This is a genomic window from Adlercreutzia sp. ZJ138 (assembly GCF_011038935.1).
Lineage (GTDB): Bacteria > Actinomycetota > Coriobacteriia > Coriobacteriales > Eggerthellaceae > ZJ141.
In genome coordinates, this window is the sequence record NZ_JAAKEA010000013.1 from 1 (window position 1) to 85,145 (window position 85,145).

70 protein-coding genes, 1 other RNA gene and 1 riboswitch are annotated in these 85,145 nt (G+C 55.0%); of the genes, 42 read left to right on the forward strand and 29 right to left on the reverse strand.

All coding sequences use genetic code 11. The features are described 5' to 3' along the window. Nucleotides 1–39 precede the first annotated feature (39 nt). The 8 genes from rplS to uvrA all read left to right on the forward strand — a co-directional run bounded on the left by rplS (nt 40) and on the right by uvrA (nt 10,117). Nucleotides 40–387, forward strand: a complete 348-nt coding sequence (gene rplS, locus G7Y43_RS06480) for a 50S ribosomal protein L19 (RefSeq protein WP_165045248.1) — start codon at nt 40–42, stop codon at nt 385–387. Nucleotides 388–455: 68 nt separating this feature from the next. Then, the gene (locus G7Y43_RS06485; protein ID WP_165045250.1) at nt 456–1,241 is read left to right on the forward strand and encodes a ribonuclease HII; all 786 of its coding nucleotides are present in this window, start codon (nt 456–458) and stop codon (nt 1,239–1,241) included. A 407-nt stretch (nt 1,242–1,648) separates the two neighbouring features. Further along, nucleotides 1,649–2,071: a YraN family protein gene (locus tag G7Y43_RS06490; RefSeq protein WP_165045252.1), complete on the forward strand. Its 423-nt coding sequence runs from the start codon at nt 1,649–1,651 to the stop codon at nt 2,069–2,071. Continuing rightward, the gene (locus G7Y43_RS06495) at nt 2,071–3,567 is read left to right on the forward strand and encodes a YifB family Mg chelatase-like AAA ATPase (protein ID WP_165045254.1); all 1,497 of its coding nucleotides are present in this window, start codon (nt 2,071–2,073) and stop codon (nt 3,565–3,567) included. Before G7Y43_RS06490 ends, G7Y43_RS06495 begins: the two co-directional genes overlap by 1 nt. Continuing rightward, on the forward strand, nt 3,564–4,475 hold the full coding sequence (gene dprA, locus G7Y43_RS06500) for a DNA-processing protein DprA (protein ID WP_165045256.1): 912 nt from the start codon (nt 3,564–3,566) through the stop codon (nt 4,473–4,475). Before G7Y43_RS06495 ends, dprA begins: the two co-directional genes overlap by 4 nt. 73 nt (nt 4,476–4,548) lie before the next feature. Further along, nucleotides 4,549–5,964 carry a methylenetetrahydrofolate--tRNA-(uracil(54)-C(5))-methyltransferase (FADH(2)-oxidizing) TrmFO gene (trmFO, locus tag G7Y43_RS06505; RefSeq protein WP_165045258.1) on the forward strand — a complete coding sequence of 472 codons (1,416 nt, stop codon included), beginning with the start codon at nt 4,549–4,551 and terminating at the stop codon, nt 5,962–5,964. Nucleotide 5,965: 1 nt separating this feature from the next. After that, the gene (locus G7Y43_RS06510) at nt 5,966–6,964 is read left to right on the forward strand and encodes a tyrosine recombinase (RefSeq protein WP_165045260.1); all 999 of its coding nucleotides are present in this window, start codon (nt 5,966–5,968) and stop codon (nt 6,962–6,964) included. 264 nt (nt 6,965–7,228) lie between these two features. Beyond that, nucleotides 7,229–10,117 (forward strand): excinuclease ABC subunit UvrA, encoded by a 2,889-nt coding sequence (gene uvrA, locus G7Y43_RS06515; protein ID WP_165045262.1) that lies wholly within the window; start codon nt 7,229–7,231, stop codon nt 10,115–10,117. 110 nt (nt 10,118–10,227) lie between these two features. Here uvrA and gltX read toward each other — a convergent pair whose 3' ends face one another. The 3 genes from gltX to G7Y43_RS06530 are packed head-to-tail and all read right to left on the reverse strand — an operon-like array spanning nt 10,228 to nt 14,120. Further along, entirely contained in the window at nt 10,228–11,826 is a 1,599-nt protein-coding gene (gltX, locus tag G7Y43_RS06520; RefSeq protein ID WP_165045264.1) for a glutamate--tRNA ligase, read from the reverse strand. Further along, nucleotides 11,816–12,742 carry a DUF1461 domain-containing protein gene (locus tag G7Y43_RS06525; RefSeq protein ID WP_165045266.1) on the reverse strand — a complete coding sequence of 309 codons (927 nt, stop codon included), beginning with the start codon at nt 12,740–12,742 and terminating at the stop codon, nt 11,816–11,818. Before G7Y43_RS06525 ends, gltX begins: the two co-directional genes overlap by 11 nt. Then, nucleotides 12,729–14,120: a carboxylate--amine ligase gene (locus G7Y43_RS06530; protein WP_165045268.1), complete on the reverse strand. Its 1,392-nt coding sequence runs from the start codon at nt 14,118–14,120 to the stop codon at nt 12,729–12,731. Before G7Y43_RS06530 ends, G7Y43_RS06525 begins: the two co-directional genes overlap by 14 nt. Nucleotides 14,121–14,566: 446 nt before the next feature. On the opposite strand from G7Y43_RS06530, the gene metK reads away from it, so the two are divergent. Both metK and G7Y43_RS06540 read left to right on the forward strand, forming a co-directional pair. Further along, nucleotides 14,567–15,832 (forward strand): methionine adenosyltransferase, encoded by a 1,266-nt coding sequence (metK, locus tag G7Y43_RS06535; protein WP_165045277.1) that lies wholly within the window; start codon nt 14,567–14,569, stop codon nt 15,830–15,832. A gap of 47 nt (nt 15,833–15,879) precedes the next feature. Further along, nucleotides 15,880–17,139 (forward strand): putative ABC transporter permease, encoded by a 1,260-nt coding sequence (locus G7Y43_RS06540; RefSeq protein WP_165045279.1) that lies wholly within the window; start codon nt 15,880–15,882, stop codon nt 17,137–17,139. On the opposite strand, the gene G7Y43_RS06545 is transcribed toward G7Y43_RS06540, so the two are convergent. Together G7Y43_RS06545 and rnpB are read right to left on the reverse strand one after the other, a co-directional pair. After that, nucleotides 17,111–17,797 (reverse strand): MBL fold metallo-hydrolase, encoded by a 687-nt coding sequence (locus G7Y43_RS06545; protein ID WP_165045281.1) that lies wholly within the window; start codon nt 17,795–17,797, stop codon nt 17,111–17,113. The genes G7Y43_RS06540 and G7Y43_RS06545 overlap by 29 nt on opposite strands. 220 nt (nt 17,798–18,017) lie before the next feature. Next, nucleotides 18,018–18,378, reverse strand: an RNA gene (gene rnpB, locus G7Y43_RS06550) — RNase P RNA component class A. A gap of 259 nt (nt 18,379–18,637) precedes the next feature. Between rnpB and G7Y43_RS10815 the strand changes: the two genes are divergently transcribed. The 3 genes from G7Y43_RS10815 to G7Y43_RS06565 all read left to right on the forward strand — a co-directional run bounded on the left by G7Y43_RS10815 (nt 18,638) and on the right by G7Y43_RS06565 (nt 20,633). Next, on the forward strand, nt 18,638–18,874 hold the full coding sequence (locus tag G7Y43_RS10815) for a DUF1016 N-terminal domain-containing protein (protein WP_370514654.1): 237 nt from the start codon (nt 18,638–18,640) through the stop codon (nt 18,872–18,874). 166 nt (nt 18,875–19,040) lie between these two features. Continuing rightward, complete coding sequence (locus tag G7Y43_RS06560) at nt 19,041–19,685, forward strand: thiamine diphosphokinase (RefSeq protein WP_165045283.1); 645 nt, start codon at nt 19,041–19,043, stop codon at nt 19,683–19,685. A gap of 168 nt (nt 19,686–19,853) precedes the next feature. Beyond that, nucleotides 19,854–20,633, forward strand: coding sequence for a hypothetical protein (locus tag G7Y43_RS06565; RefSeq protein WP_165045285.1), 780 nt, complete (start codon nt 19,854–19,856; stop codon nt 20,631–20,633). Between the two features lie 416 nt (nt 20,634–21,049). Here the strand turns inward: G7Y43_RS06565 and G7Y43_RS06570 are convergent, their stop codons facing one another. Beyond that, nucleotides 21,050–21,241: a hypothetical protein gene (locus G7Y43_RS06570; RefSeq protein ID WP_165045287.1), complete on the reverse strand. Its 192-nt coding sequence runs from the start codon at nt 21,239–21,241 to the stop codon at nt 21,050–21,052. Between the two features lie 249 nt (nt 21,242–21,490). Here G7Y43_RS06570 and G7Y43_RS06575 point away from each other — a divergent pair, with 249 nt between their 5' ends. From G7Y43_RS06575 to thiD, 4 genes are all read left to right on the forward strand, one after another. Further along, nucleotides 21,491–22,660, forward strand: a complete 1,170-nt coding sequence (locus G7Y43_RS06575) for an ATP-binding protein (RefSeq protein WP_165045289.1) — start codon at nt 21,491–21,493, stop codon at nt 22,658–22,660. A 121-nt stretch (nt 22,661–22,781) separates the two neighbouring features. Beyond that, nucleotides 22,782–22,956, forward strand: a riboswitch (TPP riboswitch). Further along, a complete protein-coding gene (gene thiC, locus G7Y43_RS06580) occupies nt 22,948–24,438 on the forward strand; it encodes a phosphomethylpyrimidine synthase ThiC (protein ID WP_165045291.1) in 1,491 nt (496 codons plus the stop codon). It overlaps the preceding riboswitch by 9 nt. A gap of 116 nt (nt 24,439–24,554) precedes the next feature. After that, on the forward strand, nt 24,555–25,154 hold the full coding sequence (locus G7Y43_RS06585) for a cysteine hydrolase family protein (RefSeq protein ID WP_165045293.1): 600 nt from the start codon (nt 24,555–24,557) through the stop codon (nt 25,152–25,154). A 72-nt stretch (nt 25,155–25,226) separates the two neighbouring features. Continuing rightward, nucleotides 25,227–26,018 (forward strand): bifunctional hydroxymethylpyrimidine kinase/phosphomethylpyrimidine kinase, encoded by a 792-nt coding sequence (gene thiD / locus G7Y43_RS06590; RefSeq protein ID WP_165045388.1) that lies wholly within the window; start codon nt 25,227–25,229, stop codon nt 26,016–26,018. A gap of 101 nt (nt 26,019–26,119) precedes the next feature. Here thiD and G7Y43_RS06595 read toward each other — a convergent pair whose 3' ends face one another. Beyond that, nucleotides 26,120–26,737: a response regulator transcription factor gene (locus G7Y43_RS06595; RefSeq protein ID WP_165045295.1), complete on the reverse strand. Its 618-nt coding sequence runs from the start codon at nt 26,735–26,737 to the stop codon at nt 26,120–26,122. Next, nucleotides 26,734–27,903, reverse strand: coding sequence for a sensor histidine kinase (locus tag G7Y43_RS06600; protein WP_165045297.1), 1,170 nt, complete (start codon nt 27,901–27,903; stop codon nt 26,734–26,736). Before G7Y43_RS06600 ends, G7Y43_RS06595 begins: the two co-directional genes overlap by 4 nt. 171 nt (nt 27,904–28,074) lie before the next feature. Between G7Y43_RS06600 and G7Y43_RS06605 the strand changes: the two genes are divergently transcribed. The 3 genes from G7Y43_RS06605 to G7Y43_RS06615 are packed head-to-tail and all read left to right on the forward strand — an operon-like array spanning nt 28,075 to nt 31,739. Beyond that, on the forward strand, nt 28,075–29,115 hold the full coding sequence (locus G7Y43_RS06605) for an ABC transporter ATP-binding protein (protein WP_165045299.1): 1,041 nt from the start codon (nt 28,075–28,077) through the stop codon (nt 29,113–29,115). A 19-nt stretch (nt 29,116–29,134) separates the two neighbouring features. Next, nucleotides 29,135–30,490, forward strand: a complete 1,356-nt coding sequence (locus G7Y43_RS06610) for an ABC transporter permease (RefSeq protein ID WP_165045301.1) — start codon at nt 29,135–29,137, stop codon at nt 30,488–30,490. Next, a complete protein-coding gene (locus G7Y43_RS06615; protein ID WP_165045303.1) occupies nt 30,477–31,739 on the forward strand; it encodes an ABC transporter permease in 1,263 nt (420 codons plus the stop codon). Before G7Y43_RS06610 ends, G7Y43_RS06615 begins: the two co-directional genes overlap by 14 nt. 87 nt (nt 31,740–31,826) lie before the next feature. Here G7Y43_RS06615 and G7Y43_RS06620 read toward each other — a convergent pair whose 3' ends face one another. The 3 genes from G7Y43_RS06620 to ahcY all read right to left on the reverse strand — a co-directional run bounded on the left by G7Y43_RS06620 (nt 31,827) and on the right by ahcY (nt 35,910). Then, a complete protein-coding gene (locus G7Y43_RS06620) occupies nt 31,827–33,485 on the reverse strand; it encodes an amidohydrolase (RefSeq protein ID WP_165045305.1) in 1,659 nt (552 codons plus the stop codon). A 136-nt stretch (nt 33,486–33,621) separates the two neighbouring features. Then, nucleotides 33,622–34,587, reverse strand: a complete 966-nt coding sequence (locus G7Y43_RS06625) for an alpha/beta hydrolase fold domain-containing protein (RefSeq protein ID WP_165045307.1) — start codon at nt 34,585–34,587, stop codon at nt 33,622–33,624. Between the two features lie 36 nt (nt 34,588–34,623). Next, nucleotides 34,624–35,910, reverse strand: coding sequence for an adenosylhomocysteinase (gene ahcY / locus G7Y43_RS06630; protein WP_165045310.1), 1,287 nt, complete (start codon nt 35,908–35,910; stop codon nt 34,624–34,626). 213 nt (nt 35,911–36,123) lie between these two features. Here ahcY and G7Y43_RS06635 point away from each other — a divergent pair, with 213 nt between their 5' ends. Then, complete coding sequence (locus G7Y43_RS06635; protein ID WP_165045312.1) at nt 36,124–37,467, forward strand: glycosyltransferase family 2 protein; 1,344 nt, start codon at nt 36,124–36,126, stop codon at nt 37,465–37,467. A gap of 49 nt (nt 37,468–37,516) precedes the next feature. Here G7Y43_RS06635 and G7Y43_RS06640 read toward each other — a convergent pair whose 3' ends face one another. Continuing rightward, a complete protein-coding gene (locus tag G7Y43_RS06640; RefSeq protein ID WP_165045314.1) occupies nt 37,517–38,269 on the reverse strand; it encodes a double zinc ribbon domain-containing protein in 753 nt (250 codons plus the stop codon). Nucleotides 38,270–38,693: 424 nt separating this feature from the next. Between G7Y43_RS06640 and G7Y43_RS06645 the strand changes: the two genes are divergently transcribed. Next, nucleotides 38,694–39,731 (forward strand): ABC transporter substrate-binding protein, encoded by a 1,038-nt coding sequence (locus G7Y43_RS06645; RefSeq protein ID WP_165045316.1) that lies wholly within the window; start codon nt 38,694–38,696, stop codon nt 39,729–39,731. A 188-nt stretch (nt 39,732–39,919) separates the two neighbouring features. On the opposite strand, the gene G7Y43_RS06650 is transcribed toward G7Y43_RS06645, so the two are convergent. From G7Y43_RS06650 to G7Y43_RS06660, 3 genes are all read right to left on the reverse strand, one after another. Continuing rightward, entirely contained in the window at nt 39,920–40,849 is a 930-nt protein-coding gene (locus G7Y43_RS06650) for a SufD family Fe-S cluster assembly protein (RefSeq protein WP_165045318.1), read from the reverse strand. 17 nt (nt 40,850–40,866) lie between these two features. Further along, nucleotides 40,867–41,643, reverse strand: coding sequence for an ABC transporter ATP-binding protein (locus G7Y43_RS06655; RefSeq protein ID WP_165045320.1), 777 nt, complete (start codon nt 41,641–41,643; stop codon nt 40,867–40,869). 101 nt (nt 41,644–41,744) lie between these two features. Then, nucleotides 41,745–44,750: an insulinase family protein gene (locus G7Y43_RS06660; protein ID WP_165045322.1), complete on the reverse strand. Its 3,006-nt coding sequence runs from the start codon at nt 44,748–44,750 to the stop codon at nt 41,745–41,747. Nucleotides 44,751–44,853: 103 nt separating this feature from the next. Between G7Y43_RS06660 and G7Y43_RS06665 the strand changes: the two genes are divergently transcribed. Then, nucleotides 44,854–45,312, forward strand: coding sequence for a hypothetical protein (locus tag G7Y43_RS06665; protein WP_165045324.1), 459 nt, complete (start codon nt 44,854–44,856; stop codon nt 45,310–45,312). Between the two features lie 88 nt (nt 45,313–45,400). Further along, nucleotides 45,401–46,510: a histone-lysine N-methyltransferase gene (locus G7Y43_RS06670; protein ID WP_241158183.1), complete on the forward strand. Its 1,110-nt coding sequence runs from the start codon at nt 45,401–45,403 to the stop codon at nt 46,508–46,510. A 140-nt stretch (nt 46,511–46,650) separates the two neighbouring features. Here the strand turns inward: G7Y43_RS06670 and G7Y43_RS06675 are convergent, their stop codons facing one another. Then, nucleotides 46,651–48,378, reverse strand: a complete 1,728-nt coding sequence (locus G7Y43_RS06675; RefSeq protein WP_165045326.1) for an IS1634 family transposase — start codon at nt 48,376–48,378, stop codon at nt 46,651–46,653. Nucleotides 48,379–48,800: 422 nt separating this feature from the next. On the opposite strand from G7Y43_RS06675, the gene infC reads away from it, so the two are divergent. From infC to rplT, 3 genes are read left to right on the forward strand one after another with little or no spacing between them, the layout of a single operon-like run. After that, nucleotides 48,801–49,397, forward strand: coding sequence for a translation initiation factor IF-3 (gene infC, locus G7Y43_RS06680; protein ID WP_165045328.1), 597 nt, complete (start codon nt 48,801–48,803; stop codon nt 49,395–49,397). Beyond that, nucleotides 49,397–49,594 (forward strand): 50S ribosomal protein L35, encoded by a 198-nt coding sequence (gene rpmI, locus G7Y43_RS06685; RefSeq protein ID WP_165045330.1) that lies wholly within the window; start codon nt 49,397–49,399, stop codon nt 49,592–49,594. The genes infC and rpmI overlap by 1 nt, the downstream gene beginning before the upstream one ends. A 19-nt stretch (nt 49,595–49,613) precedes the next feature. Next, nucleotides 49,614–49,967 (forward strand): 50S ribosomal protein L20, encoded by a 354-nt coding sequence (rplT, locus tag G7Y43_RS06690; RefSeq protein WP_165045332.1) that lies wholly within the window; start codon nt 49,614–49,616, stop codon nt 49,965–49,967. A 178-nt stretch (nt 49,968–50,145) separates the two neighbouring features. Here rplT and G7Y43_RS06695 read toward each other — a convergent pair whose 3' ends face one another. Beyond that, nucleotides 50,146–50,940 carry a teichoic acid transporter gene (locus G7Y43_RS06695; RefSeq protein ID WP_165045334.1) on the reverse strand — a complete coding sequence of 265 codons (795 nt, stop codon included), beginning with the start codon at nt 50,938–50,940 and terminating at the stop codon, nt 50,146–50,148. Between the two features lie 268 nt (nt 50,941–51,208). Here G7Y43_RS06695 and G7Y43_RS06700 point away from each other — a divergent pair, with 268 nt between their 5' ends. Next, complete coding sequence (locus tag G7Y43_RS06700; protein WP_165045336.1) at nt 51,209–52,297, forward strand: TerC family protein; 1,089 nt, start codon at nt 51,209–51,211, stop codon at nt 52,295–52,297. Here the strand turns inward: G7Y43_RS06700 and G7Y43_RS06705 are convergent. Next, complete coding sequence (locus G7Y43_RS06705; RefSeq protein WP_165045338.1) at nt 52,294–53,367, reverse strand: diacylglycerol kinase family protein; 1,074 nt, start codon at nt 53,365–53,367, stop codon at nt 52,294–52,296. The two genes, G7Y43_RS06700 and G7Y43_RS06705, sit on opposite strands and share 4 nt — an antisense overlap. 78 nt (nt 53,368–53,445) lie before the next feature. Here G7Y43_RS06705 and rnd point away from each other — a divergent pair, with 78 nt between their 5' ends. The 4 genes from rnd to xseB all read left to right on the forward strand — a co-directional run bounded on the left by rnd (nt 53,446) and on the right by xseB (nt 57,117). After that, entirely contained in the window at nt 53,446–54,603 is a 1,158-nt protein-coding gene (gene rnd, locus G7Y43_RS06710; RefSeq protein WP_165045339.1) for a ribonuclease D, read from the forward strand. A gap of 110 nt (nt 54,604–54,713) precedes the next feature. Further along, on the forward strand, nt 54,714–55,379 hold the full coding sequence (locus G7Y43_RS06715) for a zinc metallopeptidase (protein WP_165045341.1): 666 nt from the start codon (nt 54,714–54,716) through the stop codon (nt 55,377–55,379). An 11-nt stretch (nt 55,380–55,390) separates the two neighbouring features. Continuing rightward, nucleotides 55,391–56,881, forward strand: a complete 1,491-nt coding sequence (xseA, locus tag G7Y43_RS06720; protein ID WP_165045343.1) for an exodeoxyribonuclease VII large subunit — start codon at nt 55,391–55,393, stop codon at nt 56,879–56,881. Beyond that, nucleotides 56,869–57,117 (forward strand): exodeoxyribonuclease VII small subunit, encoded by a 249-nt coding sequence (gene xseB, locus G7Y43_RS06725; RefSeq protein WP_165045345.1) that lies wholly within the window; start codon nt 56,869–56,871, stop codon nt 57,115–57,117. The genes xseA and xseB overlap by 13 nt, the downstream gene beginning before the upstream one ends. Nucleotides 57,118–57,199: 82 nt before the next feature. On the opposite strand, the gene pta is transcribed toward xseB, so the two are convergent. After that, a complete protein-coding gene (pta, locus tag G7Y43_RS06730) occupies nt 57,200–58,213 on the reverse strand; it encodes a phosphate acetyltransferase (protein WP_165045347.1) in 1,014 nt (337 codons plus the stop codon). A 148-nt stretch (nt 58,214–58,361) separates the two neighbouring features. Here pta and glf point away from each other — a divergent pair, with 148 nt between their 5' ends. Together glf and G7Y43_RS06740 are read left to right on the forward strand one after the other, a co-directional pair. Beyond that, nucleotides 58,362–59,576, forward strand: coding sequence for a UDP-galactopyranose mutase (glf, locus tag G7Y43_RS06735; RefSeq protein ID WP_165045349.1), 1,215 nt, complete (start codon nt 58,362–58,364; stop codon nt 59,574–59,576). 13 nt (nt 59,577–59,589) lie between these two features. After that, nucleotides 59,590–60,612, forward strand: a complete 1,023-nt coding sequence (locus tag G7Y43_RS06740) for a glycosyltransferase family 2 protein (RefSeq protein WP_165045351.1) — start codon at nt 59,590–59,592, stop codon at nt 60,610–60,612. A 15-nt stretch (nt 60,613–60,627) separates the two neighbouring features. On the opposite strand, the gene G7Y43_RS06745 is transcribed toward G7Y43_RS06740, so the two are convergent. Beyond that, nucleotides 60,628–61,884, reverse strand: coding sequence for a deoxyguanosinetriphosphate triphosphohydrolase family protein (locus G7Y43_RS06745; RefSeq protein ID WP_241158184.1), 1,257 nt, complete (start codon nt 61,882–61,884; stop codon nt 60,628–60,630). Between the two features lie 134 nt (nt 61,885–62,018). Here G7Y43_RS06745 and dnaG point away from each other — a divergent pair, with 134 nt between their 5' ends. The 3 genes from dnaG to trpS all read left to right on the forward strand — a co-directional run bounded on the left by dnaG (nt 62,019) and on the right by trpS (nt 66,629). Then, nucleotides 62,019–63,848 (forward strand): DNA primase, encoded by a 1,830-nt coding sequence (dnaG, locus tag G7Y43_RS06750; RefSeq protein ID WP_165045355.1) that lies wholly within the window; start codon nt 62,019–62,021, stop codon nt 63,846–63,848. 24 nt (nt 63,849–63,872) lie between these two features. Beyond that, nucleotides 63,873–65,450 carry a phospholipase D-like domain-containing protein gene (locus G7Y43_RS06755; protein ID WP_165045357.1) on the forward strand — a complete coding sequence of 526 codons (1,578 nt, stop codon included), beginning with the start codon at nt 63,873–63,875 and terminating at the stop codon, nt 65,448–65,450. 123 nt (nt 65,451–65,573) lie between these two features. Then, nucleotides 65,574–66,629 carry a tryptophan--tRNA ligase gene (gene trpS / locus G7Y43_RS06760; protein ID WP_165045360.1) on the forward strand — a complete coding sequence of 352 codons (1,056 nt, stop codon included), beginning with the start codon at nt 65,574–65,576 and terminating at the stop codon, nt 66,627–66,629. A gap of 134 nt (nt 66,630–66,763) precedes the next feature. Here trpS and G7Y43_RS06765 read toward each other — a convergent pair whose 3' ends face one another. From G7Y43_RS06765 to G7Y43_RS06780, 4 genes are all read right to left on the reverse strand, one after another. Continuing rightward, nucleotides 66,764–67,360 carry an Asp23/Gls24 family envelope stress response protein gene (locus G7Y43_RS06765; protein WP_241158185.1) on the reverse strand — a complete coding sequence of 199 codons (597 nt, stop codon included), beginning with the start codon at nt 67,358–67,360 and terminating at the stop codon, nt 66,764–66,766. Nucleotides 67,361–67,446: 86 nt separating this feature from the next. Further along, entirely contained in the window at nt 67,447–67,905 is a 459-nt protein-coding gene (locus G7Y43_RS06770; protein WP_165045362.1) for a DUF2273 domain-containing protein, read from the reverse strand. Between the two features lie 49 nt (nt 67,906–67,954). Then, on the reverse strand, nt 67,955–68,563 hold the full coding sequence (gene amaP, locus G7Y43_RS06775) for an alkaline shock response membrane anchor protein AmaP (protein WP_165045363.1): 609 nt from the start codon (nt 68,561–68,563) through the stop codon (nt 67,955–67,957). 413 nt (nt 68,564–68,976) lie between these two features. Next, nucleotides 68,977–70,080, reverse strand: a complete 1,104-nt coding sequence (locus G7Y43_RS06780) for a glycosyltransferase family 4 protein (RefSeq protein WP_165045365.1) — start codon at nt 70,078–70,080, stop codon at nt 68,977–68,979. 150 nt (nt 70,081–70,230) lie between these two features. Between G7Y43_RS06780 and G7Y43_RS06785 the strand changes: the two genes are divergently transcribed. The 3 genes from G7Y43_RS06785 to G7Y43_RS06795 all read left to right on the forward strand — a co-directional run bounded on the left by G7Y43_RS06785 (nt 70,231) and on the right by G7Y43_RS06795 (nt 74,166). Then, complete coding sequence (locus G7Y43_RS06785) at nt 70,231–71,208, forward strand: glycosyltransferase family 2 protein (protein WP_165045367.1); 978 nt, start codon at nt 70,231–70,233, stop codon at nt 71,206–71,208. A gap of 128 nt (nt 71,209–71,336) precedes the next feature. Continuing rightward, complete coding sequence (locus G7Y43_RS06790; RefSeq protein WP_165045369.1) at nt 71,337–72,680, forward strand: immunoglobulin-like domain-containing protein; 1,344 nt, start codon at nt 71,337–71,339, stop codon at nt 72,678–72,680. A 214-nt stretch (nt 72,681–72,894) separates the two neighbouring features. Then, nucleotides 72,895–74,166: an ATP/GTP-binding protein gene (locus G7Y43_RS06795; protein ID WP_165045371.1), complete on the forward strand. Its 1,272-nt coding sequence runs from the start codon at nt 72,895–72,897 to the stop codon at nt 74,164–74,166. Nucleotides 74,167–74,414: 248 nt separating this feature from the next. Here the strand turns inward: G7Y43_RS06795 and G7Y43_RS06800 are convergent, their stop codons facing one another. Both G7Y43_RS06800 and G7Y43_RS06805 read right to left on the reverse strand, forming a co-directional pair. Next, nucleotides 74,415–75,551, reverse strand: coding sequence for a glycosyltransferase (locus tag G7Y43_RS06800; RefSeq protein ID WP_165045373.1), 1,137 nt, complete (start codon nt 75,549–75,551; stop codon nt 74,415–74,417). A 99-nt stretch (nt 75,552–75,650) separates the two neighbouring features. Beyond that, nucleotides 75,651–77,414: a glycosyltransferase gene (locus G7Y43_RS06805; RefSeq protein ID WP_165045375.1), complete on the reverse strand. Its 1,764-nt coding sequence runs from the start codon at nt 77,412–77,414 to the stop codon at nt 75,651–75,653. A gap of 364 nt (nt 77,415–77,778) precedes the next feature. On the opposite strand from G7Y43_RS06805, the gene G7Y43_RS06810 reads away from it, so the two are divergent. After that, on the forward strand, nt 77,779–79,644 hold the full coding sequence (locus G7Y43_RS06810) for a glycosyltransferase (RefSeq protein WP_165045377.1): 1,866 nt from the start codon (nt 77,779–77,781) through the stop codon (nt 79,642–79,644). A gap of 43 nt (nt 79,645–79,687) precedes the next feature. Here the strand turns inward: G7Y43_RS06810 and G7Y43_RS06815 are convergent, their stop codons facing one another. Continuing rightward, entirely contained in the window at nt 79,688–81,130 is a 1,443-nt protein-coding gene (locus G7Y43_RS06815) for a hypothetical protein (protein ID WP_165045378.1), read from the reverse strand. Nucleotides 81,131–81,293: 163 nt separating this feature from the next. Further along, nucleotides 81,294–81,827: a type IV toxin-antitoxin system AbiEi family antitoxin domain-containing protein gene (locus tag G7Y43_RS06820; protein WP_165045380.1), complete on the reverse strand. Its 534-nt coding sequence runs from the start codon at nt 81,825–81,827 to the stop codon at nt 81,294–81,296. 355 nt (nt 81,828–82,182) lie between these two features. Between G7Y43_RS06820 and G7Y43_RS06825 the strand changes: the two genes are divergently transcribed. Then, complete coding sequence (locus G7Y43_RS06825) at nt 82,183–83,457, forward strand: ATP-binding protein (RefSeq protein ID WP_165045382.1); 1,275 nt, start codon at nt 82,183–82,185, stop codon at nt 83,455–83,457. Nucleotides 83,458–83,480: 23 nt separating this feature from the next. On the opposite strand, the gene G7Y43_RS06830 is transcribed toward G7Y43_RS06825, so the two are convergent. Then, nucleotides 83,481–84,839: a DUF4422 domain-containing protein gene (locus G7Y43_RS06830; RefSeq protein WP_165045384.1), complete on the reverse strand. Its 1,359-nt coding sequence runs from the start codon at nt 84,837–84,839 to the stop codon at nt 83,481–83,483. Nucleotides 84,840–85,145 lie beyond the last annotated feature (306 nt).

An 85,145-nucleotide genomic window follows, 5' to 3' on the forward strand; every position in this document is an offset into this window, starting at 1 on the left:
GTGCACTGCAAGCTTTAGGTATATAGAAGGACAAGGAACATGGATATCATTCGCGCTATCGAACAACAGCAAATGAAGCAGGACATTCCTGATTTTCACGTGGGTGACAATGTGAAGGTTCACTATCGTATTACCGAGGGTAACCGCGAGCGTATCCAGGTGTTCCAGGGTGATGTCATCCGTCGTCAGGGCGGTTCTGTTCGCGAGACGTTTACCGTCCGCAAGATCAGCTTCTCCATCGGCGTTGAGCGTACCTTCCCGGTACATTCTCCCAAGATTGAGAAGATCGAGATCGTTCGTCGTGGTGCCGTGCGCCGCGCTAAGCTGTACTACCTGCGCAACAAGGTTGGTAAGGCTGCGAAAATCAAGGAGAAGGCTTTCCGCTAAGCCGTCAGGTAGCAACGTTTTCTCGAATCCCGCTCATATGAGCGGGATTTTTTTCAGGAGCATACAATATGTCGCAAACTGTGAAAGACATAGCCTGTGCCCTCAGGCGTGCCGATCGATCTGAGCTTGAGGTGTTTGAGCGGAGTCTTGCCGCCGATACGCGAAAAGGGGTGCGTACTGCACTTGAGCGGGCACGGGTGCGCATTGAAATGGAGGAAGCTGAGCAGCGGCGTGTGGCGGCGCTGTACGCATTTGAGGCCGGGCTTGCAGAAAGCCGGGGCGCACGCATTGTCGTGGGCCTTGACGAAGTTGGTCGCGGTCCGCTCGCCGGACCACTTGCTGTCGGAGCTGTGGCACTTGGGCCTGAAATAATCGAGGGTCTGAACGACTCGAAGCAGCTGAAGTCCGAGCAGCGTGAGTGTGTTGCCGAACACATAAAGGCGACGGCACGTGCATGGACGGTGCAATATGTCGACCCTGCGTTCATTGATGCGCACGGCATGACGGCGTCGCTTGTTGAGGTATTTCAGCGGGCCATTCGCGAAATCGAACGTTGTGGAATCAACCCCGATCTTGTGTTGCTTGACGGCAATCCGCTCAACATGGATGCGCGGGAGGTTAATGTCGTTAAGGGCGACGCGAAATGCGCGTCCATAGCTGCAGCGTCGGTTGTAGCAAAGGTTGAGCGCGACCGCCTCATGCAGCGCTATGCGCAGGAATATCCCGCATACCACTTCGATGAGTGCAAAGGGTATGCGAGTCCAGCACACATCGAAGCTATCCGGCGCTTTGGCCTGACTCCTATTCATCGGGCATCGTTTTGTACCGCGTTCACACAAGAATCGCTTTTTTAGAGCACGCTAGCTTATCCCGATTCACTTCTTGCCGTAAGGAAACACTGATTACTTCCGCCAGTCCCGCGCAGGGTTGGCGGAATCAATGAGTATTTCCTTACGTGGCGTTTGAGAGAGTATGATGTGCGTAAGGTGTTTTTAACAGTGCTTTGTAGTGTTATCTACGCTACCATCCATGAATGTAACCACTGCATTTTCCCAGCTCACAGCCTCGTGTTAGATTTCTGTTAGATTTTCGGCAGAAGCACGATTGAGATTCGTTGAAAATCGCGCAGATTCGGCAAGAAACGGTTGGAAGTACCGATTGATCGGCGATAGAACCGTCATGCTTTTCTGTGGAAAATCCGCTACTGGCGGCATGTTGTTGCGCCGTATGATCATCCTCGCAACGAAGAAGGGAGTTTGCGGTGAAGGATCAGACAGGATCGGACCAAACGGGATCGAAGGCGACGCAGACGCGTCGTGGGAAGCAGAACAAAGAACTCGGTCGCAGAGGGGAACAGGCTGCCGTTCGCTTTCTTGTGCGGCATGGTTACGACATTCTCGCACAGAACTGGGAGTGCGCGGCCGGCGAAGCCGACATCATTGCGCGTGATGGCGATGCAGTGGTTTTCGTTGAGGTGAAAACCAGATCAAGTGTTGAAAAGGGATTACCCGAAGAAGCGGTGACCACAGCGAAGCGCAAGCGCTACGAGAAGATAGCTGGTTTCTTCCTGCGAGATTATCCTGAAGTGGATGTTCCGGTACGCTTCGACGTGGTGTCGATCCTTGTTATACATGAGAGCAAGGCATTCGTGCGTCATCACATCAACGCCTTTGGGGTGGATTGATGGAGTCGCAATGCAGCGTGGTGGGAGCAACGTTGCGCGGAGTTAACGCGCTGCCTGTTGAAGTTGAGGTGTCCATATCGAACGGCATGCCCGGTTTCGCGATTGTTGGGATGGGAGACGCGTCGGTTCAAGAATCGCGCGAGCGCGTGCGGGCGGCGTTGCGGTCAAACGGGTTTGCGATGCCGGCATCGAAGATTGTGGTGAATTTGGCTCCCAGTGCGTTACGGAAAACCGGATCGGGGTTTGACTTGCCCATAGCGGTGGGTATTCTTGCAGCAACGGGACAGATCGATCCTGCTATGGCGCGGTTAGGGCTGTTTGTAGGTGAGCTTTCGCTGGAAGGCTTTGTTAGGCCGGTTCCCGGACTGCTTGCCTATGCCTTGTGCGCTCGGGATGCTCGGCTGCCGCTTGTTTGTGCCCCTTCGGCCGAAGGGGGTATTGCGATTGAAGGCTTGCGGCGTTTGTTCGTCGAATCCTTGGCAACCATGCGAACTGGGTCATTCGAAACATCAGTTCACGATGTGCGGCCTCCGTGCGTTGCGCCACTCGATTACAAGGATATCGCAGGGCACGATATGGCGAAGCGTGCCTTACAGATTGCCGCAGCAGGCGAACATGGACTGCTCATGATGGGACCTCCCGGATCGGGAAAGACCATGCTCGCATCGAGGTTGCCCTCCATTCTGCCACCGTTGTCGCAGACAGAGGCGCTTGAGACCGCCGTCATATATTCGGTTGCGGGAGAAGATGAGTCGTTTGCGCTTGCGGGCGTACGTCCGTTTCGTAAGCCCCATCACTCGTCAACGTTGGCGGGGTTGGTCGGCGGCGGATCACCCATCCGACCTGGTGAGGTGTCGCTTGCCCATAACGGCGTGCTTATGCTCGATGAGCTTGCCGAGTTCAAGACATCAGCATTGCAGGGAATGCGCCAGCCGATGGAGGCTGGGCATGTCGTTCTTACGCGCGCCGACGGCAGCGTTGAGTTTCCGGCCCGCTTCATGTTTATTGCCGCATCGAACCCTTGTCCATGCGGCTACTTTGGCGATGATGAGCGGCCATGTATGTGTACGGCGCGTCAGGTGCGAAGTTATCAGGCTCGCATCGGTGGGCCGCTCATCGATCGCATCGATATGCGACTCGATATTCGGCGATTGCCTCCCAGACGCGTGTTGGCAACAGGAGGGGGAGCTGATTCGGCATCGCTTCGGGAAGGGGTACTTGCTGCTCGAGAGTACTCATCATGGCGTCGAGCGAAAGCTGGTCTTATTGGTCGGGAGGAACCGCGTCAGCTGGTTGAGCAATGTGCTCTTTCCGGAGATGATGAACGGTTTCTCGAGCGGATGTCGGAGTCGCAGCAGCTCAGCGGCCGGTCGCTGATATGCGTGTTGCGTTTGGCTCGCACCATCGCCGACATGGCGCAAGTACCGCGCGTGACAAAGGATCATGTATGCGAGGCATTTGGGTTTCGTGCATGGGAGGGAGTGACTACTTCATGAGTGATGGATTGGTATTACGGGGCCCGCGCGTTGTTATGGCACCAGATGATGCGCTGTTTCCTGCAGCGCTTTCACGGCTGCGGGATGCTCCGAAGGCATTGTATGTGGTGGGGAACCCTGCAGCGCTCAGTGAGGGTATTGCGGTGGTGGGAGCGCGCAAGGCTACCCCATATGGCGTGCGATGTGCGAAGAGGTTTTCTTCCCTTGCAGCTGAGCGTGGCGTGGTGGTGGTGTCGGGTGGTGCGCGTGGGTGTGATGCTGCGGCGCATGAAGCAGCGATTGCTGCGGGTGGGACGACGATTGTGTTTCTCGGTGGCGGGTGTGACCGGCTGTATCCGGCGGAGCATCAAGGGCTTTTCCAGCGCATTGTCGATTCTGGCGGTGCGGTAGTGTCAGAACAGCCATGGGAGGCACCTCCCATGCCATGGATGTTTCGTATGCGCAACAGACTTATTGCCGGCTTGGCGCGGGCTACACTCATCGTTGAGGCGGGGTTGCCGTCAGGCACGTTTTCTACGGCCGACGAGGCGCTTGCCGCCGGTCGCGAGGTGTTGGTGGTCCCAGGTTCCATAGCATCGGAGACATCGCATGGGGCAAACCGGCTCATCTGTCAGGGAGCGACGCCCATCATTGACGACGAGACGTTTCTCGATGCGCTGTTTTTGCTGTTTGGTTGCTTGAGAGAAGATTCTTCTTCAAATGTTATTGCGTCATCGGCTTGTCAAGACAATGAGGTGGTTAACGCGCTTCGAGCTGCTCCCATGGGCATCGAGGAATTGTACGAGTTTGCGCGGGAGAGATGCGGGGTACAACAGGCGAAAGACTGGCTCATGCCGCGCTTGGCGGAAGGGTTGGATTCGGGCCAGATCGCACGCTACCCCGACGGCAGGTGGGGGCCGACTGTGTGATCGGTTGATTCGGTTGCCGATATTGCTGGCGATTGCCGAGTGCGCGCACGGCGGGGTTTGGTATGCTGGGCGCATGGAAAAGAACATCGTCATAATCGGAGCTGGGCTCGCTGGTAGCGAAGCCGCGCTGCAGCTAGCGGCGCGCGGTCATCGCGTTCGCTTGATCGAGATGCGTCCGGTTCGTCAAACTGCCGTTCATCGGAGCGCACACTGCGCCGAGCTCGTGTGTTCAAACTCGCTCAAGAGCATCAAGCCCGACAGTGCTGCCGGTATGTTGAAGCGCGAGCTGCGCATGCTGGGGTCTTATCTGTATGGTATTGCGCTTGAGAACGCCGTTGCTGCCGGGGGTGCGCTTGCTGTCGACCGCGATCGATTCGCTGCGGCAGTCACGCATGCTGTCGTATCGAATGAACTCGTCGACTTTCAGCGCAGAGAAGTTGTCGATCTTCGTGCGGAATGTGCGGACGCACAAGCGGTTATTGTGGCAACAGGTCCGCTTACCTCTGATGCGTTGGCGGCGTCGATCGCGCGTGCTACAGGGTCGCAGCATTTGGCCTTCTACGATGCGGCAGCGCCTATTGTGATGGCCGATTCCCTCGATGAAGGGAAATTGTTCAGACAGAACCGCTACGAAGGCGCGCCCGAGGGCGCTGCGGAGTCGGGCGATTACTTAAACGCTGCATTTAATAAGGAACAATACGATCGCTTCATCGACGAGCTGGTGGCTGCCGAGCGCGTGGTTGCGAAAGATTTCGAAACGCGTGATCTGTTTCAGGCGTGCCAACCCATCGAGGAAATCGCTCGCAAGGGGCACGATGCTCCTCGTTTCGGAACATTAAAACCAGTTGGTCTCACCGATCCGAGTACGGGCCGTCGCCCGTGGGCGGCGTTGCAGCTGCGTGCCGAGAACGTTCATGGATCGGCGTACAATTTGGTGGGATTCCAGACGAACCTCACGTTCCCCGAACAGCGCCGGGTGTTTCGCATGATACCAGGCTTGGAGAACGCGGAGTTCGCCCGATATGGCGTTATGCACCGCAACACCTTCATCGATGCACCCCAGTTGCTTGATAGCACGTTGCGCTTGAAGGGTGACGCTGCCGCGGCTTTTCCCGTTCCAGTGTTTGTGGCCGGACAGCTCGCCGGGACCGAGGGTTATTGTGAGGCAATACGTTCGGGGTTACACGCGGCGATTTCCGCATCAGCGTTTGTGCAGGGCATACCTGCACCGAAGCTTCCTTTGGCCTGCGCATTTGGCGCGCTGCTCGATTACGCCACCAATCCTGCAACGTCAGACTACCAACCCATGCACGTGAATTTCGGCATCATGACACCGCTCGACCACGCACCTCGCAACAAGCGCGAGCGCTACGCAGCATATGCCGAGCGGGGGGCGCGTGTACTTGACGCCTATCGGGACAGCTTGGTGGCGTGCGGGCTGCTGCCGTCCGTGTTGCTGGGTGATCTGTCGGGTAAGGGAGACGTCTAGCATGGGAAGTGGTAGCGACGCCGAACGTGGCGAGCCAGTTAGTGCAAACGACGACTGCGGTGCAGGATGCGCGGGCGAAGGGGATCGCGCACAGCAGCTGCTGGACGATTACTGTCGGTCGTTGGCGGTTGAGCGCAACCTGTCGGCCCATACACTGCGCGCGTATCGCATCGACGTGGAGGATTACCTTGCGTGGTCGCAGCGTCGAGGCATTGATCCTCTTTGCTGCACCCATCAGCAGCTACGGGCCTATCTTGCTGAACTTGACCGCGCCCGCTACGAGCGATCGACCGTCAACCGACGCCTTTCGTCGCTGAAAGGGTGGTTTCGGTGGATGAACCTACGGGGAGATGTTGAGGAAGATCCTGCACACGTGCTGCAGGGTCCGAAGAAGCGTGCACATCTGCCGGGTGTCATCCGTCCTGCCGATATGGCTCGCTTGCTATCGGTGCACGCGAAGCGCGATGCGAAAGGAAACCCGCGCGAACAATCGGATGCCGATATACGCGATCAGGCACTCCTGGAGTTTCTATACGCTTGTGGTGCGCGCGTTTCCGAGGCGTCGGGGTTACTGATGAGTAACGTTGATTTCGCCCAGAAGCAGGCGAAAGTGCTCGGTAAGGGGTCAAAGGAGCGCATTATCCCTTTGCACGATATGGCGATTTCATCCTTGCGCACCTATGTGATGGTTGCCCGTCCGCACTTGCTCGATGGGAAGCAGTGTGATTACGTATTCGTGTCGACGCGCGGCAACCAGATGGGCACTGATGCGATGCGTAAGATGTTTAAAGCAACGGTGCTCGCCGCAGGACTCGACCCGTCGCTCTCGCCACATGACATGCGTCACACGTTTGCTACTGATCTTCTGGCTGGCGGTGCCGATTTGCGTAGCGTGCAGGAGATGCTGGGTCACGCGAGCCTGTCGACCACGCAAATCTACACGCACCTGTCGCCTGAGCGTCTAAAACGAGCACACGCCCAAGCCCACCCCCGTGCATAGGGAATTTGGTTTCGGTATCGGCTTTGCGGGTGGCGCGGGGGTTGTGTGCAATTGTTGAACAAACCGTTAAGCGAACAAATGTTTTATAATTGCTACGTACAATAGGGAAGGCTTTGCCACAGGCTTGCGGGGCAACGCTGCGCGGGTGCGAAGGGTTGCTTTGCGCAGAGTGCTCGAGTGCGAGAAGTGATGCCATGTGTGCTCCCTCTTCGTCTGTGGCGGGCGAGAAGAATCATTGTTTTGAAATGGAGGAAGGGCGCTGCTATGGGCCAGGATTCCATCGTAATAAAAGGTGCGCGCGAGCACAATTTGAAGAACATCGACGTCACCATTCCGCGTGATGCACTGGTGGTTATAACAGGGCTTTCCGGCAGCGGCAAGTCGAGCCTGGCGTTCGACACTATGTACGCCGAGGGACAGCGCCGCTACGTCGAAAGCCTTTCCAGCTATGCTCGTATGTTTCTTGGACAGATGAGCAAGCCCGACCTCGATAGCATCGACGGGTTGTCGCCCGCTGTATCCATCGATCAGAAAACAACAAGCCGAAACCCGCGGTCAACGGTGGGAACAACCACGGAGATCTACGACTACCTACGCTTGCTGTTCGCCCGAGTGGGAACGCCGCACTGCCCTGAATGCGGGCGTCCTATCCAAAAGCAAACAACCGATCAGGTAACCGACGAGATTTTGGTGCTTGCTACACCGGGCGAGGCTACGCGGGCTATTATCATGGCTCCTGTAGTTGCTGGTCGCAAGGGCGAGTTTACCAAGCTGCTCGCTGACGTGCAGAAAGAGGGCTTCAGTCGCGTTCGTATCGACGGCGAAATCGTAAAGCTCGATAATGAGCCGCCCGTACTGAACAAGAAACGCAAGCATTTCATTGACGTGGTGGTTGATCGTGTTCAGCTTAAAGAGAGCGCGCTGCGCCGCATTGCTGAGGCGGTGGAGCTTGCCACATCGCTTGCCGAAGGTCGCGTGCTCGTGCAGGTTCTGGGTGCCGACGGGAAACCTCAAGGCGTTGCCGGCGGGCGTTCGTCAGGTGCAACGGGTGGCTTGGGTGACGGCGAACACATCTTCTCGCTCGCGCTTGCGTGCCCTGAGCATGGCCATTCGATGGATGAATTGCAGCCGCGCGACTTCTCATTCAACGCGCCGTATGGCGCATGCCCCGATTGTTTGGGTATCGGCAGTAGGGACGAAGTCGACCCGGCGCTCATGGTTCCCGATCCGTCGCTTTCCCTTGCTGAGGGGGCAATCGCACCGTTTCGTTCTGGCAACTACTATCCGCAGGTGCTGCGCGCGGTGGCAGAGCACGTGGGGGTTAACGCCGACATGCCGTGGGAAGACATGCCAAAGGCAGCGCATGACGCGCTTTTGTGGGGTATTCCAGGAGAGAAGGTGCGCGTCGATTACTTAACGGTTGATGGACGTGAAACCTACTGGTTTATCGACTGGGAAGGTGCCGCTGCGGCGGTGACGCATCGTTTTCAAGAGGCCCAATCCGATTCACAACGCGAGAAACTAGGCGCGTATTTTTCCACGGTGCCGTGCAATACCTGCAAAGGCAAGCGTTTAAAGCCCGAGATTCTGGCAGTCACCGTAGGTGGGCGTTCTATCGATGAGGTGTGTGGCTTAAGTGCACTCGATTCGCTCGCGTTTTTCGAGGGGCTGTCGTTTACGGGGCAGGATTCCCAGATCGCAGGGCCTATCGTGAAGGAGATTGTTGCACGTTTGCGCTTTTTGGTTGACGTTGGACTCGACTATCTCACGCTCGATCGCGCCACGGCAACGTTGTCGGGCGGCGAGGCGCAGCGCATTCGTTTGGCAACACAGATTGGCGCGGGTCTTATGGGCGTGCTCTACATTCTCGATGAGCCGTCGATTGGTCTTCATCAGCGAGACAATGAGCGGCTCATCGCCACGCTCGAGCACCTACGTGATCTGGGCAACACCGTAATCGTCGTTGAACACGACGAAGATACCATCCGTCGTGCCGACTTCGTTGTGGACATGGGGCCGGGCGCGGGTGAGCATGGTGGCGAAGTGGTTGCCATCGGTACGCCTGTACAAGTGGCGACAACGCAGGGGTCGCTTACGGCGGACTACCTGAGCGGCCGCAGGAAGATCGAGGTTCCCAAACATCGCCGCAAGCCGCAGCGGGGGAGCCTGACGCTTGTTGGTGCAACCGAGAATAATCTGAAGAACGTAACGGTCAGTGTACCTTTCGGAACGCTAACCGTTGTGACGGGCGTTTCGGGGTCGGGTAAAAGCTCGTTGGTTACCGACACGTTGGCTCCAGCGCTCGCGAACAGGGTTAACCGCGCGCGTCGCCGGACGGGAGCATATCGCAAGCTGACCGGCGTCGAGAACATCGACAAGGTTATCAACATCGATCAGAGTCCCATCGGGCGCACGCCTCGCTCAAACCCAGCAACCTACATTGGGCTATGGGACGACATTCGTCGCTTGTTTGCGAGCACGCAAGAGAGCAAAGCTCGCGGATACGGGCCGGGGCGGTTCAGCTTTAACGTGAACGGCGGGCGCTGCGAGGCGTGCAAAGGCGATGGTCAGATTAAGATTGAAATGCACTTTCTCCCTGATATTTACGTGCCATGTGAGGTGTGCGGCGGCGCTCGGTATAACCGCGAAACGCTGCAGGTGACGTATCGTGGCAAGAGTATTGCTCAGGTGCTTGATATGACCGTTGATGACGCATGTGCGTTCTTCGAGAATATTCCTGGCATCAAACGTAAGCTGCAAACACTTCACGACGTGGGGTTAGGTTACATTCGACTCGGGCAGCCTGCCACTACGCTGTCGGGCGGCGAAGCGCAGCGGGTGAAGCTTGCAAGCGAGTTGCAACGCAAGCAAACGGGCAAGACGTTCTACATTCTAGACGAGCCCACCACTGGTTTGCATTTCGAAGATGTGCGCCAGCTGCTCAGTGTGCTGCAGCGCTTGGTTGATGCGGGTAACACGGTGCTTGTGATCGAACACAACCTGGACGTTATTAAGTGTGCTGATCATATTATCGACCTTGGTCCGGAAGGTGGCGACCGCGGCGGCTCCATTGTGGCGCAGGGGACGCCCGAAGATATCGCGCAGGTGGCGGAAAGCCACACGGGTGCGTTCGTGGCGAAGATGCTCAGATAGCGTTCGGTAGCGCTGCTCGCTAAAATGAATAGCGGACACCGGGAAACCCTCCAGTGTCCGCGATTATCAAGCATCCGTTTGCGCGAAAGCGCTCCCGTGCGTTCTTTCCTTTATGCTTTGAATACCGCTTCAAGTGTGGCGTCAATGCGGGCAAGCACGTCGTCACGTTCTATGAGTTCGATGCTCTCAAACAGCGGCGGCGACACCATGTTGCCGCACACGGCCACGCGCAATGGTTGCAGCAGATTCTTAAGCTTCATGTCAAGCGGCTCGGCAAGGGCACGGCATGCCGCTTCCAAGCTTATCGCTTCCCAAGCGCGTGACGTATCGGCAAGCACGTCGCGGCATGCTCGCAGCGCTTCGTCAGCACGGGCGCCGTCTTTGGTAAGCACCTTACGTACGCTCTTCTCGTCAAGTGAGACGTTTGGTCCCCAGAACAAAAACGCCAGTTTCTGCGGCGTTTCAGAAAGCCGCTGTAGACGCTCGGCCACCAGGGGGAACAGCTGCTCGAGTGCTTCGGCATGTTCGGCAACGTACGCTTCTGCTGCCTCGCGCACCGCTTCACGTATCTGTACGGGTTCTGGTTGCGGCGCATTTGGGTCACTCGGGTTCGGTGTGGGAACCACGTTTGCACCTGTCGCCACGCTGCGACCAAGGGCAACTGTTTCTGTGAGCCAGGGGCGGGAAAGCTCCACCCAGCGCTCGGCAGACAGCTCACGAATGTATACGCCGTTCATCCAATCGAGCTTCGTTTCGTCAAAGATAGCGTCTTTCTTAGTGATGCGGTCAAGGCTGAAGTGGCCGCATAAGGTTTCACGGTCGATGATGGTGGTTTCTCCGTCAAGCGACCATCCCAAAAGCGCCAAGAAGTTCACGATAGCGTCGGGCAGGTAGCCCCGATCGCGGTACTCTTCAACGCTCGTGGCGCCGTGGCGTTTGGAAAGCTTCTTTTTATCAGGGCCGAGGATCATGGACAAATGAGCGAAGGTAGGAACGTCAAACCCCAGCGCCTCGTAAATGAGAATCTGGCGTGGAGTGTTCGACAGATGATCGTCGCCACGGATGACGTGCGTGATGCCCATGTTTGCGTCATCACATACCACGGCGAAGTTGTAGGTAGGGCTGCCGTCGGAGCGCACGAGAATCATGTCGTCCATAACGTCGATAGGAAAACTCATGTGACCATACACGGCATCATCGAATTCCACCGGACCATGATCGTCGGGTACGCGCAGGCGCCAAACATGCGGTTCACCCGCGTCGATACGTGCCTGAGCGTCAGCTGTAGGAATGTTACGGCATGTGCGATCGTATCCCGCATAGCCGCCTTCTTGCATCTCGGCATGCGCACGTTTTTCGTCAAGCTGCTCTTTCGTGCAGAAGCAGGGGTAGGCCGCACCTCTCTCACGTAGCGTTTCGAGTGCGCGGGCGTAGGTGTCCATGCGCTGCATCTGGAAGTAGGGACCCGCTTCACCTCCCACTTCGGGACCCTCGTCCCAGGAAAGCCCCATCCATTTCATGGCGTTGATGATAACGTCAACGTTTTCTTGGGTTGACCGCTCGGGGTCGGTGTCCTCGATACGTAGGATGAAATCGCCGCCCATGGCGCGGGCAAACGCCCAATTGTAGATTGCGGTACGGGCACCGCCGATGTGCAGGCGGCCAGTGGGAGACGGTGCGAAGCGCACGCGTACTCGATTATCGGGCATGATGATCCTTCTTCCGAATTACTCTTCCAACAAGCAGGCATATGATACAGGCGGTAACTGTGGTTGCGGCCCAGATGGCGGCCATGCCCACCCAAAAATCAATCGGGTACATGCAAATGAGCAGGCTTTCATAGGAAAACGTCCAGTTTCCTTGCGGAAAGAACACGCCATGGAATGCGGCGAACAGGCCGTTGAAGTCAAACACCGCCCATGCTCCGAGCGCGGCAAAGCACGCGACAATAACAACCGGCGCTGCAATGCACGCCTTCCAGGCAACGCTTGCACACCACGGGTGGCGGGTGTTTGCCAGATGTAGCGCCGCTAAGGCGGCAAGGGATGCGATTGCGCACGCCCAGAGCCATGGCATCACGCCACGTATAAGCGTGTTGCAGTCGTTCAAATGCGACACGGCATTGGTGTCAAGTGCGTAGGCATCGCTTACCGATGCGAGTCTTTCCATGGTCACATCGGACGCGGGGTCATCATCTGCTGTTGCTAGTACGGTACGTGCGTTTGCGTTCCAGCGATCATGTGTGGGTGACCCGTCGGCTGCAGATGCTTTGGCCACATCAACTACCTGCGTGGCAAGTGCGGTTTGTGCTCCTGTATTGCCTGCGGCGTCGCGTCCGAAATCACTGACAGTGAAGTCGCGCGTGACACAAGCGAGTTCTGTCAGTGAATCGGGCACATAAGGTGACAGTTCAAACGCGCTTGTGTTCTCCGATAGGAGGCGTGTTGTACTCGGCAACAAACATGCACCCAATCCCGCTGCAACCAGAGCTACGGCAAGCGCACACGTCAACGCCGCACACGCAAGCGCACGCAAGGCGTGCTGTAGCGGCGTTGAGCTGTCCGTTGTCGCTTCTGCCGTCGCTTCTGTCGTCGCTCGTGCTCGCAGGGCGCTATTCTGCTTCATCGTCGTCAACCCAAATGGTGGCTGCGGTTACACCGCGAGTCTTCTTGCAGATGACAGGTTCGGGTCCTAGGCGACTGAACACACCGGTGAAGCGGCCGTTGTACACATAAAGCCCCAACAGGTTGTTGTAGGCAAGCGCGTTTTCGCGTGTAATATCAGCTTCGTCACCGTAGAGCGGCAGCGTGAGCGTGCGGTGCGGTGTGCAGTAGCGTTGTACGATAAAAGGCGCCCCGGCGGCACCGTTTGCGTGTGCGTCGATGATGTGCGCCCACTCGTCATCGTCGCAGTCGCGCCCGGCGTACACATCCTTGCTGCCGTAGGCGTCGGTTGGCTTGATGATCCAGCGCTCGCGGGTTGCCTTCACTTCATCAAGGTTAACCTCTGATTCGTCCAAAAACGCAGTGAACGGGACGGTTTCCTGTACAAAGGCATTTTCTTCCGGCGTGAGCAAAGCTTGCGTTTCGGGCTTGAACAACACCTGGAAAATCTGCTTGTCGTGCACCAGATGCCCGGCGAAGCTGCCAATGAGTGCCACTTTTTGTGCGCGCACGGCCTCGATGAGGGGCTGCGAGGTATCCCAGTGTTCCATAATGTCGTTGGTAACGCTGCGTCGCCATGCAGCGTCGATAATGGCGTTATCGCGCCCGTAGAACGCTTTCACACCAATGAGATGTTCGCCGTCGAATCGTAGGTCGCGCACGTCGTACACCGAGCATTCGACGCCGCGTTCGGCGAACAGCTTCGCGAAGATCTTGAATTCCTCGGTTATGGCGCTCTCCAAGAAGTCGACGATGGCCACGTGCGGGTGGCTGACACGGTGTTCGTAGGTGTCGTAGATGTGCAAGAATTCGCTTACCCAACCATCGAACAGTTCTTCGTTGCAGGTAGACACGACATGTTTTGCGGAAAACGCCCGAAACGCTTCGGTGTTGGCGATGCTGGCAGTAATCTCGCGGTTTTCGTTCATGCCGCTTGAGCCATCGGCGTTGAACTCGCAGAAAGCCGCATCCATGGTGTCTTCGTTTAAAAACACATCAACGCGTGAAAAAGGCAGTAGCGCGTCATAACCGCGTGGCAGTAAGATGAGGTCAACCAAGCGCGGGTCGAGCTCATACACGCTGCGGTAGGCGGGGTTGCTCAGGTATTCACGCATCACCTTTTCCAAGATGCGGTGTGTGGTTTCCGCGATATCTTTCAGACGGCGATACGTTTGTTTGTCGTAGAGACGCGGTACGTAACATGAATCCACCACGCGGCCATGGTAGATAGCCGTCGAGTGTTCCATGTGGGTGCGTGCGGCGCGGCGCCCGGCAGTATCGCCGTCAAGGCGCGCTATCTCGTCAAGGTACTCCTGCGTGTATGATGCATTTCGGCTCACAGCTTCGCCTTTCTTCTTCGGTGTTTTCTTACTGCTTATGCGGTGTGTTCGTATGGCGCAATCAGTTGGCAACGAATTCTACCTCTTTGGACGCTCGTGGGCAAAGCCCTCCCTGGTGGTGAGATGCGAGATGAAGGAAAGGGCGGCGAGATTCGGAACAGCGCGGAACAGGGAGGAACGGCTCGGCACGTGACGGCACGTGACAGTAGATAACGGCTCGGCAACGAAAATGCGGAAATGACGCCGCGGGCGAATTCCTTCTTGCGTGCTCTGTGCGGGAGACATACAATCTACGGGCTGTGCGTGTGGATCCGTGTGGTCTGCGCGCGCGCCCATTTATCAAGAGTCGGGGGAGAGGGTTGGCTCCGCGATCCCGACACCAACCTGAAGCGTGTTTGCGCGCTTCGTGGTGGTACTGCCGACATCGATGAAGGAGGATTCATCTCATGGCCAACGACGCTCTGGAAACCTTTCTGTTCACGTCCGAATCGGTAACCGAAGGACATCCCGACAAGATGTGCGATCAGATATCCGATGCCATCCTCGACGCTATTCTCGCTAAAGAGATCGAGCTTGCGAAAGCGGGCTACGTGTCGCCGAGCGGGCAACCTGCCGACGTGTCGCAGGTGCGCTGCGCGTGCGAGACGCTTGCCACGACTGGCATGGTGGTGGTGGCTGGTGAAATCCGCACGCAAGCCTACGTTGACGTGCCTGCAATCGTGCGTGATGTGGTGTGCGAGATCGGCTACGATCGCGCGAAGTACGGATTCGACGGCACGACCTGTGGCGTACTGAATGCTATCCACGAGCAGTCGCCCGATATTGCCATGGGTGTTGATGAATCGTACGAGGCTCAGCACGGCCAAGCTGACGACGATGGGTACGACCGCATTGGTGCGGGTGACCAGGGCATGATGTTCGGTTATGCTTGCAACGAGACAAAAACGCTCATGCCCATGCCAATCTATCTGGCACAGCGTATGGCCGAGCGCCTGACTGCCGTTCGGAAATCGGGCGAACTTGGCTACCTGCGTCCCGATGGTAAGACGCAGGTGAGCGTGCGTTACGTGGGTGGGGTGCCGGTGAATGTTGAGAAAGTGGTAGTGTCTACGCAGCACTCTGAAACGATCGAGGGTGCACGCTTGCGCGCCGATGTCATCGATCATGTGGTTCGCCCGGTGCTTGCCGAAGAAGGTGTGGAACTTGCCCCCGACGCCGACATCCACGTAAATCCCACGGGGCGTTTCGTCATCGGTGGTCCTATGGGCGACTGTGGTTTGACTGGGCGCAAGGTTATCGTTGACACCTACGGCGGCATGGGTCGTCACGGCGGCGGAGCGTTTTCGGGGAAGGACTGCACGAAGGTCGATCGTTCGGCTGCCTACGCGGCGCGCTGGGTGGCGAAGAACGTAGTGGCGGCAGGGCTTGCCGATCGCTGCGAAGTGCAGGTTGCCTATGCTATCGGCGTGGCGCGTCCGGTGAGTGTGATGGTGGACACGTTCGGTACGGCACATGTGCCTGAGGTTGACATCGAGCGTGCTGTTGATGAAGTGTTCGATCTGCGCCCTGGTGCTATCATCGACGCACTCGACTTGCGCAGGCCCATTTACCAGAAGACGGCGGCATACGGCCATTTCGGACGTGAGCTTCCCGAGTTCACCTGGGAGCGTACCGATCGCACTGAGGAATTACGCCGCGCCGTTGGATTGTAACAAATGCGCAGGCTGGCTGCGCGAACTTGCCATGACAAGGAGATGCCATGACGAATAAAACGGTACGTGACGTGCAATGCGATACGCAATGTGAACCCGACCAAACTGACCCTTCCGCTGCTCACGCTGCAGCGCCTGACGAAGCTGTTGATCCCGCATCGAAGCGCTTCCCGTGGCCGTTCAAGTTGTTCGGTGTCTTGTGTTTGATTCTCGGTGCGAGCACCTTCGTCTTCTTGGGCGTGATCGTGACGGCATTGGTTCTGTTCTTGCTCGACGGATCCATTGACGGCACTGTCGATGCTACCGCTGTTACCATCATGTGTTTGCAGGTGGCTGTTGAGCTATTACTATCGCTCATGCAGATTCGCATTGGGTATCGCCTGCTGCGCAACCACCGCCGCGATGTGGCACGCACGGCTTACGTCATCAGTGGCCTTTTGGCGGTATCGCTGGTGTTAAGTGTGATGACAAACGGGCCGTCAGAGGCGCTTATTCTGCCCACTATCAACCTTGGGGTATTCGTGCTGCTTTCTTCGTATGCCGATCCGGCCTTGCGCGAGGAACGGCAGCTGCGGCGTAAGCTGCGCTCGATGGAGGACAGAGCCGATGCCGAAGAGGGCGTGCTCGGGCGCGACAAAACGGGCGAGGGCTATATTGCACTTGACTTCTTTAACCTGTTTTGGATTTTTGTGGTGTGCTGCTTCTTGGGGTTGGTGATCGAACTCGTATACCACATGACCGTTGTCGATTTTGGGCACTATCAGGATCGCGCGGGATTACTGTATGGCCCGTTCAGCCCGATCTACGGCGTGGGTGCCACGCTGCTCACCATTGCACTCAACCGCTTCTACGATCGCAACGTGTTCATGATCTTTGTGGTAAGCGCTATCGTGGGTGGTGCGTTCGAGTTCTTCGTCAGCTGGTTCATGCAGTACGCATTCGGTATTCAGGCGTGGGACTATTCGGGCACGTTTTTGAATATCGACGGGCGCACGAACTTCAAGTTCATGTGCATGTGGGGCGTGCTCGGCGTGATATGGATCAAGTTGTGCCTGCCGCGCTTGCTGAAGCTGGTGAACTTGATTCCTTGGAATCTTCGCTACGTGGTTACTGCCGTGTGCGCGGCGCTTATGATTGTCGACTGCACGCTGACGCTGGTGGCATTCGATCGGTGGTACGGGCGCATTGCTGACAGGCCGGCGGAAACGGCAATCGAGTATTTCGTTGACGAACACTACGACAACGACTACATGGCCGAACGCTTCCAGACGATGACGATCAATCCCGACGAAGCGATTCGCGGCTAAGAGCGAAGCGCATGCGCTCAAGTGCCTGAATGTGAGGGTGCGCGCGTTTTACTTCACAAACGAAGCGCGCACCATCCTCGCGATGTCCCACGGCGGTGCCGTAGTGCGTGGGAATGGCTGCTTGCGTGCGTATCTTACCAACGAAATCGGCGGCTTCCTTGGCGTCAAACGTGTAGGTGCCACCAACGGGCACCAGCGCAACGTCGCAGCTGATGAATAGGTTTTCTGGGTGTGCATCGGTGTCGCCGGCTATGTAGTAGCGTGTGGCGTTTGTGGTCAGCACATAGCCAACCCAGTCGTATTCTCGCAGGTGATAGTTCTTACCCACGTTGTAGGCGCGCACGGTTTCTATTGTGGTGTCACCGATTTGCAGCGTCTCCCCGGGTGCCATGAAGTGGACGTTGTGCACAAGATGTCGCCGATGCATGTCGGTAAGCTCGCGGTTTTCTTCCATGCTCTTCGGCACAACGAGCACCGTGTCATCGTGCAGCACGCGCCGCAGATCGTCGGGCGAGAAGTGGTCGTAGTGGTCATGCGTGACGCACACGATGTCGGCGTCGTGGGGTGCATCCGGCATTTCGAATGGGTCGAAATACACGGTTGCATTCCCCTGAATACGGACGCAGCTATGGGAGATGACGTCGATTTCTTCGTACATGCCGCTTCCTTTCTGTGGTTGGCGTACGATATGCGTAACACGATATGCGTAGAAGATTCGCTCTTTGGGCTGGGGAAGATTATAGCTGTTAGCTCGCCTGCGCGGTGGGCAGCGAGGTGCTGATGTGTAGAGTTGGATGTGTGGCGCGGTGTCGGTGTGCTACCAGTCGGGCCGGTGAGAAACGAGGTGAAAGGCGCTGGGAAAGGCGGCGGTTGGAAAGCATGCGAGTGGGCCGATAAGCCGGGTTCTGTCGAAGGACGATCATTTATCTCGAACGCATGTCGCCATGCGCCTCAAGCGCGCAACCCGAACGCTGGCAAGGGCGGCTTTATCGCGTTCCTATTTGCGTTTGCTCCAGATGGGGTTTGCCAAGCCACGCCGTTGCCGACGCGCTGGTGCGCTCTTACCGCACCGTTTCAGCTTTTCTCCTGGTTTGGCGGCACGCAGGCCGTTTCGGCAGGGGAGTCTTCTTTTCTGTGGCACTTTCCGTCGGGTCACCCCGCCCAGCTGTTAGCTGGCATCTTGCCCTTTGGAGCCCGGACTTTCCTCACGCCGAAGCGCGCGATCGCCTGGCCCACTCGCGCGTGCTATTCTAGCGTTCCCGCTCATCGTACGCAACGAGCACCGCAAGAAAAGGTGAGGTGTTCAATGCGACTGGCACGGCGATGTGGCCTGGCGAGTGAGGCTGGCGTACAATGGAATGGCGAGTTGGTAAGGAGTTACTAAATATGAAGAAAATAGCCAATTACAGCGATGCGGCTTCTATTATCAAAGTGTAATTCATGAGACACAGGCGTTACCGCAAGAAATACTAATGAAGCATAACTTAAACTGTATTACCTGGTCGGTTGCTGCATTTCCAAGAATACCCGTAATGGCAAATGGGGTACAGGAGCTATTGAGGCAATCAGCGAAAATCTACATCGGGAGCTCCCTGGGCTCAAGGGGTTTTCCGTTCGTAGTCTCTATTACATGCGCACATATTATGAAGAGTGGTCGAGTTGCTTTTCTGGTGTGGATGCATCTATTTCTGCACTCTCAAGTGCAGAAATGAAAGGTGGTCTAAGAAGCGAGTAATGTCTAGATCACGATATTCAGAGGAAGCCGCCGTTCAGATTCCAGCTGGCGAACTATTGCGGAGCGAACTGGGCGGGAAGAATCGAGTGTTTGTTTTCGTAGTATGCGAAAGCAAACGCGAAAAGCATGTGCGAGCGGGTGCTTAGACGGGGAAAGAGGTTGACGTATGGCATCGTGTGCGTTGGTGGGGGCAAGTGATTTCAATGAGGCGCACTTTCGTGCGTGCATTGCTGCGAACGGCTTCGATGCGGTGTTTGCGGTAGACGGGGGGTTTGAGCATCTTGTGCGTGCGGGCTTTGATGCTGACGTTGCCGTTGGCGACTTCGACTCGCTGAGCTACGTACCTGAGGGGCTGCCGATGGAACGCCATCCCGTAGTAAAGGATGCAAGCGATATGGAGCTTGCACTCGAACGCGCGCTTGCGGCTGGCTTCGATGATATCTCGGTATACGGTGGGCTCGGGCGCAGGCTCGATCACACGCTTGCGAACTTGCAGGTGTTCGCGCGCGCTGCCGAACGGGGTGCGCGCGTGCGTGCTATTGGTGATGACGTTGTTGTACAGCTGCTTGCCGGCCCCGGCGAGATTTCGCTTGCCGGTGAACCAGTGGGGGGTGTGGTGTCAGTGTTTTCGATGAGCGATGCGGCACGCGGCGTGGTGGAGCAAGGGCTTAAGTGGGAACTTGACGGCATAACACTTTCGAATCGCACGTCGCTGGGGTTATCGAACGAGCTTTTGGGACATCCAGCCTCGGTATCGGTAGAAGCAGGCACAATCGTGATCATCACACCGCTTTCTGCTTTACGGATGTAGCTGTATTAAAACGTGCCAAGGGATATGCTATGCGCAAGTGACAAAGAGAACACCCGTCAACATATTCCCCCTCTTACAAAAGCATGAACATCCTGTATAAAATGACAAGTTCCGAGAAAAGCCGTCGCAATAAACCACTCACATCGCATAACGGGAAAGGAGACTAATATGGCAGGAAACGATTACGCACAGGCTGTCGATGCGGCGTTCGCTGTAGTTGAAGCCGTTGTGGATAAGCTTCCCGGCAGCAAAGCGCACGCGGTCGCTCACGCGATCAAGGCAGCGAAACCGGTTGCGAAGAAAGCAGCGAAGGCCGCACCGGCTGTTGCGGTTGTTGCGAAGCCCGCGTTCGACAAGGCAAAGCAGGCCGCCCCCGATGCCGCTCATAAAGCCGGACAAATCGCCGGACAGGCGAGACACGCCGCTGCGAATGCTGCTGGTTTGGCAAAGAGAAACGTCGTCCACGTGGCTTCATTCGCAAAAGGGAAAGCATATGAAGCCGTCAGGCGAGCAGAAGACAAACGCAAGAAAAAGCTCTCGCAGGCCGAGGTGCGACAGCAGCTTCTTGAGCGTGCGCCCGTCAAGGTGTCAGCCACTGATCTTTCGCAATCAAACGACACCGATCTCGACATTGCCTTACAAAGGTTTCTGCACTATCCCGGATGTTATGCAGCCATCACGTATGGGGCGGCAAACAAGGAAAAAGGCTTGACCAACTACAACGAGGCTCATGTGCTCTATGCGGAGGATATGGGCAAAGCCATGGTCGCCGATATCGAGGGTCGAGGAAGCTACGATATCTATGCGGATGTTAAGCACGATCAGAACGTAGTGTTCTTTCTCTACCCCTGCAACGCGGAAGACGCAGACGACCTTGTGAACTCACTCACAAAGGTGCTCATCGAACATGATGAAGCGGGCGAAGATGCCGACAACAAGCTGCACTGAAAGATCGATTCAGCAAGCTGCCTGATAGAGCCACGGTAGTATGACGAGCATATATGAGGATGCGATCCGAATGCAACCGCATCCTCATCAGAGCGAAGCCAACGCACGCAGCTTGCGTCTATAGCCTTGCGTCCATACCTGCAGCCTTAACTGTCACGAAGCTTTCTCAGTTCGTCAATGGGCGGAAGCTCTTGCAGAATGTCACGGGGCATGTCCTTGGAGGTCTTGTAGGCTGCCACTCCCAAGGGCTTGTCGTAGTCGCGGAGCCAGACCACATCGCCGTACCAGCCGCATTGAACACCTCGCTCTGAGAAAGACGTATTCAGGTGTGTTTAGGCAAAGAAAACCCTGCCTTCGGCCACCTGTTTCACGAAAGCGCAATCGTGTGAAAAATACCTCGCTCGTTACCACTTTTTCTACGAAATGCGCGATTGAGCAAAGTTAGCCGTGGCTTCGGGAACTTTTTCCACGAAATGTACGATTTGAAGCGATAGAAGTGGGTAGGAAACGAGCATCACTCTTCTCTTCTTAAGACTGCTCTTACGTTTTCCCTGGTCAGAGACGACCGCTGTTTTTCCTGAAGCTTCGGCGAGCTTTACCGACTCCATCACATCGTACATTTCGTGGAAAAAGTTCCCGAAGCCACGGCTAACTTTGCTCAATCGCGCATTTCGTGAGTTTTTTGCCAGCTTCAGCCACTTGCAGACGAGAACGCTGTCTGCAAGTGGCTGACCCGTGGGCGGTGACGAAATACCCGAGAATACACTTCCCAGGTGCGTTATTCACGTTCACCTGCACTATAAGAGTGCAGTATATGCTAAAATGTGCACTCTCATAGTGCACATGAAGGACTTACCATGGAACGACTTTACGAATACATGCAGCGCCAACTTGCTCATACGCCCAATGACTTTCTACGCTACCGTTACGGGCAGATCAACTGGGAAAACCCGATGCTCGGACTCGTGGGTCCGCGAGGTGTGGGTAAAACCACGCTGTTTCTCCAGCACATTGCCAACGAACGCTCGCTTGACGAAACGCTGTACGTTTCCGCAGATCACATGTATTTCGCCAACCATACGCTCTACGACACGGCAGAAACGTTTTACCACAACGGCGGACGTTTCCTCTACATCGACGAGGCTCACAAGTACGAAAACTGGTCGCGTGAGCTGAAGGCCATGTATGACACCTTCCCTGATCTTCACGTTTACTTCACCGGCTCATCGGTGCTCGACATCGAACGCGGTGAGGCCGACCTGAGCCGTCGCGCGCCAAAATACCTCATGCAGGGCCTTTCGTTTCGCGAGTACCTCGCCATACGCTACGGCATCGAAACTCCCGTTCGCAGCCTCGAACAGATTCTCGCCCATGACTACCGTATCGAGGGAATCGATCATCCGATCCCTTTTTTTAAAGACTACCTGTACCTTGGTTACTACCCCTTCGGAACCGATCATGATTTCGAGGTTGAGCTCGATCAAGTTATCACGCGTACCTTGGAAGTTGACATCCCTCAATTCGCAAACATGACCGCCGCCACCGGGCGCAAGCTCAAACGACTCATGGCTATTGTCAGCACGTTAGCACCTTTCAAACCCAACATGTCGCAGCTCGCGAGCAGAATCGGCGCAAGCCGCAATAACGTGGAGGATTACTTGCTTTACATGGAGAAAGCGGGGATGATCGCGCAGCTACGCACTGAGCGCACGAATCTTGGAGCCCTCGGCAAAACCGAGAAGATCTACCTGGACAACACCAACATTCTCGCGAACCTTAGCGAACAGACCGAGAATGTTGGCACCGTTCGAGAAACTTTCTTCTACAACCAGATGCGTGTCAACCATCTGGTGACCGCCTCTACTATCTCCGATTTCGAAATCGACGGGATGACGTTCGAAATCGGTGGCAAGAACAAAGGAAAAGACCAAATAAAAGCGGCTGAACGCGGCTATATCGTAAAAGACGACATCGAGTACGGACACGGCAACGTTATCCCACTTTGGGCTTTCGGGTTGAACTACTGAGCGTGACGAGGGTCACACCAAAACACGAGGATTCCCCGGCAGGTGCCGTTTGTTGCATATGGGTGTGCCCGGTGCCGATTTTCTGCGGGATATGCCCGTCTGTGCTCCCCGGTACCGTACAATGACCTCACCGGGGAGCTCGCATGCTTTCGTTGCGTTGTGGCAGCCGTTTGTGCTGCAGCATTGCTGTGCGGAAGGCGGTGGGCTGAGAGGGGGCGCGCGGTGTATACCTGTCGCCTCGACCCGAAGAACCTGATGCGGGTAATGCCAACGAAGGGAGAACCATCATGCCAAGTAAGCAGGCATGCGCCATTGCGCCCGAAACCACCGTAGCTCAATCCGTCACGCCCGAACTCACTGCGCTCGAATCTATTGCCTCCGAACCCACTACACCTGATTCTGCTGCCTCCGAACCCACTGCGCCGGAATTCGCCACATTCAAACGCACTGCACCCGAATCTGTCACGCAAATCGACTTCGCCCGCGCCGGTGTTATAACACCAGCTATGCGTATCGTGGCGGAAAAAGAGCATCGCGATCCCGAAACAATCCGCGCAGGCGTCGCGTTGGGGCGCATCGCTATCCCCGCGAATATCCACCACGTGTCGCTTTCGCCCGAGGGTGTGGGCACGTGTGCAGATGGCGCGGGGCTGCGCACGAAGGTGAATGTGAACCTGGGCATTTCGGGCGATGTTGCTGACGAAGCCGAAGAATGGAAAAAGGTCGACGTAGCGCTCGAACTTGGTGCCGAGGCCATTATGGACTTGTCGAATTCCGGCAAAACACGCGCTTTTCGCACGGCGCTCATCGAAAAAAGTCCTGTCATGATTGGCACCGTGCCCATGTACGATGCTATCGGGCACTTAGATAAGGCGCTCGTGGACATTACAGCGGACGACTTTCTGCGTGTGGTGCGTGCGCATGCGGAAGACGGCGTTGACTTCGTCACCATTCATGCAGGTATGAACCGTCGTGTTATCGACAGCTTCAAGGAAACGGGGCGCCTTACCAACATTGTGAGTCGTGGCGGCTCGCTTATCTTCGCGTGGATGGAGGCTACCGGCAACGAGAACCCCTTCTACGAGCGCTACGATGACGTGCTTGAAATCCTTCATGAGCACGACGTGACCATTTCTATCGGCGACGCCATGCGTCCCGGTTCAACCTACGACGCAACCGATGCGGCACAGATTGCCGAGCTTATAGAGATCGGTAAGCTCACACGTCGCGCATGGGACGCTGGCGTACAGGTGATGGTGGAAGGACCTGGGCATATGGCGCTCGATGAGATTGCGGCCAATATGAAACTAGAAAAGCGGCTGTGCCATAACGCGCCCTTCTACGTGCTGGGGCCTCTGGTGACCGACATCGCGCCGGGCTATGATCACATCACCGCCGCCATTGGCGGAGCAATTGCCGCTTCGAGTGGTGCGGACTTTCTATGCTACGTAACGCCAGCGGAGCATTTACGCCTGCCCGACGCCGATGACGTGCGTGAAGGGCTGGTAGCAACCAAGATAGCCGCACACGCTGCCGACATGGTGCGCTGCGTGCCGGGAGCGCGCGATCGAGACAACCGCATGAGCGATGCCCGCCGCCGTGTCGACTGGGACGACATGTTCACCCTCGCGCTCGATCCCGCGAAAGCGCGTCGTTATTTCGAAAGCGCACCGCCTTTCACGGAGGGAACTTGCACCATGTGCGGTAAGATGTGCGCCATGCGAACGGTGAATCAGATTATGGATGGCCTCACCATCGATTTAGGCGAAGAGCGCTGACGAAAAGCCTGACGAATCGCGCGAAACGAAGTGTGCGAAACGACGTGCGCGAAACGGACGGAAAGACCATTCGATAAGCTGCTCGCGTTTGGGAATCAGAAGAATTTGGAGGAACCATGCTAGGAGACGAGAAGAATACCGCGCTTGTTGACGTTGATGGATTGCGCGCGAGCGACTGCGCGCTGCTGGTCATTGACGAGCTGGGCGATCCGCGCGAAACGCCGTTGGAAGGTGTGCTGCTGCCCGCCATCCAGAACACGGCGCGTTTGTGTGAGGTAGCGCGCGAGCAGGGCATGCCCGTAATCTTTACGAACGACGCTCACCTTCCCGGGCTCGACCGTGAGCTTGAGCTGTGGGGGCCGCATGGCATTGCCAATACGCCCGAAGCACAAACGAGTCCGCTGCTCAATCCACAAAAGAGCGACTTCACAGTGGAGAAGCGCCGCTACAGCGCATTCTTCCAAACAGGGCTTCGTCTGCTGCTCGATGAGCTGGGCGTGCGAGCGCTCATTTGCTGTGGCATGGACACCAACATCTGCGTGCGGCACACGGTGGCTGATGCCTACTTCAACAACTTCGACGTTGTGGTGGTGTCTGACGCGACGGCAACTTTCTTGGTGGGCAACCAAGAGGAAGGTCTCGAGTATATGAAGGCGTGCTACGCGGCAGCGGTGATTAACACCGAGGAAGCGTGTGCGCTTATCGGTCGTGCGTAGGTGCGACACAGGATTGCCGCGCTGGAAAGCGGAATGGCGAGAAAGCAGGAAAGCGAAAGCGAAGGTGCGGGCATGAAGGCCGTTTTGAGCATTGCGGGGTCGGATTCAAGCGGGGGCGCGGGGATTCAGGCCGACATTAAGACCATCGAGGCACACCGGCTGTTCGCCGAGACGGCCATCACCGCACTTACCGCGCAGAATACCACAGGCGTGTTTGGGGTGGAGAATGTACCGCCGGCGTTCGTGGAGCAGCAGATCGACGTGGTGTTTGACGACATTCGACCCGATGCGGTGAAGGTTGGCATGGTGTCATCGGGCGACATTGCGGCTACCATCGCTCGCGCGCTTTCTCGGAACGGGGCTCGAAACATCGTGGTTGATCCGGTGATGGTAGCTACGAGCGGCAGTGCGCTTGCCGAAGGCGGGGCGGTTGCGACGTTAGTCGATAAGCTGTTCCCACTTGCCGCAGTAGTCACACCCAACATTCCCGAAGCATGCGCACTTGCTGGCTTTCCCGTTGAGAGTGAAGCCGACATGGAGCGTGCTGCTGTTGCTATTGCAAGCCTTACGCCGGGAGCCGTACTGGTGAAAGGCGGTCATGGCAGTAGCGCCACGGCGAGCGATTATTTGCTTTTGCCTGATGGGCTAGGCGTGTGGGTTTGCGCTGCGCGTGTGGATAATCCCAATACGCACGGCACTGGCTGCACGCTGTCATCGGCTATCGCATGCGGGTTAGCGAAGGGGCTCAGTATAGAAGACGCCGTTCGTGCGGCAAAGGCATACCTGACACGTGCCCTTGAGGCGCAGCTCGATTTAGGGCGGGGAAGTGGCCCCCTCGATCATGGGGTTGAGCCGGGCTGTTAGCGCTGCTTAAAGCCGCCCCATCTGTGTAGACGGTACGTAGATGGGGCGGCAACGTCGCCTGTATGTGCGTCAAGACTGGCGACGTTGGCTGGCGCTCCGTGTTACTGATGTTGGAAGTAAAAGATTGCGATCTGTGTGCGGTTTTTCAGCGTGAGCTTCTGCAAGATGACGCTAATGTGATTGCGCACGGTTCCTTCTCCCAAATAGAGGGCAGTGGCGATCTGTCGGTTATCAAGCCCCTCGGCGATCTTTTCCACAATGGCGCATTCCCGCTCGGTGAGATTGGGATGCGAAAAGGATGTCGGCGTACGACGCAAAAGGGTGCTTGCCCGCTCAACTACGTCTCCTGCCAGCACGCTTTGGCCAGCCATAACACTGCGAAGCGCTGGCGCTATCTTGGCGGCGTCCTGCTTAATCAGGTAGCCGCGCGCGCCTAACTGCAGTGCTCGCACAATGTACTCGTCGTCGGAAAACGTGGTCAAAAACACGATGCGCGCGCACGGCTGCTCACGCAGGATAGCTTCGGCGGCGGCCAGGCCATCGGTTCCAGGCATCTGAATATCCATGAGCAGCACGTCGGGCGCAAGTGCGGCGAAGCACTCGATCGCCTGTGCGCCGCCATGGGCGCGCTCGATCACGTCAATGTCGTTTTCCGCATTTAAAATGGTGCTGAGCGATTCGGTGATGAACGGATCGTCATCAACAATCATGACCTTCATACGGTGCGCCTTTCGTTTGAGGATGAAACGCGTTCTTTCGGAATGGAAGCGAACACGACAAATCCGTGTTTGTTCCGGTCAAACCCTGCGCGAAAGGTGCCGCCAAGCGCGCCGACACGCTCTTCCATGGTACGCAAGCCGATTCCCGCAGAGGTGGTAGTGCGCGCGGAGCCTTCTTCGTCACTGCCGTTGTCGGTGATGGTGAGGTTCCAAAGTGCCGGATACTCAGCTACTCGAACCTGCACGCGCGTCGCGTTGCTGTGTCGTGCCACGTTAGCCAGTGCTTCCCGCGTTACGGCGGCAAAGCAATACGCCACTGCGTTTGGTGCGTTGTCGATCTCGTAGCGCAAGCTAACATTTTCCAGCTCGCTTTGCTCAACCAATCGCTCAAGTTGCGAGCGCAGGTCGAAGGCGTCGTCGTGTAGTGCATGTACGCTTTTGCGCACGGCGTCGAGCGCCTCGCTCACGGTTGCTGCGATAGGGGCGAGCTGCGCCTGCAAATGTTCGTCTTTGGCGTGCGTTACCTGGAGGGCTTGCGTTTGCAGCACTGCTCGGGTAAGCAGGTGCCCTACGTTGTCGTGGATGTCGCGCGCAATACGCCCACGTTCGGTAAGGGTAGCCACGCGCACCTCGTAGTCTTGCCGGTCAAGTAGGTCGCGGTTGCGCGCTTCCAGGGAAAGCGAACGTTCACGCAGCTCATCGCGCGCGGCGCGTTGTTCGTCGTGCTGAAGTAATAGGCGGCTCGTGCGCCAGGCGAGCAAGAGAGACACGGCCATGACAACCGCGATTATGGCACACACGGAAAGCGACAGGCGCACTGCGACACCCACAAAAGCTACAGCGCACAGAAGCTGCATGGTGCGTAAACCCCTCACCGCATCTGGCTTTGCTGGCGTGTAGCAATGCTTACCGCATTCACTGAGTCCGTGGGGAAGGCAATCATAGGCAATCAGGGGCACGAACAGCGCGCAAGGAACCACCACGAGCGCCAGGGCGAGGTAGGCGATGGCTGCGGTGTACCTCGTTTTTTCCGGCAGTACTTCAAGCAGCGACGATGCAATGACGGCTGCAAGCAAGCCGACAACCGTAAGCGATGGGGGCGCAACAAAGCCGAGCGCAAGGCAGCACCCCAAAAACACAATAAGCTTGTCGAGCACGCGTTCCATGCAAACATCATACGGCAAGACACCGCTGTACGCAGCGGCAATCGGCACCTCATGAGCGAGGATGGGAAACTCGTGACAAAAGTCACTTCCGCGATAAGCGCCCGATGCGGATACTGAAAAAAACAAAGGAAGTGCGCGCAGGGCGTGCATGTGTACAGAAGGGGGACTCGTATGGGCGAAACCGCGCAGCGTACGCCAAACGACGTTGTCGTTGAAGTGTCGAGCTTGGTGAAGCGCTACAAGGAAACCATTGCGCTCGACCATTTCAACCTGTCGATACGTCGCGGCGAAGTATTCGGGCTTTTAGGCCCGAACGGCAGTGGCAAAACCACCGCTATCAACTGCATATTGCAGCTGCTCACCTACGACAAGGGTGCGGTTCGGTTGTTTGGCGAGGCCATGGCGCCAACGCGTTACGACATCAAGCGCCGGATAGGTGTGGTGCCGCAGAATTTGGCAGTGTTTGAAGAACTTACCGTGCGCGAAAATATCGACTACTTCTGTGCGCTGTACGTGTCCGACAAACACCGTCGTCGCGAGCTGGTGGATGAGGCCATTTCGTTCGTGGGACTCGAGGGATATGAGCGCTTCCGGCCGAAGAAGCTTTCGGGTGGCTTAGCACGACGCCTGAACATTGCGTGCGGCATCGCGCACAAACCGGAGCTCATCATCTTAGACGAGCCTACGGTGGCGGTTGATCCGCAGAGTCGAAACGCTATTTTGGAGGGCATTCTGCGGCTGAACTCGGAAGGTTCCACCATCATCTATACCAGCCATTATATGGAAGAGGTGGAGGAAATCTGCTCGCGTATTATGATCATGGACAAGGGACGCGGTGTGGCAAACGGCACGAATGCCGAGTTGAAGGCCATGATTGGCACGGGTGAGAAGTTGCGTATCCAACTGGTGGGCGACACCGGTGCTCCCGCTTTCGTAGCGCCGCTTGTGCGGGGTGGTGCGGACGCTGGTGCAGATTCGCCCGCCGAAATGGAACCGGCGTTTATGGCACGTATCCGCAGGTTGCCGCACACGCTGCGCGCCAACATCGAAGGCGACGTGCTGGAAGTCGATTGTGCAGTGGGTGCACACAACCTGGCCGACGTTCTTGCCGTACTTAAGGAGGCGGACGTGGCGTTCGGGCGCATCTATGCCGAGCCGCCCACGTTAAACGACGTGTTCCTCGAGATTACCGGCACCGAACTGCGCGACTAGCGCGGGCGGGAGGCACATCATGTGGAACACGTTCAAATATACGACGCTTTATATCTCGCGCGAGCGTGAGATCCTCATCTGGGCACTGGCGTTTCCTATCATCTTGTCCACGCTGTTCTCGCTTATGTTTTCTGGGATGGATGAGTCGGTGTATGCCACCGATTTAGGCGTGGTGGTTGTCGAAGATGAGGCGTGGGAGTCTGATGAAGCTGCCGTGCTGCGCGAGGTGATGGATGCGATAAGTGAGCCAGGCACCGCGGCTGACAAGGTGGGTAGTCTTGTGGCACCGCACTACGTTGAAAGCGAAGAGGATGCACGCCGCACACTCGCCGACACCGATGCCATTGCCTACCTGATAGTTGACGAACAAGGCGCGCCGCAGCTGCATATGAAGCTCGATCCAGCTGACTCGTCGCTCACGCAACGGCAAACCGTGGTGAAGACGGTGCTCGATGGCGCACTGCGTACCAAGGCAGCGGTGAGTGATGCGGTTGAGAGTCATGTTCGTGCCGATGTGGAGCAAGCTGCCCGTTCGGGCTCGTTTTCACCGGAAACCTTCGACGTGCAGGCGCTGCCTACCTCTGTTGAAAACTGGGATCAGGAAGCTTCCCTTTCTCTCGATGATGCTTCTGCTGCCTCGGATGTGCTTATGTATATGGGTATCGACGTCGAAGCGCTCGTTGAGCAAGCGCTTGCAGCAACCGATGCTGAGCTTACCGAGCGCGTGTCGATCACGCACAATAAGCCAATGGAATCGGAGCGCTACTACTACGCCCTTTTGGGCATGGCGACGCTGTTCACCGCAAACATTGGCATGCTTGGAATAAACCGGATACTGGCGAACACGTCGAGTGTGGGTGCACGCCGCACGTTGGGCGCGGCGTCCCGTACTCGCGTAATGGTAGCGACGTGTGCGGCGACATGGGTGCTGTCCTTCGTCTGTCTGCTGGTGGCGTATGTCTATATCCGTTGCGCGATTGGTGTCACGTTTGGTGGGAAAGATGCGGCGTGTGTGCTGGCGCTCGCGGCATCATCGCTTGCAGGTTGCATGCTCGGCGCTTTCATCGGCGCGATTCCGGGCGTTTCGGAAGGTGGGAAGGGCGGCATCATTACGGTGATTGCATGCTTTGGGGCGCTGTTTGCAGGGTTGTATGGGCAGGCGTGTATGTCATTGGCTGACCACATTGCTGCCGTGGCACCGTGGTCGGTGTACGTGAACCCGGCGAGTCTGATCGCTCGGACGTTCTACAGCTTGTACTACTACGACAGCATGGTTCCCTATGCAGAGTCACTCGCGATGCTGCTGGTAATGGCGGTAGTTTTCTTGGCAGGAACCGCACTTTTGGCAAGGAGGCAGCAGCATGAACATCTTTAAGGCCGCCTGTAAGATTTTACTGAACAACAAGATGTACTTTCTTATGTATGTGGTGTTCTTAGGAGCTATAGGTGTGTTCGTGGCGACGGGGAACACGCAGGGAGCCACCTCGGACGAGTTCGTGCAGAACCGCGCCGATGTGGCCGTGATCGACCGCGATGGTGGCACATTAGCGTCGGGCGTCACCGAGGCTATGGCTTCGAATGCCACCATGGTCGAGGTGGCCGACACCGAGCGCTCTTTGCAGGATGCGGTGGCGCAAGGCATGGTCGACTGCCTAATCATCGTGCCGGAAGGTTACGGGGAAGCATTTGTGGAAGCGGTTCGCGCAGGCGATGAGCCACCATGTGTGCAAACAGTGGCGAGCTTCGACAACATGGCAGGGTTTGAGGTGGAAAACCAGCTGCAGATGTACCTGTCGTGTGTGGCTGCGCGTACAGCTTTAAGTGGGGAAGAAACTGCACAAGAGGCTCTGTCTGAGGCCGCAACGGCTGCGCTTGACGATATGGCTGAGCAAACAACAGCGTCGTATGCTATCGAGGAGGGGAAGGCCTCTCCCTTACCCGACGATTTCCTCTTGTATAATCGCTGGTCGGTCTATCCGATCGTGTGCGCCATTGGCGTGCTGGTAACGGTTACTTTGGCGGGTTTCAACCGCACTGACGTGCGCCGGCGTAATTTGTCCGCGCCGGTGAGCGGCTTGTCGCTCAGCTTGGGATTATCCTTAGCGAGTGTGGTATGCATGCTCATTACGTGGGTATGGTTCGCTGGATTGGGCCTTGTTGCCTTCGGTGGGTCGCTTGAGGGTACCGATACGTGGCGTGTGGCGCTGTGCTTGGTTGATCTATTTGCGTATGCCCTGTTCGCGCTTGCGTTCGGCTTCCTGTTAGCACAGCTGGGTGCAAGTGTTGCGGTGGCGAACTCGGCGGCGAATATCGTGGGCCTGGTGCTGTCATTTCTAGGTGGCGCATGGATTGATATACGGCTTATGGGGCAAACCCTGGAAACAGTGGGGCACTTCACGCCATCGTATTGGCATGGCCAGGCGCTCGTGAGTATCGCGCAGGCCGATGGGGCAACGTGGGACGCGCTTGCACCTGCGATCGCCGATATGGGCATTGTGTTCCTGTTTGCGGCAGCGCTCTTCGCCGTGGCATTAGTGGTGGGGCGCGTGCGGCTGGGAAATGCGGGCACGAAGGAACGCGCGTCTTCCGACAAGTCGACACCGAAGGAAGCTTCCGTGGCGTAAGACTATTCGCGCACACGTTCTGAAGAGAATTAATTTGCTGGCCCTGTGCTTACTCGTTTGCGCAGGGCCAGCGGCTCTTGTCGGTTCTTATGCAGTGTATACGCAGCGGCCGCCGGTGAAGGTGGCCAGGGTGCGCGTCTTCTGAATGTCGGCTGCGTCACTGATGAGTAGGTTGCGGTCAACTACAGTGATATCGGCCAGCATGCCCGGCGCGATTGTTCCCAGTTCGTGCGCTCGGCTTGCTGCTGTGGCGCTTCCCAGCGTGTAGGCGCGGATGGCTTCGGCCATGCTCACACGTTCGGATGGCAGCCAGCCGCCGGCGGGTTCATGTGTGGCGGGGTCTTGTCGTGTGACGGCCACGTAGAGCATGTCCATCGACTTCACGTCGACTACCGGAGAGTCGGTGCCGAACGCCAGCGTGCCGCCGACGTCAAGCAAGGCGCGCAGCGGCCACATGTACGGTACGCGCTCGTTCCCTAAGTCGCGCTCGGGGCCGCCCGGATCAAGCGTGATATGCGGGGGCTGCACGGCAGCGACCACGTTCAGGCTGGCCAGACGGGCGATGTCGTCCGGCAGGAAGTTCTCCACGTGCTCGAGACAGTTCCTGCGCCCCTGCGGCAGCTCGCCGAAGCGTTCACGTGCTTCTTCGAAGAAGTTGAGTGCGGCATGGATGGCGGCATCGCCGATGGTGTGGATGCGCACCGGGTACCCCTTTTCGGCGGCGGCCAGTACATAGTCGCGCATGAGGGCGGGATCAATGGTGGGCCGCCCGCAATCGTCGGCAAAGCGTGCGTTTGTGTAGGGGTCGGTTACCCAGGCGGTGTGCTGACTGGACACACCGTCGAAGAATTGCTTGAAGCCTCGCGTGCTTAAGAGCGGATGAGTGTAGTCGCGCAGCATGCGTTCAAAGCGGCTCTGGTCGGCTAGTAGCGTGGGGAACATGTGGATGCGCGCGGTTAGTTCGTCCTTTTCTAGCAGTCGAGCGAAGGAATCGTCGCGGATGAAGTCGAGTCCGGGCGACGCCATAAGCGACATATCACACACGCCGGTAATGCCCTCACGGGCTAGCCGGGCGAGAAAGCCCCGGTAGGCGTCATCGATTTCAGCGTCGGTGAAGGCACCCACAATCTTGGGCATGAGTTCCATAGCTGCTGCTTCGCGCACGATGCCGGTTAGCTCGCCGGTATCGTCACGATCGTAGCTGCCGCCGGCGGGTGCTACGCTGTCGTTGTTTACGCCCAGCTCGCGCAGCGCGACCGAGTTGAGCCACAGCGTGTGTGCGTCACCTGAGTACAGCGCTACCGGACGGTCAGGGAAGGCGGCGTCGAGCGAATGCTTCGACGGCATGACCGGTGGGTTCCAACGGTATTCGCGCCAGCCCTGTGAGAGCAGCCAGCCGGTGGGTCTACGCAGGGAAAGCTCTTGCATACGCCGTACGCAGTCGGCTTCGTTTTCTCCCAGAAACATCTCGGCGAGGGGCGACGAGTACAGCGCCGAATGGAAAAAGTGCAGATGAGAGTCGTGAAAACCCGGCGTCACAAACGCATCTTCGAAATCGAACACGCGTGCAGGGGTCTGTCCTGTATTCGCGTTTGCAGCCAAATCGCGCAGGTCACAGGCGTTGCCTACAGCAGCTATGCGGTCGCCCGAGAGAGCGATGGCTGCGGGTTTTGCCTCGTCGTTTGTTCCCGTGAAAACGTTTTGACTGATGATGATCGCATCAATGCGTTTCGCTTCGCATCCCATACAAAACCTTCTCTCTTATGCGGTGTTTCCCAAAAGAAACGCTGACTGGCACCGTCTTGCCTTGCGAATTAAGGGCAGGCGGAAGTAGCCGATGTTTCTCTCAAGCGGATTATAGCCCTGTTCGGGTGCTCATGTACTACGCGATGAACGCCGCCACTTCTTCAAAAGCACGTTGGCTTTCGGGAAGGTGCTCAATGAACGGGAAGATGTGCCACATGCCCTCATACTCGCTCAACGTTACCTGACAGCCTTCTGTGCGGGATTCAGCGGCAAACGCGCGCATACCCGAGAGCATGATCTCATGCTCGCCGCCGATAACGAGCATTGGCGGCAGCCCCCGCTTCGGCCCGTACAGAGGGTCGGGCGGGAAGCTTCTCGGATCGAGCCCCTCGGCCCAGATTTCGGCAATCTGTTGGCAGCTGTATCGTCCGATCAGTGGGTCGCGGGCGTCATATCCTGTGGCAAGATCAACGTCACCCACCATGTCGAAAAACGGCGAGATCGCCAGTATGCGGTCAGGCAGCGCCGCGTTGCGCTGTACGGCCAGCTGCGCCACGGCAACCGCTAGGCTGCCGCCCGCTGAGTCGCCAAACAACACCAGGCGCGCGCCTTCCTGCTCCGCACGCGCGCAGGCAGCTTCATAGGCGGACGTGGCTGCGGCAAGTGTTTCGGCGCAGCGGTGCGTGGGTGCGAGCGGGTAGATGCAGGCAGTGAGTTCGCATCCCGTGCGTTCAACCAGGCGCTGGCAAAAACGCCACTGGTCATCGCTGATCCGCTTGAAGAACGCACCACCGTGGAAGTAAAGCACGTGGGTGGGCGTGCAGGTACGCTCGACGCTTTCCGCATGCTCGTTACTGGCAGAACCTGCGCTAGCTGCCGACCGCACGGTGACAAGCAGTGTTCCGTCGGCTGCATGCGAGCGCTCAACGTGCATCGACTCGCGTAAGAAAGCGGGTGGCTCATACCCGCTTTCCAGCTCGATGCGCTGCTCTTCGCGGCACGTCTCAACCAATTGTGCGAAGGGCACTGGCTCTGACCAAGGAGCCTTCGCGTTTGTGCGAATGAACATGTCGTAGATCGCCGTTGCCTCGCTGCTGCGCATGTGAGAGCCCGCCTTTCGCTTGTTGCTTTGCTTGTTCTAGAAGTTCCAGCTGTTCATGTAGGCAATCTGCTCGTCGGTGAGCTCGTCGATAGCAACGCCTAATGTTTCCAGTTTCACGCGCGCTACGCCGTCATCAATCTCGGCTGGCACGTCGTATACCCGGTTCTCAAGCTCCCTTTTGTGGTGGTACAAGTACTCGGCGGCGAGCACTTGGTTAGCAAAGCTCATGTCCATCACGCTGGCGGGATGGCCCTCGGCGCAGCTTAAGTTCACCAATCGGCCCTCGGCAAGCACGGTAATGGTGCGCCCGTCGGCAAGTACGTACTCATCGACTAAGGGTTTCAGCGTGCGTTTCTCGACGGCGTTTTCTTCAAGCCACGACATGTTGATTTCGGAATCAAAATGACCGGAGTTCGCCAGAATTGCGCCGTCTTTCATGTTCTCGAACGCGGGTGCGTCGATAACCTTGCAATCGCCGGTGACCGTCACCCACACGTCAGCATGTTTGGCTGCCTCAGCTGCGGGCATTACCTCGTAGCCTTCCATGTGCGCTTCAAGGGCCTTGCAGGCATCTACTTCGCACACGATCACGCGCATGCCCATGCCTTTCGCACGCAGTGCCAAGCCGCTTCCGCAGTAGCCGTAGCCCGACACCACCATGGTGCGTCCGCACAACAGGCGGTTCGTGGCGCGCACGATGCCATCAAGGGTGCTTTGACCTGTTCCGTAGTGGTTGTCGAAGCAGTGCTTGGTGTTTGCGTCGTTAATGTTGAACACGGGGTAGGCAAGTGTTCCTTCAGCGGCCATGGAAGCGAGGCGCATCACACCGGTGGTGGTTTCTTCGGTACCGCCGATGACGCCGGCCAGCTTGTCGGCATGGTGTGTATGCAGTGCAGTATCTAAGTCGGCGCCATCATCCATCACAATCTGCGGGTTGGTGGCGATAACCGCTTCGATATGGGCGTTATAGGAGTCCATGCTCTCGCCGGCGATGGCGTACACATTTACGCCAAAGTCGCGCACAAGCGAGGCGGCGGTGTCGTCTTGCGTGGAAAGGGGGTTGCTCGCGCACAGGGTTACGCTCGCGCCGCCTGCCACTAGTGCTCGCATCAGATTGGCGGTTTCGGTGGTCACGTGCATGCAGGCGCCAACGCGTACGCCTTCTAAGGGGCGCTCTTCGGCGAAGCGCTCGCGAATGCGGCGCAGAACGGGCATGTCGCGCTCGGCCCACAGGATGCGTGCCTTGCCCGCATCGGCCAACGTAATGTCTTTGATGTCGCAGCTTGTCGGTTCGGCCGTTTCGATGTCGCAGTTCTTCGGCATAGATGCCCCCATCTTCTCGTATCGTATGCATTTGTGGTTTGCCCGCAGCGCAGCGGGCCGGTGAGTTTCGCGTTTGGTTATTATACGGTTCGCCTGTGTGGAGCGCTCAATCGTATTAAGGAAAGTTGACGAATCAGTGCGAAATCAACGGAATCGCGTCCATTTTCTAACAAGCGGCTATAATCATGCAGACTTCGGGGTGAAGGAGTATTCGTGATAGACCAATTGCTGGCCAACATATCGTTCGTTGACGTGATCAACACCTGCATGTTTATCGCGTTCTCCTGTTGCTACGCCTACCAGCTGTTTTACGTGCTTGTAGTGCTGACAAAAAAGCCGCCCGAAATCACGGCGCGGCGCAATCATAAGTACGCCGTTATCGTTGCCGCGCGCAATGAACGCGCTGTTATTGGCGATTTGATGCGCTCCATTCGCGCCCAAAACTACCCGCAAGAGCTCATCGACATCTTCGTGGTGGCCGACAACTGCACCGACGACACTGCGCAGGTGGCAAAGGCGGCAGGCGCGACTAAGGTGTTCACGCGCAAAAACGCCGAGAAGGTGGGGAAGGGCTACGCGCTCGAGTATGGCATCGAACGTATTCGTTCCGAACATGCCGAGGCGGGCTATGAGGCGTACTTTGTGTTCGACGCCGACAACGTGCTTGACGAGAATTACTTCCGCGAGATGAACAAAACGTTCGACGGTGGAGCGAAGGCTTCGACAAGCTACCGCAATTCGAAGAACTTTGCATCGAACTGGATATCGGCGGGTTATGCCGTATGGTTTCTGCGTGAGGCGAAATTCCTTTCTCAGGCGAGGTTGACCTTAAACACAAGCTGCGCCATTTCGGGAACAGGCTTCTTTATTGCTGCTGAAGTCATTGAGGCACACGACGGTTGGCAGTGGTTTTTACTCACTGAGGACATCGAATTCTCAACTTCTACTATCCTTGACGGCGACCGCATATCGTACTGCCCCACAGCGGTGCTCTACGACGAGCAACCCATTACCTTCCGCGATTCATGGAATCAGCGTTTCCGTTGGGCGAAAGGCTTTTATCAGGTGTTTTGGCGCTACGGGGCGCGGCTTGCCAAGGGTATGGCGAAAAACCCGAAAGGTTCGCGCTTCGCGTGCTATGACATGCTGATGACCATATCGCCGGCGATGCTGATCACGTTTATTGTCGCTATGTTCAACCTGGTTATTGTGATACTTGGGTGTTTGGGTGTCATGTCTATGGGCAACGTAGTGGCAAGTTCGCTCTCATGCGTGATCTTCTGCATTCTAAACTACGTCATGTTTATGTTTTTGTTCGGCGTGCTGACTACCATCATGGAATGGGATGTTATTCGTGCATCAACGGCGATGAAGATTCGCTCGGTATTCACGTTCCCGCTGTTCATGCTTACCTATATTCCCATCGCATTTGTGGCGCTGTTCAAGCGGGCCGAATGGAAGCCCATTCGCCACAGCATTTCGGTTGACGTGTCGGAGTATTCAACCACAGCGTCTACAAGTACTGATGCTGCCGCTGACGCACCTGAGCAGCATTAGACGCTCAGCGACTTTAATCAGTGTTTCCTTAAGCCTTTGAATCTCGCGACTACAACACGCGGGCAAAGGTGAGTGCCCATACGTTTTGTACGCCCGCAGCGTGGAGTGCGTCGGCTGCGGCGAAAAGGGTCGATCCGGTGGTGTGAACGTCGTCTACCAAAATGACGCTGGCTGCCTGGCGCACGATGTCTTGTGCCGCTTCGCTCATCGAGAAGCGCTCGCTCATGTTCGCGATGCGCCCGCGCCGCCCAAGCGTGCGCTGATCTAAACTGCGTGGATGATCGAGCGCGTATGCAATCGGTAGGTCAAGTTCGTGTGCGAGAGCTAAAGCGAGCTCAGCGCCGTGGTCGAACCCGCGCGCCCTTCGGGCGGCACGTGATGCAGGAATGCCGACAATTACGGGCCGCTTTTCCAGCCAGGTGGGCAGCGCGTACGGTGCCATGATGCGTGCCATGGTGGCGGAAAGCGCGCGGTCACCGGCGTCTTTCCAGGTGCGCACGATGCGCGCTGCCGCATCACCGTAGAGCACGGCGCTCGCGCAGCCGTCGTAGCCAGGTGCGCTGCGCCCCGCTGCAGCGAGCATGACATCGTTACATTCGCAGCATTGAATAGCACCGAAGGGGGATCCGCATCGGGGGCAGGCGCGCCACCAGTCAATGTAGGGCAATTCTCTTCGGCACTGATCACAGAGCACTTCTCCCGGCATGTCACATACGGCGCAGCGGGTCGGCCATATCGTTTCCGATACGACATCGACCAAGGCTGTCCGGTACGATTCTATCGATGCAAGAAGGCTGTTCATGGGTCGATGGTATCACGGGGCTTGCAGCAAAAAGTTGAAGGAAATCTTGCGGAATTCTGTTGCCGATCTGTCATAGGCGCGAACGTGCCATGTGGCATGTGTGTCGTTTTTGGTAGAATGGGAAGGCTTCATTCGGGTCTGTAGTTGCGGATGCGTGTTCGCGATCGTTTCGGTCGCTGCCTGCGTGTCCAAGTCCATGACAGATGCGGTCGAAGGGATCCACGTAAGTTCGCGCGTTTGCGTGGGCGATCATGGCGTATCCTAGAGGTAAGTCGCACCGTCCGTTCTACTGATAGCGGCATTCGGCCGCGCGGGCGAGAGGGCTACGGCGCAAGCTTAACCCCGGTGCGCGAGTGTGGGGGCAAAGACTAGGTCAGCCGATGAAGCAGCTCGTTTGAACCGTTCGAGACTAAGGATATCAGCAATGAAGCGTCTGCAAGCTCTTTTGGTCGGCTGCCTTGCGGCGGCGGGCCTTGTGGTTCTCATGACTGGCTGCACGTCGTCTGAGAGCTATGCTCCACCCGAGAAGACTCCCATGGTGTCCGCTCCTGCCATCATTCAAGATGGCGTTTTGAAGGTGGGTGTCGACGCGACGGCGGCTCCCTTGGCGGGGCAACCCGCGAATTCCACGAAGATTGTGGGTATCGACGTTGATATAGCGGCAGCGCTTGCCGATCAGCTGGGATTGAAACTTGAGGTCATCGACGTGGGAAGCGATCCTGAAGCCGCGTTGGAAGAGGGTCGTGTTGATATCGTTATGGGCGTCGACGGCTCCGACGACTCGTATACGTTCTGGCGTTCTGAGAGTTATTTACCCACTGCTGTTGCGCTGTTCGCTACGACGCAAGGGCAGGCTCCGGCAGCTGACACCACCGCTAGTATCGCAGCACAGCTGTCATCGAAGAGCGCATGGGCTGCTGCCAACATATACAAGAGCGCGAGTTTGACCACCACTGACACACTGGAAAGCGCGTTCTCATCGCTTGCGACGGGTAAGGTCGATTATGTGGCGTCCGATATGGTTATCGGTACGTATGCAGCGCACAGCGCCGGTCAGGAAGTGCAGGCGGTCGCGCTGCTGCAGCCCGCGAGCGGCTACTGCATTGGTGTACTTGATGCGAACACCGAGCTGAAGCAATGCGTGTCTGATGCGCTCGCTACGCTGTCGGGTTCAGGTGTGGTGTCTGTCATCGAATCGAAGTGGCTCGGTCAGGCACTCGACTTGACCAACATTCCGGTTGCTGAAGGTGCGACATCGGTATCGACCGACGATGAGGACGCAGAACAAAGTGCCGACGGTGAAGAAGCAGCCGACGGCTCTGCAGTTGATCCTGCTGTTGAGGAAGCGCTTGGCGGCGGGTCTGGAGCAGATGAGCCTTCCACCACCGATGGCACTTCCGGCACTGACGGCACGCAAACCGAAGGGGTGTCGGGTGTCGCCAGCAATGCGGTAGTGCTGTAGGTTTCCACATGTTTCGTATACTCCGCTTGATGTGAGTGTTTGACGCAAGCACGGTTGCGCAATTGAGTACAGCGTAAAGAAGAGGGCTTTGGCGATTCGGTTCGCCAAAGCCCTCGGTCTCTGTATACCCTGCTTAAAGACGTTCTCGAGCGTGGGGCCGCGCGAACGCCGTATGCTCGGTTGAAGCGTTAGTTCAGGAAGTCCTCGAGAATCTCCTGTTCGGCTTCCTCTTCGGTAAGTCCGAGCGTCATGAGCTTGGTAATCTGATCGCCAGCGATTTTGCCGATGGCGGCTTCGTGTACAAGCATAGCATCCTCGCTTGCGGCCTCGATGCCGGGGATGGCCGTTACGCGGGCATTACCCATGATGATGGCGTCGCACTGCACATGGCCGCGGCACTTTGCGTTGCCGATAACCAGCGGGTTGAACACTTGCTTCGAGTTGTCCTGTGCCACGCTGCGCGAAATCACCTGTACGCTTGCATCATCACCGTTCAGTTCGATCTTCATGTTCGAAGTGGCCACCTGATCATCGTGTGTCAGTAGCTTTTCGGTGAGTATCAGCTTCGATTTTGCGGCCAGCGTGGCGTTGGTATCGCGCACGGTAGAGGTAACACCGCGCAGCTGGATCATCTCCATCTCGCAGATAGCTTTCTCATCCAATATCACGTTCGTCACCGGGTTTAAGATGCGCTCGCCGATGCCTTCGCCTTCGCCGTAGTGTTTCTCGACGTACTTCACATGGCTGTTCTTGCCACAGTGGAAGGTGTGGATGCCGTCATGTTCGGAAGCTTCATGGCTTTCGTTATGGATGCCGCAGCCAGCGATGATGGTCACGTCGCAGTCTTCGCCAATGTAGAAGGTGTTATACACCACGTCCTTCAGCCCGGCCTGCGTGACGATGACCGGTATGTACACCGTTTCACCGCGCGTTCCTGGTGCGATGCGGATGTCGATGCCGGGGTTGTCGGTCTTCGTGGCTATTTCGATGTTGGCTGAGGAATGGCGCTCAACGAGCTTGCCGTCGCGGCGGATGTTGAAGGCTCCTTTCGGCATGCCATGGATGTTCGCTATCTCGGCGAGTAGGTTCTCGTCGATAGGGGAAAGGTCAACTGCCATCGTGAATGCCTCCTTGTCTAGCACGTCGTAGGAATTTCAGTGATATGCAGGCGTGTTGGCTGCGTGAGTTGGCAGTGGGGCATACCCTTTGCCACAAAGCCGAGCCTTGGCATGAGTTCGTCGGGTGTTCCGGTTTCTACCACCTTGCCGTCTTTGATAAGCACGATCTCGTCAGCCAGTTGAATGATGCGCTCTTGGTGCGAGATGATGATGATGGATCGGCCGTCGCGTGCCTCGTGGATGTCGCGGAACGTGTCGGTGAGACGGTCGAAGCTCCACAGATCGATGCCCGCCTCGGGTTCGTCGTAGATGGCAAGCTTCGGATCGCGTGCCAAAATGGTGGCGATCTCGATGCGCTTCACCTCGCCACCCGACAAGTTCTTATCGACCTCGCGGGTGAGGTAGTCAGCCGAGCACAAGCCCACCTTCGACAGGTACTCGTTGCAGGAGAGCATGGGAAGTTTACGGCCTGCGGCGATGTCGAGCAGTTTCTTCACTTTCATGCCCTTGAAGCGCGCCGGCTGCTGGAAGCCGTAGCCAATGCCTAAGCGTGCGCGCTCATCGATACTCATGGAGGTGATGTCGAGTCCGTTGAAGATAATGCTTCCTGACGTGGGGGTTTCCACGCCCATGATCAGTTTCGCCAGCGTGCTCTTGCCGCCTCCGTTCGGCCCGGTGATCACGGTGAAGCGATCGACGGGTATGGTGAGATTCAGTCCGTCGATGATCCGCTTCGTTTCCCGGGAGCCTTCGCTTACGGGCACTTCGAACACAAGATCTTTCAGTTCAAGCATTCGTATCGTTTCCTTTGTTTCGTTTCCATCGTCTTATCTGACTATATGTCATAAGTTCGGCAACATATTATAGGAGTTTCTTGCAGGCGTACAACTCGAATTTAGTCGTTCATCAAGTCGATGACGTTCCATGAACGTTTCGACGACTCGATGATGCTGCGATTCCCGAACACGCACATTGCACCGTGCTTCATACCGTCTTGCAGGGGTGTGGTGAGCGAGCGTGCATCATTAAGCGTGGTGCCTACTACGCGCTTTCGGTCGTGTAGGCGATCATCCCACGTGCGGCCGGCAAACACGTCGGCAGCCTGGCGCTTGACGATCGCGCGGGGCTGAAGCGGATTGTCGATGGCTGCTACCGTGCTTACCACGTACCCCTCGAGCTCGTCAGCGTCGGGCATATAGCTTTCAAGCCACTGAGCAGCGCTGTCGAAGCGCTCACACGTACGATCAAGGTGCGGATCGCGGTAGGAGTAGAAGCGCATTGCGCCAGCACGTGCGGCCTGAAAACCTGCTCCGTAGGCACCGCCCTTCACGCGCACCTCGTTCCACAGATAATCGTAGTTCAAAGCGCGTGCGGCAACCGACCACGACGGCGAATAGTCGCAGTTGATCAGGCGGTGGTCGAACCCGGCTGCGGCGTAACACACGTCGGAAGCGACAATAAACGCTTCATTGCTCGCGTGCGGTTCGGGAATATGAAGACGCACATCGCGTACGGCGGCATGACCATCGGTTACAGCTAGCACGTTTGTGTGGCCAAAAGCGACGTGCTTTTCGGCGAAGGTGCTCCAGGCGTCGCACGGCCCGGCGAAGCTGAGTGTCTGGTTGTTATCGGTGAAGATGCGCGCGGCAAGCTCGGTGAGCTTTGTGGGTAGGGTTGGAGCCGCTTGATCGAAGTTGCTTATGAGGTGTTTCACGAAGCGGTACATATCGGTGCCTGCCAGCTGTTCCTCGACTAGGCCAGCAGGCAGGTAGTACGATCGCAGGCGCGCCATGGCACACGTGTGTCCGGCATTCACAAAGGCGTTCTCCATAGCGGCCTTGCGCTGGCGCAGCACATCAAGGATACGGTCGGTGTTGGAGAAGTCGGTTTCCAGCATCACCTCGCGCGAGAGGTCACCCAGGTAATCGACGCGCGGTGCGAGTGCGCTTGCGCTGACAATAAACAAAGGGCGCACGACGGATGCGTCGAAAGCGTCCTCATGTACGCGCTGGTAAAACGATAAGTTGCCTAAACGCCCGTTGATCAGGGTGTCGAGTTCTTGCGCGGTGTGTCGTGCGGTATCCATCTTTCCCAAAAGCGACCCTAAAAGCGACACGTAGGGAAGCTCTTCGAAGCTCACGCAGTTAAGGTCAAAGTAGCGGTATGCGTACACGATACCGTTCGTCTCAACGCTGTGACGGATGCAGGGGACGCTACCTGCGCGTACAAGCTCGTAGGTTGGCTCGCGGTCCGGCTCAGCGATGTCGGTTATCGCTAAGCGGGGAAGGGTTGCCACTGCTTGCGGGGTATCAGGGGTTTCCTGCATGGCGCGCAGGTGTTGTTCGTCTTGTTCAATGCGTTCGAAGTCGGATTCCGTCATAGTTGCGGCGATGTCGGCCAGGCGACGGGCTTCGTTCGCGCTCGTGTCATCTTCAGTGGGCACAATCTCAGCGAGGGCAGTATGCGCATTGTCGATGAATACCTCGCGAATAAGGTTTTCGAACCAATCATCGTCAAGGTGTTCGCGCAAGTAAGCGATGGCGTCCTCAAAGCGCAGGTAGGCGGTAGGCATATCGTCGTCATAAAGCCAGCCACTCATCGATGCGGTGGCATATGCTATGCCGTTGGGAATGCCGAAGTTCCCTTCGCGTAGGATGAATTCGTCGCGCGAGATTGCCGCTTCGAGCAATACATGATCAAGTCCACCGTTTGCGAGTGCATGGATGGCTTCATCGAACACGCGACGGAATTCGTGCGCTTTTTCGGGATGGATACCGCGCAGCTCCACCACGGCGAAGGGTTGCAGTAGCGAGTCGGCTACATAGGCGTTCGCGTCGGCCGCAAGGTTGGCGTCCAGTAAAGCACGCTTGAGCGGCGCTTCGTTTGAACCCATGATAGCGTCAAGCAAAACGTCCACTGCGATCACGCGCACCCGGTCGCGGGCGCACCCGATGACACACCCAATGGCTGCGCAAGCGTTCTCGGGTGCGCATGCCATGTGCTTAGCGGCGTAGTCGGTGCGCACGGGTGCCTGAAGGCGCAGTTCGCGGGGCGTAAGCTCGCTGCCGCGTGTACGCGCGTGTTCGCGCTGTTCGGTGGCCACAGGTGTGAGGTAGCGCGTATCGAGGAAGGTCAACATGCGAGCGATATCGAGGTTGCCATACAACATAATGTAGCTGTTGTCGGTGCGGTAATGCCGTTCGTGTTCTTCCAAGAAGCGTTCGTAGGTGAGCGTGGGGATAGCCTCTGGCGTACCGCCCGACTCGAAGCGGTAGGGTGTGTCGGGGAACAGCAGCTGCTGCAAGGTGTCGTAGAGCACCGATTCGGCGTCTGATAAGGCGCCTTTCATTTCGTTGAATACCACACCGTTCCAACGCAGCGTATGGGCTTCCACCGCAGCGTCGTCACTTTCGCACACATCGTCGGTTTCGGAACACGTGTTATCTACAAGCTCGTAGTGCCAGCCTTCTTGCTGAAAGATTGCTTTGTTGTGGTAGATGGCGGGATGGAATACCGCGTCGAGGTAGACGTCCATCAGGTTTATGAGGTCTTGCTCGTTCGTGCTCGCCACAGGATACATCGTCTTATCAGGAAACGTCATGGCGTTCAGGAAGGTTTGCATGGATGTTTTCAACAGGTTAACGAACGGCTCCTTCACGGGGAACCGGGATGAGCCGTTGAGCACCGAGTGCTCAAGGATGTGGAAAACCCCGGTGTCGTCAGCAGGTGGCGTGCGGAAGGCGATAGAGAACGCCTTGTTTGCATCATCGTTTTCCAGAAACAGCAATTTTGCCTGGCTTGCGTCGTGCAGCATGACGTGTGCCAGGCCGTGAATTTCGGGTAGCTGTTCGGTTGACTGCAAGGTGAACCCGCATGCGCGGGCAATGGATTCAAGTGACATGGCAATGCCTTTCCTGTGGTTCGGTGCGCTTGGCGCGCTGTCGTTTTGCGGCATGAATTATAATTCGAAACATCATTTCTGATCGATCGGCGGAAGGATTTCCATGACGCAGAGCTCACCGGGCTTCTCGTTCATAACTGTTCACGATGACGAAGATGATGTCGTTATCCAGGCAGGCATCCGCGAACCTCGCGAGGATGAGTGGGTTGAAGACGCGTCTGCTGCAAACGAACTCGCAGGTGAAAATGGGGTTGATGGTGCGAGTGGATCTGACGATGTTGTTGACGGTACTAACGATTCTGCCGAAGCTGACACAGATGTAGACATCGTTGTTGCTGACGTTGCTGACGCTGATACCGACGCCGATGAGTTGGTGGTTGAGACGGACGGCGAGCAGCAGGACGCAAGGCTTGGCACTGATCAGTCTTTAGATGGTGGTCGGTATGTGACCACGGCTGCCGATCTTGAGAGTACTCCCATGCCGATTGCGCAGAAGGTAACCATTATCGCTGGCGTGATCTTGTGCGCAATCGCCATTATCTACTGTGCGTTGTGCCGGTAGGGGCGAAGAAGAAGGTTTTGTCCGCGCAACATATAGGGTGCCGCAACGCGTGCGGCACCTCTTCGTGCGCGTGTTGAAAGGTGTGACTATGGCAAAGCATGCTGCTGATAGCAATTTCAAGGCACTGCGGGGGCGCAGGAGCGACTACGACGGCAACCACATGGGGCTCACCGAGGCGTTTGCGCCGGTTTCTCCTACCACGCCGCAACTCGATGACGATTCGGGTAATCGCATGGGCTTAACCGAGGCGTTCGCTCCGGTAACGGCGTCTGGTATGCCTGCGCGTACGCCCACAGATCCGCTTCAGGAAGAAGGCGGATTCGTCGCGGAAGCTGCGGATACGCCGCGTCACGGCCGCCACGGGCGTCACGGGCGCACAGATGAGCAGGTGCCGAACGCGGCATACCCTGTGTCCAATGCGGGTGCTGGACAGTATCAACACAAGTCGCGCCGCATGCGCAAGGTACTCATCGCTGTGATTGTGTTGTTGGTACTGCTGGCAGTAACGGCGGTATATCTTGGAGTTCGGCTTGTTTACGAGGTTAGCACACTCGCTTTCCAACAATCCGAGGATAGTATTACTGAGACAATGCAGCAGGAGAATGTAAGCGATGTGGCGGCTGGGTCCACCAAAAAGACCGACGTCGTGAACCTGACGGGTTTACTTGGGCTGTCACAAGATGAAGCCATCGCGAAGGTGGGGCACGGCGCGTCAGTAACCGCCACGCGCGAGGTTGATCAAGAGGGAAGCGATGTTAAGACCGAGGTCACGCTTGCTTTAACCGATGAACCTGCCGACACACGTTCGGGTACGCCATCGGTGTTCTTGAGTTTAAATGCCGACGGTGCGGTTATCCGCGCGGGCTATTCGGCTGCAACGTCTGCTTTGGGGTACGGGTCCTTAAGCTTTGCTGATGCAGTACAAAGCGAACACATCATCGAAAACGCGTTGCGTGAAGCAGGTTTGTCGGTTGATGACGGTGCGGCAGTGTTGCCTGAGAATAAGGGCGACTATTCCACATACGATACCGACGGCACGACGCTCATGAAGGAAACGTGCTCGTTCTCTGGGACGGGTACGGTTGATGGCGCCGAGCATTCGTGGGACGCGGTACTGCTATACGATTACGTTGCCGCGAATACATCCGGCAATTTGAACGACACAATACGTGTTCTCTACATATATGTGAATGCATAATTCATACTTGCATCGACACGTCAAGGCTGCTACAATGCAACGGCTGATAACCTGAGTTTGACAGTAAATGAGGGCCGTATTCGCTATTGACCAGCGGATACGGCCCTCATGTTGTTAGAATTTGTTGTAGTGAGAATCGCTTATCTCCAGCGAACTTGCTTGCCTTTTTCGAACAAAGCCTTGATCTCGTGGCGTCGCATGTACTTGCGCGGTGACTCTTCGCCGATGAGCGCAAACAGCTCGTCAGTAAGATCAGTTCGGTGATCAAACAGCCATATGTTGGCTTCAAGCTCAGAGCATCCCAGTGCTCGCATGTCTTCTAGAATGGACAGCGCCGAGTAGCGGTGTCCTAGCGCTCGCTCAATAAGCCGCAAGATAGTCAGTGCGATGTAGCAGGTTAGAAAGTGAGCCTCAAGGTGCTCGCGCGTACGAACGAACGCAGGACGTCCTTCAAGCCCTGTCTTGGTGATCTTAAATGACTCTTCGATGCGCCAAAGCTCACGGTAGGCATCGATAATGCGCTTCTCATCCCAGTTTGTCTCGCTGGTTACGATGCAGTAGTAGCCATCACAAGCTTCAGCGGCTGCGATAGCTTCCCAGTCGATCTCAGGCTTTTTAGCGCACTCAATAACTTCACCCGTCTTTGGGTCAAAGTCGATGTTGCGTACATATTGAGCTGCGCCATAGTGGGTTGCGCGTGTGTATTTGCCGGGGCTTTCAACGAGCTGGCGAGACTTCTCGAGCACCTTTTCTCTTTCATGGCGTGCTCGCTCGGCATACTTACGTGACCAAAACGCCACAACCTTCACTTCAATGGGCACGTCTTTCATCTTGCCGTCTGGCCCCTTGACGTGAATGATCTTTGTGTCCTGTCTGCTTTTGAGCTTAAATCCATCGCCGCCACACTCACGATACCCCTCATCTGAGAGTACCCACCCTCTCAGTTCGCCGGTTGACTTTGTGCCGCGTACTGATTGGCTAAACACAAACCCGTCGCCTTTACCTACAGCTGCAGCGATGTTATCTGAACAGTTCATTCCCTTGTCGGCAACGATAACAACACGCTGCATGCCGGCTGCCTCTTTGAGATCTGGTAGTGCCTCTATAAGCGTTTTTGAGTCGTTCACGTTACCCTCAAAAAGTCTGTAGGTCACAGGTATACCTGATGCATCCTGTAAAAGACCCATCTGCACGATAGGGTTGGGCCTGTGCTCCTTGGAGACGCCCTTTTCCCTAAAGCCATCAGGGTCGCACTCGAAGTAGAAGTTTGTGCAGTCGTAGTAACCACAAGCCAAATCGTGCTCGCGACTTGGGGCGATTGCGCGGTTCATTGCAGCTATCACACGATTGCGCGCAACAGCAAGCTCATCGAGCGCACGGTAGACATCACGCTCTGACGCATCGCATCGCAAAAAGTGCAGGTCTGCCCGCTGCCAAGCGGCATGCTTTGAGCCAGGTGCGAGCAGACGCTCTGAGACGAGTAGACGACACACTGCATTCAGATCATAGGCCACTTTCCTGCCGGCAAGATGATTGCGCAGAGCCTTTTCAATGCCGAGTGCGTTGTAGTAGGCCATAGGCACCGCATCCCCTGCACACATGCGGTTAACGTGACGCTTATCAACCTTTTGTGCCATATGCAGCTCAAGTGCAACCGGAGCAACAGCTTCGTTGTGTGTAGCGGTGAGCTCATCGCGTATCGCCTCACAACGCGCAAGCGCACCTGGTCCCCACACTTTTTCAAGCTCATCGAGATACCCCAGTGTTTTTACCGTTCTATTGCGTGCTTTGCCTTGCGAATCTCGAAATGACTCGGTGATTGATAGGTGTATCCGTCCGTTAGTTCCTTTGGTTTTCTTCAGATACAAAACGGCCTCCTATCTGCGCAAACTTGTCCCTCTATTATACCATACCGAGACTACACGAGACATGGAAATCTTATATAATTTGACACAAGAAAAGCCCTCAAACTGGGCCTTTGTCCAAAAACCTGCGTTTTAAACTGTCAAACTACGGTGGGACGCGGTACTGCTATACGATTACGTTGCCGCGAATACATCCGGCAATTTGAACGACACAATACGTGTTCTCTACATATATGTGAATGCATAATTCATACTTGCATCGACACGTCAAGGCTGCTACAATGCAACGGCTGATAACAAGCGAGGGAGTTCCCTCCACCTGTTTTGGCGCTTCGGCAGCTGATGGGTCATTCTGAATAGCCTTTCGTGGCGTAATGCGAATGAAAACCGTCTGCCCGAAGCAGACGGTTTTTTTCGATAGGCGCATGATAAGCGCCAAGGATTGGGAGGTGAGCGCCATAGCAGCGCAAGAACCACGGCTCAACGAGCAGATCACGGTACGTGAGTGCCGTTTGATCAGCTATGACGGAACGCAGATGGGCATCTATCCCACGCGCCAGGCTCAACAGATTGCCGATGACGAAGGGCTCGACCTGGTGGAGATCGCTCCGAACGCCACACCTCCCGTCTGCCGCATTATGGACTATGGGAAGTTCAAGTACGACCAGGCCATCAAGGCAAAGCAGGCTCGCAAGAACCAGAGCAAGATCGAGATCAAGGAAATGAAGTTCCGGCCCAAAATCGACGTGGGCGATTACACGACGAAGAAGAAGCACGTGCTGCGCTTCCTCGAGGCGGGGAATAAGGTGAAAATCACCATCATGTTCCGCGGTCGCGAAATGGCTCATCCGGAACAAGGTTTGACCATTCTGGAGCGTTTGGCTGACGACCTGAAAGACATTGCGGCCATCGAGAATCAGCCTAAGATGGAGGGGCGTAACATGCACATGCTCATCGCCCCGCTGCCGAATTCGGCGAAAAGGAAAAAGGAAGCAAACAAGACCGAAGGGAAGGACGAATAATGCCTAAGATGAAAACTCATCGCGGTACGGCGAAGCGTTTCCGCGTTACTGGAAGCGGCAAGATCATGCGCGCCAAGGGTTACAAGAGCCACATCCTCACCAAGAAGAGCCCGAAGCGTAAGCGTAACTTCCGTCATGAAACCGAACTGGCCAAGAGCGATCGCAAGGTGGTCGCCCGCAACCTCGGCCTTCGTTAATTGTTAGGAGTGATCATCAATGGCTCGTGTTAAGCGCGCACTCAACGCTCACAAGAAGCGTCGTACTGTTCTCACCCGTGCCAAGGGCTACTATGGTGCGAAGTCCCGTTCCTACCGGTCCGCGAAGGAGCAGGTGCAGCACTCTCTGCAGTACATGTACCGCGATCGCCGCAACAAGAAGCGCGAGATCCGTCGTCTGTGGATCACCCGTATCAACGCTGCCGCGCGTCTGAACGGCTTGTCTTACTCGAGGTTCATGAACGGCCTGAAGAAGGCTGGCGTCGAGCTTGACCGCAAGGTGCTCGCCGACATGGCCGTAAACGACGCTCAGGCGTTTGCCGCTGTGGTTGAGGTTGCCAAAAAGGCCCTGTAAAACCACGAAATTTAACGTGCACGCTGGCTTGTTCCAGCAATGTAAAAGCGCCCCGCAGACCACTCGGATTTGCGGGGCGCTTTACTATTCTGTGAGTGTCTAGGTTCTTGCGCAAGCACCATCCAACAAACGCAGGGATGGTGGAATCAATCAGCGTTTCCTTACGTCGCTGTTGCTTCTACGCTGTCAGGCGCACACCCACATACACGGCGTTTTCGGGCAAACCTGAGATACCGTACATGTCGGAGAGCGGCACGGCCGATACGCGCCACTGATAGATAACGCCGTCGATGTCAAGAGTGCCTGCCTTGAACGTGTTGCCCACCTCATCGACGCCGGAGCCGTTCTCAGCGAGCATGGTGTCGGCGGAAAGCCCCTGTTGCATCATGGCTGCATCAATAGCCGCATCAAGCGACCCGCTTGCGAAATCAACGTAGCGCACACGCATGTCTAAGTACTCGGTGCGGTCGACCGAATACATCCACATCCCTTTGAGCAGTTTTGATGCATCGACCGCACCAAGGCTTGCGATTCCCCGGTCAAAGAGCGCCACTGCTTCGTCGTAGTTCATGTCGGCGGGCATACGGGCCGATTCGAAGCCGCCATTAGGATAGTCTGCCGGATCGGAGTACTCGTGCATGGCGTAGCCAGCGTCGGTGAATGTCTGGCGTATGGTGTTGTCGTCAAGGTATACAAGAGAGGAAATAACCGGTGCATCAAAGGCAATATCGCGGGCGAGGTTCGCATCAATTTCCTGCTGCTTGCGCTCTGCTGCTCCGAATACAGCATCATCAATGTTGTTGTACAGCTGCCAGGCAATGATGGCACCTACGAGCACGAACGCAGCCATAATGGCAATTTGTACGCGTGGCATGCTTATGGGACGATCGATGTGGCCCGGATCAAGGTAGCGGATGGGGCCGTCCGATTCGACGTAGCGCTTGCTTTCGGGTTTCAGTTGAAAAAGCGACATGAGATTGCTTCCTTGCGAAGGGAGGTTTGTAAATTTATCGTGCTGCGGGCATTATATCATTGTCGCAGCGCGCACCCGTGATAGGATGCATGCAACCCATGAGGGAGTAGTTGGCATAGCGATATGCGGTGCGTTCAACATCATGGCGGATGCGATCATTCGCCTGGCGTACCTGAAATAACGAGACTCGTGGCGCATGGCTGCGCTGCGGGTCTTTTTTGTGGCCTGTGTGCGTGGGTGGGCTGAGCGATGGAAGGAGCAATAACGCATGGATTTTTCGATATTCTTGACCCCAGAGGCATGGATCAGCTTGGTGACGCTCATGTTTTTGGAGATCGTGCTGGGTGTGGACAACCTGGTGTTTATCTCCATTACATCAGATCGTCTGCCCGAGGAAAAGCAGCATATCGGACGTAAGCTCGGTTTGGCTGGTGCGCTCGCGTCGCGTGTTATCTTCTTATGCTTCGCGTCGTATTTGGTGCATATGACCAATCCGCTGTTCACGATCGACCTGGGTGCTTTCTCTCATGGCTTCTCGGTGCGTGACATTGTGCTGTTCGCTGGTGGCGCGTACCTTATTTATAAGGGAATCATTGAAATGCGCGAAGTGTTGGCGCTCACCGAGCTGAAGGCCGAATCGAGTGGTGGGGAACATGCCACAAGGCGCATCGGGTTGCCCCAGGCGGTAGGAACCATTATGGTTATGGATATCGTGTTCTCCATCGACTCGGTGATCACCGCGGTGGGTTTGGCGAATCACCTGATCATTATGATTCTGGCGGTCATGATTGCTGTCATCCTGATGATGATCTTCATCGACCCGATATCCAATTTCATCAACAAACACGCCGAAATGAAGATTCTGGCGCTGTGTTTCATTGTCGTTATCGGTGTGCTGCTTGTGCTCGACGGTATGGGTATCAATTCTGGCATTGAGGTGCTCGACATGCACGCCGAGAAGCTGATGGTGTACTTCGCCATGGTGTTCGCGTTCGTACTCGAACTCATTCAGATGCGTTACAACTCGGCGCTGCACGCATGGAGGAAGCAGCGGTGGGCATCTGATACCGACCGTCAGCTCGACGCCGTACGTGCCGAACTCGAGCAGCGGCTTGCAGAAGAACGTGAGGTTCTTCGTGAAGACGGCGAATCCAACCGCGCTCGCAAGGAAGGTGCACCTGAGCGTGAACGCGTGCAGCCTGTCATTATCGGCAACAACGTGTACGTGATGATGCCTGTCGCTGGTGAGGATGCTGCTTCCTTCAAGCAGCTCATGGCCGCCTCTGACGGTGCCAGGGCAGCGCTTGATGATCCGCTTGAGATCGAGGTCGAAGGCGAGATCGTCGAAGAGAATTAGGCGAAGTTGGCGTGCGGCGCGCTCGCATTGTTGCCGGGCGCGCTGGCGTCAATGTTTAAGGTGTCGTTGCTGGTTTGCTGGGTCTTGTCAGCATCGGTACCTTTTGTATATTCGCTTTCGGTATTGCTAACCTGTTCGTCTTCGTCGCCTTCTTCGTCTTCAGTGCGTTTGAAGGTGCGGTAACCCTCTTCTGACATGATGAACGTTGCGGCTTCTTCAAGCACACGTGCGGTGAAGGGGGTGGTTGCATCAATCACTTCGCCGTCGAACTGGATGTTCATGGGAGGGTCGGCTTCAACACGAACCACCCGCGCTTTGTGTACTTCCACTGAGTCGCTTCGGCCGGGGAAGTCGCCCTCGCGGTCGAGGATGCCGGCCAGCAGTGCGGGTATGAGCTCGAAGGCGTTTTGGGCCTTGAGTATTGCAACTTCAAACTTGCCGTCACGTGGATTGTTGCCATGGGTGAGGGGGATGTCGAACTGGATTCTCGAGAAGTTAACAATCAAAACGCCAATACCGTCGCTTTCCACGGTGCGGCCGTCGAGGGTGAGCGTGAAGTGTGATACCTGCGGAAGGGGGTTCGCCAGTGCAGCGCCGGCATAAGCGATGGCGCCGAGCGCTTTCTTGTTGGGCTGTGCATCCTGCATGATTTTAGCGTCGTAGCCCGCGCCAGCGATCATGCCGAAGCCGACGGTGTGGCCATCGAACTCAAGCTCGCCTAGGTCGAATTCAAGACAGGTGCGCTGTCGTGTGATTTTGGCCAGCACGCGTGCCTCGTCGGGCTGAGCCAAGTTCATGGCGAGCAGGTTTGCTGTACCTGCCGGGAAGGGTAGGATGGGGATGCCGGTGTTCGCAAGCGCGAAGCTAACGGCGGTCACAGTGCCGTCGCCGCCGCTGGCAACCACGGCATCGAAGTCGCTTGCGTTGGAAAGCAGGTTGGCGATCGGGGTTGCGCCGTCGGTTGCGCGCACCACCATTTCATCGCCGTCTTCGAGAAAAGCGCGGGCAAAATCATAAATGCCCCCATCGCCTGGACCGGATGCAAGGTTGTTGATCACAAGCAGTTTCACAGAACGCCTCCACTTGCTATCATAGTCGGGTTATAAACGTGACTCAAGTAAAGCATACAGTACCGTGAGGATGGTTTGGTGTACATAATCGATCAGGATACTTTTTCGTTGTTTTTAAGGCGGGCCGAGCGTTCGAGTGTGCTCGCCATCGACACCGAGTTCCTACGGGAGAAGACGTATTACCCCCGATTGTGCCTGTTGCAGCTCGCAACTGACGACGAAATAGCCATTGTCGACCCGTTTGAAGTGCGTGATTTGTCGCCAATGCGCGATGTTTTGTTGAATGAACATGTGGTGAAGCTCTTTCATGCCGGGTCACAGGACCTCGAGATTCTGCTGCATGCGGTGGGCGTGCTACCCACTCCCGTGTTCGATACGCAGGCGGCCTCTGCCGTGCTGGGGCATACGCAGCAGATCGGGTATGCGGCGCTCGTGCATATGCGCTGCGGTGTGGCGCTAAAGAAAGCCGACTCGTTCACCGATTGGTCGCGCCGCCCGCTTTCCGAATCGCAGCTTGAGTATGCCGCTGACGATGTTCGCTACCTACCTGCGATGTATCGCAGTATGTGCGACGAGCTGCGGGACAAAGGGCGCGCGTCATGGCTCAACCATGAATTCGAAGAGATGTCGGATCCGGCGAAGTACGAAATTGACGTGCGGGAACGCTTCCGCCGTTTGAAGCGAGTGTCGCAGCTGTCTCATCGGCAGCTCAGTGCAGCGCGCGAGGTTGCTGCATGGCGCGAGCTCGAGGCGCAACGCCGCGACGTTCCCCGTAAGTGGGTGCTCACTGACGAACAAATCGTAGAGGCGTGTCGACGTGAGGCTCGCACATGCGATCAGCTGTTCATGGTGCGCGGGGTGCAGGAGCGTTTGTCAATGTCGGATGCTCGCACGGTTGCTGACCTCATGGCTTCGGCGTTTGATGCTCCGCCCGAAACGTGGCCCGATTTGGGAAGATCCGCGAAGAGCGAGCCGAATGTCGACATTGAGCTCGATTTGTTGAACGCGCTTGTGCGCTTGCGCGCCCGGGAAAACGACATCGCGTTTCAGACGCTTGCTTCCCACGACGACCTGGTACGGCTTGCGCGTGGCTACCGCACGCGGGTTGACGTATTGCGTGGATGGCGCCGCACTATTGTTGGAGACGAGCTGGTCGATTTGTTGGAAGGACGCGTGTGCTTGCAGGTTGGCAAGAACGGCGTGGAGGTTCGCCGTATTGACGCGCCCGGCGAGTAACGCTTCGGCGACGCTTTTGCGGATGTTTCTTACAACTTCTCGCTCTGCTTTGAAATCGCACAGACGTTCGATATAATGCGAACGAAACAGAACGGACGGAGGAACACATCATGCTATCATCAAGCTATTTACTGCTCATTCTCGTGACGCTCGCTCTTGGCGGTGTTGCCACTTGGTGGGTGAACTCGAGTCTGAAGCGCTATTCAAACGTGCCCGTATCAAACGGCCTAACCGGCGCGGAAGCTGCCCGTCAGATGCTTGCATACTACGGAATCAGTGGCGTGCAAGTGCTGCGTGGCGGCCCAGGGCAAGATTTCTTCGATCCTCGAAGCAATTCGGTTACGCTGTCACCCGATGCCTATGACGGCCGCAGTGTTACCGCAACGGCTACCGCATGCCACGAGGTGGGGCATGCTTATCAGTTCGCCGAGGGGTATGCGCCCATGAAGGTGCGCTCTGCCATGGTGCCGGTGGTGAACTTGGCGTCGAATTCTTGGATGTTTCTATTGCTTTTGGGCATTATGCTGAACCTTGCGGGGTTTGTGACTCTTGCAATCGTGCTCTATTCATTTGCGGTGTTGTTTCAGCTGGTCACCCTACCGGTTGAATTCAACGCGTCGCATCGTGCGATGACGTACATGTCGGCGCGCGCGCTGCCAGAAGCCGAGCGCGCGGGGTCGTGGAAGGTACTGCGCGCCTGCGCGTTCACCTACGTTGCCGCAGCGCTTACGAGCATTCTGCAGCTGCTATGGCTGCTCGGGCAGCGTCAGGATTAGCGGCGTCGCACATGGGAGAGTCACAGGCAATGCGTGCAGGTAATGTGCGCGAGCAGCAGGAGACCGAGCTGACGCGCGAGGCAATGTCGGTGTCGGCTGCTATGGCACTGGCGAAAGGTGCGCTTGAAGGTGTGACCGTGCGCCTGGTGGGCGAAGTGTCCGAGGTATCCGATAAACCTGGCTATAAAGCGGTGTATTTTACGGTGAAAGACGAGCATGCGGCGCTTCCGTGTCTTATGTGGAACAACCGCTACCGCAAAACGGACGTTGAGCTTGCCGTCGGCCAGAAGGTAGAGTTGTCGGGTCAGTTCACGCTGTACGCGGCGCGTGGCACTATGAATTTCAACGTGTTTGCCTTATCGCTTGTGGGCGAGGGTTATCTGCGCATGCGTGTCGCGCAAATACAGCGGCGTCTTGCGGCTGAAGGGCTTACCAGCGACGCACGTAAGCGTCCGTTGCCGGCTTACCCGGAAACGATCGGGCTGGTTACGTCGCCTAGAGGCGACACGGTGCATGACGTGCTACGCACCTTGCGGCATCGTTATCCGCTGGCGTGTGTGAAGCTTGCCGGTGTGGCGGTTGAGGGAAAGGATGCTCCTGCGGGCATCATGCAGGGGATTGACGCCGTTGTTGCTGCAGGTGCCGAAGTGGTGCTCATTGTGCGTGGCGGTGGGTCATATGAGAATCTGATGCCCTTTAACGATGAGGCGCTTGCTCGCGCTATTGCCGCCTGTCCGGTTCCCGTGGTCACAGGTATTGGTCATGAACCTGATACCACCATGGCAGATTTAGTGGCTGACGTGCGTGCTTCGGTGCCTGCACGCGCGGCTGACGCCGTGTCGCCTTCATTTGCCGACGTGTATGCACTGCTTAGTATGCGGGGGCGCGCCATGCACGCCACGCTCGCGCGCAGGTTGGAGCTTTCCTCGGCCCGGCTTGCCGCTTTGGCTGCCCGCCCATCGTTATCGGATGCCTCTTATGCGTTAGCTCCCGCCCTCCAGGCGGTTGACTTCTACGCTGATCGTTTGTCGCGGGCGCTTCCCGATGCGCTTCGTCGCGACGAGCAACGCGTGCTCGCGATGCATCTTCGTTTCCAGCATTTGCTCACAGCGCCTTTTGCGGACCACGGTCGCGCGATGGCGGCTCTGCGTGCCCGCATGGCAGGTGCGGCAAGTGATGGGTTACGGGACGAGCACGCGCGACTGCACTTGGCTGGCAAGCGGCTTGCAATTGCTGGTCCGGGGTTGTGTGATCGGTTCCGCGCACAGATGGGCGTAGCCGCTGCTCGGTTGAATGATCTGTCGCCATTAACCGTTCTTGCTCGCGGGTACGCCATCGCACGCGATAAGAACGGCGCAATTCTGAAGAGCGTGCGTCATGTTGCGCGTGGGTCGAGTGTACGTGTTGATATCTCCGATGGCCAGTTGCATTGTGTGGTTGAAGACGTACGTGTCGTTGATTCAGGATTCGAGAAATGGGAGGAAGAGCCATGTCGGAAGTGAAGCCCATCGAAGAGTTGTCGTTTCGCGAGGCGATGGCCGAGCTGGAAAGCATCGTCTCGGTGCTCGAGAGCAACACGCTTGAGCTCGAGGAAAGTCTGGTGAGCTACGAGCGCGGCGTACGGTTGCTCGGTAGCTTGCAGGGGCGTCTTGCCAATGCTCAGCAGAAGGTTGACGTGCTTATGGGCGAGCTGTCTGGTTCTGTTGATGACGAGGTACGCGACACTACGTTGTCGTAAGGTTACTTTCACCCGAACGGCAAAAATGAACCGGTACCCAATAAGGCACCGGTTCATTTTCTGAAAACCGTTTATGCCTGCGCTATTCGCCTTCGGCAAGCTTCTTCTTGCGATCTTGTGATTGCACGCAGGTGATGGCAACCACGCCAACGATGTCGTCGGGGCTGCATCCACGTGACAGGTCGTTTACCGGGGCTGCCAAACCTTGTGTGATGGCACCGTAGGCCTCGGCCTTCGCCAGGCGCTGTACCAGCTTGTAGCCGATGTTGCCCGAATCGAGGTCGGGGAATACCAGCACGTTTGCGCGCCCTGCCACAGGGGATTCCGGTGCTTTCGAGGCGGCTACGCTCGGCACGATGGCGGCGTCAAGCTGCAGCTCGCCATCGATAATCAGGTCGGGGGCAAGTTCCTTGGCTATCTTGTAGGTTTCGTACACCTTGCCGGCGTCCGGGTTGTTTGCGCTGCCCCAGGTGGAGTGCGACAGTAGTGCAACAACAGGCTGAGTGCCAATAAGCGAGCGCCACGAGCGTGCGGAGTTCACAGCAATGTGTGCCAGGTTCTCCGCCGTTGGCTGGACTTCCAGCGAGCAGTCGGAGAACAAGAAGCGACCGTTTTCACCCATGTCGCAGTCGGGTACGTCCATGATGAACAGCGAGCTGACCAGCTTTACGCCAGGAGCTGTTTTGATAATCTGCAGGCTTGCGCGGTGCACGTCGCCGGTGGAGTGACAGGCGCCAGCAACCATGCCATCAGCATCGCCTGCTTTCACCATCATCACGCCGAAGTATAAGCAGTTATCTAGCAGCTCGAGTGCCTTGGCAGGTGTGACGCCCTTATGCTTGCGCAGGTCGTGTAGCATTTTGGCGTAGCCTTCGCGCAAATCGGACGTGCGGTAATCGATGACGCGCGCATCGTCGAGCGCGTATCCGCTTGAGCGGATTTCATCTACATCTCCTAAGATGACCAGGTTGGCAATGCCGCTTGCAAGGATCTTTTCTGCTGCGATGAGTGTGCGCTCGTCGTTTCCCTCAGGCAGGACGATGGTCTGCTTGTCGGATTGCGCCCTTTCGATCATGCTGTCTAAAAACGTACTCATGGGGAAATCCTTTCTCATTTATCCGTTTACTATGATAAGCATCCGTCGAAACGCGAACATCGGTAAAATGGCAGTCGGCATTTCCGACTGGGCGAGCGTGTTTTCGCGCTTTCGCAAGGCTTGTAAACACACGAAAGGGTGTAAGGCTATGGGTGTGAAGTACTCTTCCTTCGCTGACGTTGACATTCGGGCGTTTGACGCTGTCGTTGTCGGTTGCGGATTCGCGGGTGCTACGGTGGCGCGCGAATTAGCGGAGCGCGGCGGTAAGAACGTGCTCGTCATCGAGAAGCGTGCGCAGATCGCGGGCAATATGTACGACGAGTTCGATGATGCTGGCATTCTCGTACACCGGTATGGGCCGCATATCTTCCACACCAACGACAAGCGAGCATTCGACTATATACGTCGTTTCACTGATTGGCGCGACTATGAACACGTTGTGCTGGCCGATTGGTACGGAACGTATATGCCGGTTCCCTTCAACAAGAATTCGATGGAGATCGCCTTCGGGAAAGAGCGCGCGGCTCATCTGACCGACAAGCTCATTGCTACGTTCGGCGATGAACGTAAGGTGACCATCAACGAACTACGCGAGCAGGACGATCCGGAATTGTCGGAGATCGCCGATTTCGTGTACAAGAACGTGTTCTTGTACTACACGCAGAAGCAGTGGGGTTTGACTCCCGAAGAGGTTGACCCGAGCGTTACGGCGCGCGTGCCCGTGTTTATCTCGCGCGACAACCGTTATTTCCAAGATGCCTACCAAGGAATGCCGGCGAATGGCTATACGGCGCTGTTTGAGCGTATGCTCGATCATGAAGGCATTGTTGTGTGCTTGAATACCGAGGCCGAAAGTGTGTTTGACCTGCGTTTCTTTAGCGACGATGAGGATGCTCCGCTTGAATCTATCTTTATCAAGGACCGCCGTTTCGACGGACCCATCGTATACACGGGCCCGCTCGATGAGCTGTTTTTGTCGCGCTTCGGGCGTCTACCGTACCGCAGTCTCGACTTCGTGTATGAGACGCATGATCAGAAGCACGTACTGCCCTGCGGCACGGTAAACTTCACCGTTACCGAAGACTACACACGCATCACGGAGTTCACGTATCTGACCGGTCAGGAGTCCGACAAGACCTCCATCATGAAGGAGTACAGCCACTCCTACGATGATCCTAAGACGCAAATTCCGTACTACGCTATTCTCAGCGAGAAAAACAACGCGCATTACGAGCGCTATCGTTTATTGGTAAGCCCCCTTGAGAACTTCTACCCGTTAGGTCGTTTGGCTGAGTATCGCTACTACAACATGGATGTCATCATCGGGCGTGCGTTGGCGCTTGCCGATACGTTGGTTGGTTAGCGGAGGGTAGTGCATGAAAACCGTGACGTTTGCTGTGCCTTGCTACAATTCGGCCGCCTACATGGATACGTGCATTGAGTCGCTGCTTACGTGCGGCGATGACATCGAGATACTCATCGTTGATGATGGGTCATTTAAGGACGACACAGCGGCCAAAGCCGACGAATGGCAGGCTCGTTTCCCGCATATCGTGCGCGCGATTCATCAGAATAATGGGGGTCATGGCGCCGCGGTGAACACCGGTCTTGCCAACGCAAGCGGGCTGTATTTTAAGGTAGTCGATTCAGACGACTGGATCGATGAGCAGGCTGCGGGCAAGCTCATGGCGTATTTGCGCTCGCAGGCGGCTGCTTGCGATCCCACCGATCTGGTGGTTGCGAACTACGTATACGAGAAGGTGCATGAAAACACGCGCACGGCAATTGGCTACCGAAACGTGTTTCCGGTGGGCCGCCGCTTTGGATGGGATGAGGTTGGCCGCTTCATGCCCAGCCAATACCTGCTCATGCATTCCGTGACGTATCGAACCGAACTCTTACGCGAAACGAAGCTGCAACTTCCCGAGCATTGTTTCTACGTGGACAACATTTTCGTATACGTGCCGCTGCCATTCGTCGATTCGATCTATTACCTCGATGAGGACCTCTATCGTTACTACATCGGACGCGAGGGGCAATCGGTTAACGAGGACGTTATGATGTCGCGCATCGATCAGCAGCTGCGCATCACACGCTTCATGATCGACGCAGTGTCGTTGCCCGACGATGTTCCTCAGCCTAAGCTGCGACGCTACATGCAAAGCTACCTGTCCATGATGATGTGCATTTGCACCATTTTCCTGCGCATGATCAATACGCCGGAAGCTGAGGTGAATCGTGCGGGCATTTGGGCATACCTGCGCGAACACAACCCGCGTGCGTATGGGCCGGTGCGTCGCGCTGTGGTGAACGTGAGTACGGGGCTGCCGGGCGAATGGGGCCGACGCGTGGGTATTGCTGGATATCACCTGGCGCAGCGCATCTTCAAGTTCAACTGATGTTTGAGGGCTTTATCAAGGCTTTATCGTGTGGCCGCATGCCACCCGAGCTGAGTGAAGGTTGCTGCAGTAGGTTCGAGTGAACAGCGGCCGCTCGTCATCAGGGAACAGGTGGCGGTAGAGCGCGATGAAGTAGCTATCGGTCATGCTGGCCAAGAAATCTACCACGATGGTATCGGGGTCGCCTTGCAAGTAAGCTTGTGCGTCGATAGAACGCGACTGCTGGGCGAGGTAGTCGGCATGATGCACGACAAGTGGCGACGACTCATCGCCACGCTGTGCATCGTCAAGCAAGCGATCGTACATACGCTCAAACATCGAGGCGATCATCGTTTCGTCGTTGCCGTTCATGCCTTCTTTGCCGTAAATGATCTCGTAGTTCTGGCGTTTTGCACGGCGCAGGTCGTCAAAGGCCCGTTTACTCATACAAATGCGGTCGGTACCGTAGCTGTTGTTTACAATATCAACCGTGAGGTTATTAATGATCTGCGCGTTTGAGGTGCCAATGTAGTCGGATTCGAAAGCGTCAAGCGAGTCGATGCCACCTACTACCAGCGCGTCTTGCCGATCTTTTCCCAGGTAAGCAATCATGTCGGCCACACGCACCACACACCCTTCCAGCGTTGAGGGGCGAAGGCTCGCGATAACGCGCTCATCGGCACTACAAGCCTCAACGGTGGCGTCGAGCTCGGCGAAGCTGCTCACATTTCCCATTTGTAGCTCTTGCTGGGCGAACTCGCCATTGTGACAGAGCACGCCGTCGAGTGTTTGCAAACTCACATTTCGCTGAAAGAGCTGATCGAGTACGCGTACCGAATGCACGTTGTGGTTGAAGTAGCGCCCGCATCTGCGATTGAGACAGGCTGACAGGTAGCGCTCACCCGCGTGCCCGAAGGGCGTGTGTCCCACGTCGTGGCCGAGCGCGATAGCCTCAATAAGGTCGGTGTTTAATCCCAACAGTCGTCCGATATTGCGCGCTACTTTGCTCACCAGCTGCACATGCAGCCCGCGTCGACAGATATCGTCGTTTTCGGTGAACGAGAACACCTGCGTCTTGCCGGCATAGCGCGCATAGGCAGGCATGTTCATAATCTTCTCGATGTCGCGCACGAAAGCAGGGCGAAGTACCGTAGCAGTGTCATTGGAAAGGTCGTGGCGTCGGACGACGGCCTCATCGGGGCACGCGAGCGGGTGTCGCCGTGCGCAGGCAAGGTCGTTACGGATGGATTCTTCCACGTCGGTTTCAAGCGTCAGGTAGGGAACCTCGCTCATACACACCGCCTTCTCCATGATTTCCGCCCGTTTGCGGGCATCGCGTTCGCTGGCACATCGCACGAGCAACCAAACGCCTATCTTGCAAGGCGGCGGCGCTTATCTGCGAGTGCGGTTGGGGTATACTCTCAACCATGATAACCGATGAAGACATAGCGAAGGTTCGTGAAGCGAGCGATTTGGTGGCGCTTATAGGAGAGCGCACGCCGGTGCGGCAGCGTGGCCGCGATTTTTGGTGCTGCTGTCCTATCCACAGCGAGAAAACCCCTTCGTGTAAGATCGATCCTGCGCTGCAGCTGTGGCATTGTTTCGGGTGTGGCGAAGGAGGCGACGTGTTCGCTTATGTCATGAAGACGGAAGATTTGTCGTTTCCCGATGCCGTTCGCTATCTTGCCGATAAGGCGCACATCGAGGTGTCTGACAACAGCGCTCGAGGCAATCACGTGGGCAGCGGGCAGAAGGCGCGGCTGAAGGCCGTGTGCCGCGAGACAGCCGACTTTTACCACCTGAACCTGATGCGTGGCAAGGGAGCTGACGCCGCTGCAGCGCGGTCGTATCTGGCTTCTCGGTCTATGGGTGGTTCTGTTCCGAAGTCGTGGGGTCTCGGTTTTGCTCCAGGACACGGCGAGTTAGTGCGGCATCTGATGGCGAAGGGGTTTACGCCCGATGAGCTTGTGATGGCCAACGTTGCCGCTACGGGAAATGGTGATCGTTTGCGCGACCGGTTCTTTAACCGGGTGATGTTTCCTATCTGCGACGAGGCGGGGGACGTGATCGCATTCGGCGGGCGTGTGGTGGGAAAAGGTGAGCCGAAGTATTTGAACTCGCAGGAAACACCGCTGTTTCATAAATCGAGCGTGCTCTACGGCATGGACAAGGCGAAGGCTGTCATGGCATCAACCGGTGTAGCTGTAGTTGTGGAAGGATACACCGACGTGATTGCGCTTCACGAGACAGGCGTGCGCAACGTTGTGGCCACGCTGGGAACAGCGCTGACGCTACGTCACATACGCCTGTTGTCGCGCCATGCGAGCAACAGGATCGTGTATTTGTTTGATGGTGACGAGGCTGGTCAGCGTGCCGCCGACCGTGCGTTACAATTTATTGATTCGTCGATGACGCCCGAGGCAGGCCGCAGTCGCGTGGAGTTGTTTGCGGTAACGCTGCCCGATAACTTGGACCCAGCCGACTTCGTGCAACAGCGTGGTGCCGACGAATTGCGGCGCATGGTTGATGCAGCGCAACCGCTGCTGAAATACGGCATCGAACGGCGCTTGGCCGCGCACGACTTGTCGCGTGCGGAAGGCCGAGCCGCCGCGCTCGCCGATGCGTTGTCGGTTCTGGCTCCCATAAAGGATTCCCTGCTTGCACACGATTACGCTATTCAGATTGCCGGGCGCGTGCGGGCGCGGGAAGACGACGCACTGGTCGCGCTCGCGCGTCTGCAGCCGCCGCGTGTGTCGCAAGGTGCTACTACTGAGCCTGTCGTGCGGCAGGCAGTGAGCGAACAAGAGCGCAACCGCTTGCAAGTTGAGCAGGAGTTTTTGGCATTGCTTGCGCACTACCCTCAGCTGGCGCTTTCTCATTCCGACAGCTTGGCGCAGGTGCAGTGGCACGACGCTGCGCATGCGGCTATCGCGCAGTGTATGCTCGATGAGTTGGCTGGCAACGTGAACACCGACGCCGCTTCGCTTGTAGCGTCAGTAACTCGCAACGTTGTGCAGGCGGCGGGTGTGCTTGCCGGAGCGCGCAGTAGGGGAAACGTCAACGCAGCCGATCTTGCTCGCTTCTTGGGCGAAGAGTTGGCGATCGGCGATGTGGAAGACGTGCTCGAAGCGTATAAGGGGCAGCTTTCCGACCCAGCGGCGCTCGACGCAGACGATTTCGACCTACTGTTCGAAAGTGTGGTCGCCATGCAGAAAGATTTGCTCGCGCGCAAACGGGCGCACAAGCTTCACGTGTAAGGTGCGGGGGAGGGAAGGGTTGCCATGGAGAAGCTGATCGGGCGGATTCTTGCCATTATCCCGGCAGCCATCGTACAGGTCGGCGTGATCGTACTTATCACGCGTTGGTTGGCTCCTTGGTCGGCATCGGTAAACGTGGTGCTGTCTATTCTGGCGATAGTGTTCGCGCTCTACATCATTACCAAACACGACGAGAGTACGTATAAGATCCTCTGGCTGCTGATCATCCTGCCGTTTCCGGTATTCGGGGCGCTGCTGTACCTGTTGTTCGGAAACCGGCGTACGGTCAAACCGTTAAGCAATAGAATCGAGCGCAGCAGAAAGGGTATGCCACCCGTGTCGGCTTTCGGCGGCGAACCAACACCTGCATGCCGCGAGATCGCGCGCGTTGATGAGCGGCTTGCGCAGACGTTTCGTTATGTGGAGCGCTTCAGCGGGTATCCGACACTTAAAAACGTTCGCACGACATATTACCCGATTGGCGAGCAGCTCTACGATGCTATGCTCGAGGCTGTGCGTGGGGCTAAGCAGTATGTGTTCGCGGAGTATTTCATTTTGAAGCCGGGGGTGATGCTCGACACGTTGGTTGCTCTTCTTGAGCAGAAGGCGGCGGCGGGTGTTGACGTGCGTATCATGTACGATGACTGGGGCTGTTTCAGCTCGTTTTCCCAGGCGAACGCTGATATGCTGCATGATCGCGGCATCAAGTGTATCCGGTTCAACCCGCTGTGGTACTTAAGTGGCACCATCAACTATCGCGATCATCGAAAGATACTCGTGGTGGATGGCGTGGTGGCGTTTAGTGGCGGAGTGAATCTTGCTGACGAGTACATCAACCGCTGCGAGCGCTTTGGGCATTGGAAAGATGGCGGCTTTATGGTGGAAGGCGCACCTGCTCGCGTCTACACGCGCATGTTCGCGGAGTTCTGGAATGCGTTTTCCGACGAGCCGGTTTCGCGCGCTCTACTACAGCCGCTAGCTGACGAGATGCCAGATGACGAGATGCCGGAGACGGGCATGTCGATGGAGAAGGCGGCGGCACTGACATCGATGTATGACGGGTATGTGCTGTCATACTACGATTCGCCGGTACATCGTATTGCCATTACGAACGATTTATATCGCGAGCTGGTAGGGCAGGCAAAGCACACCGCATGGTTCTTCACACCCTACCTGCTGCCGAGCGAAAGCTTGCTCGATTCGTGCATGCGGGCCGCGCAGCGTGGAGTTGACGTGCGTATTATCTTGCCGGGCATTCCGGACAAACGGATTGTCTATCGTATGTCGCGCAGCTACTACCAACCACTTCTTCATGCGGGGGTGCGCATTTTCGAATATGTGCCAGGTTTCGTGCATGCGAAGGGCTGTGTGATAGATGGCAAGGTGGGAGCTATTGGTACGGTGAACCTCGATTACCGCAGTCTGTTTTTGAACTTCGAGAACAATGCGCTGCTGTACGGCGCATCTGCTCTGCGCGACTTCGAAGCTGACTTCGTGGCAACGCAGCGGCTGTGTCGCGAACGCACGCTCGACGACATCGGGTCGGGTCCTGCCACGTGGTTGGTTGACAGCGTGTTGCGTATCGTGTCGCCTTTGTGCTAACGGGAGGGCAAGCGGGAGCATCCTCTTCCGTCCCTTTCGCGGGCGGAGCACAGTGCTATACTTGTCCGACCGTGAAAACACGTGTTTCCCTGGGTGCAGGGCGAGACGATAGGGGTTAAACGTATGACCACGAGAAGCGACAGTTTTGAGGCGAGCCGCCGCCGTAGCGACGAGATTCAAGCCGATCTGGCGGTGCATCCGCAAAACTACACCATGCTCACAGGCGACCGTCCTACGGGGCGTTTGCACATGGGGCACTACTTCGGCACGATTCGCGAGCGCGTGGCCTTGCAGAATGCCGGCATTACCACCCGCATCGTTATTGCCGACTATCAGGTGATTACCGACCGTGACACGACGGCTAACATTCAGGACAACGTGCGCAACATGGTTATTGACTACTTGGCGTGCGGTATCGATCCGGAAAAGACCATCATCTTCACGCATTCGGCCGTGCCAGCCTTAAACCAGCTCATGTTGCCGTTTCTGTCACTCGTGTCTGAAGCCGAACTACTACGCAACCCCACGGTAAAGTCCGAACAAGAAGCCAGCGGCCACGCGCTTACGGGGCTGTTGCTCACCTACCCGGTGCATCAGGCGTGTGACATCTTGTTCTGTAAGGGAAATATTGTGCCGGTTGGGAAAGACCAGCTGCCACATATCGAGCAGACTCGCCTGATCGCGCGCCGCTTCAACGAACGCTATGGGCGTGTGTTTCCCGAGCCTGAAGGCATTTTGAATGATGCGCCCGAAATTCCCGGACTTGACGGTCGCAAGATGTCGAAGAGCTATGGCAACGCTATCAGTTTGTCGGCGACCGACGAGGAAACGGCAAAGGTAATCAAGAAGTCGAAGACTGATTCCGAGCGTATGATTACGTTTGATAAGGAAAACCGGCCGGGCGTGTCGGCGTTGCTGACCACGGCAGCGCTGTGCACAGGGCGTACGGAAGTTGACATTGCCGCCGAAATTGCAGACGCCGGATCAGGAGCGCTGAAGAAATACGTCACTGAGTCAGTGAATGCGTATTTGGCACCCATTCGCGAGCGCAGGCGCGAACTGGAGTCACAGCCCGGCTACATCGTTGACGTGTTGCGCGAGGGTAATCGTCGCGCGAATGAGATCGCCAACGCGACACTTGCTGAAGTGCGCGAAGCGATGAGTATGGTGTATTGCTAGGGAGATCGGTGGCGCAGTGACGCAGCGGTGCAGCGGTGCAGCGGTGCGAGAAGCATTTCTGTGAGTACGGCGGATTGAGACTTGAAAGTTGCGGGCACCCATAATAGGGTGCCTGCATTGCGATTGGTGTGAGGCTAGCTTTGCGCCAGGGTTACGTGCGTGCGGCGGTCGGCATCCTCGGTTGATCGAGTGTCTGCGTGTTCGGCTTCCCAGGCAGCACGGTCGGCCACGTCGACCACGTTTACGATAATCTCGGTAACAGTAAGGCCGGTCATATCTTTCACCTGTTCGGTAACCGAATCCTTGATGTCCTCGAACACGTCGATAGCCGACTTGCCATATTCCAATATGATCGACAACTCAACCCTTGCGGTTCCATCTCCGACATCGGCTTGCACGCCCTTCTTGTCGTCGCTGCCACCAAGACCCTCCTGAATGCGGGAGAAAACGCTGCCTTTCATGTCGATAATACCGTCGACTTTACGGGCGGCGATGAGCGATATCTTCTCCACAACATCTTCGTTGATGGTGAGGATGTACTTCGGTTCGGGTGTATCAGGCATGTTGTAGCCGCGCTCGTTGTGGTCGTTGTGCTCGTCGTGGTCGGCGGCAACAGACCTCAGAGCATCAGAGGCCTTACTTACCGGTGTGTCGGGCGACGTGATGTTCGGGGAGGGGTTGTCCTTCACGTTGTCGTTGTCGGTGCGAATGGGGTTCATGGTGTCATTCATGATGAGTCCTCTCTCTGATGGGTAGTTTGCGGAATTCGCCCGTTTTGGGCACACCTGAAACAAGGGGGGTGTGCGCGGCTGCGCAGCTATTTCCCGATGCGTGCGGTTAGGTTTGCGGCCATGCGCTGCATGCGCGCGTCGCCATCGCGATAGCGGCCAATGGCAACGCCGATGGCAGCGAAGGCGACCAGCAACGCTGTGGGCCAAAAGCCGATGATCAGCATCAATATGGCTATGCCAAGACCAGTAAGTCCATAGGTGAGCGCACGGCCGTGCTTGTCGGCGTAGGCTTTTGCAAGAGAACCGATGCTGTGTAGAGTACCCTGCGGCGACTCGGCGTGGTTGTCATCTTGGTCAGCGCGGTGGCTATCTTGACCTTCTTGGGTAGTGTGGTTGTCTGTCAACGCGGCGTTACGTACGGAGCGCGGGGGAGGTGTGCGGCTCGCATTAGCGGCTGCTGCGCGCACTGCAGGACCCGATGGCCGCTTATAAGAGGCTTGGTATTTCGTGGGTGTTGGTATTGTTGTACTGGGTGTTTTCGACATGGGGTTTCCCTCCTTTCAAGGGTGGCTCTTCTGATGTGAGTTGGTTACGCTAGGCTTGAGCTGGGGCGCTTATAACAGTGCGCGTCGCAGGGGTGTTGGCGGCGGCAGTGGTGGTGGCGGCAGTGGTGGTGGCCATTTCGGCACCGCCGGTGAATGTGATATCCACGTGCTTCACGGGGCAGCCGGTAAAAAAGCTCACGTTTGCGGCTATTTCGTGCTGCAGGCGTGCACCGAGTACTGCCAGGTTTGCGTTGTTGCCGGCATTGACGTTTGCGTGAATCGATATGCGCGGGTCGTGTCCGCCGCGAATGCTCACGCGAGTGCGCTTACACGTTAGGCCGCGGAAGCGTTCGACGGTGTGCTTTGTGGAGGATCGGATAGCGTCCTTCGTAATGGATACGGTGCCACCCTTGCGTTCGATAGCAATGCTTCCATCCTTACCCGGCGCGGCGATAGCAGCGATGATCATAGCGATGGCTCCTGCGGCGATAATACCGAGCATCACCAGAAGTGCGACGTTGAACCAATCCATGCCCATCAGCCAAACGCTAAAGGGAAACAGTGGGCCCCATGCGAACCAAAGCGTTGCAAACAGGCCTAAGGTTGTTACGGTCGCAAGGGCGAATGCGACAAGTCCGATACGGGTGATCTTCCTCATGGTTGCCGCCTTTCTCTTCGGTGTATGCTGCGTGCCGAACGGGATGCAAAGAGACACCTACGGACATTGCACTTTCTGCGCGTCACGCAGCATGCGGTTTTCATGTCGTGGCTTACTTTACGCAGCGCCACACAGAAGAAAAAGGCCCTGTACCAATCTGAGACAACCTAGATGATCAGGCGTAATGAGTAAACGACACTGTTACCGCACCGTTGCAGCACAGAAGATGCGGCGTTGCAACGGGGTAAGCTTACCGGTATCGTTATTCGGGTATGGAAGTATGAGACTTTGATCGTGAAACTTGCGAAGTAATGGATTCGTAGAAGAGCCAAGAAGATAGTCACTCAGAAGCTTCAGAGGACGTTGTGGGCTCGGTTCTCGTCGATGGAAGCAAAGATGCCTGGCGGCCTTCGCTATTTCTTGATGCGGGGGTTGTAGTGGTGGGTAAGAACGGGGCCGAGAAGCTGTAGCTTTATAATGGCGAACCCAGTGATAACAGCAACGATGGTAATGGCAACAACGCGGGGAAACCCGTCAGATTCGGCAAGAACGATGCTGCATATTGCCAATGCGGCTGTCCAAGTCCACATGATGAAAACGGTTGCTCGTTGAGAAAAACCTGCTTTCATCAGGCGATGGTGGATGTGCCCGGTGTCGGGGGCATCCACTGGTTGATGAGCCCGCTTTCTGCGAATGATCGCCATTGCCGTATCGGTAACCGGAACCCCTGCCGCTAGAATAGGAACAAGTAGTGAGATGAATAGTGTGGATCGAGCAACGGCGAATAGCGAAATCACACCAAGCGATAACCCGAGCAGTAGGGAACCCGAATCGCCCATGAAAATGGATGCGGGATGTAAATTCGACTTCAGGAAGCCAATACATACACCCACGACAATAATGCCCATGATAGCTGCTGAGAATCGGCCCGCAAGAATGGCGAAAATGAAGATAGTGCTGGCTGATATTGCGCTGATACCCGCAGCCAACCCATCAAGCCCATCAATGAGGTTGATAATGTTCGCAAACGCCACCAGGTAAAACACCGTTATAGGGTAGGAGAAAACTCCGAATTGGATAAAGGCATCTTCAACAAAGGGGTTTTGGATGTTGGACAGCAGTAACCCCGAACTGGCGACAATGCATGCAGCAACAATTTGACCTGCGAGTTTCACCCGAGCGGTAAGGTTGAAAATGTCATCGAGAACACCTACGGCAAACATTGCCGTTATTCCTATACCTAGAAAGACGTAATTAACGTCTTCTCCCAGATACGATTGGAATGGGTTGATCCAGCCCCACGCATTGACGCCGATAATAAGCACGACGCAGCTTGCTGCGATGCCTCCAAAAATTGCAACGCCCCCCATACGGGGAATGGGTTCGGTGTTTACACGCCGCTGGTCAGGATAGTCGATGGCGTCGAAGCGTTTTGCGATCAACTTCGCAACAGGCGTGAGCGCTATGGTTACAATGACGGCGGTAAGCAACAGTGCGCCGCACTCGAGCCAGTTCATTGGCTTGTTACCAATCCTTCCGTCATTCGCTCAGCTGGAATTGCATAATCGTTGATATTATAGCGCTCGCTTTATAGGCAAAAGACTTGTTCATATGCTAGGGTAAAATCAACATCATTCAATTATGCCGCATCACGAAGGGGTTCTCCGGTGGAAAAAGTCGCCATCGTCGTTGTTACATACAAGCGTCAGCAGCTTCTCGAGCGGTTGCTAGAGTCGTTTTCTCAGATGACAACGGCTCCATGGCGCATCATTGTTGTTGATAACGAGAATTCCCCCGAAACGGCAGCTGTTGTGTCGCGGTACCAGAAGTGTTTGGAACAAGGGGAAACAGCGTGCCAATGGCCCGATTCGGCCGAATCGGTTGTGTACGAGCCTCAAGTCGAGAACACAGGTGGCTCTGGTGGATTTAATGCGGGTATGAAGCGGGCGTACGAGTTGGGAGCCGATTGGTTTTGGCTCATGGACGACGATGTAGTTGTTTTGCCTGATGCGTTGGAAAAGCTGTCGAAGTGGATGCCAAACCATGGTGTGGTTCAGGGGAGTCGCCTTGATTACGACGGAGGCCCATTCTACTGGCAGTATCGCTTCCTTTCCGCTTTAGGTATTTACAATCCCATCGCGTCGGCAAAGTTTGATTCTGCAGGATGTAAGCCAACAAACACGGCGTGCTTTGAGGGCGGTTTGTTTAGGCGCGACGTTGTTGAACAAGTGGGTCTTCCCGACAAGCGTTTCTTCATCTACTGGGACGATTGTGTGTACGGGTACCTAGCAAGTAAGGTGACCGACTCCGTTGTGGTGTCTGATGTTATTCTGCAGCGCTCGCGTGAGGTTAAGAACTGGGAAGTGACAGGGGTTCGCCAGCTGAATTCTTCCTCGGATATGACGCGGTTCTACATTATGCGTAATCGCGGCTATATGGCACGCTACCTTATGCTGCATGGTGATTACAACCCAGTTGGCTTTGCTCTGGGTACTGTTTTGAGCTTTGCGAAGGAATTTATCCGTTTGCTTACGGTTGATCGTGCGTCGTTTGGTAGCGGAGCGAAACGCCTTGTGGCCGGATGGAAGGAATCGCGCAAGCTTATACACGATCCTAGTTGGGAGCCGATGCCGAATTTGAAATAGGTGCGCGATGTGAAGGCGTGGTTTTATTAAGGTGTCAAAGCCGTAAGATAAGGCGAAACGACCGGGGGTTTTGTTTCGCGCGACGCTGCGTGGGGCAAGCATTTTGAAGAAAGGTAGCGTGAAGAATCGTGAATAGTAATGCTCGGTATGACTATGATCCGTATGGTGCGGATCAAGATCAGGCACGCAGACGCGAACAGGCACGGCGCCGTCTTGAGACAAGGCAGCGGGGAGGTGGTGCACCAACATCAAATGAGCACGGCTTTTCGTACTATGACATGCCTTCGAACCGAATGCATGAGTCTGCATCGCAATATTCGCGGACTCGTGGGAGCTACACTGCGTCTTCTCGTCGGAGTCGGCTGCCGCTTGTTGCTGCGGCGATCGCGCTTGTTCTTGTTGTCGTAGGTGTGGGCGTTGCGGGAGCTGCGCTGCTGAAATCGGGTGATTCTACGACGGAAAGCCAGGAAAGCACGCATTCGCTTCTCGGGTTCTCAGACGCCAAGGCGCCTTCCGAGGTATCTTCTGAGGCACCAGTTGCCGACGGGGTAACGATGACACTTGGTGGCAGCAAAGACACGTACGTGCTGGTGGGAGAGGACTATCTTGAGGCGGGGTGCCATGCGGTCGATGCCGAAGAGGGCGACATAACGTCGACGGTGCAGGTGTTGGGAGAGGTTGACACGTCGAAGCCCGGCGACTATACGGTTACGTACGCGGCTACAACCTCAGATGGCGCGGTGGCTAAAGCCGAACGTACTGTTCACGTAGTTGAATCGTTTGATCAGACTGCAACCAGCTTGCCGGTGCTTATGTATCACTACGTGTACACCGAAAACGACCAACCCGAAGCACTCGATGGCAACTTCCTTCTCGATACCGCGCTCGATGGTCATCTTCGTTATCTTACGGATAATGGGTACTACTACCCGTCGTTTCAGGAAGTGAAGGCGTTTGTCGAGGGAACCCATACGCTTCCGGCAAAGAGCGTGGTGCTAACGTTTGACGACTGCGAGATAGGTTTTCTGAAATACGGCATTCCAGTGCTCGAACGTTATGGGGTTCCGGCAACGTCGTTTGTTATCTGCTCTGATGGCGATGCGTCGGAGAAAATACGAAACTATGCAAGTGAGTATGTGTCGTTCCAGTCTCATTCCTACGCTATGCATCAGGCTGGGTCAAACGTGGGGCGAGGCGGGCGCATTCACGCTATGACAAAAGATGAGATTGTTGAGGATCTGCGCCTCGCGCAGGAAGTGCTGGGAACAACCGAGGCGTTCGCTTATCCGTTCGGTGATGTGAACGAAAATGCCCAGGTCGCCATGGGGGAGGCGGGCGTGCTCTGCGCATTCACCATTATCAACGACCGGGTGCGCCCAGGTGATGACCCTACGGCACTCAATCGCGTGCGTATTTCGGGCGAATACACGCAAGAAAGCTTCGAATACCTTGTTGCCCCAAATGCCGGGTAGCGCATATCAACAGTGTCTCTCGATTGCGCGAAAACTAGCAACGCAGTGCATTTTTCTTGCGGTCTTCTTGTTGAAAGTGTATCGCCAGTGTTGAAAATAAGTGCTCAAATTAGATAAAACATAACTAACCGTTAAAAATCTTTCGATAACAGTATATGTTATTAGATTTATTCGTGATATCTTTTGAAACCGATAGATTGTAAAGTCTCTTGATGTGAAAAGGGGTGAATCTGTAGTGCTTTGCCAGTTTTCCTTTCAGAATTTCAAGTCATATCAAAACAAAGCAGTTCTCGACTTTCAGGCTGCTCCTATTAAAGAATTCTCGGAGTCGTTGATCAAGTCTGAATACGGGAACGATAGGTTTCTCCCTCTTGCGGCTGTTTATGGGCCGAACGGTGGCGGGAAAAGCGGGGTCATAGAGGCGTTGCGGGCATGTGTCGATGCAGTGGTGGGACCTAAAGAGTTTTTGTCGACTCAGAAGGACGATTACATTCTAAGGCGACGTGAAATGATGTCTCATTATAATCCGTTCAAGTTTGATCATGTCTCCCAGAGTCTCCCAACGTGTTTCGAGCTTTTTTTTCGGATGGGGTTGTACGAGTATCGCTATACTCTTTCGTATGATGAGAGATCTGTGGTAAAGGAATCACTTCATCGTCGATCGCTCAAGGGTGGCGCCATTGCGCTCATCTTCGAACGGGAAGATTCGAATGTATTTCTGGGATCGAGTGTGCCTGCCGTTGCTGGGAAAATCCTTCCCGGCGCAAGAACGCCATTTTTGTCGGTTCTCAGCGTTGCCTATGACATTCCGGCGGTTTCTGATGCAATGAAATGGTTCGAAAGTGTGAGGTTCGTTGGAAGTGGGATTGGTGTGTCCCCTTACGATACACAGCGGTTTGATATCTTGGAGAAGAATAAGAAATCAGTCGAAGATGTTTTATCGAGGATCGATTTGGGAATCACCGAAATGAATATCGCACCATTTGGGCTTGATGGTGAAGGTGCGCCTCAAGGAAAAAAGATAGAGCTACTTCATGAGGTTAGTGGTGAAGTCTTCTCGCTTCGCGAAACGGAAGAGTCTCAAGGTACACGGAGGATTCTCTGGTTGCTTCCTGAGGTGATTGAATCATTGCAGCTGGGGAGCGTTTTAGTGGTTGACGAACTGGATGAGAAACTTCATCCCAAGTTGCTACGGGAAATAATCATGCTGTATCGTTCGATGCGCACGAATGTTGCTGGGGGTCAGCTATTGTTTTCTTCCCATGATGTTTGTACGATGCGCAGTACTGTGTTTAGGCGTGATGAAATATGGTTTGCTTCAAGAAACGAATATGATTCGAGTAACCTGTATTCTCTTTATGAACTTCGCGACACCGATGGAGGACCCGTCAAAACGACTGCAGCCTACGATAAGCAATACATGGAAGGACGCTATGGCGCTGATCCGTACTTTGGTTTGATGAGAGAATGGGTCGCAAATGACTAGAAAGCCTCCCAAGAAAAGTGATATTGGGGTATAGTCTTGGTCACAAATACGAGAAAAACGCTCCGGATGTGTTTGGCAAATTGCGCCCATTCTTAGAAAAGGCCATCGCGAATTCGAGAAAGCTGATGGATTCGTATGCGCCGAAAACCCCTCCGTCGCGCAGAGCACCGGCAACTGCCATGCATGAGGTCTACGACGAACTCCTGTTCTATTTGAAATGAGGCATATTAAGGTAGAGCTATTGAACCTTATGAAGAAACACTTTTCATCTGGCGAATTGTTTCTCGTAGTCCGGCATTTCTAAGGCTCGCTATTCCTTCGGCGATCAGAGTTTTCGTATAGGATATACTGCTAATGCTCGGTTCTGGGAGATCGAGAAGCTGTGCGTAGAAACGTTTGTTGTGAGGTGATATTTCGGCTTCTGCATAAACTGTTTTTTCTGGCATACGTTTCAACATGCTGACGACGGCAGTTTTAACTCTATCGTTATCAAAGCCAATTATGTCGGTCACGAGTCGAATATAGTTTAATCCTCGTTTGCAATGGGCTCCCCAGATGTCTGGATCGATAATGTCCAGCTGTTCGAGAATGTCGGTCATCTCGTTCCATCGATCAAAGGCGACAAAAGGTGTGTTTCGAGCAAACAAAGCGGTTTTATCGGGGCTTTCCTCGCGGTAGCAGTAATACGGAGTATCAAGGTAAGCGATACCATTGGCTCGACAAAGCGTTTCGTAGAGAAAGGGGTTATCGGCCCATCCAGCACCAGGCGCTTCGACGAATCTGATGTTATGGCTGCGAATGAAATCTGTTCGGTATAGTGCACTCCAGATGGAGGGGCGGTGCCTGATGAGCCGTGTTGCGTCTTGTAATGTGAATGGCTGACGGAGGGGTTTTATCCGACCTTTGTAGCGGCAGGCAATTTTACGTTCATGTGGCGTGTCGGCGTTGATGATGGACCAGTAAGGGGTTTTGATCACATCAATTATTTGCTTTATTGACGTGAAAGAGTTGGCAAATTCTAGCATGTCCTTGAACATTGTAGGTTCAATCCAATCATCGGGTTCGAGAATAGCTATCCAGTTGCCATGCGCGGCATCAAAGCCGCGATTGCACGTTGCCCCATAACCTTCGTTGGGTTTGTCTATGACAACGATGCGCGAATCGGCTGTCGCGTGTTCTTTCATTATTTCAAGAGAGTTGTCAGTGGACCCGTCGTTTAGGCAAATGATTTCAAGGTTTACATGCGTTTGATCCTGAACACTGAAAAGCGCTTGGTCAAGGTAGGGTGCAGCGTTATATATAGGGACAATGACGGAAACCATAGCGCTGGAAGTGTCAGTTTGCTTGGCCGAATTAAACTTGTGCGGGAGTTTTATGTCTGTCATCAACGGTTCCTCTCGCGTACTCGAAAAATAGCCTAGCATCGCGCTCTTTGTTGGCTCTTTTCCGAGAAAGCACATTGTATGAATGATCAGTGGGAATATCTACTTATGATAATAGTTCTCTCCTTCTAGTTGATAGTAGCACGATGTCTGATCAAGGGAAGAGCTGAAATAGGGGTCGCCGTCGTTGCGAGAATTAGGCCATTTCTTGTCGTACAGAAGAAGCCCTTCGGGTGAGAAGTCATCTGCATTGACCCGGTTGTTGTAGATATCGTCTTGTTTGGGGATAGTAGTCATGATCTTAACATGATTGAATGCTGCGATTCTCAAGCCATTGAGAAGGAGCTTATGGCACAGATCAACCGAGCCTATTTCGCAAGAAAAAGAGGGATCAAAGCCGTTTACGGCGTCAAAATCGTGCCTGCTTACAGTAAGTCCTGCTCTGCTTACTGCACTAAAGTTTTGTGATGCACGTGCGTTGCACTGGTATCCGGGGTGTTCTTCGGGATGTCCTCTAAATAGGGGCATAATGCGCTTATTGGTTACGGCAATACCGTAACAGCAGGTTGTGTAATCGGAATATAGGATCTTTGGACCAACTGCCCCTACACCTTGAATACTGCACGCGCCAACTAATTGTCCAAGGAAGCCTGCAGTAAGAGGTATGTGCGTGTCGTCAAAGAAAGCCAGGTAGTTACCGTGGGAGTGTTGAGTTGCGTTATTGAATGATAGGTAGGAATTATCCGAGGGCGGAACGATGAGAATCTGTTTTTCTGGAAATTCAGCCATTACTTCTGCTTCCCGAGAGGTAATGAGAATGATCTCACATGGGTAGTCATTTGTTTGTTCGAATGCATGAAGGAAGTTTGTTAGCGTACCTTCCCCTTCTGTGTCTCGAACAATGACTGTTACCGTAGGTTTGTTTGTTGTTTGGAACCACGGATTATAGATATTGATTATGCCGGAGTACGTGATCGATGCGTCTATATGTGAACGTCTCGTGTGCCCAAAGATAGCTTTTCGATAGGCTTGCCTTGAATAAGGTTTTGCTTCGGGCTTTGCTGCCGTTGAGGTTTCGCTTATTCGCCAATGGTAATGCACCTTTGGCGTATGGTGCACGGCACGTGCCTGCTCTGAAGCAAAAAGAACCATGTTGTAGTCTTGTGCTCCATCGAATTCCTTACCTGGCTTTGGCATTTGGTCGATGATTGTTCGTCGTACTGTCATGAGGTGAACGATGTAGTTTTTTGAAATCAGAAGCTCTGGGGAAAAGTCGGGTTTGAACAGGGGATGAAGATGCCGATGGTTGGAATCAACAAGATCCTCGTCACAATACAGCAGATCAATAGTTGGATTCTTATTGAGTGCAACAACGTAGTCATGAAGAAGATCAGGCTCAAGCCAGTCATCATGATCGCAGAAGCAACAAAAATCTCCTCGTGCGATAGCTATGCCTTTATTCGTGTTTTCTGTAATTCCATAGTTTCGATCAAGAGTTAAAATTCTAATTCTAGTATCAGCTTGGGCGTAGGAAGTGATTTCTGATACGAGCTCTTTGCGCTCTGGGGAAGCGTTAACGAGAATAAGTTCAAACTCTCCATACGTTTGCTCCTCTATCGAATGAACCATATCATGTAGATAGTTGAGCGGAGTTTTATATAAGGGAACAATAATGCTAAATAGTGGTGAAACTAGAAATTTTTCTTCACGTTGTCTAGCAAGTTCTTCTGGTGGGGTTCTGTGTGCATGGAACCAATCTTCGTAGCGTGGGTCGCTCCACGCATCGTGAGGAAACCCATCTCTTCCGTACCCGTGCCATTTCAACACGGTTTTCGAAAGGACTTTTTTTAGGACTCGTTTTATCATGTATACCTGCCTCAAAAGGGTGGTGAAGCCCGCTAGTGATGTTCCGTTTGCAGGCTTTGATTATTTCTTGTGTGCTCAACATCGCTATATTACCACGGAGGGCGATGTGCATGAATTCCCGACATAGAGTAAGGTGACATTGATCTAGCGTTTTACTGAGAAGAAAGCATAATCATATTGCAATATGTAATCAGTGTTCAGTATCCACTGTAAAGCAAGCTCGTGTTTGCTACCGAGTTAACGAAACTACATATCTCTTTCGCTTGTAGAAGTTCTGTTATCATTGCTTCTTCAAAGGTTTAGTTGTCTTCTCAGAGAAGAATTGAGCGCTGCTTCTTGACGTAAATGAAACATGGAGGTACGGATGATTCGTCATAAGCTCTCGAACGTGGTGTTGGAAGTGCCAGAGCATATGCTTTCATATACAGGTGCTTATTACCGTACCGATGCTCCTGTTTTTAGCACAGCAGGATATCTTTCGTTTTCAGGGCGAATCGATTTTCTGACCTATTTCAACTCATGCTCACTCTCCAAATGGAAGAAATATACGAACATACAATCACTGAATTTACATTTGGAGCTTTCAGGTGCAGGCTGTGATTGTTCATTGCGGGGCGCTATGGCCGAAGATGCTCAGGTGCTTTCTCTTGGACCGGTTTTGCGATTAGATAAAGAATCGGCGTACTGTGTTGATAGACAAGATAAGGTTCTTGTTTTCGATATCCCGATCGCTGATGAGTCTGCGGATCTGGTAGCATTTGAATTGAATGCTGCAGATATAACGGAGATTCGTTCTGCTTATTATTATACTGAGGTCTCCGAAGAGCTGGTTAACCCCGTTCGACTGGCTCTTTCTACAACGACGTTCAAGAAAGAGCAATACATCGTTTCCAATATCGAGCTCATCGAGCATGAAGTATTGGGATCGAATGATCCTATTGCGGCAGCCTTTCATATGTTCGTGGTAGACAACGGTCGCACGCTTGATTCTGACGGTCTTGCTAGTAAGGGCGTTACTGTACTTCCGAACCCCAACGTTGGCGGTGCAGGGGGTTTTGCGCGGGGTATGATGGAGGCACTTGCGTCGCAGGATGGCTATACGCATGTGCTTCTAATGGATGATGATGTTATCGTTTCTCCGGAAAGCCTGAAGCGCACGTTTAATCTGCTTGCACTTGCGAAAGATGAGTACCAGAAGTCGTTTATTAATGGTGCCATGCTTGCGGTTGAGCAGCCGAACAAGCAGTTCGAAGACGTCGCTCACGTTTTGGATACAGGTGCCTATCATCGAATTAAAGGGAATATGTATATTGATGATTTGCGTGATGTTTGTCGCAACGAAGCCATTGATGTTGAGGTTCCTAATGCGTATGGCGCATGGTGGTACAGCTGCATTCCTCTATCTGTCGTTCGAGACAAGGGTTTACCCCTGCCGTTGTTCGTGCGTTGTGACGACGTAGAATATGGCATGCGTTGCAAACCGACATACATGACCATGAATGGCATTTGTGTGTGGCATGAAGGGTTTGGCGGGCGTTTCCGTCCTAATGTTGACTGCTATCAGTATGTACGTAACTTCATGATCATGATGGCTGTTGATGATTGTGCATCAGAACGGATGTTTGTGATGAGACTCAATCGAAACATCATGCTGTATTTACGAGCTATGTACTACGATGCTGTTGAATTATTCCTAGATGGTTTTGAAGATTATTTGAAAGGCCCCGATTTCATTGCTCATGCGAGAGGCGATGAAATACTGATGCAGAACGCCAAGAAAAACGAAAGGCTTGTGCCCGTCGGTCAACTCAAGGAAACTGATGGTATAGACGTCGACCACATTCAATATAATAGTAAGCTGCTAGACTTTGATAACGAACCTCCTTCGCATATTATCTTAAAGCTCTGGCGAAGCATTCCGTACGATCGTCATTTGTTGCCAGATGCATTGCTTCGTAGCGCTCCTCAGGTTATTCCATATAGTCGTTGGTCGGCGCCTGCACCGCGTACTGTAGGTACTCGTACTCTGGTTGCTTTAGATCTCGACGGAAAAGAAGGTGCTGTTCGTCGTATGGACAAGAGTCGTTATCGACGACTCAAAGAGCGTTGGAAGAGATTGAAGGCCGCCCACATGCGTCGCGGTAGGGAAGTCCGCGAAGAATATAAAGCGGCTATGCCTTACCTGACTTCGATTGACTTTTGGGATAAGTATCTGAAATCGCTTATGTAGTGGCTGCACGAGATAATAATAGAATTGGGGATTTGTTGGCGACTTAAGAAAACAGAGACGTTAATACTTGCCAAAGCTCAGGGTTTGTAGCCACCCATGCACAATACCTTTCGGGGGCCATAAGATTTACAAGCATAATTATGCCGCTAAAACTCACGCAGGCAATCGCGGCGGGATAGAGCCATTGCGGTTTTTGTACTTCGTCAAACGCTAAGCATATCAACATAGTTGCCAAGACAAAAAGCCAGAAAAAATCGGATTGGTAACGTTGGGTGACCGCAACTGTTGAATCGATGAGCATTATGCCAATCCCCACCGCAAGACACCAGACTGAAAGTGACAAAGTATTGAACTTTACCAAGTGCGACTGTACATTTTTAGACAACAGCGTCAGGCAGATAAGACACAGTGGTAAGAAAGCTATAATCCCACCATAATACGGTTCAATAATAGTGCCCGTACGCCACTGCAACCAGCCAAAGAAAAATGTATCAACGGTATAGTTCGAAAAAAATGGAAACTGGAAGTCAATATTCAACGGCGAGAAAATGTACATAATGATGCCGAGAGGAACACGAAATTCGCTTTTTGGTCCAGTCATGTCAAAGCCGGTAAGGTTGTAGTTTGACCCAAAATCGAACGGATTACCAAAGCGGATATAGTTCCACCACATAGCAAGGATTCCGATAATCAAAAAGGGGGCAACCACACTAGCAAACCGACTCCATGTTGCTGATGACACTTTCTGGTCAGGAAGAAATACCCTTTGCCAAAAGAGCGGAATTGCGAGCAAGCAAACCAACACCAGTGGTGGTCGGGAAACCAATGTGAGCGCTACCAAGAGTGACCCTACACTTACGAGCCTTTTACTGAAGCTAGGTTTTGATGATGCGTGAATCCAAACAGAAACTCCTCCTAAGGCGCAGGCAAGGCCTGATAATATCGCTTCATGATAAAACGAAGGATAAAAAACTAGGTACACCACTCCACTTGCAATATATGCAAACATGCCGAAAAGAACGATATCTCGTACATTTCGATTGCGTCCATAGCGCGCCAGTGTGTTGCGTGTAAGTGTAGCAGTGCAGAGTACGACGATAATACTCAAGAAAATGGTTGCTGCCATATTGCTCAGATGAGTCCCCGTAAGCACTTTATATGGAAGGAATAAGAGCAGTGCGGGAAGAACGCCAAAATATGAATAGTAGTTTCCGTTGTAATAGGCATAATCCCACAAGGAAGGCCAACCTGTCTCCAGTGCAGCAGCAGCTCGAGCCTTGGGATCAAAGGGGTTGTCAATCTCCGCTAGCCAATCTGGTGCGTCAATGAGAAGATGCGGGCTTCTGGCTAAGATAGCATCAGCAGCATGTTGATACTGCATCGGGTCTACTGCAAATTCCAATCCAGAAACTACTCCGGTCCCTTCATCGGATACATGGGTTGATATCCCTACCATAACGACAAGAGCTATCTGGATTACGAGCATGATTGTCCATGCAATTCGGGATTGTTTCATGAGAGAAATAGGTGACATTACACTGTACCCCTTACCCCGTTAGCGATCACGGTGCGATTCCCCAGATAATCCTCTTCGCTCACACCGAAACGGCGGATCGCCATATCCAGATTTCTAACGCTGCTAGGTCTTTTCATCGCCACCCCATGTCCTTCTCGAGCTCTTCGTATTCCCGCTTGGTGAGATACCCTTGAGCTTTCGCCTCTTTCGTGGCAGCCAGCAGCCTTTCGCTCATCATCGTCTGCCTGGCTGCGCGAATGGCCGTGGCCACGTTCTGGGAGGGGATTCCCTCGTAGAACGTCACGACGTCTTCCTTGCCCGGCTTCCTCACGCGGACACCAGAAGGAAGCTTCCTCCTGGTTCGCGTAGGCACAGCGACGAAGATGCGATTGGGGTCCGTCGGGGCGAGATCCAGCATGCCGATCACGGATTCGCCATATAGGTACGCCTTCCTGCCCAAACGCGCGACCGCGATGGCGTAGGGGTCATAGCTGCTCGGAACGTATTTGGTCAGCCGATAGAGCCCGCGGGAGATGTTCTCCAATTTCCCACGGTGGGCGAGCTTGGCAAGCTCTATGGGTGGCACCCCCGCCTCATAGGCATCCTCGGTCGATATGAGATAATAGTTGTCTACCGCGATCTCGTATATGTCGTCATAATAGCTCATGGCAGAATTATACCACTATCGGTATTGTTCTGCCATGCTACTAGAAGACAATAATCTATCTCTCAGCATTCAAAAATGCTCATAATGAGTATGAAAAGTTTCGAAGCCGGCCTTAATCGGTGTTTCCTTAGCTTTATGATTCCTGACTTCCGAGTTTCGATTTCATTTCTGGTGCTAAGAATTCGACATGGTTTGTAGGTACACTTCGCTTTGTCTTTTCATTCTCTTATTTGAGCAACAACGCTTAACCGTTTCAGTGGGTTTTGTTATCCCAAGTGAAACGTCTTCTCGGGTGATAGAATGTTAAAAACTTTCAAATTCTGCAAGTTTTTAACATGAGTGAGAGAAGGGCCTGATGATACCGCGTGATAAGTACCTTGGTAAGCTCATCCAATTCCAAGATAAGGACGTGATTAAGGTTGTCACAGGCGTACGCCGTTGTGGGAAATCGACGCTGTTGGATCTGATGGCAGAACATCTCGTCAGACAAGGGGTGGCTCCAGAGCGCATTCTCTTTTTTAAGATGGAATCAATGGCGTTCGATGACGTTCGAGAAGACTACCGCGCTCTGTACTCCTTGGTACGAAAGCGTGCAGAAGGGCTTACCCATCCCTATCTGTTTTTCGATGAGCTACAGGAGACGAAGGGCTGGGAGCGCGCGATCGACGGCCTGCGCGTCGACTTGGACTGTGATATCTATATTACCGGCTCAAACGCATTTCTTCTATCCAGTGAACTGGCAACTTTACTGTCGGGGCGCTACGTTGAAGTAGAAATGCAACCGCTTACCTTCTCAGAGTACCTAGACTTCCGAGGCGCGACCATCGAAGGGCTCAGCCTATCGCAAAGTGATTTGGCTGTCATGTCGGATGGATCTATCGTTACGCTCGCAAGCCTATTCTCTCAGTATCGCAGGTACGGCGGCTTCCCCTTTCTTTCCTTGGAAGAGCCGGATAAGAGCTCCCATCAGGCATATTGTAAGACGCTGTTTGATACCGTCATCGTGCGCGACATTTTGGAGCGTGAAAAACGGCACGGGCGACGCCAGATTACCAATGCCGATCTCCTGATTCGTATAAGCGACTTCTTAGCCGACAACATTGGCAACGAATGCTCGGTGAGCAGCATCGCCAGCGCGCTGCGCTCGCAGAATTCCAAAACAGCTGACTCCACTGTTGCAGCATATATTGAGGCGTTGGAGCAGGCTTATCTGTTTCGTCACGTACGCCGCTACGACATTAAGGGCAAAGAAATACTCAAGACTAACGGAAAGCGCTACATTTGCGATGTTGGCCTACGTAACCACAGGCAAGGATACCGAAGCTCAGATGCCGGACGTGTACTGGAGAATATTGTCTACCAGCAGCTGATCTATGACGATTACATCGTATGGGTAGGTCATTTGCGGGCAGGTGAGGTCGATTTCGTGGCGGAGCGCAACGGTGAGAGGGTCTACATCCAAGTGACGGAGGGTATGACCGAGAAAGCAACCATGGAGCGGGAACTTAAGCCTCTTAAAGCCGTGCGTGACGCCTATCCCAAGATGGTAGTTGCAGCATCTGGGAGTTACCCTACGAGTATCGATGGTATTCGAATAGTTAACGCAGTCGACTTCCTGCTCGGACGATAGTCGATGACTTACGAAGCGCTTCCTTAGACCGCATAGCGCCAATCAACGCCTTTGTGCTCCTTAGAACCAATCAACATATAGTGAAGATAGTAGGGTCTGAGCGTATCACCAAACAGGCGATGAAGTCTTGGATGTGCTTCCTTATATGTCTCTACGTCGAAACCTTTCGAAGCGCGGCGTCCCTCCTTCATGCCAACATTGACGAAGTGGGCAAGCGCATCTTCTGATGCAGCGGCGTCATTTGGAACATCTGAATAGTGAGACGTATAGAAGGTCCAGTCATACACAGGAGCGTAGTCCAGTATACCTTGGCGTGTGACGCCATCTACACGATTTGTGGAAACGACCAGTGACCCGCGCTTAGCCTCTTCAATCATATTGTAATAGTAGGGAGCAAAATCGTCTGTTCCGTACCGTTTCCTTAGATAGGGACGATTTGCAACGTAATCCTGCAAGCGAACAGCCTTCAACCCTATACGCCCTTCATTGCACCCATGCCTGATATAGTGATCTAACAAAGCTGCTGCATCGTCTCCGAACGCCTCTTTCAAATCGGGATAGTCATCACGGTACTTCTCAACATTCAATGATACGTCCTCAGGAGAAAGCGTGAATATACCTGTTGCTAAGGAGTAACCCTCTAGGTTAGGGAGAGAAGATTCTCTTGATGGTGTGTCGTCGGTCGTCAAGATCTCGAAATGGGCACATCTCACACCGTTTGCAATAAGCCACACATTCATCAAGCGTTCAGCCAAGAAGCCAAATACACGCATTTGGTATGCATCTCGGCCGTGAAACAAATCGATCTCACGCTCGATATCGTCCAAGATGGCAAACAACCAAGAACAGTAAGCGTCCATGATCCCCTTAGGAGCAATCATGATATTGCAAGGAATCAGGGAATCACTAGCAAGCAACTCATGGAAGGCAAGCTGCTCAACTAAAGGACGCTTTTTCATGATGCGCGCGAGAAGGGACATGTCGGCAACCTGATGATATCGACAATACTGTTCTGCAACCGAATGCGAAAAAGAAATTGAAGCAGGAATAAGAACGTCTGCATCTTCAAGCGCAGAGAGAATTTCTTCTGTGGAGAGCGGGCGTTCTTCGTCAGGACTCTTAAGAAACCGTCGATAGTGGCAGATACCCACTATATTCTCGGTCGCGTTTTTCCAGATCCAGTAAAGACCCGTCAGCTCAGAATAGGCAAAGTTCTTATAGGAGATGTTCTGTCCCGAATTGTCCGTCAATCGCTCACCTGACGTGATTGACGTCTTTTCGGCTGAAACTGAGCCAACTTGCAGTCCAGTATAAGGACAATCGTATTCAGGGCAGTTGACAAGATGACTTACGACATAGATTGCAACATCTCGATGATTCAATGTGACACCTCGTATGAATAACATAACCACTTGATGCATGATACCGCATAGAGTCTTAGGATCTGAAAAAGGCGGCTACTTCACGGCATAGTCCTCGCAAAGATTCCATCGTCCTTGGCTTTTCGAAGTAGTCGCTTCTTCGTATATCACCCGGGATTTAGCTTTAGCCACAACTTCTCGGATTATTAGGCGGTAATCAATCGGTCTCACCGCCGGTTCTGACACAAAACAACCATGGAAAAGCCTGCTTATGTGGGCTTTTCTCGTTTGTGGGGCATTGACATACCAGCTCAACTCATGCTACAA

What these genes read in the sequence shown, in the direction of transcription:
- rplS (WP_165045248.1), top strand. Translation starts at nt 40, where the DNA reads ATGGATATCATTCGCGCTATCGAACAACAGCAAATGAAGCAGGACATT.
- G7Y43_RS06485 (WP_165045250.1), top strand. Translation starts at nt 456, where the DNA reads ATGTCGCAAACTGTGAAAGACATAGCCTGTGCCCTCAGGCGTGCCGAT.
- G7Y43_RS06495 (WP_165045254.1), top strand. Translation starts at nt 2,071, where the DNA reads ATGGAGTCGCAATGCAGCGTGGTGGGAGCAACGTTGCGCGGAGTTAAC.
- dprA (WP_165045256.1), top strand. Translation starts at nt 3,564, where the DNA reads ATGAGTGATGGATTGGTATTACGGGGCCCGCGCGTTGTTATGGCACCA.
- trmFO (WP_165045258.1), top strand. Translation starts at nt 4,549, where the DNA reads ATGGAAAAGAACATCGTCATAATCGGAGCTGGGCTCGCTGGTAGCGAA.
- G7Y43_RS06510 (WP_165045260.1), top strand. Translation starts at nt 5,966, where the DNA reads ATGGGAAGTGGTAGCGACGCCGAACGTGGCGAGCCAGTTAGTGCAAAC.
- uvrA (WP_165045262.1), top strand. Translation starts at nt 7,229, where the DNA reads ATGGGCCAGGATTCCATCGTAATAAAAGGTGCGCGCGAGCACAATTTG.
- gltX (WP_165045264.1), bottom strand. Translation starts at nt 11,826, where the DNA reads ATGCCCGATAATCGAGTACGCGTGCGCTTCGCACCGTCTCCCACTGGC.
- G7Y43_RS06525 (WP_165045266.1), bottom strand. Translation starts at nt 12,742, where the DNA reads ATGAAGCAGAATAGCGCCCTGCGAGCACGAGCGACGACAGAAGCGACG.
- metK (WP_165045277.1), top strand. Translation starts at nt 14,567, where the DNA reads ATGGCCAACGACGCTCTGGAAACCTTTCTGTTCACGTCCGAATCGGTA.
- G7Y43_RS06540 (WP_165045279.1), top strand. Translation starts at nt 15,880, where the DNA reads ATGACGAATAAAACGGTACGTGACGTGCAATGCGATACGCAATGTGAA.
- G7Y43_RS06545 (WP_165045281.1), bottom strand. Translation starts at nt 17,797, where the DNA reads ATGTACGAAGAAATCGACGTCATCTCCCATAGCTGCGTCCGTATTCAG.
- G7Y43_RS06560 (WP_165045283.1), top strand. Translation starts at nt 19,041, where the DNA reads ATGGCATCGTGTGCGTTGGTGGGGGCAAGTGATTTCAATGAGGCGCAC.
- G7Y43_RS06565 (WP_165045285.1), top strand. Translation starts at nt 19,854, where the DNA reads ATGGCAGGAAACGATTACGCACAGGCTGTCGATGCGGCGTTCGCTGTA.
- G7Y43_RS06570 (WP_165045287.1), bottom strand. Translation starts at nt 21,241, where the DNA reads ATGGAGTCGGTAAAGCTCGCCGAAGCTTCAGGAAAAACAGCGGTCGTC.
- G7Y43_RS06575 (WP_165045289.1), top strand. Translation starts at nt 21,491, where the DNA reads ATGGAACGACTTTACGAATACATGCAGCGCCAACTTGCTCATACGCCC.
- thiC (WP_165045291.1), top strand. Translation starts at nt 22,948, where the DNA reads ATGCCAAGTAAGCAGGCATGCGCCATTGCGCCCGAAACCACCGTAGCT.
- G7Y43_RS06585 (WP_165045293.1), top strand. Translation starts at nt 24,555, where the DNA reads ATGCTAGGAGACGAGAAGAATACCGCGCTTGTTGACGTTGATGGATTG.
- thiD (WP_165045388.1), top strand. Translation starts at nt 25,227, where the DNA reads ATGAAGGCCGTTTTGAGCATTGCGGGGTCGGATTCAAGCGGGGGCGCG.
- G7Y43_RS06595 (WP_165045295.1), bottom strand. Translation starts at nt 26,737, where the DNA reads ATGAAGGTCATGATTGTTGATGACGATCCGTTCATCACCGAATCGCTC.
- G7Y43_RS06600 (WP_165045297.1), bottom strand. Translation starts at nt 27,903, where the DNA reads ATGGAACGCGTGCTCGACAAGCTTATTGTGTTTTTGGGGTGCTGCCTT.
- G7Y43_RS06605 (WP_165045299.1), top strand. Translation starts at nt 28,075, where the DNA reads ATGGGCGAAACCGCGCAGCGTACGCCAAACGACGTTGTCGTTGAAGTG.
- G7Y43_RS06610 (WP_165045301.1), top strand. Translation starts at nt 29,135, where the DNA reads ATGTGGAACACGTTCAAATATACGACGCTTTATATCTCGCGCGAGCGT.
- G7Y43_RS06615 (WP_165045303.1), top strand. Translation starts at nt 30,477, where the DNA reads ATGAACATCTTTAAGGCCGCCTGTAAGATTTTACTGAACAACAAGATG.
- G7Y43_RS06620 (WP_165045305.1), bottom strand. Translation starts at nt 33,485, where the DNA reads ATGGGATGCGAAGCGAAACGCATTGATGCGATCATCATCAGTCAAAAC.
- G7Y43_RS06625 (WP_165045307.1), bottom strand. Translation starts at nt 34,587, where the DNA reads ATGCGCAGCAGCGAGGCAACGGCGATCTACGACATGTTCATTCGCACA.
- ahcY (WP_165045310.1), bottom strand. Translation starts at nt 35,910, where the DNA reads ATGCCGAAGAACTGCGACATCGAAACGGCCGAACCGACAAGCTGCGAC.
- G7Y43_RS06640 (WP_165045314.1), bottom strand. Translation starts at nt 38,269, where the DNA reads ATGAACAGCCTTCTTGCATCGATAGAATCGTACCGGACAGCCTTGGTC.
- G7Y43_RS06645 (WP_165045316.1), top strand. Translation starts at nt 38,694, where the DNA reads ATGAAGCGTCTGCAAGCTCTTTTGGTCGGCTGCCTTGCGGCGGCGGGC.
- G7Y43_RS06650 (WP_165045318.1), bottom strand. Translation starts at nt 40,849, where the DNA reads ATGGCAGTTGACCTTTCCCCTATCGACGAGAACCTACTCGCCGAGATA.
- G7Y43_RS06655 (WP_165045320.1), bottom strand. Translation starts at nt 41,643, where the DNA reads ATGCTTGAACTGAAAGATCTTGTGTTCGAAGTGCCCGTAAGCGAAGGC.
- G7Y43_RS06660 (WP_165045322.1), bottom strand. Translation starts at nt 44,750, where the DNA reads ATGTCACTTGAATCCATTGCCCGCGCATGCGGGTTCACCTTGCAGTCA.
- G7Y43_RS06665 (WP_165045324.1), top strand. Translation starts at nt 44,854, where the DNA reads ATGACGCAGAGCTCACCGGGCTTCTCGTTCATAACTGTTCACGATGAC.
- G7Y43_RS06670 (WP_241158183.1), top strand. Translation starts at nt 45,401, where the DNA reads ATGGCAAAGCATGCTGCTGATAGCAATTTCAAGGCACTGCGGGGGCGC.
- infC (WP_165045328.1), top strand. Translation starts at nt 48,801, where the DNA reads ATGATAAGCGCCAAGGATTGGGAGGTGAGCGCCATAGCAGCGCAAGAA.
- rpmI (WP_165045330.1), top strand. Translation starts at nt 49,397, where the DNA reads ATGCCTAAGATGAAAACTCATCGCGGTACGGCGAAGCGTTTCCGCGTT.
- rplT (WP_165045332.1), top strand. Translation starts at nt 49,614, where the DNA reads ATGGCTCGTGTTAAGCGCGCACTCAACGCTCACAAGAAGCGTCGTACT.
- G7Y43_RS06695 (WP_165045334.1), bottom strand. Translation starts at nt 50,940, where the DNA reads ATGTCGCTTTTTCAACTGAAACCCGAAAGCAAGCGCTACGTCGAATCG.
- G7Y43_RS06700 (WP_165045336.1), top strand. Translation starts at nt 51,209, where the DNA reads ATGGATTTTTCGATATTCTTGACCCCAGAGGCATGGATCAGCTTGGTG.
- G7Y43_RS06715 (WP_165045341.1), top strand. Translation starts at nt 54,714, where the DNA reads ATGCTATCATCAAGCTATTTACTGCTCATTCTCGTGACGCTCGCTCTT.
- xseA (WP_165045343.1), top strand. Translation starts at nt 55,391, where the DNA reads ATGGGAGAGTCACAGGCAATGCGTGCAGGTAATGTGCGCGAGCAGCAG.
- xseB (WP_165045345.1), top strand. Translation starts at nt 56,869, where the DNA reads ATGTCGGAAGTGAAGCCCATCGAAGAGTTGTCGTTTCGCGAGGCGATG.
- pta (WP_165045347.1), bottom strand. Translation starts at nt 58,213, where the DNA reads ATGAGTACGTTTTTAGACAGCATGATCGAAAGGGCGCAATCCGACAAG.
- glf (WP_165045349.1), top strand. Translation starts at nt 58,362, where the DNA reads ATGGGTGTGAAGTACTCTTCCTTCGCTGACGTTGACATTCGGGCGTTT.
- G7Y43_RS06740 (WP_165045351.1), top strand. Translation starts at nt 59,590, where the DNA reads ATGAAAACCGTGACGTTTGCTGTGCCTTGCTACAATTCGGCCGCCTAC.
- G7Y43_RS06745 (WP_241158184.1), bottom strand. Translation starts at nt 61,884, where the DNA reads ATGAGCGAGGTTCCCTACCTGACGCTTGAAACCGACGTGGAAGAATCC.
- dnaG (WP_165045355.1), top strand. Translation starts at nt 62,019, where the DNA reads ATGATAACCGATGAAGACATAGCGAAGGTTCGTGAAGCGAGCGATTTG.
- G7Y43_RS06755 (WP_165045357.1), top strand. Translation starts at nt 63,873, where the DNA reads ATGGAGAAGCTGATCGGGCGGATTCTTGCCATTATCCCGGCAGCCATC.
- trpS (WP_165045360.1), top strand. Translation starts at nt 65,574, where the DNA reads ATGACCACGAGAAGCGACAGTTTTGAGGCGAGCCGCCGCCGTAGCGAC.
- G7Y43_RS06765 (WP_241158185.1), bottom strand. Translation starts at nt 67,360, where the DNA reads ATGAATGACACCATGAACCCCATTCGCACCGACAACGACAACGTGAAG.
- G7Y43_RS06770 (WP_165045362.1), bottom strand. Translation starts at nt 67,905, where the DNA reads ATGTCGAAAACACCCAGTACAACAATACCAACACCCACGAAATACCAA.
- amaP (WP_165045363.1), bottom strand. Translation starts at nt 68,563, where the DNA reads ATGAGGAAGATCACCCGTATCGGACTTGTCGCATTCGCCCTTGCGACC.
- G7Y43_RS06780 (WP_165045365.1), bottom strand. Translation starts at nt 70,080, where the DNA reads ATGAACTGGCTCGAGTGCGGCGCACTGTTGCTTACCGCCGTCATTGTA.
- G7Y43_RS06800 (WP_165045373.1), bottom strand. Translation starts at nt 75,551, where the DNA reads ATGACAGACATAAAACTCCCGCACAAGTTTAATTCGGCCAAGCAAACT.
- G7Y43_RS06805 (WP_165045375.1), bottom strand. Translation starts at nt 77,414, where the DNA reads ATGATAAAACGAGTCCTAAAAAAAGTCCTTTCGAAAACCGTGTTGAAA.
- G7Y43_RS06810 (WP_165045377.1), top strand. Translation starts at nt 77,779, where the DNA reads ATGATTCGTCATAAGCTCTCGAACGTGGTGTTGGAAGTGCCAGAGCAT.
- G7Y43_RS06815 (WP_165045378.1), bottom strand. Translation starts at nt 81,130, where the DNA reads ATGCTCGTAATCCAGATAGCTCTTGTCGTTATGGTAGGGATATCAACC.
- G7Y43_RS06820 (WP_165045380.1), bottom strand. Translation starts at nt 81,827, where the DNA reads ATGAGCTATTATGACGACATATACGAGATCGCGGTAGACAACTATTAT.
- G7Y43_RS06825 (WP_165045382.1), top strand. Translation starts at nt 82,183, where the DNA reads ATGATACCGCGTGATAAGTACCTTGGTAAGCTCATCCAATTCCAAGAT.